Genomic DNA, 115,343 nt, shown 5'->3' with positions numbered 1-115,343 from the left:
TCGAACTTGCCAACCATTTTGCACCTCAGTATCTCGCCCTACAAGTCAGCGATCCCTGGGAATTATCGAAGCAAATTCGCCATGCTGGAGCCATTTTCTTAGGCAACTCCACTCCAAAAGTAGTGGGCGATTATCTGGGCGGATCTTCTGCCATTCTTCCCACCTCTGGAACGGCTCGCTATGCGTCTACAGTAGGGGTAGAAACGTTTATGAAGCAGGCGAATATGATCGAATACTCTCCCGCTGCCCTTAAAAAAATCTCTAGCGCCTTGCAAATTCTCGCCCAAACCGAAGGATTGCCCGCTGCTGCCGACTCGATTCGACTGCGGATTCTGGATTTTGGGTTTTAGAGATCGAACCGCTTAACAAGCTAGCTCGCTAAGTTATCGATTGGGGTATAGTTGTTGGCTGACTTGCTCCTGGACGATTTCGGCAACGCCTCAGATGGGAATATTGAAACTTTGCATAAAAGATTGGCGAACGATTCGAGTAAATAATAACTGCGATCGCAAAAAACGAGAAAGATAATGAAATTCTTGAGGATCGATCGGCGAATTCGGCGAAGGTTTAACTTAGCTGCTTTAATTCTAATTAAAACGTGCAATCGGCTTAACTTTGTTAAGTTGCAGTAGTTTTGTGCGATCGCGATCGACAACCGATTTAAGCCATTTCACTTAGCGCCTCAACGAAAGTAAGTAGCAATTTAATCTACTTCGTCGATCTCATTCAAGACGTTACTGAGATAATACCAAATAACGAGTTAACCTTCCAAATATGCGATCGCAAGCCGGGAAATGAACCGGAACTTTCTGCTTAATCATCCATCTAGAGGTGTTATACAAAAATTTTTCTATAATTCTTCCAGTATCTCAATCCAACGGGCAAAACCTTGAATAATCTTATTGACATTGCAAATCGATTCAAGCCGCAGGGGAAAGTTATCGATATCCAGGAATTTGGGCATGGCAATATCAATAGCACCTTTCTGGTAATCCTAGATTCCCCGCAAGAAAAACACTTTATCCTGCAACGCATCAACACGCAAGTGTTTCGTCAACCAGAACTCGTTATGCAGAACATGAGTATCTTTACCCAGCATGTTCGCGATCGCTTGCAACGCGCCCCTCTCGGCGGCGGACGACGCTGGGAGGTTCCGCGAGTCCTCCTGACGCAGGATGCTCAAGATTACTGGATTGATTCTAAGGGATCGTTCTGGCGGGCAATTAGTTTTATTGAAGCCGCACAGTCTTTTGACACCATTAAAGATAGCAAACACGCCCGCGAAGTCGGCTATGCACTCGCTACATTTCATAAACTGATTGGCGATTTGCCCGTCGAAAAATTGGTTGACACATTAGAAGGGTTTCACATTACACCGCGTTACCTTCAGCATTATGAAAAGGTGGAGAGGTTACATGTAAGGTCTCCACAAACCAGCGCGAATCAACCTAGAGAAGTGGAGTATTGTTTGCAGTTTGTCCGCGATCGCAAAGCTTGGGCGCACGTCCTCGAAAATGCCCAAGCGAAAGGACATCTGCGCCTGCGTCCCATCCATGGCGACCCGAAGGTTAACAATGTCATGATCGACACTACCACCGGGCATGGCATTAGCCTGATCGACCTCGACACCGTTAAACCTGGCTTAGTTCATTATGATATCGGAGATTGCTTGCGATCGGGCTGCAACCCTTTAGGAGAAGAAACCGAACAGTGGGAGATGGTGCGTTTCGACACCGACATTTGCCAGTCCATCCTGCAAGGCTATCTCTTTGTGGCAAAAGATTTCCTCACCGAAAATGACTATGAATATCTGTACGACGCAATTCGCCTGATTGCTTTCGAGTTGGGGCTGCGATTTTTCACCGATTATTTAGAAGGGAATGTCTACTTTAAGGTTAAGTATCCAGAACACAATCTTGCTAGGGCACTCGTACAATTTAAGCTCACCGAGAGTATCGAATCTCAGGAAGCCACCATTCGCGACATTATTCAGGCAACGCGATGAACGAGCAAAGTTTTTCCTTGCAGCCATTTGGCTTAAACTCGCTGCCCGATTTAAAGATTAACGGCAGCATTGCCCGAAATGGGAATAGATTAACCGTTCGCTATACACTTCTCGGCGATTTAGCAACAATTATCATTCCCGCGATCGCGGATTTGCGAGCCCGCAAGCACGAACTTTGGCAAGAAACTTGTTTCGAGTTCTTCCTTGGCATTGAGAATTCAACCTGTTATTGGGAGTTTAACCTTTCGCCAGCAGGACATTGGAATGTCTATCGCTTTGACGATTATCGGCAAGGGATGCAAGAGGAACTTGCCATTGCGTCTCTGCCGTTTAGCGTCCAGCGTCAATCGAGTGCTTTGCTGCTGACTTTAGAACTCGATTTGAATAAGTGTATCCTAGCCGATCGAACCCTAGACGTTGCCGTTACTGCCGTCGTCAAATCTAAAGACGGGAATATTACTTACTGGGCGTTGAGTCATCGCGGTTCGCAAGCAGACTTTCATCGGCGAGACAGTTTTATTGTCAAATTGTGAGAAGGTTTTGTTGCCGTTCGAGTTGGAATGCGATCGCTTTATCTTCGGAAGCGGAACTGGTTCTTCATAGATTTTCGGGCTGTTCGCTCCGATATTAAACAATAAGATATTTATCGTTGCGAGTGACTTAGCCGTTGGATTGCTTTTGTTAATTAATAGCCCAAACCTACTGCAATGCCTTGGCAATTTGATTGGCAACCCTGAAATGGTCGAGGCTGGGAGATTCAATCTCGTCTCTGGTCAATCGTTCGAGTTCGGATGCGATCGCTTTCATCGTTTCAGCACGTCGGCGCATTCTCAGGCGCATTCCCTCTGGTTCGGCAGCGATACACTGGGGACAAACATCGCTTATGTATTCGCCGGAATCCCTATAAGCTCTTGCTATGACCTCGGTGGGATAAAAGACACTACCGCATAAGTGGCAATAAGATTTTTCCTCGAAGTCATTACTCTCTATTTGAATCTTCATGAGGTTTTTCTCTACTTTTAGCTAATTACTACTACTTCTTTCGATTCATTAAGATGTAGAGCTATTATTTTTAATTTTATTTTAATCTAAAATGTATTTTTTCTAACAGTGTAAATCTACCCAGAAAATTCTAAATTTACTAAGTAAAAATACTCTGCCCTAAAAAATTATACTTTTCGATGCAAAAATGACATTTAAAAAAGGCATGATAGGGAATAATGTTAGTTTGAATACAGAATTAAACTTTGTCTAAAAGCTAAATTGGGATTCATCTATATTTTTAGTTCAGCAAAATCTATATTGTTGCGATCGCCTTAACTTTTTGCAATATAAATTTAAAGTTCTTCTCTAAGACTTTATTTAAGGTAAAATTTAGTGAAATTTTTTTGTAAAATTCAATAGTTAAAGCGATAATCGTAATAACTTATGTACTCAAAACAAAGTTGACGATAACTAATAGCAAAACCTCTATTTATAAAGAGCTAAAACAGATTTAAGCGTTTTTAGGTTTGTCTGAGCTATCCCCGCACCCTCCAGGCAAAAAAAATTTGTAATAAATCTCAAAAGAAAAATTGCATTGATAAAAAAGTTCAGTAAATTAAGTCTCGTAGAGATTAATCTATAATCTGAGCAAATATAAAGAAAATATTAATTAGATAAAACTTATACAAAATCAAAGAGCTGGTCGCAAAAGGTGCGTTGTACGATCGCAACTAGAGCAGCAAAGAACTTATGAGCGATCGCGCTTCAGATTGTGCTCAAAAAATAGAATTCTCCCATTCGTAGGAGATAACCAGAATGATGATTACTGTCCGGGATTCAATTCGAGTGGCGGTTGCCACAAAAGGCGGAGGAATCGTCAACGAACACTTCGGTCACGCCAAAGAATTTCAGATCTATGAAGTAGATGAAACACAAGCTACCTTTCTAGAAAGCCGTCAAGTCATTCCCTACTGCAAAGGTGGCTACGGCGAACAAAGTGCAATGGACGACATCCTCCAAAAGCTTTCTGATTGCAAAGCCGTTTTAGTTTTAAAAATTGGAACTAGTGCAGAAGATCGCTTGCACACAGCAGGAATTGAACCCGTTCAAGTCTACGACGCGATCGAAACGGCAGTGTTTGACTATTACCAAAAGTGGCAGCAATCTGAGGAGGCGATGGTATGAAGTTGGAAGTCGGAAGTCAGAAGTCGGAAGTGGGAGCGAAGTCGGAAGTTATTTATCTCGATAACAACGCCACCACGCAGGTAGCAGGGGAAGTAATAGAAGCAATGCTGCCTTACCTGACGCAGTACTACGGCAATCCCTCTAGTATGCACACCTTTGGCGGACAGGTCGCCAGAAAAGTCAAAGAAGCGCGAGAAAACGTAGCTACATTAATTGGCGCACAACCAACTGAAATCGTTTTTACAAGCTGTGGAAGTGAAGGAGATAACGCTGCCATTCGCGCCGCACTGGCAGCGCTGCCGGATAAGCGCCACATCGTCACGACGCAAGTAGAACATCCGGCAGTTCTTAATCTTTGCAAAAAGTTAGAACAAGAAGGTTATAGCATTACATATCTTTCCGTAGATCGCAAAGGTCAACTCAACTTAAACGAGCTAAAAGCCTCGCTCCACGATAATACTGCTCTCGTTTCAATTATGTGCGCCAACAACGAGACGGGAAACATTTTCCCCATCGAGCGCATCGGACAGATTGTCAAAGAGCGAGGCATTTTATTTCACGTCGATGCAGTGCAAGGAGTTGGAAAAATTCCTTTAAATATGAAAGATAGTACCGTCGATTTCTTGGTGATGTCCGGTCATAAGCTTCATGCACCGAAAGGAATTGGCGCTCTTTATATCCGTAAAGGCGTTCGCTTCCGTCCGTTTTTGGTTGGCGGACACCAGGAACGAGGACGGCGAGCAGGAACGGAAAATGTCCCTGGTATCGTTGGGATGGGTAAAGCAGCAGAACTTGCGATCGCACATTTAGATGAAGAAAGTACTAGAGTAAGAGCATTGCGCGATCGCCTCGAACAAGGACTACTGACTGCCATCCCTGACTGTCAACTCAACGGTCATCACAGCAAGCGCTTGCCTAATACTACTAACATCGGCTTTAAGTACGTCGAAGGCGAAGCATTGTTGTTGATGTTGGATCGCGAAGGCATTTGCGCCTCTTCTGGTTCCGCCTGTACTTCCGGTTCATTGGAACCCTCCCACGTCTTGCGCGCAATGGGACTGCCTTACACCTTCCTCCACGGTTCGCTCCGCTTTAGCCTCTCCCGTTACAACAGTGGAGAACAGATCGAGAGAGTGTTGGAAGTCATGCCAACAATTGTAGAACGCCTGCGCTCTATTTCACCTTTTAAGAGTGAGAAAGATGAAGAAAAAGGCTGGCTGAAATCAGTAAGCAACGAACAGTTGCTCACAAAAATGTAGTGCGGGCATCCTGCCCGCCAATGGGATATGCTCCCGCACAACAGGTATTCTGCACACGCGAGCGAGACGCTCGCACTACTTAAGGGGACTGGTAACTGAAAATGTGGGACTATAGCGAAAAAGTAATGGATCTGTTTTATCATCCCCATAACATCGGAGCGATCGCGCCTGATGAATGCAAAGCGGGAGAAGCGATCGCGATAGGCGAGGTGGAGAGTGTTGCTTGTGGAGATGCTTTAAGACTGTATCTGAAAATAGATCGAGAAACTGACACTATTCTAGATGCTCGCTTTGAGACTTTTGGCTGTGCCAGCGCGATCGCATCGTCCTCCGCACTCACCGATTTAGTTAAGGGAATGAAGGTAGATGATGCCCTTAAAATTAGCAACCGCGACATTGCTGACTATCTAGACGGTTTACCCCAGGAAAAGATGCATTGTTCCGTCATGGGACAAGAAGCGCTAGAAGCTGCCATTGCCAACTACAAAGGTGTTTCCATCAGACAAGACGAAGATGATGACAGTCGGTTAGTATGTAAATGCTTTGCCGTCAGTCAAGATCAAATCAAACGAGTCATTCGAGAAAATCACCTGACCACTGCCGAAGAAGTCACCAACTACATCAAAGCAGGTGGCGGATGCGGTTCCTGTTTGGCAGACATAGACGATCTACTAGCAGAAGTTAACGAACAGACACAACAAATAGAAGCTAGTTTCACTCGCTCTCCTTCTCTCTCCAAAACCTCTGCATCTGTCCCTCTAACTAACTTGCAAAAGATATCTCTCATCCAAGAAATTCTCGAGAAAGAAGTGCGTCCGTTTCTTGCTACAGATGGCGGAGATGTAGAATTGTACGATGTTGAAGGAAACCGAGTGCTAGTAATACTAAAAGGTGCTTGCGATGGTTGTCCGAGCGCGACCGCTACTCTCAAAATGGGAATTGAAGCAAAGTTGCAAGAAAGAGTTTCTCCCGATCTCGTAGTTGAAGCTATTTTGTAAAGTTAAAAGCGATCGTTACATCAGAATAAATACGACATAACTGCGATCGCACTGCTAGAAGGAATTTAGAATTATTTTTCAAGAATTTAAACAACAAAAAAATTGTTTTATAAAAAGATTAAATTAAAATAATGAAGTGTTGTTTTGTAACCCAATTAACTATTTATATCAGAAACCGAAAATAGGATTATATTAGGAAGAAAAAGAGGTCTCAATTCAGCCGATAAAAATCGCGAAATTGAGACTTTATCAAACTTCTCAGAGAGAGGAAATCAAGGAGTATTAATTCAATAATATTTCCACGGATTTGACAAAATTTTAGAGTTTACTAACTGGTCAAATCGATTAACCTCTCACAAAAAACTCTGTATTAGGAGATCTAGCAATGAGAAAGATTGCTGTTTACGGAAAAGGCGGTATCGGTAAATCCACTACCACGCAAAACACTGTAGCTGGATTAGTAGAACTAGGTCGTAAAGTCATGATCGTCGGTTGCGACCCCAAAGCTGACTCTACCCGACTCCTCCTAGGCGGTCTGCACCAAAAAAGCGTGCTAGACTCCCTGCGGGAAGAAGGACAAGATGTCGAGTTAGAAGATATTCGCAAAGTTGGCTACGGAAATACTCTCTGTGTAGAATCTGGCGGTCCCGAACCCGGCGTTGGCTGTGCGGGTCGAGGCATCATCACCTCTATTAGCATGCTCGAACAACTCGGTGCTTACGAAGAAGAAGAAGGACTAGACTACGCCTTCTACGATGTATTGGGCGACGTTGTTTGCGGTGGTTTTGCCATGCCAATCCGCGAAGGAAAAGCCCAAGAAATTTACATCGTCACCTCTGGCGAAATGATGGCAATGTATGCTGCTAACAACATCTGCCGAGGCATCAAAAAATACGCTCAATCCGGTGGCGTTCGCTTGGGCGGCTTAATCTGTAACTCCCGTAAAGTCGATCGCGAGCAAGAATTAATCGAAGCCCTCGCCGAACAACTCGGAACCCACATGATTTACTTCCTACCGCGCGACAACATGGTGCAACGGGCAGAACTCAATCGCAAGACAGTTATTGAATACGCGCCCGATTCCGAACAAGCACAACACTATCGCAACTTAGCCAAAGCGATCGACGAAAATACCAAGCAAGTCATTCCCTCGCCAATGACCAACGAAGAACTCGAAAAACTCCTCATCAAGTTTGGTTTGTACGACTAATGGCGACGGAAAACCGAGAACTAAGAGAGTTTGTCATCTCTCATCCCCCTTAATGAAATGGAGGTAAACTACCATGACTCTTATGGTCAGAGCGATTATTCGACCTGAAAAATGTGCCGAAGTCATGCAGGCGCTTTTGGATGCAGGATATCCAGCAGTTACCAAAATTGATGTTTACGGTCGAGGTAAACAAGGGGGTCTCAAAATCGGCAATGTCGTTTACGACGAACTGCCCAAGGTTTGCTTGATGGTAGTCGTCCCCAACTCAGAAAAACGCTTCGTCATCCAAACCATCTTGGCAAGTGCCCGCACTGGGAACATAGGGGCACCTGGAGACGGCAAGATTTTTGTTACCCCAGTCGAAGAAGTCTATACAGTTAGCTCTGGGAAACAAGAATATGTCGCCGCTCCCCCGACTAAACCATTAGCCAAAGTCTAATCCTTTTTTCGCGCATCGTTGGTCATTTGCCAAAGAATCAACAGAGGACAAATGACCAATACATTACCAAGAACCAATTTAGCGAGGAGAGGTGTCATGAAAGAAGTGATGGCAGTTATCAGACCCAACAAAATTACCCCGACAAAAGAAGCATTAGTAGCAGCAGGGTTCCCCGCCTTCAATGCCATCAAAGTCGTCGGTCGAGGAAAGCAAGCTGTTGACTTTCAACTGTGCGCTAATCTCAACGAACACCCAGAAGATAGCAGCGATGTATTGTCGATACTCGCTCGCGGACCTCAGTTGCTTGCTAAGCGTTTGATTAGCGTAGTCGTTCCCGACGACAAGGTAGCAAAAGTTGTTGAAACCTTAATCGCCGCCAACCAAACAGGCAATCCTGGAGACGGTAAGATCTTCGTTCTGCCAGTAGAAGAAGCCGTTCGGGTGAGCAATGGTGTTACTGGCGCGATCGCTGTTGATGAAATGACTGGCTAATTACAGTAACCAGTGAAGATGGTCCTTTGTCATTAGTTATTAGTACAAAAGTTATTAGTACAAAGAACAAGTGACAAAGGACAAATGACAAATGACAAATAACTGGTAACTGAAACAGAGGAGAAAATATTATGACAGACAACACATTTTTAGCGCCTAAAACCGATGTAGAAGTTCAGGCGGCGCAAGCAAAAGAAGAAGTAATGCTCTCCAGATCTCCGATTAGTAAAGAGGAGACACGGGAAACAGTTGAAGAAATTCTCGAAGCTTACCCCGCCAAAGTGGCTAAAAAACGCAGCAAACACGTCATCATTCGCAATCCCGAAGAAATAGACCAAGAAATCGCCGCCAACGAAAGAACGACTCCTGGCATCATCACCCAGAGGGGTTGCGCTTATGCAGGTTGTAAAGGGGTGGTCGTCGGACCCTTTGGCGATTGCATCCACATCGTTCACGGCCCCATTGGCTGTTCTTACTATGCCTGGATGACGCGACGCAACCAATATAAAACCCGCGAAGATGGACGAAACTGGCTCAACTATAGCTTCTCCACCGACTTGCAAGAAGAGGATATCGTCTTTGGCGGCATCAATAAACTCAAAACAGCCGTTCGCGAAGCATACAATATTTTCGATCCCAAGCCAAAATCTATTACCATTCACGCTACCTGTCCAGTAGGTTTAATTGGCGACGACATTCAAGGTGCAGCGAAAGAGTTAACCGAGGAACTGGGACTTCCTGTAGTTGCTTTTAACTGCGAAGGTTACAAAGGAGTCAGCCAATCGGCAGGACACCACATCGCCAACAACGGTTTCTTCAAACACTGGATTGGTACGGATACAGAAACTGAAGAAATCGAGGGCTTCACCGTCAACCTGATGGGAGAATACAACATCGGCGGCGATGCTTGGGAAATCGAGCGCGTTCTCGAAAAATGCGGCATTAAAACCGTAGCGACTTTTAGTGGCGACGGCACTTATGATGCAGCAACTAAGGCGCACCTAGCGAAAGTTAACTTAGTTATGTGTCACCGTTCCATCAACTACATGGCAACGATGATGGAGACTAAATATGGAGTTCCTTGGATTAAAGTCAACTTCATTGGCATCCATGCATTCGCCAAGAGCATTCGTAAAGTCGCTCGCTTCTTTGATAACCCCGAACTCACCGCGCGGGTAGAAGAAGTACTCACTGAAGAAATAGCGCTTGCCGAGGCGCAACTTGCCGAATATCGCAAGCGCTTGGAAGGTAAAACTGTATTCCTATTTGTTGGTGGTTCTCGCGCCCACCACTACCAAGAATTATTTGCCGATCTTGGTATGAAGACGATTGTAGCAGGATATGAGTTCGCTCACCGCGACGACTACGAAGGACGGCAGGCATTGCCAAAAATTAGGGTTGATGCCGACAGCCGCAACATCGAAGAATTAGAAGTCGAACCCGACCCCGAACGATACAATCCCACTCGTCCCCCAGAAGTCCTAGAACAGTTGCGGGAAGAAAAAGTGATTGGGGATTACGAAGGGATGATGCCAGACATGGGCGAAGATACCTTACTGGTAGACAATATCTCTCACCACGAACTCGATGTATTGATTAAACGCTTTAAACCCGACCTCATCGGTTCTGGGATTAAAGACAAATACATCATCGAGAAGTTTGGCATCCCTTGCAAACAGTTGCATAGCTACGACTACGGCGGACCCTTTGCTGGGTTCCGAGGCGCAGTCAACTTTGCAAAAGATGTCGATCTGCGCGTCAACGGTCAAGCGTGGAAATACATCAAAGCACCGTGGCAGAAGTAGTTATTTGTCCTTTGTCATTTGTTCTTTGTGCCAATGACAAATGACCAGTGACAGAGGACAAGAGGCTCACAATTGAGGAGAAAATATTATGTTAGAATTGACCCCCAAAGAAATTATCGAACGCAAGGCATTACGCATCAATCCTGCCAAAACTTGCCAGCCTATCGGTGCAATGTATGCTGCATTAGGGATTCATGGCTGTTTGCCCCATTCCCACGGCTCGCAAGGCTGCTGCGCTTATCACCGATCGCACTTGACTCGTCACTACAAAGAGCCAATTATGGCAGCGACTAGCTCTTTTACGGAAGGGGCGGCAGTATTTGGCGGCAGTGCTAACTTGCGCCAAGCATTCACGACGATGTACAAACTGTACAACCCAGACGTAATTGCCGTCAATACCACTTGCTTATCGGAAACCATTGGGGATGACATTCCTACCATTATCCGAGAAGCTCGCGAAAGCGGAATTATTCCAGAAGGCAAAACGGTTATTCACGCTAACACGCCCAGCTACGTCGGCACCCATATCACGGGTTGGTCGAATATGACCGAAGCAATGGTGAAGTACCTGTCCGAAAAGACTGGTACGACCAAAAACCAGCTTAACGTCATCCCTGGCTATGTAGAGCCATCCGACGTTCGCCATCTAAAGCAGTTTTTGCAAACGCTTGGAGTTGAGTCAGTAGTATTCCCCGACACTTCCGATGTCGTCGATACTCCTCAAACAGGCGATTTTCGGATGTATCCAAAAGGCGGAACGACCGTAGAAGCCCTTCGTTCTACAGGCGACAGCCTCTATACGCTAGCGTTGGGAGATGCCAGTAAAGCAGCAGCAGTGGCATTAGAGAATAAATGCCAAGTTCCTTATAAAGTACTTGATTTACCCGTCGGGATTGCGGCGTGCGATCGCTTTGTTCAAGCAGTCATCGAAACCACCGGAATCGAACCGCCAGAATCCCTCATGGACGAACGAGGCAAGCTGGTAGACTTAATGACTGACTGGCAACAATATCTCTATGGCAAGCGGGTTGCCCTCTCCGGCGACCCCGATCAAATGGTTGCAGTGACCGAATTCTTGGTAAGCTGCGGCGCTAAACCCGTCTACGTCATTACGGGTACGGTTTCTCCGTATTTTGTCACTCGGTGTAAGGAAATCCTGAAAGATTGGGTTCCCGATGCCGTTATCCGCGACAACGCCGACCTATTCTATCTGCATCAACTTATCAAGAACAAACCCGTAGACTTGTTAATTAGCAACGTCTATGGCAAGTATATCGCCCGTGCAGAAGACATTCCCTTAGTACGCTACGGCTGGCCCATTCTCGATCGCGTTGGTCATAGTCTCTTCCCCAGCTTCGGCTATCGCGGCAGTATGCATCTATTGTGCAACATTATCAACACGATCCTCGAACGCAAAGATCGCGACGATCCCGATGAAGTGTTTGAATTAGTGCTGTAATACAGATCGATTGTAGTGCGGGAGAGCCTTCGCTCTCGCTGGAGGGGCGCTTCGCGTCTTGCCTGCGAGCGGATAATATACAATCCGCGAGCGAGACGCTCGCACTACGACAAAAGGAGGTAACGAAAATGGTTAAACTAACAAAACCAAAACATCACATTTTTGTTTGTGCGTCCTTTAGAATGAAAGGCGACGCTCAGGGCGTTTGCGGACGCAAAGGGGCTGTCCCACTCATTCAATATCTAGAAAGCGAACTGAGCGATCGCGGTTTGGATGATGTCCTCGTTTCTTCGACGGGATGCCTGAAACTGTGCGACCACGGCCCCGTCATGATGATTTATCCCGATAACTATTGGTATGGAGAGGTCGATGAAGCTGCGATCGACGAAATTCTCGATGCGCTAGAAGAAGGGAAGGCGGCAGAAGATTATTTATTTGCTAAGTAGTGCGGGCATCTTGCCCGCGCGAGTACAACGGTAAGCGAGCGAGACGCTCGCAACAACAAACCAACCATCAAAAGCGAGTACAACGGTAAGCGAGCGAGACGCTCGCACTACAACAAACCAACCATCAAAAGGTAACGACCCATGACTGACACAGTTATCTTTCAAGAACGTGCCGATCAAATTCACCGCAAAGGCGATGCTCCCTTTCAGTTAGCCTGCAATAAGGATAGTTTAGCGGGAGCTGTCAGTCAAAGAGCGTGCGTCTTTTGTGGTTCGCGGGTCGTCCTCTATCCCATCGCCGATGCAATACACTTAGTCCACGGCCCCATCGGTTGTGCCGCCTATACTTGGGATATTCGGGGTGCATTGTCTTCTGGTCCTGAATTACACCGCCTGAGTTTTTCCACTGACTTACAAGAAAGAGATGTCATCTTCGGCGGCGAGAAAAAACTTCAGCAAGCGTTAATCGAACTGATCGATCGCCATCATCCCAATGCTGCCTTTGTCTACTCTACTTGCATTGTCGGCATTATCGGCGACGACATGGAGAGCATCTGCAAGCAAGTTAGCCAAGAAAAAGGTATCCCAGTTATTCCCGTGCAGTCTGAAGGATTTAAAGGCAATAAGCGGGCAGGATACAATGCCGCTTGCAGAGCCATGTTCCGCTTGGTAGGTACGGGCGACACGACTGGGATTTCTCCCCACAGCATCAACATTCTGGGAGACTTTAACCTGGCGGGGGAAATCTGGATTATCCGAGAATATTACGAACGCATGGGCATTCAGGTAGTGGCAAATATCACGGGTGACGGACGAGTAAAAGATATCGCGCGATCGCACGGTGCTGCCCTCAACGTCGTTCAATGTTCTGGGGCGACGATGGACTTAGCCAAAATGATGAAAGAGAAATACGGCATTCCTTTCGTGAAAGCTTCCTACTTCGGCATCGAAGATATGGCAGATGCCTTATACAAAGTCGCCAACTTCTTCAAAGACGACCCCGAAATCCTCAAGCGCGCTCAACAAGTAGTCCGCGATGAAATCGCTGTCCTCTATCCCAAACTTCAAGAATACCGCAAAGACTTGCAGGGGAAAAAAGCCGCTATCTACGTCGGCGGTGCCTTCAAAGCCTTCTCCCTCGTCAAAGCGTTTCGACTGTTGGGAATGGATGTCGTGATGGTCGGTTCGCAGACGGGCACTAGCGAAGACTACAAAGAACTGCACGAAGTCACCGATGAAGGCACGATTATTGTAGACGATTCCAACCCCTTAGAACTATCTGCCTTCCTCAAAGAAAAAGATGTAGATATCTTCGTCGGCGGCGTAAAAGAACGTCCCATCGCCTACAAACTAGGACTTGGCTTCTGCGACCACAACCACGAACGCAAAGAAGCCCTAGAAGGCTTTGTCGGAATGCTCAACTTCGCCAAAGAAGTCCACTCCACCGTCATGTCCCCCGTCTGGCGCTTCGTCCCTCGCAGAACCCGTGCCAAATCAGTATAACCTCTCTGCGAACCCTTTGCGCCTCTGCGCGACGGCACTCATTGTGCGGACGCAGGTTCCGCACCCGTGCCTCCTCTGCGTGAGATAAAAACACCTATATAATCGAGGCTTAGAGCCATGTCTAAGACATTAAAAATACAACAAAAGACGCAGTCCTACGTCTCCACCACCAACGCTTGCAAACTATGCAAACCACTAGGTGCTTGCCTAGCTTTTCGAGGCATTGAAGGGTGCGTGCCTTACTTGCACGGTTCTCAGGGATGCGCGACCTATATGCGCCGCTATATTATCAGCCATTTTCGAGAACCAATTGACATCGCCTCATCGTCTTTAAGCGAAAAACACGCCGTTTATGGCGGAGGACCCAATCTCATGAAAGGTATCCTCAACATCATGGATAAGTACGGCGCTAAAATTATCGGTGTCGCTACTACTTGTCTAACTGAAACCATCGGCGATGACGTTCCCAGACTCTTGAAAGAGTTTGAAGCTGAATTTGGCGACAGAGAATTACCAACGCTAGTAAATGTTTCGACTCCCAGCTATAGTGGCACTCATATGGAAGGCTTTCACGCTACGGTGAGAGCAGTAATCGACCAGTTAGCGACTGGAGATGGGAAGACTCGAAGACGGGGAGAGGAGGAGACGGGGAGAGGAGGAGATGAGCATACAGAAAGTAAAACGGTTAATATCCTGCCTGGCTTATGTTCTCCAGCCGATACCCGTTATTTAAAAGAAATCCTCGGAGATTTTGGTATTTCTGGGACAATTTTACCAGATATTTCTGAAACTTTGGATGCTCCGGCTCAATTAGACTATGAGAAGATTCCTGAAGGCGGAACCCCGCTTGCAGCAATTCAGGGCATGGGCAGTTCTCAAGCTACGATTGAGTTCGGACAAGTATGCCAGCGATCGCACTCGACTGGAGGTCAACTCTTACAAGAACGCTTTCATGTCCCTTTATATTCTATTGGAATGCCCATAGGCTTGCGAGAGTGCGATCGCTTTTTTGATGTTCTCGAAGAAGTTTCCGGTTGCCCAACCCCCAGAAAGCACGAACTCGAACGGGGACGGCTAGTAGATGCTTATGTAGACGGACATAAATATGTTTTCGGCAAGCGAGCAGTAGTTTATGGCGAGGAGGACTTAGTCGTCGGGCTGACAGCATTTTTGGCAGAAATCGGCATAAAACCCGTCCTATGCGCTTCTGGAGGCAATAGCGGGCATTTTCAAGACGCGATCGCAGCCGTAACCTCAGATATCTTAACTGAAACGCCTATCGTTAAAGAAGGCTTCGATTTTTACGAAATTTCTGAAGAAATCGAGCAGTTAGAACCGGATATCCTAATTGGCACCAGCAAAGGTTATCCTATCGCTCGCAAGCATAACATTCCGCTTATTCGCGCGGGTTTTCCCATCCACGATCGCTTTGGCAGCCAGCGAATCTTACATCTAGGCTATCGGGGCACTCAAACCCTGCTCGATCGCATTATTAACGCCTTCATCGATAAAAAACAAGCAGATTCGCCTGTTGGATACGGTTATCTTTGAATCAGCGCACAGCGACCAGGTAGTGTGAGCGTCTCGCTCGCGCGGGCAAGATGCCCGCACTACAAAATAGGAGGAAGAACCATGACTGTCACGGTAAATTACGAAAAACATCCCTGTTTTAACGTTAAGGTAAAAGGACAATTTGGACGAGTTCATTTACCCGTCGCGCCGAAATGCAATATTCAATGCAACTATTGCAATCGCAAGTATGATTGTGTCAATGAAAGCCGTCCCGGGGTAACTAGCACCGTTCTTTCTCCTGCCCAAGCGGTTCTCTACATGGATAAAGTATTGGAGAAGGAACCTAAAATTACTGTAGCTGGTATTGCTGGCCCTGGCGATCCTTTTGCGAATGCACAAGAAACTTTGGAAACAATGCGTTTGCTGAGAAATCGCTATCCAGAGTTAATATTGTGTTTGGCTACTAACGGATTGGGATTAAAACCAGAATATATTGAAGAGATAGCGAAAATTGGGGTTTCTCACGTTACAGTAACCATTAACGCGATCGATCCAGAAATTACTCGCAAGGTTTACCGTTGGGTTAGAGATGGCAAAACCGTCTATCAAGGACGCAAGGGAGCAGAATTATTACTGCAACGCCAACTCGAAGCCGTAAAGGGACTCAAAGCAGCAGGAATTACCGTAAAAATTAACTGCATTATCATTCCTGGAATCAACGACCATCACGCCGTTGAAGTCGCCAAGAAAATGTCAGAATTGGGCGCAGATCTCTTCAATGCAATGGCGTTGTATCCCACAGCGGAAACGCCTTTTGAAGATTTAATCGAACCCGATGCCTTGACAATGGCGAAAATTCGTCACGAATGCGAGCAATATTTACCCCAGATGCGTCACTGTACGCGCTGTCGGGCTGATGCGGTAGGATTGTTAGGGGCTGACCAATCAGAAGAGTTTCATGGCTGTCTGATTTCTTGTTCTAAGACGCTCGTTCCTTTAGAATCCAAGAATAGACTTTATGTAGCGGTCGCTTCCTACGAAGGGATTTTGGTCAATCAACATTTAGGTCAAGCTGACCAGTTCGAGATTTGGGAAAAAACAGACCAAGGCTTCCATATGGTAGAAGAACGTTTAGCCCCCGACAAGGGAACGGGATTTGAACGGTGGCAAAAACTAGCCGACGCGCTTAAAGATTGTCGGGCTGTTTTAGCAGCTAGCATGGGCGATAATCCCAAGGAAATTCTAACCAAATGCGGCGTGTTGCCTGTAGAGATGAATGGTTTTATCGAAGAGGGATTGAAAGCAGTTTATGAAGGCGGCGATTTAGGAAAGCTTAAAGGCAAGCGCCAAAAAGCCGAATGTGGCGTCAAGCAAGAAGGTTGTGGGGGAGATGGTTTGGGGTGCGGGTAAATACTCTATTTGAGTTGAGAAAAGCAGCGATTTTGTATGCCCTTTTTTCTAAAATGATAAGGTTATAGCACAAAAAAAAGAGACGTGGTCGCTTCGCGGTTTGTTTATCGGTCAGCATCCATTCCCACCTCGCTGGAGGGTGGGGAATTCTGCTAACATTATGTTAAATCTCGATGGGTAAAAGATTTAGCATTTGCTCGTGTATAATCAGCAACAATGTGACCGTTACCTGTAATTTGATATTTGTAAGTGACAAGTCCTTCTAAACCGACTGGTCCTCTGGGAGGCATTTTTTGGGTGCTAATCCCTACTTCTGCACCGAAACCGTAGCGGAAACCATCGGCAAAGCGAGTCGAACAGTTGTGAAAAACGCCCGCAGAATCAACTTGACTGAGGAAACTTTCAGCAGCAAAATTATCTTCAGTAGCGATCGCGTCGGTATGTTTTGAACCGTAAGTATTAATATGTCCTATCGCAGCTTCTAAGGAATCTACCACTTTAATCGATAAAATCAGATCGCAATATTCGGTCTTCCAATCCTCTTCAGTTGCAGGGGCAATATTGAGAAATTCGCGAGTAATTTCATCGCCTTTTAATTCTACTTTGTGGCGACCTAAAGCTTCTGCTACTTTGGGCAAAAATTGGGCAGCAGTATCTTTATGCACTAATAAAGTTTCTATGGCATTACAAGCAGCAGGATATTGAGTTTTAGAATCTACTGCAATCTCTACTGCTTTCTCGATGTTAGCTGCTTTATCGACATACAAATGACAAATCCCGTCGGCATGTCCTAAAACGGGAATGCGAGTATTGTCCTGCACGTATCGCACAAAATCGTTAGATCCTCTGGGAATGATTAGATCGACATATTCATCTAATTTTAATAGCGCCTGAATTTCTTCTCTAGTCGCGAGCAATTGAACGGCGTCGGGATTGACTTTGGTATTTGCCAATCCTTGTTTAATAACTTTAACTAAAGTTTGACAAGATCGAGTGGCTTCTTTTCCCCCTTTGAGAATTACGCCATTCCCAGATTTAATTGCCAAACTAGTAATTTGAATTAACGCTTCGGGACGCGCTTCAAAAATAATGCCTAATACGCCTAAAGGACAAGTAATTCGCTTGAGAATTAATCCCTCATCTAATTCTCGATGAATTTGTACTTGCCCGACGGGATCGGGAAGTTTTTTCACGTCTCTTACCCCGTCAATGGTTGCTTTTAGTTTTGTTTCGCCTAATTTTAATCGCGCCAACAAGGCTTTGGAAATGCCATCTATTTGTGCCTGTTTGCAGTCGGCTTCGTTGGCAGCAATAATTTCTGGGGCTGCGGATTCTAACGATCGAGCGATCGCTTCAATGGCGCGATCGCGCTCTTGGCTGGAAAGCGTTGCTAATTGACGCGCGCTGTCGCGGGTTTTTTTAGCAATTTCTATTAGAGAAGGGGATTCAATGGGAGTCGCAACCATAATCAATCATTTCGCGATTAGATCTCTATCCTAATACAGCGGGTTATCCCTATTTAAGAGCGATCGGCTTGAAACTCGTTCATTTCTTTCTCAAGTACTTTACGTTCGTGCCGAACGGCAATTAAAACGGCTTCAGGAAGTTGTGCTTCTTTGGTGAGGGCTCGATCGAAATAAGAGAAGGCTTGTTTCATGAGACCGAGATCTTTATTTTGCTTGCCCTGCTTGCGGAGAATTTGTCCTTTGAGATACTGCAATTCTGGGTTTTCGGGGGCAGTTTCTAGCGCTTTTTCGGCAAACTGTAAGGCTCGATCGTACTCTTTTAAATCTCGATAGGCGACGGCGATGCCGCGATCGACGAGATAATCGGGAGAAGCATATTTCTCGAAGCGAGCGATCGCTTGTTCGGGACTGGAAAACGGCAGATTGACCGATAAAATTAAATCTAAATAGCCTTTGATTAAATTCAGTTCTGGATCGTCGGGAGCGCTTGCTTCTGCGGCATCAAGGTATTGAAAAACCTGTTGAAGCTTCGTCAGCGCACTGACGGGATCTTGTTGTTGCGTGTAGATATAAGCTCCTTCTAGAAAGTGACCGACGGCGACGTATAGATTTCCTCGCACCGGATTTTGATCTTTTAACCGTTCTGCCGTTTCTATGGTCTTGCTTGCATAGGTTTTCAGCGTTTCCCAATCTTTCTCGGTGTAGGCGATAGATGCCCGCATGGCATGGGCGAGGGGTTCGTTAGCTTCTTCGGTGTTATCCACTTCAATCAGGTAATTTTTCGCCTCTTTATAGTTTCCCTGACGAAAAATTGCTTCAAAGGCTGCTTCGGTTTTTTCTCCTATATTCTCAGGATTGGTTTTGCGAAAGGGATCGCCTGCTAGGGTTGGATTTCCCCACAGACTCAGAGCGATCGCAGTTGCTACAGAAAAAGTCACGGAAATTTGTCTTCGTGTCGTCAGCCGCGCTTTCATGGTTTTCTCCAAGAAATCATAGCAAGTTTGATGGGGATTAAATTTAATGACTCGATGCTATCAAAGAATCTGTCACAATTGAGAAAGGCTAGAATGACTCTTTTATATAAGTTAGCGCGTTAATGCTATATCTAAAAAATCTGGTTTATCATCCTCCTGCCACGTCTACACCAATACTCAATGGTATTAACCTGGAATTAGCTCCCCAAGAATTAGGATTGGTTATCGGACCGAGCGGTTCCGGTAAAACGACGCTTTTGGAGATTTTGGCAGGATTGGCTGAGAAAACCCAAGGTGAGATTCTTTGGCGCGACCAAGAATTGACTCCTCTACACTTACAACAATTAGCAGGTTTAGTATTTCAGTTTCCTGAGAGGCATTTTTGCGGGGGGACGATTTTAGAGGAATTGCGCTTGGGTCATCCCGAATTGGGACGCGATCGCATCGAGGAAGCGCTTCAAGAGGTAGGATTAGAACATATACCGTGGAATACTCCTCCCCACTCCCTCAGCGGCGGTCAGCAGAGACGGCTTGCCCTAGCCGTACAGCTTATTCGTCAGCCTAATTTATTGCTGTTGGACGAACCTACGGCTGGATTGGATTGGTCTATGCGCCGTCAGCTAGCCAAACTACTGGCAAAACTCAAAACTCATTGGACGCTATTAATCGTCAGCCACGATCCTGGCGAGTTATTGCCGATCGCCGATCGCTGCTGGAAGATCGATCGTGGCAAACTCGCGTCTGTCAAACCAGCAGAGCTATTAGTTCATTCTTCAAGCTAAATTTTATAAGATTTATGATAGATCGAATACAACAGTTGCCAGTACTAGGAGAAGTTTGGCAAACCACTTTGGGCTGGCAACCCAACAAAAAACAGCAAGAGCAATTTCAAAAATTGTATGAAGAAATTATCATCGGAAACCGTCAATTTAATCTGACTCGCATTACCGAACCTAGGGAATTTTGGGAGAAACATCTCTGGGATTCTCTTGCAGGATTGAGCGGATTGGAAATTGCTAACGAACTAGAGGCAGGTCAACCTCTTTATGTTATCGATATTGGTACTGGCGCCGGATTTCCAGGAATTCCCATCGCGATCGCACTACCATTTTGGACGGTTACGCTACTCGATTCTACTCGCAAAAAAATGTTTTTTTTGAGTGGTCTAATCGCCAAATTAGATCTTAAAAATATTCAAACTTTAATCGGTAGGGCTGAAGAAATCGGACAAAATCCTTTACACAGACAAGCTTACGATCTCGCTCTCCTTCGGGCAGTAGGAGAAGCCACTGTCTGCGCTGAATATGCTTTGCCGCTTTTAAAAATTGGAGGTTTGGCAATCCTCTATCGCGGTCATTGGGATCGGAAAGATAATTTGTCCTTACAGTTTGCCGCAGAAAAACTCGGTGGTAAAATTGAACGAGTTACTGAATTCGTAACGCCTTTGAGTCAAAGTATTCGTCATTGTATTTACTTGCGTAAAATGTCACCAACTCCCGAACAATTTCCTCGTGCTGTTGGTATTCCTGTGCAAAAACCCCTTTAAAGGGAATTTTTTAGGTAATTAAATTGTGCATGTAAAGGAGATCGATTATCTTGAAGCAACTCCTAATATCCCTTTTAATTTTTCTCATAGTAATGACGAGTGGATTGAACGATCCAGCAATGGCATTAGATACCATAAATGGAGCTAAAATCTTTAATGTTAATTGTGCCGGCTGCCATCTAAATGGCGGCAATATTGTAAGGCGTAATAAAACCCTCAAAATCAAGGCATTGCAGCGCAATAAAATGGACTCTTTAGAAGCTATACAAGATATAGTGGCTAATGGTAAAAATAATATGTCTGCCTATCGCGATCGCTTGACAAAACAAGAAATAGAAGATGTAGCTGCTTATGTTCTGGAAAGAGCTAAAAATGATTGGAAAAGTTAAGCTATAATTGACTGGTGACCTTTTTGAAAGATTTGTAAGATTTTAAAAAATTCTCTTTATGTGTCTGGTCAAAATCAAAAATAAATAGTTATTTAGGAGAGAATTATGTCACCTTTTCCCAGGTTAATAACTGTTTTAACTTTACTGGTTTATTTAATATTAACAATTAATGTAGGTCGAGCAAGAGCAAAATATAAAGTCATGCCACCTGCAACGACAGGAGATCCCAATTTTGAAAGAGTTTTAAAGGACTTTGGCATCGTAGCTACTCTTAAAATCCGGGGATAAAAACTATTTTTAAACTCCAAATTCTGAATTTTTTTTAGTTTAATTGTAGGAATAGATCGGCTATGTAAAAATAAACGAGAACGCCTAAAACATCAGCAATTGTGGTAATAAATGGAGCAGACATCATCGCCGGATCGAAACCTAAAAAAGTGAAGAGGAATGGCAGGGCGGCTCCAGCAACCGTTGAGAAAATGGAGAGAAACAAAAGGCTAACTCCGACAATCAGGGCGATAAGAAAATTTCCCTGGAAAAAGTAAGCCCAAATGACTGCTCCTAGTCCCAACACCAAACCCAGCAAAGTTCCTGCTACGGCTTCCCGGTAGACTACCCAAAGAACGCCGCGATCGCGAATAGCTTCGGTATTTAACCCCCGAATCACGACGGTAGAAGACTGACAGCCGATGTCGCCTGCCGTATCATTTAAGAGGGGAATAAAGGCAGCTAAAACAACCACCCTCTCTATCAGTACTTCCTGCCCTTTGATAATAATGCTAGCGAGGGCAGTGGTCAAAAGGACGATAATTAGCCAGAGAGCGCGTTGGCGAACCATCCCCATTAGAGAACTGCGAAAATAGCGATCGCCCCGCGATTGAACGCCGCCAAGGGCGTGAATGTCTTGTGTCGTTTTTTCGTGCAGAATATCGATCGCGTCGTCAACGGTTACAATTCCTACTAAGCGATTCTCTGTATCGACTACGGGTACGGCTAGAAAATCATAGCGTTGCAGCAAGCGGGCAACTTCTTCTTGAGGCGTATCGGTGTGAACAAAGATAAGATGGCGTTCCATTATTTCGCCGATGGTTTGTTCGGGTTGAGCCGTCACCAAAGTTCGTAAGGAGAGATGTCCGGTTAAGCGATGCAGCGCATCGGTGACGTAGAGAGAATAAATCGTTTCGCTAGTCGGCGCTAGGCGGCGAATCGACTCAAAAGCTTGCTCTACCGTCCACTCTTCTTTGAGAGAGACATATTCTGGGGTCATGATACGACCTGCCGTATCGGGTTTATAACCCAACAGCAAAGCCGTTGATTGCCTCTGCTGGAGAGTCATGTGTTCTAGCAGACGGCGGACAACTTTTGCAGGCAGTTCGTCAAATAATTTAGCGCGATCGTCGGGCGACATTTTGTCCACGATATCGATGACATCCTGTCGCTTGAAGTCTTCGATCAATGCTTGCTGGACGCTAGAATCCAGATACTCGTAAACCTCGATCGCCTTGTCTTTAGGAAGTAAACGAAACGCGATCGCCTGAATTTTTTCTGGCAATCCCTCAATCGCCTCAGCAATATCTGCGGGCTGTACGGGCATTAGTACTGTTTTAGCAGCTTCTAAGTATCCTTCTTCAAGTAGGATTTTTAGTTCGGAGCGAACTAACTGCCGCAGTTCCTTGCGAGAGACTAAGGGGTTGGAGACAGATGGATTAGAACTAGAATTTCCACTCAAGACCGCCTCGGTAGGTAGTTAAAAGCTGCAATTACCACCAAAATTTTAAAAGACTTTTGATGATTATTTGCGAGTAAGATGAGCGACTCAGCAAAACTTTATTTTTTCCCAACCTTTGCGATGGGGACTAGACCAAATGAAGATGATCTAATTCAGATAGATGTATTACGATATATCAGGTGTAGCTACAAAACAAACGAGAAATTCTCGATCGAGGAGGGTAAAGATGGCGTTAAAAATTGGTAATTTCTTTGAAGAGTTAGGCGAAACCCTAGGAATTCCCGGCATTGTAGCCGGTCTCGGCGCTATCGTCCTTGCTCCGGTCGTCATTCCTGCTGCTGCTAAAGTTGGCAAACCCGTGGCTAAGGCTGCTATCAAAGGTGGTATTCTTGCCTACGAAAAAGTGAAAAGTACCGTTGCAGAGACGGGCGAAGTGTTTGAAGATCTTATAGCAGAAGTTCAGGCTGAAATGGCTGAGGAGCAATCTCAACAAGCTCTCGACCCCGACTCGGCATCATCCAATCCTGAAGCCAGCTAAAAGGAATTTAGCTACAATGCACGCTAATTGTCGAGGTACGGTGATGGATGATAACAACAAAGCGTCACAGCTAACTCAAGCAGTGCCTACAACAAAACTATCCCCCGTTCGCGCCCAGATAATCAGTCAGAGTCCGGGGCGAGTTCGCTTTCGAGTCTCTCATCCGCACCGTCAAAAACGCCACATAGAACCAATTACCGACGCATTGAAACAGCGTCTTGAGATTTATCGAGTCAGAAGTAACGTTGACAGCGGCAGCATCACTGTATACCACGCCAAAGAACACAGCACTTTTGAAGATATCCGCGCTCTTTTACGAGATTTGGGTGTTATTATCCTCGATGTTACTGGCGAAGAAGCGGCTATTCCTAGCGGAAAATCAGCAGCAGCGGCACAAGTAACGAGCGTTGTTAGCGATCTCGACCAGCGCGTTAAAGAGCTTACTAATGGAGCTGTCGATCTGCGGTTTCTCGTCCCCCTCGGTTTTAGTGCTCTAGCCCTGCGGCAGTTGCTTGCCAAGGGATGGCAACTCGAAATTATTCCTTGGTATGTTCTAGCTTGGTATGCTTTTGATAGTTTTGTCAAGTTTCATTACACTAGCGAACCGGAACAGAATGTTAAAGGAAAAGGCGAGAGAATTTAATTTCTTTTCATTCGATCGAAGGTAGAAGGTCAAACTCTTAACGAAAGATTTAATGGATAAAGTGGCTTTAAAGAAGCTACCGGAGATTTAAAGGTTGCCAAAAGTTTTCAACTATTTTGACTTCAGATTGATAAAAACATATTTAATCCTAAGGATGGATTCACAGAAAATCTATTAGGAGACTAAAACCATCGAGTTATGCTTCGATCGCTAGCTCTTAAATTAGCGTTCGACGATTATTTAACTCTACTTTAGAGAAAATCATCTTCGATCGCGATCGGGGATTGAAGGAAAGGTAGTAAACTGGATAAGTGAAACAATTTTTAATATCTGTCAAAAACTATAAAGCCTGGTTCGCATTTTTTCGATGACCGCAACTTTACCAATCCTGCCAACCCAGTATGACCCGAAAGCAACAGAAGCCAAGTGGCAGCAGCACTGGGAAGAAAATCAAGTTTTTCAAGCCAACCCCGATCGCGGTGGCAATCCCTATTGTATCGTTATCCCGCCACCAAACGTAACGGGAAGCTTGCATATGGGACATGCTTTCAATACAGCGTTAATGGATGTCTTGGTGCGCTATCATCGCATGTGCGGTTACAACACGCTGTGCCTACCAGGAACCGATCACGCTAGCATTGCCGTGCAGACGCTCCTAGAAAAGGAGCTAAAGCAAGAGGGGAAAACTCGCTACGATATAGGACGGGAAAAGTTCTTAGAGAGAGCTTGGCAGTGGAAAAAAGCATCTGGCGGCACGATTGTCAACCAACTCAAACGCTTGGGACTCTCAGCAGATTGGTCGCGAGAAAGATTTACCCTAGATGAAAGTCTATCCCGCGCAGTAAAGCGAGCTTTTATCCAACTCTACGAAGAAGGACTCATTTATCGAGGCAATTATTTAGTGAATTGGTGCCCGGAATCTCAGTCGGCAGTATCCGACCTAGAGGTCGAAAGCAAAGAAGTAGACGGGAATCTGTGGCATTTTCGCTATCCCCTAACCGATGGGACGGGTTATGTTGAAGTGGCAACTACTCGCCCCGAAACCATGTTGGGCGATACGGCAGTAGCAGTGAACCCCAACGACGATCGCTACAAGTCCATTATCGGCAAAACCTTGACGCTGCCAATTATGGGGCGGGAAATTCCTATTATTGCCGATGAATTGGTCGATCCTGAATTCGGAACGGGTTGCGTGAAGGTAACGCCCGCCCACGATCCCAATGACTTCGAGATGGGCAAGCGCCATCAACTGCCGTTTATCAACATCATGAACAAAGACGGTACCCTCAATGAAAATGCGGGTCCGTTTGCCGGAGAGGACCGCTTTGTCGCCCGCCAAAATGTGGTTAAGCGACTAGAGGAAGATGGTTTCCTGGTGAAAGTGGAACCCTATCGCAACGCGGTTCCCTATAGCGATCGCGGGAAAGTGCCCGTCGAACCCTTACTATCAACCCAGTGGTTTGTCAAGATAGAACCCTTAGCCAAAAAAGCCTTGACCTGTCTCGACGAAGAAAACTCGCCGCGATTCGTGCCCGATCGCTGGACGAAAGTTTACAGGGATTGGCTAGTTAAAATCAAAGACTGGTGCATCTCTCGTCAGTTGTGGTGGGGCCATCAAATTCCAGCTTGGTACGTCGTCAGTGAAACCAACGGAGAAATTGCAGACCACACTCCCTTCGTGGTTGCCTACAGCGAAGAAGAAGCGCAGGAAAAAGCCAAACGGCAATACGGAGACGAGATTCGGTTAGAACAAGACCCCGACGTTCTCGATACTTGGTTTTCGTCGGGTTTGTGGCCCTTCTCGACGATGGGATGGCCCCAAGAAACCCCCGATCTCAAAACCTATTATCCAACAAGCGTTTTAGTCACCGGGTTTGACATCATCTTCTTCTGGGTTGCTCGCATGACGATGATGGCAGGACATTTCACCGGTCAGATGCCGTTTAAAGACGTTTATATCCACGGCTTGGTAAGGGACGAAAATGGCAAGAAAATGTCTAAATCAGCCAATAACGGCATCGATCCCTTAATTTTGATCGATGAATACGGTACTGATGCACTGCGCTATACCTTGATTAAGGAAGTAGCAGGCGCAGGTCAAGATATTAGCTTGCAGTTGAATCGCAAACTGTACGAGCTAAAAGTTATCGAGCGGTTTATAGAAACATCGCCAAATAAATCGCGATCCGAAACGATCTCGGAGTTGCAAAAAAAAGTTTTCCCGAATAAGTCAGAATCAGAACTCGGATCGATGTTATCGGAGTTGGCAAAGTTATCAGAGTTGACAAAAGCGTCGCCGATGTCGGAGTCGGTAGAAGCCTCGCGCAACTTTGCCAACAAGCTCTGGAATGCCGCCCGCTTCGTGATGATGAATCTGGACGGGCAAACGCCCCAACAGCTAGGACAACCCACAACGGAGGCGTTGGAATGGTGCGATCGCTGGATTCTCTCGCGCTTTAATCAAGTCGTCCGGCAAACCAGAGACTATATCGAAACCTACGGACTCGGAGAAGCGGCGAAGGGACTCTATGAGTTTATCTGGGGAGACTTCTGCGACTGGTATATCGAACTGGTCAAATCTCGTCTAAGAAAAGACGCGCAAGCCGAATCTCGCCTCGTCGCCCAACAGACTCTAGCCTACGTCCTCGAAGGAATCCTCAAACTCTTGCATCCCTTCATGCCTCATATTACCGAGGAAATCTGGCATACCCTGACGCAGTCAACCGATGAAGTGCTTGCCCTACAAGCTTACCCAGAAGTCGATGCAAGCGCGATCGACAGGGAATTAGAACAATCCTTTGAACTACTTATCGGTACGATTCGCACCATTCGCTATCTGAGGGCTGAAGCAGAAATTAAGCCGGGGGTGAAAGTTCCAGTCATTCTTCAGAGCGAAAGCAATGAGGAACGTTCTATTCTAGAAGCTGGTCGAACCTATATTCAAGACCTAGCCAAAGTCGATCGATTAACCATCGTACCTGTCCTGGAAGAAGATGCGGAACAAGTCATTGCGGGCGTTGTTGGAACTATCCAGGCATTAATTCCTCTGTCTGGAATCGTAGATATTGACGCTCTCATCGCTAAACTGGAGAAAAATTTGAATAAAGTGGAGGGAGAGATAAAATCGCTAACGGCGCGTTTGAATAATCCGGGTTTTGTTAATAACGCTCCTGCGGATGTCGTCCAAGGAGCGAGAGAGTCTCTAGCAGAGGCTCAAAAACAATCTGAAATTCTGCGCGATCGCTTGCAACATCTAAAAGAACTTTAATGTCTTATCTTGTCAGTTGTCCGCTATTCTCCAATTACGTAGACGTAACGTGTTATGTCTCATCATGACTTCTGCCCCTGACCGATAGGTTATGTTATACCTAGCCCAAGTCACCAAAAATATAGCTTCTGGCACAATAGAACTTCAGTTACTTGCTTACCAAAAATCCGATAGTATTTGGGGGATAAGTAACGCAGAAATCATACCTATTGGCGGAGAAAATTACCTCAGCGAAGGTTTGTTAGTTTTAGTCGAACTCGACGAACGCGGGCAAATTATCGAGCTAAAAAATGCCAAAGACTGGATAGTGAGTTTGATTCAACAGTATATGAGCTGTAGTTCGATTACTCCCGAATTCGTTCGACAAGAACAAGCCAGAATCGAGCAGTGGCGGCAGGAGATAACGGCACAAAGTTTAGAGTTAACCCGTCGCTATCTAGAAGTAGAAACTCAACGAGAACACATTCAAGAGCTAGAAGCCAGTCTCAAACAAGAAAAAGAACAACTCGAACTTCGTGAGAAACAGCTCCAGCAATTAGAAGCCAGCCTCAAGTCGGATAGGAACGAGCTAGAATCCTAGTTAAGCCAATCTGATTTGACTGAAAATGTATCGCAAGCGATCGTAGTCATCTTTTAGCAAGACATTTAGGCTTCTCCCAACTTTTACCAGCCACTCGCGATCGCAATTGCGCAACTGATAAATTTCCCGAATCGCTGCCGCCACTAAAGCTTCTGCGGGTACGTCGCTAACTTGCAGCAAAATTCTTAAAAAATCTAATTCTTCGCTAAAGTAAACGATTTCTGAGGGATCGCAACGATAGACGGCTTGATGGATTTGGGGAGGACGAGGGGGCAGATACTGATAAATTTGTCCGCGACTGTAACTATGACCGTTGACAGCCAAAGGAGGGGCTTCAAATCCCAGAATCGCCACGCGAAACTCCGTTTTGAGCATGGCAAAAATCTGCGGTTGTTGTTCTCGCAACTCCGCCAAAGATAATCCCAAAGCCACTGCTCGATGCACCGAATCAATGGGAGAAGTGGTAACGTAGGTGACAACCCCAACAATTTTGTTGCCCGATTCTTCGTCGTGCGCCTTAACCCAACTTCCAAAAGGCGGCATCGCTGGAAAGTTTAAATCTTCTGGTTCTAAACATTGAGCCAAAAATCCCGTCGTTGCCGTTTCTATCACCTCGGCAATATGGTTGGGATGGCGATTGTCGGTAGAAAATTGAGGTAGGGGAAGCCGCATATCAGTAATTAGTAATTGGCGATCGGCGATCGGTAATCAGTTGTTTGCCCATCCCGTTAACCAATCGCTGACCAATGACTATTTCTTCTTACCCGCCGTTAGCTCGACCTCTTCTAATTCTGACAGGTTGAAAGTCACTAATTTATCCCAGTTGCCGCCTTCGAACAGGACTGCGACTTGACCGTCGCCAACTCTTTGTACCAGTCCTTCAAACAGGTAGTAAGTATCGTCGGGATTGATAACGCGAACGGTTGCACCTGGCAGAATCATAATCTACTTTTAATTAATCGCTACAGGTTTACTTTACATTAGCTTATCTCTATTCGCGTGCGATCGCTATTGCAGTAGGATTTAAAAAAACCGCTAACCCCTTAGAGAGATTGAACGCCAATCGGAATCGCTCAAAAATCGATCGCGACAAAACAGATGTTTTTCAGACAAACAGCCTCCATTTCAGGAAAATCTTCGAGATAAGCAATAAGCAATGACAAATTCAGGGTCAAACGGTCAATCTACACCACTAACTTGGGTTAAACAAAATCTCTTTAGCACTTGGTATAACGGTCTTCTAACGATTTTCAGCCTACTATTTCTCTACTGGCTGGGATCGGGACTGATTGGCTGGGCATTTACTCAAGCTCAATGGGGAGTCATTGGAGCTAATTTGCGGCTCTTTTTTGTCGGGCTATATCCAGCCGAACTGCTATGGCGTGCCTGGACATCGTTAGGAATCATTATGACCTTGGGTGGTTTGTCCTGGGGAATTTTGACGAGGACGAGAGTTTTATTTAACCGGACGACGCTAATTATTTTGGGAATTTTGGGGGCAATCTGCGTTGCGATTGCCCTACCTGCGGGAATTCAATCTAGCCTTCTCCTGTTGGGAATGTTGTCGATTCTAATCGTTGGAGCATTGATAGGACGGCAAGTTGGAAAACGAATTCCTAGTCTTGCTAATTGGTTGCCGCTCATTTGGCTGCTTGCTTTCTTCGTGCTGCTTTGGTTGCTCGAAGGAGGGCTTTTTCTCAGAAAAGTCAAAATCGATGAAAGCGGGCTGATTATGACGCTATTCGTCGCGATCGCCAGTATTTTCCTGTCTTTTCCCTTTGGCGTGTTGCTGGCACTGGGGAGACAAAGTTCCTTACCCGCAATTCGTTGGCTGTCGATCGCTTACATAGAACTAATTCGAGGCTTGCCCCTCATTGGCATTTTGTTCGTCGCGCAGGTGATGCTACCTTTAGTATTGCCTGCCAACGTTCGACTGGAGCGCGTTATGAGAGCGATCGCGGGATTTACGATGTTCGCTGCTGCCTATCTCGCAGAAAACGTGCGTGGTGGTTTGCAATCCATTCCTCGCGGTCAAGTCGAAGCCGCCAAAGCACTAGGATTGAATACTCCATTGGTTTTGGGTTTAATCGTGCTTCCTCAGGCACTCAAAGCCGTTATTCCCAGCATTGTGGGACAGTTTATTAGCTTGTTTAAAGATACTTCTCTATTGGCAATTGTCGGTCTAGTCGATCTGTTGGGAGTCTCGCAGTCGATTCTTGCCAATCCCAAATATCTAGGACGCTACGGGGAAATTTATCTTTTCATTGCCGCAATTTATTGGGTTTGTTGTTATTCGATGTCTTTTGCTAGCAGAAAGTTAGAGAAGAAATTAGGCACTGATAGTCGTTAAATCCCATACAAAAGGAAACAATTTTGCAATCGAACGTCTATAAGCAAAAACCAGATTGAAGGTACTATAAAGGGTGCTTGTAATAGATTGAATATATGCCCAAAGCTTACGTAATTGGACTTGGAAGATCGGGAGTGGCTGCTGCAAAGTTACTCAAACAAGAAGGTTGGCAAGTAATTCTAGGCGATCGCGCTGATAGCGAATCTCTACGACAAACCCAGCGCGATCTAGCAATGGAAGGGATTACCGTAAAACTCGGCCATACATTTACTCTCAACCCAACCGACTTGCCCAATCTAATCGTTGTCAGTCCTGGCGTTCCTTGGGACATTCCCGTCTTAGTCGAGGCTAGAGAAAAAAGCATTGACACGATTGGAGAAATCGAACTCGCTTGGCGCTATCTTAAGTCTTCCCCTTGGCTGGGAATTACGGGCACCAATGGCAAAACGACTACAACGTCTTTGATTGCTGCCATCTTTAAAACGGCGGGATTGAATGCGCCTGCCTGCGGCAATATTGGCTATGCTGCCTGCGAGTTAGCATTAAAAGACTCTCAAACGACCATCCAAAATTCCTACGATTGGATCGTTGCTGAAATTAGTAGCTATCAGATCGAGTCTTCTTTTGAACTTGCCCCCAAAATTGGCATTTGGACGACTTTTACTCCCGATCACCTCAGCCGTCACAAAACCCTAGAAAATTATTACAATATTAAAGCTTCTCTGCTGAAACGCTGCGACTATCAAGTCTTTAATGGAGACGATCCTTACCTAAGAAGCGTAGGGTTGACCCAATGGCAGAATGTTTATTGGACGAGCGTTCGCGGCAAAAGCAAATTATTGTGCGAACCGGCGAAGGGAGTTTATCTCGAAGACAGTTGGGTAAAGGCTTTTGGGGAATTAATTATGCCCGTACACCTATTTAAAATGGCGGGATCGCACAATCGGCAAAATTTGCTGATGGCAGTGGCAGCGGCGCGGTTAGCCGGAATCGAGAAAGGCGCGATCGCGCAAGCGATTGCCACTTTTCCTGGCGTTCCCCATCGCTTGGAGTATATATGTAATATAGCGGGAATAGACTTTATCAACGACAGCAAAGCCACTAACTACGATGCAGCAGAAGTGGGTTTATCTTCAGTCAAGTCTCCCGCTATCTTAATTGCTGGAGGAGAAGCTAAAGAAGGCGACGATACGGGATGGATAAATGCAATTCGCGATCGCGCTGCGGCAGTGTTATTGATTGGCGATGCCGCACCAGCTTTTGCCAGGCAACTGCAAGCGTCGGGTTACGAATCCTACGAGCTTGTTGAAACCATGGATAATGCGGTAAAACGAGGGTTAGAACTCGCCAAACAAAAAGGCGCGAAGGTGGTGTTATTGTCTCCGGCTTGTGCTAGTTTTGACCAATATCAGAGTTTCGAGCATCGAGGCGATCATTTCCGGCAATTGTGCTTGCAGCTTTGAGATCGCATCCGCGCGATCGCTGAAAGTTTTCTTAGGATCGGTTATGGCAGCAGCAGATCGAATAAACACATTACCTTCTTTCGTTAGTGGTAGCATTACAATACACTACTATGATGGCTTGAGCGACGACTTGCTAACCGCAGGCGTAGGACAAGATGGCTTGATGGATGCGCCGCCAACGGCAACCGATCCCGAAAATCCTACGCCAGCAGAAATTCGCCGAGCAACGATTATTAATCAATACAAAGCGCTAGTGGATTTGCGCCCTAAAGCCGGTTATGGCACATTATACGGTCCCGCAGCGCCCGATCGCTTCTCCACCCCAAGCAGCGATGGCAAAGTAGCAGGAAAAGAATATATCGCTTACGCCGATGATGGCAGCGGGCAAAAAAATGTCACGATGATGGTTCAGATTCCCGATAATTTCGATCGCGCCAATCCTTGTATCCTCGTCGCTCCGTCCCCTGGTTCTCGCGGCGTATATGGCGCGATCGCTGTCGGAGAATGGGGCTTAAAAAACCGCTGTGCGGTCGTCTATACCGATAAAGGTACGGGCATTGGCCTACACGATTTAAATACCGATACTGTCAATCGCATTGATGGCACGCGCGGTACTGTCGCTGAAGTTGGCACAGATGCTAATTTTATCGCTCAAGGCACGGCAGAAATAGGTTTGGCAACTTACAACGCTCGCTATCCCTTTCGCCTTGCCTACAAACACGCCCACTCGCAACAAAATCCCGAAGCCAATTGGGGCAGAGATGTCCTAAATGCCATAAAATTTGCCTATTATATCCTCAATATAGCAGAAAACTTTGGGTTAGTCTCCGGCTCGGAAGTTTTAAGAACGATTACCCCAGAAAATACTATCGTCATCGCGTCTGGCATCTCTAATGGTGGCGCTGCTTCCCTGCGGGCTGCCGAACAAGACGAGCGGGGGTTAATTAATGGCGTCGTCGTATCCGAACCCAATATCAATCCGCGCCAACTGCCGGAAAAACAAGAGTTTAGCCTTAAACAAGGAAATAAAATCTATCCCAATAGCGTCCACGGCAAGCCGCTATTTGAGAGCATTACTTATTACAATATCTACCAACCTTGTGCGAGTGCTGGCACAGAGATTGCTTTTGGTTGGGATCCCGCTAAGGGAAAACCAGAGAACGGCGGATTTTTGGCAGGATCGCCCGGACGCTGTACCGCCTTGCGCGACGCCGGTTTATTGAACGGCAATACTTTAGAAGAACAAATTGCCGAATCCCAAAAACTGTTGAATGACTTTGGCACTCTAGAAAGCACTAATATTATCGCCCACTTATACAATGCGGCTTTTGTCTATGCCGCGATCGCGCCCTTCTATGGGAACGCTTACGGACGCTTTAGCGTGGTAGATAATCTCTGTGGCTACAGCTACGCTTATAGCGATGGTAGCAATCCTCCCAGCGCTAAACCCAACGCAGATTTAGCCAACGATTTTTCCTCCAGCAACGGCATTCCCCCCAGCGCCAGAACGAATTTAATCAACAATTTTGGTAATAACGGTGCGGGAGTGAATTTTCGCTATAGCGTCGATGCCAATAATAACCTCGATGAATATCTCCAGGGAGCTTTATGCTTGCGACAATTAGCGACTGGCACGACTGGAGTAACGACAGATACGGGCACTTCTCTCAGCGGCGAGGCAGCTAACTATTGCGATCGCATTCAGGCGGGCATTGAGGAAATTTTAGCCAGCGGGAATTTACAAGGAAAACCGACAATTATCATACACGGTCGCGATGATGCGCTGCTTCACGTCAATTTTACTTCTCGCTCCTACTATGGCTTAAACCAAAAAATCGAGGGCGAAAACAGTCAGCTAGCCTACATTGAAGTCCTTCACGCCCATCACTTAGACGCGCTCAATCAGGCATTTGACATCGATACGCAAATTCCTTTGCATTATTATCTAGGAAAAGCTCTCGACAGGATGTACGACCATCTAAAAAATGGTACTCCATTGCCAAAAAGTCAAGTAATTCCTACCAAACCTTTAGCCAGCACGGGTGGCACTCAGTTGACAATAGAGAAAAATTTGCCCGATATCGACAGTGACGTTACCTGTACGATCGCGTTTAGCGATAATGTCTTGCATATTCCTGAGTGTGGCAGTTGCTCCTAGTCCAGTCATCGCAAATCTGCGATGACTTGGAATACATCGTTCGGAATCATTTGGTGTTTATTGCTTCCGAACGACAGCGAACGCTATTCTAGGAAGTGACTTTGTTTGTCATATCAAATCCGGATGAACGACCACAATAACCAGTAGTGCGACCAACAGGAGTCGCAAGCGGGACTAATTAAACGGATTTGAGATCGGTGCCGAATTAGAAATTTTGCCGTTAAACGATAGTTTTTCTTGAATGGCTCGTTTGTAAGCTGCTTCGTAATCATCCACCATTTTGATAATACTGAAGCGTTGCTCTACATATTCGCGACATTTTCGGCGATCGAGTTCCATTGCTTTGGGAACGGCTGCAATCATCTCCTCTAGACTAGAACAAACCCAACCCGTTTTCTGATGGGCGATGACTTCGGGAACCGAACCCAAATTCATGGCAACTACCGGGGTTCCGGTACACATCGATTCAATCGTGACTAAACCAAAGGGTTCGGACCAAGTAATCGGAAATAGGGTAACACTTGCATTAGCAAAGAGTTGCGATTTCTCTGACAGATCGAGTTCGCCCAAATACTCTATATTTTTGCCATCGATATGAGGAACGATTTCTGCCTCAAAGAAGTCGCGATCGACTTTATCTATTTTTCCCCCCATTTTCAATGGTATGCCCGTCGCACGGGCGATCGCGATCGCGTGTTGCGGTCCTTTTTCTGGAGACATTCTCCCTAAAAAGGCTAAGTAGGGAGGATTTTCTGGTTGCTCTTGAAACGGATAGTCTTCTATTCTAATCCCGTTATATACTGTACTGAGGTAATTAAGCTGAGGCGCTCCCCGACGCTGAGCATTGCTAATACTAATATAAGGTTGGTCGCGGTAGCGATCGAAGATTTTGTGATTATCCGATGTGAAGCATCCATGCAGTGTATGAACCACCGATGTTTTTAGCATGGGGACAAAGGGCAATGGGGTTATCCCCGTATGGAAATGAATTAGGTCAAACTCATTTGCCATGTCGGTCACTTGAGTTAGCTGAAGTAACTCGTAGGCGACGGGTTCTTTGATTGACGGATCGAGACGGAGTGCGCGAGGGACAATGGCTTTCAGTTCGGCTAAAGTTTCGGAATCTCCGGACGCAAAAAGGGTTACCTCATAACCGCGATTGACCAATTCGTCAGTCAGATGACCGACTACGAGTTCTATCCCACCATAGCCTTGCGGAGGTACTCTCTCCCACAGGGGAGCTACTTGAGCAATTCGCATATAAACTCCTTTAATCGTTTTTACTTGGTTCTTTTAACGACTTGGAAGTCAACTAGACTCCAGTTCGACTGTAAAGATAAAAATCATACCAATCTAATTAGGCAATTTTATTCAACAATGAGAAGATAAAAAACGATTTTTATCTACTCATCTTCAGGTTGTTATTGCGCAAACAAGAGATGAACAAATGTTGCCAAGATTGGCATTAAACTGGTGTCATGGCAACTCCTTTTGAGATTTTAATTGCGTACCTTATGATATCAAATCTGCTTGAAAAACTACAATATCTAGGGAGAGCATTTTACTCGCGAGCGTCCTGCTTGCACGATCTATGCTGACTATTTAATCAAATTTGAGATGATTTTAGCCTTTGAGCGGCAATTCAAGTTCCACCTAAAGAAAGATTTCTAGCTAAGGTAAAGAATAAGCCTTACAGAGGTAGGAATGTTTTTTTTATTTTTTTGCCTTAAAAAGACCGTACAGGGATTTATTGGCGGATAATACCAATCGGTTAAAAGAGGTACTTATTGAGAAAACTTTTTCTATCAGCTAGGAAATGAATTAAAAGAGCGGTTGTTGAGAATGGTGCAAGATCTGAAGTTCAACGCAATAAACGCGATCGCTGCCCTTTACTTTGGGACGATCGCCCCAGTAAAATCGATACTAGCAGCCAATATTAATATCAAATTTGGCTATGATAGAGGGGTGTCTTGTAAACCACTCGCCTACAATTTGGTATTAAAAAGAATGGCTTTTAACTTAAAATACCCAATCTGACAAGCTGAATAATCGCATTGACTTAAATACTCGAATAGATGCCACTCATTTTTGCTAATCGATTCAAAATAGCTGCCATCTTGAGTTGCGACTCCCGGTTCTAGTCCAGTGACATCGGCATAATATAAATAACAAATTTCATTGGTTTGCGTTCCGACAATATATTGACCCAAAGGCAAAACGCAAACTGAAAACCCTGATTCTTCTTTGACTTCTCTTATCGCTGCTTCTAGGGGCGTTTCCTCTCCATCAATGCCTCCAGTAATAGGGCAAGGATAGAGTTTAAGTTTTCCATTGACCTCCGAATTATCGATACAAAGTGGTTGCTGTCTAATCAGAACCTCGTACTCTTTTAAGTGATTTTTTCTGACTAGGAAGACGGCAACCGAGTCTCTTCCTTTTCTTTCTAAGTAATAAAAACCTCTCGCTGTTTTTTTAACGGTAATCCAGTCAGTCGTACAAATCACTTTTTCTTGGTTCATCTTGTGGATTCTAATATCTCCCAATTTTTTAGATTAGTATGGAACTCTCTCGATTTTTAAACCGTCTACGGAAATAAGTTTTTTCTATATCTAGTTTTTGAAGATAGCGATCGCCCTGTCGGATAAGCTAGTGTCTGACTCGATCTTCACTAGAGATGAAACAGTACCTCTACAAAATCCTGACTGTCTGTGCGCACGGATTGGTTGAGTTTAGTCGTCGGTTTGGTCGTCAAGCCTGGTTGATTTTTCTACTTATCTTCGGTTTTACCCTTGCCTCGCTCGCTTTGCCAGCGCGATCGCAAAATCCTTACAACGAACCCGCTGAAATCCGAGGCGTTTGGCTGACCAATATCGACAGCGACGTTCTCTTCGAGCAACAAAGGCTTGCCGATGCGATCGATACCCTTTCTCAATTAAACTTTAATACCCTCTATCCTACGGTTTGGAACTGGGGTCATACGCTCTATCCCAGCGCAGTCGCCGAAGCAGTTATTGGACTTTCCCTCGATCCCGCGCAAGGACTCCAAGGAAGAGATATCCTGGCAGAAACTATCGAACGAGGACGAGACAAAGGAATGGCAGTCATTCCCTGGTTTGAGTTCGGTTTTATGGCACCTGCCGACTCGCAATTAGCCAAACGCCATCCCGAATGGCTGACCAAACGTCTCGACGGCAGCACGGTTTGGCTAGAAGGAAACATTCACAAACGAGTGTGGCTCAATCCTTTTCGTCCCGATGTCCAGCAATTCATTACCGATCTCGTCGTCGAAATCGTTAGTAAATATGATGTCGATGGCATCCAAGTAGACGACCATTTCGGTTTTCCTTACGACTTCGGGTATGACGATTACACTATCAAACTCTATCAACAAGAACATAACGGCAAACTACCGCCCAAACCGCCAGCTAACATCAAAACCGTGAATAATTGCGTCGCTAACAATCGAGAATGGACAGAATGGACGCGCTGGCGGGCAAATAAAGTGACAGACTACCTAAAACAGTTGTTTGCCGCGATTAAAGAAAGCAATCCCGATGCGATCGTTTCTGTTTCTCCCAATCCGCAAGCGTTTTCCTTAAACTGCTATCTGGCAGACTGGCAGAAATGGGAAAGAATGGGGTTAGTTGAAGAAATAGTTCTACAAGTCTATCGCGACGATATGAAAGCTTTCTTGAGGGAATTATCTCAAGCGGAAGTCAGAACCGCCAAAGAACATATTCCCTTCGGCATTGGGGTTTTGTCTGGATTAAAAGGTCGTCCCGTGCCGATCGAACAAATTAAGACACAGGTAAAAGCCGTCCGCAAGCAGGGATTTGCCGGCGTTTCGTTCTTTTTCTACGAAAGTTTGTGGAATTTAGCCCAAGAACCTCTAGAACAGCGTCAATCGGCTTTTCAAGACCTCTTTGCCACGCCGATGAAGCGAGCGAGGGTTTTGTAAATTCAAGTTATCCTTGGTTTTAGGAGCCAATGGGCAAGGAGCGCTGAAACCATGAAAAAACTGATCGATAAGCCAGAAGACTTCGTGCGCGAAAGTTTAGAAGGCATGGCAGCCGCTCATTCCGATTTGATTCGAGTAAACTTCGATCCCACCTTCGTCTATCGAGTCGATGCCCCCGTGCAGGGAAAAGTAGCGATCGTTTCCGGTGGGGGCAGCGGACACGAACCGATGCACGCTGGCTTCGTTGGCATGGGTATGCTCGATGCCGCTTGTCCCGGAGAAATTTTCACTTCGCCCACGCCCGACCAAATGCTAGAGGCAGCCAAATGGGTAAATGGTGGGGCTGGCATCCTCTACATCGTCAAAAATTACAGCGGCGACGTGATGAATTTCGAGATGGCAACGGAATTAGCCCGTGCAGAGGGTATCCGCACGTTGAATGTTTTAATTGATGACGATGTAGCCGTCAAAGATAGCCTCTATACCCAAGGACGCAGGGGCGTAGGGACGACGGTGCTGGCAGAAAAAATTTGCGGTGCGGCTGCTGAAGGAGGCTACGATCTCCGCCAAATAGCGGATTTGTGCCGACGAGTTAACTTGAATGGACGCAGCATGGGCATGGCACTGACTTCTTGTACGGTTCCCGCCAAAGGAACTCCAACCTTTGAACTGGGCGAAAATGAAATGGAAATCGGAATCGGCATTCACGGCGAACCGGGACGAGAACGCACGGCACTCAAGTCAGCCGATGAAATTACCGAGATGTTAGCACTGTCTATTATTGAGGATTCAGTCTACAGCAGGACGGTACGCGAATGGGATGAAGACAAAGGCGAATGGGTGGAGGTAGCGTTGACAGATACCCCCTTGGAAAAAGGCGATCGCGTGTTAGCTTTTGTCAACGGCATGGGCGGAACTCCCCTTTCCGAACTGTATCTGGTCTACCGCAAACTTGCCCAAATCTGTCAAAAACACGGACTGCAAATCGCACGCAACCTCATCGGTTCCTACATGACTTCTCTGGAAATGCAAGGTTGCTCGATTACTCTGCTCAAGTTAGACGACGAGATGATTCGCTTATGGGATGCATCCGTAAAAACGCCCAGTATGCGATGGGGAATCTAGTTGGGATTAGTGGTTAATGGTTAATATAACTACTAACAACTATCCACTAACAAATGACTAAAGACCAAGTAATACAATGGTTGCAAATGTTTGCAGCCGCTATAGAAGAAAATAAGGACTATTTGACAGAACTGGATGCTGCGATCGGCGATGCCGACCATGGTATCAATATGGATCGCGGCTTTAAAAAGGTAGCAAGTCAACTGCCTAACCTGGCTAACAAAGATATTGGCAGCATTTTGAAGCTGGTAAGCATGACGCTAATTTCCACTGTCGGCGGTGCTAGCGGTCCCCTGTATGGGACGCTATTTTTGCGAGCGAGTGGGGCAGTGGCTGGCAAAGAGGAACTGACTGTAGAAGATATGCTCAAACTTCTGCAAACCGGATTAGAGGGGGTACTCGATCGCGGCAAAGCACAACTGGGCGACAAGACGATGGTCGATGCCCTCTTTCCTGCGGTGACGGCTTTCCAGACAGCAGCGGCAGAGAATAAAGATATGTGCCAAGCGATGCAACAGGCAGTAGCCGCCGCCGAGCAAGGCATGAAAGACACGATACCGATGCTGGCAAAGAAAGGTCGGGCTAGCTATTTAAGCGAACGCAGCATCGGTCATCAAGATCCGGGGGCGACTTCTTCTTATTTGATGTTGAAGAGTTTGTTAGCTGCTCTTGAATGCTCTTGAATAATGATATTGGTTTACCAGTCCTATTCTCGCGAGTATACCGCTAGCATAGAAGGGAAACCTCTTTTTGTCGGGTCGGCAGTCCAACCTTTAGGGGCGATCGCAATCTACACAATCCAGAAGATTTAGTGGTTATTGCCCTATCTGCCCGTCATATGTCGAGCTACTTGGCTATCTGCGCCCGCAACCGCATTCGAGTAATTGATTACTCCGACGAAGCAGTGGGAAAGATGGCATACAAAGACGGCAAGATGAAATTTATCGAAGTCGTATTGCATCCAAAAGTGATTATCAAAGCTGGCGACGATTTACAAAGTGCGATCGCAGCTCGCCATCAAGCTCATTAAGAATGCTTCATCGCTAATTCCGTCGCTTTCCCCGTACTCAACGAACCAGTCGTTTTAGAATCTAACGATCCGCAAGCAAGTAACCTTAAGAATTTCTAGACAAAACCTCAGATAAAAAAATTCTAGAGCTGCAATAGATAGTAAGTACAACCCCATACATCGCTCCCCGAAATGCACGAACTCGGAATCACTCAAAATATCGTTGCGATCGTTAACGAACACGCCCAAGGCTTTCCCGTCAAACGAGTAACCTTAGAAATCGGCCAACTCTCGGCAGTGATGCCCGATGCCATTCGCTTCTGCTTTGATGTCTGCTGCCGAGGCACGGTTTTAGAAGGATCGACCTTAGAAATCCTGGAAATTCCGGGTTTGGGAAAATGCCGTCAGTGCGGGACAGAGGTTGCCCTTAACGAACCCTTTGGCATTTGCGATCGCTGCGGCAGCGCCGATCTAGAAATTGTTCGGGGCACGGAATTAAAAATCAAAGAAATGGAGGTAGAAAAGGTATGTGCGTAACTTGCGGTTGTTCTGGCGACGATTCCATCAAGATTACCCATTTTCAAACGGGTGAAACTGTTAGGCAACAGATGAAAGAAGGCGAACACTATCATACTCATACGCTTCCAGATGGCACGGTAATGACTCATTCTCATTCCCATTATCCAACCCCCTCCGTTGACTCTCCCCGGATTCACGCTCGGATGCACGGGACGACGATTTCGCTAGAGCAAGATATCCTCAGAAAAAATGACCTGATTGCGGCTCAAAATCGAGGCTGGTTTAAAGGTCGCGATATTCTCGCCCTGAATTTGGTAAGTTCTCCCGGTGCCGGAAAAACTACCCTCTTAATCCGCACGATTAACGACCTCAAAGCGCAGATTCCCATCAGCGTTATCGAAGGCGATCAAGAAACGGTCAACGACGCTCGAAAAATTAAGGAAACGGGCTGTCAAGTCGTCCAAATCAATACGGGAACGGGCTGCCATTTAGATGCAGCAATGGTCGAGCAAGGCTATAGCGAACTCAACCCTCCCCCCCACTCGATCGTGGCGATCGAAAATGTTGGCAATCTCGTTTGTCCGGCTTTATTTGATTTGGGCGAACGGGCTAAAGTGGCTATTCTCTCAGTGACAGAGGGAGACGATAAGCCGATTAAATATCCTTATATGTTTCGCGTCAGCGATGTCATGATTTTGACGAAAATTGATTTGCTCCCATACGTCCAGTTTGATATAGAACTTTGTCTACAATATGCCAGACAGGTGAATCCTCGCATTCGTATCTTTCAGGTTTCTGCTTTAACCGGTGAAGGGTTGGAGGATTGGTACGAATGGCTAAAAGCTCAATTTCAGGAGCATTGTTCCTTTATGTTTCCTAAAATTGCTTGATTGTTGCTTATTACCATGATTTTCTTAGAAATTGGCGATCGGTCAATTTTCCCTTGGCACAGATCGCCAATTCTCTATTTCATAGATGCATTAAACTCAACTGAAAAACCAAACTAGCTACTGAAAACAGGCGTTAGCCGAAGAGGAAAAACTCGTTTATCATTTATTTATCAATTCGCGGTAAAGTTAGAGCGAAGTAACCTAAAATAGCAAAAGTTTCTATCCGCCCCCAACAAAATCTCTTTTGGTTACCATGTGTGAATTATTGAAACCAATCTGGGTATATATAAATAACGATCTGCAATCGGTTACCAAAGGTTAGGGCGCGAGAAGCTAATCGAGTTATGAGCTATACAACTGTCGAATTTCAAAAATTTATCTCTTCGGTAGCCCCGTTTGACCGACTGCCCCCCGAAGTCATCGCCGAACTAGCGCAAAAATTTGAGCCGTGGCGCTACCGGATGGGTCAGATCGTGCTGACGCAAAAAAAAATGCTGCCACACGTCGCAATTTTATATGAAGGCAAAGCGCGTTTGCTCGGTTACGACCCTCGCACTCAAATCCCCGTTACTTTAAAGTTACTCAAGCCCGGCGCGATAATCGGTTGGGTTAACTTAATTAGAGGAATTCCCGGCGAAACCGTCATTTCTTCTACGGAAGCCGTTTGCTTGACGATTAGAAACAGTGAGTTTCTTCAACTTCTAGAACAATATCCCCAATTTGGCGAGGCATTTTACCAGCAAGCGGCGCTTGTTGAAGTCTTCGAGCTTCTAGGCTATCAATTAGAGCAGCAAGCACTCGCAGAGATCGACCTCAAACAATTGACCACTGAGATAATCAATGATGTGGCAGTGTACTCTCTTCCTCCGGGTACGTCGTCGATTAAAGAACACCCACCCCTACAGGATTCTCAGAGAATCTGGGTGGTGAGCGGCGGCAATATCGCCAGTTGCCCTATCGGCAACCGTCTCGATCTCTGTGATACCCAAAAAATCGAGGTAAATGGGTCGATGCCAGCGCGTCTGATCGGATTGCCCGCCCAATTGCCAACGGAAAACTGGCAACTGGCAACTCAAGCAGATGCCTCTCTATCGGCTACTTCATCCGTCGAATCGCTTCCGGAGTCGGTGCGAGATATTCCCTATGCGGAAGCAGAACTGCTAGAGGCAGATAATAGCAGCGCCGAACAAGCCATCGATGTCACTAAAGAGAAGGACTATCCATACGTCCATGGAAAAACGCCGCAAGAAGTAGGGGTTGCCTGCTTCCAAATGCTCAGTCAATATTTTGGGATGCCCTTTCGCAAGGAAGTCATCCGTCGTATTATTACAGAGCAACTACAGCGTAGCAATACCCTATCGCTGCCCGTGTGCGGCGCGATCGCGGAGTTGATGGGACTCAACGCTCAACTGGTGAAGGTTCCCGCCAGAGCCGTTACCAATCTCAAAACTCCCATTTTGGTGCGCTGGCAAGATAGTCTAGCAATTATCTACGAAATTAACGATCGCCACGCGATTATTGGCGTGCCGGAAATTGGGATCCTGCGCCGTCCGAGCGCCGATTTTCTCGACAGTTGGGGCACACAAGGGGAAGTCCTGCTGCTGCAAAAAACTAAAGAAACTCCCCAAGAACGCTTCGGGCTGCGCTGGTTTCTCCCCGCCTTAAAGCGCTACCGCCGAGTGCTGATCGAAGTCTTTATCGCCTCTTTCTTCGTCCAGCTATTCGGACTAGCCAATCCCCTAATGGTTCAGGTCATCATCGATAAGGTAATCGTCCAAAATAGCGTCGATACCCTACAAGTTTTAGGGGTGTTTCTCTTAGCGATCGCCATTTTTGAGGCCATTCTCACCACCCTGCGAACTTACCTCTTCGTCGATACGACCAACCGCATCGACATGAGTTTGGGTTCAGAAATTATCGACCACCTCCTACGCTTGCCCCTGCGCTATTTCGAGCGCCGACCCGTCGGGGAAATTTCCACGCGCGTCAACGAACTGGAAAATATCCGGCAGTTTCTCACGGGAACCGCTTTGACCGTAGTCTTGGATGCGATCTTTTCGATCGTCTACATCGTGGCGATGATCGTCTACAGCCCGATCCTGACCTTGGTAGCATTGGGGATTATCCCGCTCTTTATCGGTCTGACCCTCTTTTTCTCGCCCATTATTCGCCGACAACTGCGAACCAAAGCAGAACGCAATGCCCAAACTCAATCCTATCTCGTCGAAGTGATGACGGGCATTCAAACGGTCAAGGCACAGAATATCGAGCTGCGATCGCGCTGGCAGTGGCAAGAAAAATACGCCAACTATGTCTCGGCGGGATTCCAAACCGTCATTACCTCGACCCTAGCCGGTTCGACCAGTAGCTTCCTCAACAAGCTCTCCGGGCTTCTGGTTCTTTGGGTTGGGGCTTTCTTAGTCCTAGACCAACAGCTTACCTTGGGTCAGCTGATCGCCTTCCGCATCATCGCTAGCTACGTAACTTCTCCCATCCTGCGCCTGACGCAACTGTGGCAGAATTTCCAAGAAACCGCCCTTTCTTTAGAAAGACTGGCAGATATCGTCGATACGCCGCAAGAAGCCGAACAAGACCGCACCAACATTCCCATGCCTTCGATCGAAGGAGCAGTCAAATACGAAAATGTCTCCTTCCGCTTCAAGAGTCACGGTCCCTTACAACTGTATAACGTCAATCTAGATTTTCCTCCCGGAACCTTTGTTGGCGTCGTCGGACAAAGTGGGGCGGGCAAGAGTACCCTAACCAAACTCATCTCAAGGCTTTACGAGCCAGAATCGGGACGTATCCTCATCGACGGGTACGACATCAGCAAAGTAGAGCTGTACTCCTTACGCCGTCAGATAGGCGTTGTCCCCCAAGAAACCCTCCTGTTCGATGGAACGGTGCAGGAAAATATTGCCCTGACCAATCCCGATGCGACGACAGAAGAAATCATCGAAGCCGCTAAAGTCGCAGCCGCCCACGAATTCATCATGACCTTGTCCAATGGCTACAATACCAGAGTCGGCGAAAGAGGTTCGGCGCTCTCTGGCGGACAGCGACAGCGGATCGCGATCGCGCGGACGGTACTGCAACAGCCTCGCATTCTCGTCCTCGACGAGGCAACTAGCGCCCTCGACTACGCCACCGAGCAACAAGTCTGTATTAATCTCATCGACGCTTTTCGCGATCGCACAGTCTTTTTTATCACTCACCGTCTCGGCTCGATTAAAAATTCCGACGTTATCGTTATGATGGACGCTGGCTCGGTAGTAGAACAGGGAACCCATGAAGAACTAATGAAACTCAAGGGACGTTATTACTATTTGTATCAACAACAAGAAGCCAGAATGTAATTTAGATAATAGTTAATCGTGAGTAGTTGGTAGTTAGTCAATTTTTCCCCACTAACCACTAACCACTAACCAAAAAGAAATATAAATTGGGAAGTATGAATTTAGCAAACGGCAACCAACCAAATGGCGATCGCGAAGGAAAAATTCGCATCCTGGTTGTAGACGATCAGAGAATGATTCGAGAAGGACTCAAGGCGCTACTCGATACAGAGCCGGATTTAGAAGTCGTTGGCACGGCTGCTGACGGTCGGACGGCGATCGAGCAGGTAGAATTGCTACAACCCGATGTCGTTCTCGTCGATATGGAAATGCCGGACGTAGACGGCGTAACGACCACGCAAACAATCTGTCAAAAATCTGCCGAGGTTAAAGTTCTCGTTCTCAGTAGTTACGACAACCACGAGTACGTCAAAGAGTCTCTCGATGCAGGAGCCAAAGGCTATTTGCTCAAAGGAACCCCAGCCAAAGAACTCAGAGAAGCCATTCGTTCGATCTATAAAGGCTACGTCCATATCGGACCGGGACTGTTTGAAAAAATCGCTCCCAAAATGAAAGCAGAAGTGGGGAGCGCGGCAATCGTAAAACCGACTTCCGGGCAGCTGAGAGGAAAATTAGTGTCTTCCGTCGGCTTGAGGAACGGCTCGGCAAAATCTACGCTAGCAGTCAGCTCCAAGTCCGAAGCGCTAACCCTGCCCTTCGAGCAAACAGTCATTCTGCGCCAATCTCCCAGGTGGTCGCGGGCAATTATTTGGTCGCTGATTGGCGTAACGACTTTTGGGATTATTTGGGCGGCATTTGCCAAAATCGAACAGGTCGTTCCCGCTCAAGGTTCCCTCAAGCCAGAAGGGAAAGTCAAAGAAATTAAAGCTCCCGTCGATGGGGTCGTTCAAGAAGTCTTGGTAGAAGATGGACAGAAGGTAGAGAAAGGGCAGGTTCTGGTGACGCTAGACTCTACAGCATCGGCAGCCGAACTTGTCTCCTATCAAAAAATTCGTCAGTCGCTTCAGCGAGAAAATGAATTTTATCAAACCTTGATGGAACGACCTTTAAATCCGTCCGAAGTCGAACGAGCGATCGCTCGACTGAACTTACCCAAACAAGTGGCAGCCCTTGCTCGCAATCGCACAGCGCTCGTGTCGGAAAATCAACTCTTTCAGGCACAGCTGAACGGAACGGCGCAGCAAGGCAAACTCAGTACCGAACAACTCGCTCGCCTACAAAATGCTATCGACGAATCGAAGTCCCGCGTCGAGGCAGCGAGACTAGAGATGGAGCAACTCCAAAAACAACTGTCGCAAAATCAAGTCCAGTTAGCCGATGCTAGAAAACAGCTGAACGACGATCGAAAAACGCTCGCAGAAATCGAAGCGAGAAACAAAAAAGCAGTCGCACAAGCGGAAGAAAGTTTAGCTATTGAAGAAAAAATTCTTGGCGATGTCGAACCGCTCCTAGCAGAAGGAGCATTAGCCAAACTTCAATTAGAGAGACAGCGACAATCGATCAACGATCGCCGCGCGGAATTAATTAAGCAAAGAGCCGACGGAACGATTGAATATAACAAGCAACAACAACAAGTTCAAACCCGTCGGGCTGAAATCGAAAAACTCCTCGAAGAAGAGAAACGGTTGCGCTTAGATATCGCTCAGGCAAAGGAAGAGTTAAACAATACGGTTGCCCTGTCTGGTAAAGAAGTCCGCGATAAGATAGCAGAAAACGAAAAGCGTATTGCTGAAATCGACAGCCAACTAACCAAGGTAATGGTAGACAATGAAAATCGCATCGCAGAACTCGACAGTCAAATCAGTCGCGCCAAAGTCACCCTAAAATATCAAGAATTGCGAGCGCCCGTCGCTGGAACGGTATTCGATCTAAAAGCTAGCCCAGGCTACGTCGCGCCGCAAACCCAAACCGAACCTTTACTCAAAATCGTTCCAGATGATTATTTGGTTGCTCAAGTGAATGTGACCAATGAAGATATCGGTTTCGTGCGCAAAGGACAGAAAGCTGATGTCAGACTGCTCACTTACTCGTATAGCGAATTTGGGGATATCAAAGGGGAGGTGATTTCTGTCGGTTCGGATGCCTTGCCTCCTAGTGAAACTAACCCTAACGAGCGTTTTGAGCGATTCCCCGTCAGAATCAAATTAGATAAACAGGTTTTGGTCTCTAGTGGTAGAGAACTTCCCCTCCAATCGGGCATGGGTGTTACTGCTAACATCAAAATCCGAGAAGATCGCACTGTCTTGAGTTTATTTACCGAACTGTTCACCAAGAAAGTAGAGACGCTCAAGGAAGTTCGATAGTTGACCGAAATCGTTCAAAGTTCAAAAACGTTCATGAGTATTGTTCGGCGCTAAAGTGGGCGTATGTCCGACTCCTATTTGTCATCTTGCGGCTTAAATGACTGGTTGCAACTACTGCAACACCATCGGGCGATCGCAATTATTCGTTCCACTGACAAACAACTAGGCTTATCAATGGCGAAAGCCGCTGCCGAAGGAGGAATGCGCTTAATTGAAATTACTTGGAATAGCGATCGCGCTGCCGAGTTAATTAGTCAACTGCGATCGCAATTACCTAACTGTATCATCGGGACTGGCACGATTTTAACCGTCGATCGCCTCAAAGATGCCATCGCCTGCGGCATTCAATTCTGTTTCACCCCTCACGTGAGTTTATCACTCATTCAAACGGCGATCGAATTCGATCTTCCCATCGTTGCTGGGGCGCTTACTCCTACCGAAATTGTCGCGGCATGGCAAGCCGGTGCTAGCTGCGTCAAAGTTTTTCCCGTCGATGCAGTTGGCGGAGTCAGTTACATCAAAAGTTTACAAGGTCCTTTGCGGGAAATTCCGCTGATTCCCACCGGAGGGATTAGCATAGAAAATGCTTGTCAATTTATCGAAGCAGGCGCGATCGCTGTTGGTCTTTCGGGTCAATTATTTCCCCAACAACTTCTAGAAACAAGGGATTGGGACGCGATCGCGCAACGGGCAAAAACCCTGCGGCAAAAGCTTCTCGTTTAGTCGGGTTTTATCCGTGCGCGAAATTCAAACAACCTTAGCCTCAGGTAAAGCATCAAGCATCTTACCCAACCAATCGATTAAATTCTCTAACTGCTGCTGGGGTTTCAATACGCCCAATCCTCTCACCGTCACTTTTTTCGGACTGTAAACGAAACGCGATCGCAAGTGTTCGGGAAGCTTTTCTTGCAATAACTTCCAGGCAGGTTCTTCCATGGGGGTTTCTAAAATGACGTGCTGGCTGCCATCCGGTTTGATGCGAGAAAACCCCAGCGATTTGGCAATTTGTTTGAGTTCGACTACCTTCAACAACTGTTCTACGGGTGTAGGCAGCTTGCCATAGCGATCGTTCCAATCTGCGGCGATTTGTTGCAATTCTCGCTTGGAATTCGCCAGCGCAACTGCCCGATATGCATCCATTTTCTGTTCGAGATCGGGAATATAATCGGTTGGAATAAAAGCAGTCAGCTTCAGATCGATTTGCGCATCGTCCACTTGCGGGATTTCCCGTCCCTGAATCTCCTTAATCGCCTCCTGCAACATCTCCATATATAACTCAAACCCAATCGCCTCCATTTGCCCCGACTGTTCTACCCCTAGCAGATTGCCCACGCCGCGAATCTCCATGTCGCGGGTGGCTAATTGATAGCCAGAACCGAGTTGGGTAAATTCCTGCAAGGCACGCAAGCGCTGGCGTGCGGTATCTGTTAGTGTTTCTTTGCTGGGATACAATAACCAAGCGTGTGCTTGCACTCCCGATCGCCCGACTCGTCCGCGCAACTGATATAGTTGGGACAATCCAAATAGCTGGGCATCTTCGACGATAATGGTGTTGACTCTGGGAATGTCCAATCCCGATTCAATAATCGTCGTACACACTAGAATATCGGCTTCTCCGTTATTGAAAGCCAGCATGGTTGCTTCGAGTTCGGAACTATTCATTTGTCCGTGGGCAATGGCAATTCTCGCACCGGGGATTATTTGTCCTAACTGTCCGGCAGTTTCTTCAATGCCTTCGACTCTGGGAACGACGTAGAATACTTGTCCGCCGCGATCGAGTTCGTTGCGAATGGCCGTTCTGACGACTTCTAAATTGTAGGGCGATAAATGGGTTTTGATAGGACGACGGGAAGGCGGGGGAGTAGTAATTAAACTCATTTCCCTGATTCCCGACAAAGACATATAAAGGGTTCGAGGAATCGGAGTCGCTGTCAAAGTTAGTACATCGACTTGCGTTTTCATCGCTTTAATTTTTTCTTTTTGATTGACTCCAAATCGCTGTTCTTCGTCGATAATTAGCAGTCCCAAATCTTTATATTTGACATCTTTACTTAATAATTGTTGCGTGCCGACGACGATATCTAATTCTCCCGTTGCGAGGCGCTGTAAAATCTCTTTTTTCTCCGAGGCAGTTCGAAAACGATTGAGCAAGCCAACGTTAATGGGATAGGGAGCAAATCGTTCTTTTAGCGTGTGATAGTGTTGCTGAGTTAGAATCGTCGTTGGCGCGAGAAAAGCGACTTGTTTGTGTGCGCTGGTGACAGCTTTAAAGATGGCGCGAATTGCCACTTCGGTTTTGCCAAAACCGACATCGCCACAGACGAGACGATCCATCGGGCGATCGCTTTCTAAATCTCTCTTGACATCTTGAATGGCCTTGAGTTGATCCGGCGTGGGTTGATAGGGAAAAGAATCTTCTAATTCCGCTTGCCAAGGCGTATCGGCGGGATAAGCATGACCGGAAAGTTGCGATCGCTTGGCATATAAATTCAATAAATCGACGGCTAATTTTCTGACCGATTTGCGAATTCTATTTTTGGTCGCCTCCCAAGCTTTCCCCGACATTTTATGTAATTCGGGAGGACGATTTCCCGTCTGACGATAGCGAGATAAACTATCAAAAGAATCTGCCGGAACTCTCAACAATCCATCGGCATATTGAATGGCTAAATATTCGCGATCGGATAACGTCTCTAGCTTGACAAATTTCCCGATTCCATGACTTTTATGAACGACGTAATCTCCCGGACGCAATTTATTGAGATCGACTTGTTTAGAGGCAGCACGGCGACGTTTTCGTACATAGCCAAGGCTGACTAATGCGTGTTGTCCGAATAATTCTCTATCGGTAACGACGACGATGCGATAAGTCGGTAAAATAAACCCTTCTAATTCTGCTAAGCCAGAATATTTTAAGGCAACTGCTGTATTTTGCGCGTTGAGTTTTTCTATGGCTGGATAGTCCCGTGGATTGGGGATAAATTGTGCGGGACAGTCGTGTTCTTGTAATAGCGAAACCGTCCGAGAAGGTTGAGCAGAAATAATCCAGCTAGCATATTTACTAAGGGTAATGCCACTATAAATTTCTCGCTTTCCTCGCAAAATTTCGGCTAGTTTTGCATATTGATGGGGAGTTGTTGGAATGGGACGGCTGGAAAGATTAACTGTATAAATTGAATGATGATAGCTTTCTTCGGCAAGTTGGGATAAATAAACAATTGGAAATTGTTCGGCTAATTGAAAAGATTCCTCGAAAGAACGATGAATTTTCGGTAAAGGTTTGTCTAACTCTAACCATCGCTCTTCGACATACTCAACCCAGCGATCGCTATGGGCGCGACACTGTTCGACTTCATCGAATACGCATAGAGTATTCTTGGGTAAATACTCTAATAAAGAAGCGGGTTTTTCAAAGACAATTCCCAAAAATCGTTGCATTCCTTCCGGTAAATTTCCCGCACTAAAAGCTTCTTTTTCTTGAACAGAAAGATAGATCGATAGCGCATCTTCTACATTTTTAATTGCAGCAGCAATAATCGGTGCAAAACTTGTCGGGGTAAGAACCAAGCGATCGATTTTATCGAGGGAACGCTGCGTTGCCGGATCGAACTCTCGAATTTGTTCTAGTTCGTCGCCAAACCACTCCAGTCGCACGGGCAATTCTGCCGAAACGGGGAAAAGATCGACGATATCCCCTCGGCGACTCCATTGCCCCTCAGTTTCTACCAGAGGGACTCGTTCGTAACCCAATTTTGCCAAGTGCGAGTCTAGGGTTTTTGCCTCCTGCGCCATTCCTAGCTCGAACTCCAAACAGTAAGATTGAAAAATCTCTGGCAACGGTAAATGAGGTTGTAGCGCTCTCTCTGTTGCAACGATAGCAATATTAGTTTTTTGTCCTTCGTCCTTTGTCCTTTGTTCTTTTTCCCCAACCAATGACAAATAATTGATAACGACAGAGGACAATACCTGCATCTGTCCCCAAATCATCTCCGATTCGGGGTTAAATGGCTCGTAGGGCGATGCTTCTGAGGTAGGATAGAAATGTACGGTCTTCCACCCCATCGCCTCTAATTGTGCCGCCCAGCGCCCTGCTTCTTCAATCGTGGCGCAGACAACTAATAGGTTCTTGTCTTGAGATTGCGCCAAACTCGAAGCGACTAATCCCTTCGGTAAGCGAGAAATGCCAGACAACAGAAGCGATCGCTGCTGGTTTAGTTTTTGAAGCAATTCTTGAGTGAGGGGCGATCGCGCTAAAGCACGGACGATGGACTCTAATGTCATTTTAATTATTTGTCGATAATAACGATCTCAATGGAAGAAAGACCCTTATCTCTCTAACAGTATAGCTTTAGTGCTTTTGATGGCTAGTTTGGCTCCTATAAAACTACGTGTCGTCACGAGCTATTTGCAAAGTTATTTTCTGTAGCGAATTCGCGATCGCGAATCATCCCCGAAGTGGATAGCGCCGGTTGTTCTTTAACAGATTGTACGAGAGATACGAGCTATGATGATGTTTGACGAATACTAGACCCGATCGGCATTCGCCTATCCTGCCAACGAGGCAAGGCAACTCAAGTTATTTAATCTATGTTCTCTGTCGCTAGCGAAATTTTAGTCATTCTTTTGTTAATCGTCCTCAACGGCGTCTTTGCTCTATCTGAAATAGCGATTGTCTCAGCCCGCAAAATCCGCCTAGAACAGCTTAGCGCTCAAGGGGACAAACAGGCTAGGGTAGCGTTAGAACTCGCCAACAATCCCAACCAAATTCTCTCCACAGTTCAGATTGGCATTACCCTGATCGGGATTGTTGCTGGCGCCTATGGAGGCGCAAACATCACACAACGTCTGACAGCATTATTAGAACAAGTTCCCATTCTAGCCGCTCAAAGCCAAGCGATCGCATTTGCGATCGTGGTTTTGATCATCACCTATCTATCGCTAGTGATTGGCGAATTAGTCCCCAAGCGCCTCGGTTTAAATAATCCCGAAAAAATTGCCAGACTCGTCGCCATGCCCTTACGCTGGCTATCTGGCGGGGTTTCTCCAATCGTTCGCTTGTTGAGTTTCTCCACCGATTTGGTGCTGCGCCTTTTGGGTGCGGGAACGGTTTCTAACGAACCCCTCATTACTGAAGAAGAAATCAAAATTTTGATCCAGCAGGGAACCGAGGCGGGCACCTTTGAGGAAGCCGAACAGGATATGCTAGAGCAAGTTTTGCGCTTGGGCGATCGCCGAGTCAGCACCCTCATGACAACGCGACCGGAAATTGTCTGGCTCGATCTCGAAGATTCTTCCGAAGTCAATCGCCAAAAAATTATTACCAGCAACTATACTCGTTTCCCCGTCTGCCAAGGCAGTTTAGACGAGGTTTTAGGGATCGTGCAAGTCAATAATTTACTTGCCTGTTGTTTTGCCAATCAGCCTTTCGATCTTACCTCATCTTTACGACAGCCGTTATTTGTCCCCGAAAGTACTAGAGGATTAAAAGTTCTCGAATTATTTCAACAAAGCGGCAATCATCTTGCACTGGTAGTAGACGAATATGGCGTGATTCAAGGTTTAGTTACTATCACCGACATTTTAGAAGCTATTATCGGAGACCTTCCGACAACAGGTCAGCCAGAAGCGCCGCAAATCGTTCAACGGGAAGACGGTAGCTGGTTAGTCGATGGGATTTTATTGATTGAAGATTTTAAAGAAGTTTTTCATGTCGAAGAATTACCAGGAGAAAAAGAGGGAAATTATCATACTGTCGGCGGATTTGTGATTACCCTTCTCGGCAAAATTCCCATGGCAGCCGATAGTTTTGAATGGGGGAATTTACGATTTGAAGTTGTCGATATGGATGGGAATCGAGTTGATAAAGTCTTGGTAACACCGATAGCAAGAGAAGGGAACGAAGTCGAAAGCTATATTCAAGGGGACTAAGAACTTTCTAAGAACGAAGGTCGGAAGTCGGACAAGCAACCACTGACCACTAATGACTATCGATGTTATCAATGATTGGGGTTTGGGAATACTAGCGATAACGGATAGAGAAATTAGGTTTTTTAGATTCTGGAGATTTCTATGACCCAAGCACCGCGTTCGGTTCCGCCAGTCCCTCTGCCACCGCCACCGCCGCCTAGAACCGCTGTGACTCCGCCTCCTAGAGTAGCAGGACGCGCCCCCAATCAGCCGTCGCTGGCACAACTGATTCGTCGTGCCTATGATGAAGGTTATTCTGACGTTCACTTGGGAGTTGGAGAACTGCCGCGCATGCGCGATCGCGGTGAAATGATTATCTTGGAATATCCAGAGACGGACATTAACACTTTCATGAGTTGGCTGCGGGAGATTCTCAGCGAGGAAGAAATTCAGCGCTTCAAAAAAGAACTAGAATTTGACGGCGCAACCCAATACGACTTTGCCCGCGTTCGGATTAACATTTTTGACAGTCTCAGAGGTCCAGGGATGGTGTTGCGCTTGATTCCTCTGAAAATCTTAACTTTAGAACAGTTGCGATTGCCTCCTGTTTTTAAGGATATCTCCAACGCACACAAAGGACTCATTTTGGTGACGGGCCCTACGGGTTCGGGTAAATCTACCACGATGGCGGCGATGGTAGATTACATCAATAAAGAACACGCCAAGCATATCATCACCATCGAAGACCCGATTGAATTCGTCCATCAAAGCCGTCGTTCTTTGATCAAACAGCGCGAAGTCGGCATTCACACTCACAAGTTTGATAATGCCCTCAAAGCTGCCTTGCGGGAAGACCCCGATATCATTCTGGTAGGGGAAATGCGGGACAAAGAAACCGTGAACACGGCTCTCAAAGCAGCGCAAACGGGTCACTTGGTTATGGGAACCCTACACACCAACAGCGCTGTCAAGACCCTGGAGCGTATTCTCAGCCTCTATAGCGCCGAGGAACAGGATGCCATGCGAGTCGCGATCGCAGAATCGCTAGTTGCTATCATTGCCCAAGGCTTGTGCCGTACTACAGATGGAAAGCGGGCCGCCTATCACGACATCCTGATTAATACAGAAACGATTAAAGATTACGTTCGCCAGGGCAAGAACGACGAAATTCTAGAACTGATGAAGGAAGGCGAGTACGATGGCATGATTACTACCAACCAATCCCTCTTCAATCTCTACCAAGAAGGACGCATTACCGAGGAAACCGCCTTAGAATTATCACCTACGCCGAATGAGATGGCGATGATGCTGCGCGGTAAAATTTAGAAAGAAGGATGAAAGATGAGGTGTTCTATCCTTCATTCTTTTTTCCTTGCCGTTGGGCTAGAACTTGCGTCTGGCAGCATGCGGCGAGTTCATTGCGCACTTTATTCCTTTTGTTATCGTGCCTGAAATATTTAAAGGCATTGCGTTGTTTACCCCTGGAGGAGATGTAGTCTACTGTGTCGATCCTAGTAAACGCGATCGCTGGCATTTACACCTATGCGTTGCTTTGCAAGAATTACTAGGATTGTCAGAACCTCCTCATTTTTTGGTTCCGGGATACACCGCGACTGTCGATCGCTGGTTCGATCCCCACACTCAGCAACTACAAACCTTTGCTGAGGTTTATCCGGCAGTACGACGCTATCAACCCCTGCTCAATGCCATCTTTGGAACGGAGGGATTAGTCTGGCAGCTTGCACCTTGGCAAGAAGAGACGTGCAACCCTATCGTTTTAGAAACTTATCGTCCTTTGTTTGCTCCACTTTGGGAAAACCACGATCTCGTCGCATGTTTGGACAACCAACAGCAACTTACTCGCCCAAAAGTCGGACAAGTTCTAAGCGAAACCTCAGAAAGCTTGCCTTCTGAGGAACAAATACGCGGTTACGTATTGCGCTTATTTGTAGCTGGTAACGATATTGCCACCAAACGAACTTTAGAGACGCTCCATCAAGTCTTGGAGCAACAGCTTCAATATCCTTACACGCTTAAAGTGATAGACATCCTTAAGCACCCAGAACTAGCAGAAACCAACCAAGTCTCTGCTACGCCTACTTTAGTGCGAGTTTGGCCCCAACCTGTAAGACGCATTGTCGGAGAACTAGAAGACTTGCAACGAGCGATCCAGATCGTTCTTTCTTGATTAGATTAGAGCCGTCTAAAAAATTTCCCCTTCACTATCGAAACTCTAAAAATCGGGGGGTAAGAGTACCTCATCGATCGGAACGATCGCGCCATCGTTAGCTTTGAGAGGATCGCTAGCCATCGCCTCGTTGAGCTTGACTCCAACGCGATCGCCCATAGGAACTCCCGTAATTTTCACTGAATGTCCCTCAATAGTTGCGATTTCTCCGCGTTTTATATCTTCTTCAGCAACAATACCAGCAACTAAGTGATATTTTAGCACTTTCTCCAAATTCTCAGGTTGCGACAACTTTTCGCGAACGTTTTCAGGTAACGCCTCAAACGCTTTGTTTGTTGGAGCAAAGATGGTTAACATCTTTTCTCCTTTTAAAGTTTCAACAATCCCTGTTTCTTTTAAGTAAGCATTAAAAGTTTTAAATTCGCCAGATTTGAGTAGGATGTCAACAATCGGCTCCTGCTCGCTTTCGTAATAGTTTGCAGTAGGCTGAAAAAAACTAGATGGGGGATAATAGTATTGAGCTAAAACGGGAAAGCTCAGTAGGGTGCTGACCCCTGCAATTCCTACAAAACCAGTTAATTTTTTGAGCCAGTTTTTATCGTATATCTTTTTCATATCCATTCCCCTTTACTTTTTGTAAAAAACCGCTTGATAACTATAGACGTAAATGGGTCTACAAACGCTACTCCCATCATTCCAGATTATCTGAAGGCTTATTCATAGGTTAGTATTAAGGAGGTGTTTTTTAAGTTATTTATAACGATAATGTAATTGTTTTTAAGCTTAGAGGCTGTTCTAAGACTATTTAGGATTTGATCTAGCAAATACCATGCCTGAGTTAGGAGAAATCATAGACGGTCGATACAAAATTTTACAGGAGTTAGGAAGTGGAGGGTTTAGCAAGACCTATCTAGCCAAAGATACGGAACTTCCTAACCAACCTTTGTGCGTTGTCAAACAACTCCAACTCAGGTTTAATAGTGCGTCGCTATGGCAAAATGCCAAAGAACGTTTTTCGCTCGAAGCGCAAGTATTGCAGCGATTGGGCAATCACGATCGCATTCCCCAAGTCTTAGCCTATCTAGAAGAAGATGGAGAATTCTATCTGATCCAGGAATATATTGATGGGGAAGAATTTAGGATAGAAGTCGGTCGTCAGACTCTAGAAGAACTTCAAGTCATCTACTTCCTTAAGGAAGTCTTAGAAATCTTAGCGTTCGTTCATCAGCAGGGAGTCATCCACCGCGATATTAAGCCATCCAATCTCATCCGACGACGACGGGATAACAAAATTGTACTGATTGACTTCGGTGCAGTTAAAGAAATCGGCACCCTGTCATTTGATGCTCACAAACAGTCAATGATAACCAAGGTCATTGGAACGCCTGGTTATATGCCACCAGAACAACAGAACGGCAAACCAGTCTATAGTAGCGATATCTATGCCTTGGGCAAAACAGCCATTTATGCCTTGACTGCGCGATCGCCACTAGAATTGGAAGATGTGCAATCGGGCGCACTAAAGGACTGGGAGCGGTTGACGCGGGTGAGTCCGCACTTAGCTGCCATTTTAAACAAAATGATACGCCCGAACTTGAAAGAGCGCTATCACTCCGTCGCTGAAGTTCTTCAGGATTTACAGCCTCTACTCAAAATCGGACAAACTGTAGGCGGACGCTACAAAATTAGCCGCTACTTAGGGGGAGAAATAGGAAGCCATACGTATCTAGCCGAGAATCTAGTGCGACATTACCAATCGCCTTGTATCCTCAAACAACTCCAGTCTCAAACGAGCGACCCCTCCCCCCTAAAAGATGTAGAACGTCTATTTGGAGACGATTTAGCCGTTTTAGAGGAGTTAGGCAATCATCCTCAAATTCCCCACCTTTGGGATCGCTTCGAGGAAGGGCAAGACTATTACATCGTTCGAGAATTTATCGATGGCGAGGCACTCTCTCAAGAAATTCAAAGAAACCAGCACTTGAGCGAAGAAACTGTCGTCGATCTTCTTTATCAGGTTTTGGAAATCTTAGCGTTCGTTCGCCAGCAAGGAATAGTCCACCGCAATATCAAGCCATCCAATCTCATCCGACGACGACAAGATAACAAAATTGTACTGACTGACTTTGGTTTGATTAAAGAGATCGCGAAACTGCTATCGGATCGAAGTAGCTCTGACAGTTCGGATCGGATAGTAGGAACGAAGGGTTATATGCCCCCGGAGCAAATGGCAGGTAGACCGACCTATAGCAGCGATATTTATGCTTTAGGAATGACCGCTATCCAATCACTTACCGGAACATCTCCAGAGCAACTTCAGACCGATCCAAAAACGGGCGAGGCAATCTGGCACGAAAACGTACAGATAAGCCAGAAGCTGGCAAAAATAATCGACAAGATGGTGAAGTTGGATGTCAACAAGCGCTACTCCTCTGCTAGCAAAGTGTTGAATGCACTAGGAGAGTCCAGCAGGTTCTTTACTACAGCCGAACGCACATCTTTGCCAACCTCTACATCGAGATCGAGACGAGGAACTGCCGCCGATTTAGCAACTAGATTCGATCGCGGCAGGCGACGCTTTTTAAATCTTTGGTATATTTTGGTAATTGTGGCGGGGATGGGTTTTCTTCTGGGAGTCATAGAGATCGTTCGTCCGACCGTGCGACCGATGCTGATAGCGCATCAAGGCGATCGCTTGGTGCAGCAGGAAAAACCCGAAGCAGCACTCCCTATCTTTCAGCAAGTTTTAGACATCAGCCCCAACAATTTACAAGGTTGGGAAGGTCGAGGCGATGCTTTATTTGCCCTAGAGCGCTATCAAGAAGCGCTGGCTGCCTACGATAAAGCGATTGAATTACAGCCTCGCGATGCTCGCGCTTGGAAAGGTCGAGGAGATGTTCTCTATCGATTGGAACGCTATGAGGCTGCTTTGTCTGCCTATAATAAATCGCTGAGCCTCAAACCCCGCGATCCCGAAGCTTTGAATCGGAAAGGCAGAGCTTTGTATAAACTGGAGCGTCCTCAAGAAGCGTTGGCAATTCAGGAAGAAGCACTCAGAATTAGACCAAATTACGCTGAAGCTCTCAGCGATAAAGGAATTGCTCTGATTGGCTTGCGCAGATACGAAGAAGCTTTGGGGGTCTTGAATAAGGCGCAGGAAATTAAACCGCTCGATCCTAAATTTTGGCAAAATAAAGCCTTAGCCCTACAGTACTTAGGTCGCCGTAAAGAGGCGCTGGATGTTTATAAAGAAGCGCTAGCTGCCTACGACAAAGACCTAGAACGTAAACCCAATAACGTAACGGTTTGGGTCGATCGCGGTAACGTGTTAATTAAATTACAGCGCCCCGAAGATGCCCTCGCCTCCTATGAAAAAGCATTGAAAATCAAACCGGACTCCTATCTCGCCTGGTTGAGTAAAGGCAATGCTCTCTTTCCTTTGGGGCGCTACGATGAAGCCTTGACAGCCTTTGACAAAGCTCTTGAAATCAGACCGGAATCTTATCTGACTTGGCACAATCGCGGTTCCTTGTTGCGCGATGGCAAGAGAGACTTTGCTGGAGCGATCGCATCCTATGACAGGGCGATCGCGATCGCTCCCAATTTTTATCATGCTTGGCGCGATCGCGGCTTAGCCCTCTCTCAAGCCAATCGTCACAAAGATGCGATCGCGTCTTTCGATCGCGCTTTACAAATCGAGCCGAGCGACCACCAATCTTGGAGCGGTCGAGGAATTGCTCTCTCCTCGCTCAACCGACGCGCTGAAGCTCTAGCTTCCTTTAACAAAGCCGTAGGGCTGCAACCGTCAGATCCCTTTGTCTGGATGAATCGAGGATTGGCTTTAGAGCAATGGGGACGCTTTCAAGAAGCACGAGATTCTTATATGAAAGCCCGCGATCTCGATCCGAGATTCCAACCCGCCATTAACGCCTTAGAACGGTTGCAGTAAATACAGAGAGACGAAAATAGCTCGCTTCCCCCTTCCAATGGCTTGTAAGCTCAGAACTGCTTAGAAACGAAAAGTCGTGCGAATAGTTCCAACAAAAAGGGTATCGTTGCTGTCGATGTGCCCTGGATTGGTGACGATAAAAACGCCAGGTGTAATCCAGATATTGTCATTGATTTTAAAGCGGTAGAAAAACTCAAAGTGCAACGATGTGGCTTCATCTTCAACGCCAAAATTTTTCCGAAACCACCTCTCTAATTCTACGTTCGATTCCAAGCGAGGATTATTATCTGTTACCTGAACAGGTGCTTCCTCTCTAATAACCTGTTCAAAAAAAGGTACGCTAGCGCCTTGGGTTTCTGGTCCTGCATTAACTAATTTGGGCGGCATTCCAAACAAAAAAGCCATTAAATCTCCTTCCCGACCAAAGGGATCGGAAAGACCGAGAGAAAATAGATAGGTTACTGTGTTGCCAAAAGGCTTTTCTCCAGACGAAGGCGATACAGGACATTCTAAGCCAGGATTGTTCAAACAGTCTAAGGGAGACGGTCCGCCAGGAGTTTCTGCAACCCCCGATCTAAATTCAGGAACCGGATCTTGGAAATTCGTGAAAGTCCATCCTGCCCAAGCTCCAAAGGTTAGTTTCTCGGTGATGCGCCATTGTAGGGTTGCGCCAACTGCATGGGTTTGTGCGGGTAAATCCCCAATCGAGACTACGCTATCGGGAATCAACGGATTAGGTAAAATCCCCCCAGACCATAACCCAGTCGATTCAGCATTAACGCTACCAGCAAACATTCCCAACCGACCGTCGCTGGTGTAGGCATTGACGTAACTCAGTCCCGCAACAACTGTCTCAAAGGGTTGCACTAACAACTGTACTCCTAAAACGCTGCGATCTGCTCCAAAGAATCCTCCATTGGGATCGCTGCTATTTGCTGTACCGTAGGCAACTTGCAAGCGCAATGGCTCGGCAATCAACCAATCAATTCCCACGCCAGCATCCAAAGGGCTTCCTAGCCTAAAAATCGGGTTGAGCTGTCCGAAACGGGAAATCGAACCTCGTCCGAGATCGAAGTAGGGAGAGTTGGCACTGAGAACGTTGCTTAAGCTAAATCCAAAGGGAATCGCAGAAATAACGACGCGATCGTCGAAAATGGGAAATCGATATTCTAGCTCGTCCAAAATTACCTGATTCTCTAAACCTGCTTGGTAAGATAAGCGAGCCATGTAAGTATTCAGCGACTCTGGATTAGTAAAACCACCATTATCAAAATTGCCAGTTGTCAAATAAAGACGCAGGCGATCTTTTCCAGTAAATGAGGCTTGCAATCCCAAGCGAGTCAAGTGCGCCAGAACTGTATTCGTTCCCGGATCGTCTCGATCTTGACAGCTAACTCTTTGTGTATCTGGAAAGAGGTCGCTCTCTACAAATCTACAACCTCCAGGGGGATCGCCCCCACCAGCGAAAGCAAGTCCAAAAATAACCTCTCCATTCATCTTGACCGTCGTCGAGAATTGATGGTCTTCCAAAAAAGCGACTCGACTTTCCAAATTGTCTACTCGTCCTCCCAAGGCAGCCAGTTCGGTTTCAAATTCCTTGCCCAACCGCTTCAGTACCTCAAGGTCTTCGCGCATGACGGAGACATTTTCTTGTATCAGACGCTCCATTGTATTCATACAAGCGTTTAATCCGGCGGCAAATTCATAGCGACTCATTACCCGGTTGCCCCGAAAAGTCCCGTCGGGATAGCCAGCAATACAGCCATATCGTTCTACGAGCGATCGCAGCGCTTCATACGCCCACTCGGTTGGCTGCACGTCCCGCAACTGAGAGACATTGGTCACCTGTTCTACGATATCGTCAGAGAAAATGTCGATCGCTAATGACTCGTCATTGGACTGAGCGAGAGATTCTGCTTCTATTTCTGTCGTTGCCGGAACGATTGGGTTGTCTGTTTTGAGCTGAGCGACCCTAGGAAGGGTACGATTTTCTAAATTCTCAGCCGACAATTGAGCATCAAAACTATTAAGATTTATGTCATAAAATTGACTCCAATTAGTCGATCGCAGTCGAGGAGTTGATAACTTATTTTTCTTAAAATTGGATGCGATCGCCTCTAAATTTGTCTGCTGAAAAGACTCTGCTCGAACGACAGATGGAAGTAAAAGCCATAGTAAACTACCGAGCAAGAAAAGCTTTACCCTCATCGTTCCTCCTCACACTTAATTTTAAAGATGGAGGTATTTTACCTAACTTAGTCATAATGAGATAGAAGATTGCGAAAATCCTTAACGACCCCTCAAGCGATCGGGAAAATTGGCGTTCACAATCATGGGATGATAGTCTCACGCAAAGACGCAAAGAAATATTGCTCAAATCATTCCGCTAATATGTAATGCCGGAATAGTTAAAATTTGAACAGTATTGGATTATCGATCTCTACGACAGCGTTCTCGTTCGTCACCCAGCAGAATGCTGGCACATCCTGCCGATGGCTCATCTCTAAGTTGATTTTCTAGCTTGAACGTATAGAGATCGTAGATATCCTCTACAACATCCTCAGAATCCTCAATTGCTCCTGTAATATCTTTCTCGACAGCTACATCAAGAACGCCACTGTCACTTGCGTTAGTTTGAATAGGAGATATCGCTCTTTGAATGAAGTCTCGCGAAGGAATCTGCCAATTAAACGGGAGGTTAATTTTTAGCTGCTCCCACAAGGTCAAAAAGTTATTCAAATTTTGCGCGCTGCTAAAGCGAGTATGCAGAATTGGAGGTTCGTAAGTGGCTGCTTCCGATACCGTCTTAGTTACATCTTCCGACTCTAACGCTAGCTTACCCTGGATGGCATTCAGAGAACAGTATTGACTCAATAGCTGCCCTTTGTCCGCCGATCCTCGACCATGAACGCCAATGACTAAGCCGTTGCTATCGAACACGGGACCGCCACTCATCCCTGGACGAGTTTGATCGATATAAAAAATGCTATAGCCATTTTGACCTTCGGTTGGTTGAATCATTCTGGTGACGGGACCCCAAGCCAAACGTCGTTGACGACGAGCTACCCTTCCCCGGCACTTGCCTGTCTGGGGATCTCGTTCTTTTTCTGGATCGGGCCACCCCGACACATAAATCCTTTCAGTACCTGCGATCGTGGTTGGGTTGCCTAGAGACGCGACGGGATATTCTTGCTCGCTCTCAAAGCTAACAACAGCCAGATCGGGACCTGCTACTCTATTGGGAATCGCGATCGAATAACAGCCGAATCTCGTTACGGGTTTTAGAGATGGTACGTCTGTCAATGGGCACTTTCTACCATCATTGGCTTGTTCGACTACATGAACTTTACCATCCCAAGTGCGAATGCCGTAGGGCAAGTTTTGTTCTAAATCTTTTTGTTTAAAGTTATGGGTGACGGTTAAAACATAGTAAGTTGTTCCTTTTCTGGCAACGATGACTCCCGAACCAGGATTCCAAACTCCATCCGGGTTATTTTCTCTGGCTAATGGATTATTGCGATTTTCTTCTAAGGCTTTGACTAATTCTGGTGTTAGTCCGGGTGCAATAATAACAGTCGTTTGCCTGGCAATCGAGTTAATTTCTGCAACTGAGAGTTCTGCTAAAGCTGGAGCAGCAGCCACCGAACTCAGCAAAATTCCAGCTAGAGAGGCTATAGTTTTTTTAAAAGAAAACATATTGGCTTAAATATAATATTTCTACATTTCTATGATATGCAGAAAAATTTGCATAGTTTAATAAAATAAAAGAAATGTAAATATGCTAAATTTTATCAAAATTTTTATTGATTTTTTGAAGCGATAAATAAAGCAAACATAATTAACTTAAAAAGTCTGTAAAGATTGCAGAATTCCTGTATTTCGTTGCAAGTTGCTTTTGAGGAACGAAATCCAAGATTAATTTGTAGGAATAGAGTTTGCGATCGCGAACCCCTAAAGTAAGAAAATATAAAAGCGACATTGCCAAAACCCCCTTGAGTCTGGTAAAAATCTGGTAAATATCTTGTCAAAGCTGCCTGCCTCACTCGCGCGAGGAAAATTGCCATGGGAGTCATTCCTATCGATGAAAACCTCCTACTGAGTTTCTTTTTATTTGGTTTAAGCATTTGTACAACTTCTGTAATTAGCTATACGTCTAAAAATTCCTCTCGCGATCGCTCCCATGTCAAGATTCCTAAACGCTCTCAAATCGTTCCCAAAGGAAAATTCTACCGACTCGCTTGTCTTTTAGAAGATGCCCCGCGAACCTCTTTGAGAGGTCAAGCTTACCAACTCGCCACTCCTCTAACGACTCCTTTCGCTTGCCCTCTAGAAGATGCTCCAGAAACTGCCCTCAAAGGTCAAGCTTACGAGTTAGCAACCCCTTTAATGACTCCTCTAGCTTGTATTGCAACTGAGTTGTGGCAGGAGTTTTACACTCGACAACTGGGAAAACCGGGCATTCATTATTGGGAATGGAAAGATAAACCCGAATCCGATAAGGTTTGTCGCGAGTTGTCGCTACTGCTGGCGTTACCCGAACCAAAAGGCTATGCCAAACAAGTCTTGTCAGCTTTAGGAGGAAGAAAATATTTATTCTGCAAACTCCCTAAAAGCACAGAAGAAGTTGGGAACTTATTGGTAGCTTTTGCAGACTGTATGGATGATGGCAAGTTTGCCAATCTAGATTGGCGCGTGCAGACAGCCATGCGTCGAGCTTTCAAAGAGTGGCACGAGTTAGCCAGCCAGCAAATTGGGATAGAGGCATTAGATGCCGTTTATCGAGTCTGTTATGGAATCTCCTGGGACAAGATTCAACCAATGCTCGATGAAGATCGATCCTTTTTAGAAGACTTCATCGCTGATGAATCGAGTCCGTGGTGGAAAATTTTGGGGGTGTCTCCCTCTGCCGCTCCCGTAAAGGTAGAGAAAGCCTATAAGAATCTAATTCGCCTCTGGCATCCCGATCTGAACAAGCATCCCTATGCCACGCAAGTAACTTCTCGAATTAATGTCGCCTACGAACGCTACCAATCTCTCCATCCATTTCCTTCCATGGCAGAACGAATGAGTATCAAAAATAACTCCAATTTGTTCGATAAAATTCGAGAATGGCTAAAACCGCTACTCTCTCGTTAACTGATACAATCTAGAGTCTTAAATCTGCTACTCACCTAAGAAAACGCATGCATCAAAAAAAACATCGGCTGACTCCACTGGCAATTATGACGGCAGCGACTTTCGCTTGGTCAAATCCTGCCCTAGCTAATGAAACTGTTTCAACTTTCTATAACGGGGCAGACGCTATAGATATTTACGTTCCCCCACCAGAAAATCAAACCAATGGGGTATGCGCGGCTTTTCTAGAACCCGGCATTAACTCCATTATCGGCAATTATTCCAATAATTGGGGGATTCTCGTCGAATCTTTGAGTGATGGCACGGTTTTATACAGTCATAATGCCGATAGGTATTTCATTCCTGCTTCTAATACCAAACTGTTTACCACTGCTGCTGCCCTGCAAAGACTAAATCCTTATGGCACTATTCGATCGCGATCGATCGGCGAGTGGATAACTGTTACCAATCAAAGAAGCAATAACAACTACGCAGAAGTCTTATTTCGTTTCATTGGCGGGGCTAAAGCCGCTAAAACCGCCTTATCCCAATTAGGTGTAAATCCGAATGGTTATCGTTTGGCGGATGGTTCCGGTTTGTCTAGGCGCAATGCTGCTACGCCCAGAGCGATAGTTTCGACGCTCAAGGCAATGTACCATGCCCAAGGAAAAGATATTTTTCTGGCTTCCTTACCCGTTGCAGGCATGAGCGGCACGCTCAGAGAGCGAATGCGCTATACTCCAGCCCAAGGCATGGTTCATGCTAAGACAGGAACTTTAAAGGGCGTGAGGGCTTTATCTGGCTATGTCGAGCACCCTCGCTACGGAACGCTAGTTTTTAGCATTATCGGCAATCATCCCAGACTCTCAGGAAAAGTTCTCTCCAAAACGATTGATGACATTGTTGTACAACTGAGTATGCTGATGCCTTGCGAGTAGTTTTTCAAAGTGTTGGCGTTGGGATATCCGCTTTCCCGCGCCGCGCCATCTTCTGTGTGAATGACATTTTGCCAATCTCGAAGGTGAAAGAAGCGCAGCGCTAAATTTGGGTTGAATCCAACTTAACCAATTCATCCCGATGCTGATGCTCTGCACTTAGGTGAGCAAGCACGGGGAAGAAAGGTTGATGGAGGCTAATCAACTGCGCTAAAGTTTTCTTTAACTGGGTTCGAGGCACGATCGCGTCTATAAATCCGTGCTCGAGGAGATATTCAGAAGTCTGGAAGCCTTCGGGCAGCTTTTCTCGCAGCGTTTGCTCGATGACCCGCTTGCCTGCAAACCCGATGGTGGCCTTGGGTTCTGCCAGAATAATATCTCCGAGCATGGCAAAACTTGCCGTAACTCCCCCCGTCGTCGGGTGAGTCAGTACGGGAATATAAAGCAATCGAGCTTCTCGATGGCGATGCAGCGCGCCGGAGATTTTTGCCATCTGCATTAGACTTAACATCCCCTCTTGCATCCTCGCGCCGCCAGAAGCACAGATAATGACAACGGGCAGGCGTTCTTGAGTGGCATGTTCGATGAGGCGAGTAAGTTTTTCTCCCACAACCGAACCCATACTACCACCCATAAAGCGAAAATCCATCACCCCAAGGGCAACGGGCAGACCGTCAATTAATCCGGTTCCCGTTTGTACTGCGTCTTGCAGTCCCGTTTTCTCTTGCATATCCTTGAGGCGATCGCTGTAGGCTTTGCGATCGCGGAATTGTAGCGGGTCGGTGGGACATAAATTTTCGCCTAGCAGCTTCCAGGTATTGGCATCGATTAACTGGCGGATGCGTTCGTCGCTGTCAACGAACATGTGGTTGCCGCATTCGCTGCACACCAGCTGATTGGCCTTTAGGTCTTTCGTGTAGGCTAACACCCCGCAAGCTTGGCACTTCGTCCACAATCCATCGGCAATTTCTCTTTCTTGCTTTTGTTGGGTACTGGGTTCTGCTTTTTGTCTGTTGGCAAACCAATCAAATAAGGACATAAGAATCTGCTATAAAATATCTAATTTTCATCTTCTGGCGAACTCAAAAGCAGCAGGGCAGTCCACTGGTCTTGCGATCGCACTTGCAAAGCCGCTTGACTTCCTTGACCGCAATAAACTCCAGTTCCAATATCTACGACTCGACTTGGAATGTCATAAGCTGCTAGTATTTGCTGCATTAGTTCGGCTTCCCAGCGAGCTTGAGTTGTTCTTACGACGATCCATGACACAGGTTTTATTGTATCAAGCTAAGAATACTCTCCGATATAGCGATCTCAAAGATCACCAACTTCCAAGCGGAAAAAAGATTTTTAAATAAGACGATATAATCTCATTTCCAAAAAACACTGTCAAGGCGGCTCCCAGTGCCAAAAACGGACCAAATGGCATTGGCTGTCTGCGATTGAGTCGCCCAAACGCGATCGCTACTCCTCCGATTAACGCGCCTACCGCACAAGCTAAGAACCCAGTCACCAATAAATACTTCCATCCCAACCAAGCTCCAATCGTTGCCGCCAATTTGGGATCGCCTCCTCCCATCGCCGTTTGTCCGTAAGCGATCGAGCCAATCAAACGGATGGCATCAAACAGCCAGATTCCCAAAACAGCACTGCCAATCCCCAGCATTAAATAACTCGCGATGTGACCCTCCTGCCAGCCTTGCAGGGTATGAAAGCCCAATCCTACCACCAACCCCGATTGCGTCAGTGCGTTGGGTAAGGTCATCGTATCGAGATCGATCAGCGATAGGGTTAGTAACCAACTCAACAAAGTCCAATAGCTAACGGCAGTTAGATTGAAACCAAATTTCCAATATATCAGGACGAATAACAAGCCAGTTGCTGCTTCAACCAGAGGATAGCGCATGGAAATTGGCGTTCTGCACCAGCGACAGCGACCGCGCAACCACAGCCAACCGAAGACAGGAATGTTTTCTGTGGCACCCAACCGATGCAAGCAATGGGGACAGCGGGAAGGGGGATGAATGAGGGATAAGCCTGCGGGGATGCGATAAACAACTACATTTAAAAAGCTACCAATACAAGCTCCCAAGGCGAAAGCAAAAATACTTGCGATCGCTACAATCATAATGTCCATCGCCTTGAATGACTCTAATTATTAATCTCAAGTGTCGAAAGTTGTTTAAAAAACCTCGGCTTCAAGTTGCTTTAGGGGAATAAAGCACTCTCTGGGCAGCAAAATGGGATTTTCTCGAAAAATGAGTTGACCGCGATAGGTATCGCGGTTAATAGCCACTCCGCAAGGTCGCCTGTCTACTTTATTTTGCAAACCGCAATAATTTCGATAAATTCGCTGGGCTGCCCTCAAAAGCGAGGGATCTAAGAAGATTGGGATCTCCATCTGTTTGTTTGGGTTCTGAGATTGTTCCGGTATTCGTGCCAAGATTCCGTTCCCCCCCACACTTTTAAACAATTAAAGCCAAAATTCTACCTATTTTAGATGGTACACAAGGATTAGAGGAGCAAACATAAATTTTTGGCTCAAATTAATTGTTAGTAAAGGCAGGAAACAACTCGCGGGGAAAATCTTCTGCCGACAGACAAGTTGCCATTGCTGTCACTGGTGAAGTGTTCGGGACATTCTTAGCTAAAGCAATAACGCACTCAGAATGGCGACCGGGTAGTAGACTCCGACGACATGAGTCTAACGCCACCAGAGAAGGAGATTCTTCTGCATCTGTTTTGGTTGGCGATTCGGTTGGTTCGATGCCGCCAGGTTCTTCTGTTTCGGATGGAGGTTCTGGAGTCGTTATTTGGGAAGTCTCATTCTTGTTGGTTTTAGCGGAAGTTTCCGACTTGTTAGCTTGAGAGGTCGAAGCTGATAAAACTTCTGCATGAATATCTACCACGCAGTTAGCCAGATCGACGGGTCTTCTGACTCTGTAACAAGCTCTGAGAGCCTCTTCAGGCTTTATCGGGGTTTCCTGTCTAATTTTGCTAACACACTCAGATAATTCTTTGGGAATCAGCGCATCCGAACAGGCTACCCCGGCTTGCTGGGCTGGAACGCCGCGATCGATCAGTTCGTTAACGCAGACGCTAAATTCATTTTCTGCTGCGGCAGGACGGATAGGAATCGAGAGGGTTAATAAAATGGTTGGCAAAGAAATTGCCGCGCTCAAGCGGACGCAGAAGTTAAATAATTTTTGCATGGCATTCAAGCAATAACGATAGGATCGTATAAGAGGACATCCCAAAAGTCCATTTTGTCATTCTGAGTATCGACCAACTTGGTCTCTCATCTAACTGAAACGTGCAATAAGATGCTTTGCTTCGCTCTCGCGACGCCCAACATGACGAACAGGCTCTGCCGTGAGACGGCAGAGTACCTTGCACATTCTCTACTTTTGGGACAACCTGTAAGGATGAAGGAGATTTTAACAAATCTTTGCTAGGAATTTCTAATTTCAATGACCTGTCTCAATTTTTACAAACGATCGCTATCTTTTTGTAAAATAGAAGACTGGATCTTTAGTAAGCTGTAATACATTTACATAACGCCATCTGGAGTCTGAACGCAAGAATATTTATGGAAATTAAACCTCTGACACCTCAAAAATCAACGGACGAGAGTATTTCAGAATTCAGACTTCAGAAAACGACGTTTGGCTGGCAGGGGTTAATCGAAGCCTATCGCCCCTATCTCCCCGTTAGCGCGGCAACTCCAGTAGTGACCTTACTTGAAGGAAATACCCCTCTGATTCCCGTTCCCTATATCTCTCAACTCATCGGTCGCGGGGTTAGGGTTTTCGTCAAATACGATGGCTTAAATCCCACGGGGAGTTTTAAAGATAGGGGCATGACGATGGCAATTTCTAAGGCCAAGGAAGTCGGGGCAAAAGCCGTTATCTGCGCCAGTACGGGCAATACCTCTGCCGCTGCCGCCGCCTATGCACGCCGCGCGGGGATGCGGGCGTTTGTCTTGATTCCCGACGGCTACGTGGCAATGGGAAAATTGGCTCAAGCTTTGGTTTATGGGGCTGAAGTTATTGCTATTGAGGGGAATTTTGATCAAGCGTTAAAGATCGTTCGGGAATTGTCGGATAATTATCCGATTACGCTAGTTAATTCGGTCAATCCCTATCGCTTGGAAGGGCAAAAAACGGCAGCGTTTGAAATTGTTGACGTGTTGGGTAATGCTCCCGATTGGCTGTGCATTCCAGTAGGCAATGCAGGGAATATTAGCGCCTATTGGATGGGATTTTGTCAGTATCGCCAACAGGAAAAATGCGATCGCCTGCCGAAAATGATGGGATTTCAAGCAGCGGGTGCGGCACCTTTGATTAGCGGACAACCCATTTCCCATCCAGAAACGATCGCGACTGCCATTCGCATTGGCAATCCGGCTAACTGGGAGAAAGCGCTGGCAGCTAAGGAGGCAAGTCAAGGCGAATTCAATGCCGTTACGGATGCGGAGATCCTAGAAGCCTATCGCATCCTAGCATCTCATGAAGGTGTTTTCTGCGAACCCGCTTCGGCTGCTTCGGTGGCGGGTTTGTTGAAAGTGCGCGATCGCGTTCCGAGTCATGCTACTGTAGTATGCGTTCTGACGGGAAACGGACTCAAAGACCCCGATTGTGCGATTAAAAATAGCAATAACGCCGTTAAGTCGGGAGTTGCACCGGATTTATCAGCAGTTGCCAAGGTGATGGGATTTGAGTAGAGTATCTCGGAGCGAAGAGGAGCAAGAATCTATCTTAGACGCAGCGGCTTGCGATCGCGCCATGCTTGCTGTAAGGGCGATCGCCAAATTTCCGATAAATTCTGACTCGATCTCATCAAAAAATCAATTTCTTGGAACCCGAATATCAAGTCCTATAAGACTCAGACTTGCACCTTTGCCATCAACGTCTAGAAATTTAGAAATTCAAATCGACTGAAATTCCTGTTGGGTCTTCTTTAGAATACTTTTTCGCTCGACCAGGAAATTAATGACAACAGCAGTTGTTGAGAATGGTACTAGAATGAAATAGCTTACTTTTAACCTTTTAAATTTCTTAAAGAATTGATAATTTTTTGACAGTGATTTCTTAAGACTAAAACAGTAAAGTATGCCTGTGTTTTTCTATTTTGAGGCAATTGAGAAAAACATATGCGCTCTTTACTTAACAGATTATCTTATCATAAATATTTTGCAATTTCTAGCGGTATTTTAGCGATCGCTTCTTGTATTTTTGCTTTGAGTAAAGCTGTAACTTCAGAAATTAGGCAAGAATCATCGATTTCCCCTTTTGATTCGCTATTTCCTCTGACTTCTAGTTATCTCAAACCACCCTGTTTGTTTCAACCAGCAGCAACTCCGCTAAACCAATTAGAAACTTTGCCTTTTACGTCATTTGTTAAACAAGATTTAACATCATCTTTAACTTCTGGCGATCGCAATTTCTCCGAGCGTCTTGCTCAAACTTGTAAAAATTCATCCGATTCTAACCATCACAAAGCTAGCAAAACTATAGCCGATAAAAACACTAATATTTTCTTAAATAATTGGCAAAATTCAGTATCTCATCTACCCAAACTAGCACCTTGGCCGCAAATTCATCAACAGGCAAAATTGGCTAAGGTTCCGGTGATGATGTATCACGATATTTTGCCGAAAAAAGAAGTCTTTTTTGATGTCACACCCCAAGAACTAGAGGCAGATTTTAAAGTCATTAAGTCGCAGGGGATAACGCCAATTAGTATGGATTGGCTAATTGCCCATTTGCGAACCGGAATTCCTCTTCCAGAAAAGCCAGTTTTACTAACCTTTGATGACGGCTATGGCAGTCACTATAAATATGTCTATACCCTCTTAAAAAAATACGGTTATCCGGCTGTATTTTCCATTTACATCGACAAAATCGGCAGCAGAACGGGACGATCTGGCGTAACCTGGCAACAACTTCAGGAAATGGCGGTAGATCCCCTAGTGACAATTGCCTCCCACGGCACTACTCATCCCGACGATTTGCGCGAGTTGTCCGACGATCGCTTGCAGGAAGAGACAATAGAATCGAAACGTATCCTAGAGAAGAAATTAGGGATTCCCATTCGCTACTTTACTTATCCCGTGGGCAAGTACGATGAACGAGTCAAACATTGGGTGACAGTCGCAGGCTATCGGGCGGCTTTCTCGATGGACGATCTTAACGAACATTTTGCCGGAGAATCGCCAGATTTATTGGCAATTGGACGCTTCGGACAGTCTCGCTTAGAGGAGATCGCGTTGCAAGCTTGGGGAGGTCATCCGCTGCCGAGAAATGATGGCGGATTTAACTTTAATACTCCCATCCATAGAGAAGAATATACCGTTGACGGAACTTCTTTAATTCTTATTACTGGCGGCAAACCGAATACAATTCATGCAGACAGTCGCTATCAAGTCCCAGAAATTAAGCGGGGAACTGGGGCAGTAGCAGCCGTCGATGGCGGCTTTTTCTCTCTTAAATACCTCGACTCCAACGTGATGATTGGTCCGGTATTGAGTCAAAATCGAGGCTTTATTCCTGGCAATCCGGGAGAAAATCTCAAGCTCAGAGGAAGACCGCTAGTGTTGATTAATTCTGAGTGGGTTAAGTTTATTCCTTTCGATCCCGATAAACACAATACCCTTTCTGGTATCCTCTCAGAAGCCTCGGATGCAGAGGGAGTGACAGATGCTTTTGTTGGGGCAGCATGGCTGGTGAAAGACAACAAACCTCAACCTGCCGAAGCCTTTGGTAGCTTATTTGACTTCGATGCATCGCGCCATCGTGCGTTCTGGGGGATTAACCAAGCCGGACAACCCGCGATCGGCGTATCCGAAACTCCTGTTGATTCTATATCGTTAGGAAAAATTTTACATCAGTTGGGTTTGCGAGATGCAGTGATGCTCGATTCGGGCGCAAGTACTTCCCTCGCCTATAAAGGAGAATCGTTAGTAGGATACACCCCCCGCCCCGTTCCTCACGTAGTAGCGCTGTTTCCTCCGCCTTCTCCGACACTAAGTGTCGCTCATGTGGGGTTGCCCTGCGTTCTTTATGCAGATTCTTGTAAGCCACAGAAGTAGCTATTCTCCTGCTAACTCCTTGAGAAACGCGATCTGTGCAGATCGCAGTTCAACATCAGGATTGGCATCTAAAATTGTCTGCATTGCTTTATCATAAGAGTAACCCGATAAAATCAGGTAAGAAGCCAGCATCGTTCCCGTCCGCCGTCTGCCACTGGTACAATGCACCGCAACGGCATGACCTAACTGATTTTGCGTTTCAACAAAATGCTTTAACTGCTGAACCTGTTCGGTAGTGGGTGCCGTGCCTCCTTTGGTTGGCAACCACAGGTGAGGCATAGCCGCTTGCTGATACAAATCCAAATTAGAAGGGTCGTCCATCACAGAAACGATAGCCCCAATCCCCGCCTCGTGTAGTTCGGATATTTCCTCTGCTGTTGGCTTACGAACGCCAGCTAGTTTACCTTCAATTACCCACCACAAGTTTTCTCTAATCGGTTCAATTGCTTGCCGATCCATTGTTGCTATCCGCTTTGTCCCACCGATGCAGCTTCAAGGGATTCAATCAGTCGCGTCACCCGTTCTTTAATCTCATCTCGTACTCTGGGAAAGATCTCCGGTTGTTCTGCGGGATCGTCGAGTTGCCAGTCCTCGAACACTTCTTGCGTCATCCACTCCGGCGGCAAATTCACGCCACAACCGCACAGAGAAATTACTGCGTCGAAATCTTCTGGACTAAAATCGCTGAGGGGTTTCGAGATTTGGTCGCTAATATCGATCCCAACATCTTTCATGGTCGCGATCGCTTCCGGACGCACCTGACTCGCCTCTAGTCCCGAACTGGTGACTTCTATTTTTCCTGCCCCCAATGTTTTTGCGAATCCTTCTGCCATTTGGGAACGAGCAGAGTTTTTCTTGCACACAAACATCACTTTTTTCATCGTTTAACCTCCGATTGGGTAAGTTTTTATACGTAATTATTTAAAGGCGCTGATGCAGCGAGGATCGCGCAGAGTCGCTTTTTCTGGTTCTCTGGGAAACCATGCTGCTGTCCGCTTGCACAACTCTACCAACATCAACATCACTGGTACTTCAATTAACACGCCGACTACTGTAGCCAAGGCAGCACCAGAGTTTAAGCCAAACAACATTACCGCCGTCGCGATCGCTACCTCGAAATGATTGCTCGCGCCAATCAAGGCCGCGGGTGCGGCATCTTCATAGGATATCTTTAGCTTCAGAGCCGCTACATAACCAATCAGGAAAATGAAATTAGTTTGGATAAACAGCGGCACGGCGATTAACAGAATATGCGGGGGATTATTGACAATCAGTTCTCCTTTGAAAGCAAATAGCAGCACTAAGGTAATCAACAGAGCAGTTATGGCAATCGGACTAAGATATTTAAGAAACTCGCGCTCAAACCACTGCCGCCCTTTATGTTTGAGAATCCAATAGCGGCTATACATTCCTGCTACTAACGGCAATCCCACATAAATGAGTACCGACAGGACAATTGTTTCCCAAGGCACAGTCAGATCGTTAGCTGCTAGTAACCACCTTCCTAAGGGAGCATACAGAAACAGCATAGTCAGAGAGTTTACCGCCACCATGACTAACGTATGTCCTTGGTTGCCATAGGAAAGATATCCCCACATCAGTACCATCGCCGTGCAAGGGGCAATTCCTAATAAAATCGTGCCTGCAATGTAAGAGTTTGCTAGGGCAACTTCACTGCCGCGAATTAACTCTGTCCCTTCAATCAGAGGACGAAACAGCCATCCTAAGAAAAACTGAGCGAATATTACCATCGTGAATGGTTTGATTAACCAATTCACTACCAGGGTTAGAATCACGGGTTTGGGAGCGCGTATCGCATTTGCTGCCTGAGTGAAGTCAATCTTCACCATGATGGGATACATCATGAAAAAGAGGCAAATCGCGATCGGAATCGACACTTGATAGATGCTCATGGCATCGAGTGCGACAGCTACACCGGGCAACATCCGACCTAGCGCGATGCCAGCTAAGATACATAAAAATACCCACAAGGTCAGGTATCTTTCAAAAAAACTTAAATTACTCCCAGCTCGAACGGCTAATGTGTTGGCGCGAGGTTTTTTTAAACTCATCAGGATCTCTCTTGGAATTAAAATATTGCCTAGAGACTAGGTTATTTCAAAAAAAATTGATATGTCAAGCAAGTAGGTTGGCGAGATTTTGGGGAAAATTTTGAAAAATATTGGTAAATTAGGTCGGCTCCGAGCAATTCCGAGCGGGTAAGATGGTACTAAAACGGCGATAGGAAGCGAGATACTCTTCTAAGGCGATAAACTGGGCTAGGTTCAAGCTGTAGTAAATCCATCGTCCTTCCTGACGAGAACGCACCAATCCCGCTTCTTTGAGGGTTTTGAGGTGAAACGAGATCTTAGACTGAGGAATTCCTAAATGTTCGCACAACTCGCACACGCATAGTTCTTGCGATCGCAACAGTTCCAACACCTGAAACCGGATTGGGTCGGACAAGGCGTGAAATCCCAAAACAATATCTGTCGATGGATTCTTAAGAGTCGCTTTCATCAAATAAAATTGAAATGCTTTTAGAACGATTAACACTACCTTAACCCATTTCCTTCTACTTTCATGAGTTTGGCAAAAAGGGAAAGTCAGATTAATTTATGAGCGAGCGAATTTTACATCAAGCACAAGCTTGGGGCTTTCTCTGCCAACGGGATGGTTTGGGCAACTGGTTGATTTACCCTAAAAAGAGAACCGAGCGATGGCAACTGTCCCAAGCACAAGCAGGGGAAAGGTGGCTATTAGTTGTTGGTGGCGTTCCTCAGATGAATATGACAACCGAGGAAGTTCTTGTCTTTTTAGAATGCAGATTACGCTAAAATTTCGCCCGCTTTCGCAACAACTCGCCGATAGCACTTAAAATTAGCGAACTGACAGACAGAACTTTATGCAGAAGCGACGCGATCGCTTTTTTATCAAAAAAAATTGGATTAATCTTTATTAGATTTTAAATATTTAATCAATCGTTTGTCTTAACTTAACTTTATATTTTGAAATTGGTTTAATCGATCGACGAATTTGCGTTTTTTTAGAGATTTTGCTATTTTCAATGTAAGGATATAATTAGCTAATTTCTGACTTTAAAATTTTTATAATTTCTAAAACCCTAGTTAATTCATTGTTTTTTAATCTCCTAAAGTCTCAAGGGCGAAAACTTTACTCGCTCCTAAAGCACTTTTTTTTGTAAAGCAATCTAAATCAAGATAAATATTTTTGACAAGCTATTGACAAAAAACAAATTTGATAGATTCAACTTTAGACGAGGCACATTTAGATGGCTGTTAGAGTCTAAGATAACTGCATAGCCTCAAGGTTAACCAGTGCCTCAATTAAAAGAAATACTTATGATTAGAAGCATTACTCAAAAACCAACGATTCCTATTAGCTTGTTTATTCTGGTTAGCTGTACGGGAGTAAGTTTGCTAACGCCAGAAACGATTTCCTCTCAAGCCGTTGCTGCCCAGACAGCCAACATTAATATATCGATCGCGCGCGAGAAGGAAGAGACCTATGAAAACTTTTTGCGGCGTGCGGAAGCCATGGCAGCGAAAACGATTCAAAGTCGCTTTAAGCAAGATGCTTCCATTGCCGAGCTGAGAGTGGCGATTAATGGAGAAAATCAAGGCGCGATCGTGCCAATCTTATCCTTAAAAGTTAGTCGCAGTGGTTGGAGGATGTCTCCAGAAATCCAGCGTTGGGCGACTTACTACCCGGATAGCAAATTTTTGCTCGGATTCGAGCAGCCAATCGCACAGCCTCGATCGGCAACACCTCCAGCAGGGCAACAGCAACCAACTCCAGCAGAACAACCACAATCACCCCAACAACCGCCAAATCCCGAAACTCAACAACCCATTCCCGCAGAGGAACCACAACCAGAGAAACCCCAGTCACCTTTTCAGAGGTTAACCCCAACAGAGGAAGCGCAACCATCTGACTCTTCCCAATAAAAACCACCGACTATGAGTTGTTGCATGAATAGCTGTGATGGGTTTATCGCGATCGCGTAATTTCTACCAGACAGACCTCATTTTCAATGTATTAGAATTTAGAATTGAGGGGCTAATTTTTAAGGAAAATCGTTGAATGGAGTGGCTCTGAAAAAAATTTTAGGCAAAACAAGAGCCGTTCTAGCTTTGCTACTGGCTGTTCTGATAGTGCGATCGCTGCCTTATTTAGCGCCGATTCGAGCGAACGATCTGGTTCGAGAAGGAGTCGCGATCGAATTTAGCGATCGTCGCGGACTTCCATTGGGAACTATTTTAAGTCGCGACCAAAATCATACGGCTGTCGTTCCTCTCCAACAGATTTCGCCTCAGTTTATTCATGCCATCCTCGCCGCCGAAGACGGGCGATTTTATCAACACGGTGCCTTAGATATGCGGGCGATCGCTCGTTCCCTGCTGCAAGCGATTCAAGCCAAACGAATTGTCAGCGGGGCATCTACCATCACCATGCAACTGGCGCGAATGCTTGAACCCGCCCCGCGCACTTTTTCGGCAAAAATTAAGGAAATTTGGCTTTCTTGGCGCATAGCGGCGGGCACGAATAAAGATGACATCCTGGAGGCATATATCAATCGCTTGCCGATGGGAGGGAATATCTATGGCGTAGAAGCAGCCTCCCGCGTTTATTTCGGCATTCCTGCTGCTGACTTAAATCTTTCCCAAGCTAGCCTGCTGGCGGCAATTCCCAACAATCCTAACTATCTCAATCCCTACGATTACTGGGAACCTTTAAAGAAGAGACAGCGATACGTTCTCGATCGCATGGTTGAGGAAGGATATATTAATCGCAGCCAACGCGATCGCGCCTACGAAGAAGTCATCGCCCTTCAACCCCGCCAGCAAGGAATTATCGCTGCCCCTCATTTTTTATTCTGGGTAGCTAGCCAACTTCCACAAAAACATCCCTCACCGATCCAAACGACAATCGATCGCCCCCTACAACAATTTGTCGAAGCTCAAGTCAAAGACATCGTTCGCAGTCTCGCGCCTCATAACGTCCATCAAGCGGCTGCGATCGTCATTGACAACCGCACGGGAGAAATTTTAGCCTATGTCGGTTCGACAGATTACTTTGCTCAGACACAATTAGGGCGCAACGATGGCGTACAATCTCTCCGCCAACCCGGATCGACCTTAAAACCTTTTCTCTATCAACTTGCCCTAGAAAAGCACCTCATTCGTCCCAACACCATTTTAGCCGACGTACCGACTCATTATGCCATTCCTGAGGCAAAACTCTATAGTCCTAGCGATTATAGCGAAACCTTTCAAGGTCCCGTTCGCATTCGCATTGCCCTAGCCAATTCTCTCAACGTCCCTGCCGTCAGAGTCTTAGAAAAAGTTGGCGTGGCTGCATTTCTAGAGAGGTTGCACCAACTCGGTTTTGAACATCTCAAACAAGACCCGGAATACTATGGATTGGGGTTAACCCTTGGTAGCGGCGAAGTTAGTCTCTGGGAACTAGCCCGCGCCTATTATCAGTTATCAGTAATTAGTAAGGACGGGTATGGTCAAGGCAACCAATCTGATTCGATAGCGATAACTCTAAACCCGCCCGTACAGTTACCAGTTATCAGTTCTATTATCTCCCCTTCAAGTTGGTCGCTGGTTACTGATATGTTGAGCGATCGCTATGCGCGTGCCAAGTCTTTCGGGGTAGAATCGGTACTGAATTTACCCTTTCCCGCTGCCGTCAAGACTGGAACCTCTTCTAATTTTCGGGATACCTGGACGGTTGGATTTACCACCGACTATACGGTTGCCACTTGGGTTGGCAATTTCGACGGCGAACCGATGAAACAAGTTTCAGGCGTGACGGGTGCTGCACCGCTATGGAATCGAATTATGTTGCACTTGCACGAAAAGCGCGAACCCGCACCTTTTCCCTCTCCGCCAGGAATGGTCAAGCGACCGATTTGCGCTCTTTCTGGTTTAAAGCCAACTGCCGCTTGTCCTTCGGTAGTGCAAGAATATTTTGATCCAGAAGACCTCAGCGAGTATGAAAGTCATCCCGATACTTTTTATCAAGCCGTATCTGCCCAGAAAGGACAATATCGCCTAAATTTACCAAGAGAGTATGACGAATGGCTGGCAAAGCAACCACAGTCATCCAATCTAATGCCGAGTGCGCTCAAGATTTTATCGCCCAATACTGGAGATTATTTTCTCATCAATCCTGCCGACCCTCAAAGGCAGAGATTGGAGTTCAAATTAGGGGGAGTCGGAAATCAACCTGTAGAGTGGCGGTTAAATGGCGAGAAGATAGCTACAAATTCATCTAGTTCTTTATTCTGGCAACTGCGTCCGGGGAATTGGACTTTAGACGTTAAAAGCGGCGAGATGATGGATCGAGTGACTTTTCAAGTACGAGTAGGCGAGAAAAAAAATCATCGTCGCGGATTTTCTACCGCAGCGCCTGCAAATACCCCCTAATATATGTAGAGAATGTAGAGACCTTCCATAAAATATCTTCACATCTGCCTTCTCAATTGATGTTGACTAGCTTATGACCGTTCAACTCGATAAAAAGCAAAATTCTTCTACCCCAGCGTTAGTTTCGCCCACATTACCGCCTCAGGAACTTCATTTAGATCGTCCCTTGAAACTGGGGGTAATGGCTTCTGGAAGCGGCACGAATTTTGAAGTTTTGGCTCAAGCTATTCGGGATAAGGAATTAAATGCCCAAATTCAAGTCTTGATTTATAACAATCCCGAAGCTAAAGTCAAGGAAAGGGCAGAAAAATGGGGCATTCCGGCAGTCTTACTCGACCATCGCGCCTTCAAGCGTCGGGAAGACTTAGATCGGGCAATTGTAGAAGTTCTCCAGCAATGCCAAGTAGAATGGGTTATTATGGCGGGTTGGATGCGAATTGTCACGCCAGTCCTTCTAGAAGCTTTTGCCAATCGAGTCATTAATATCCATCCCAGTCTGTTGCCCAGTTTTAAAGGCGTTCGTGCAGTGGAACAAGCATTGGAGGCTGGGGTAAAAATTACGGGGTGTACGGTTCACATCGCAACTCTAGACGTAGACAGCGGTCCGATTTTGATGCAAGCGGCAGTTCCCATCCTACCAGAGGATACCCCCCAAACCCTACACGAGCGAATACAAGTCCAAGAACATAAAATATTTCCCGTTGCGATCGCGCTAGCTGCTAAAAAATTTGGCACTTAAGCTACCTACAAATCAGTTCTCGCAGTGTTTGGTTTGATTTTTCTAAATGCCAGGAGGCGGAATCGAACCGCCGACACGAGGATTTTCAGTCCTCTGCTCTACCAACTGAGCTATCCCGGCAACTTTTTTAGTGCTTATCCAAGATAGCAAAATTAATAGTTTATTGCAAGTCTTTACTGAAATTATTTTTTTATATCTGAACATATGTTCAGATGTTATACTTTGAGTATAACGGCTAGCAATAAGGAAAAAACCATGACAACGGTCACTTCTATGAAATGTGCCTGCGAATCCTGCCTGTGCATTGTTTCGCTGGAGAACGCCTTACAAAAAAATGGAAAGTACTACTGCTGCGAAGCGTGTGCTGACGGTCATGTAAACGAAAAAGGCTGCGGTCATACAGGCTGTACTTGCGGCTAAAGATCCGATAGGGAATCGGGACTCAATACCAATTCGATTAGCTATTAAAAGATTTTCTCAAGCCCGATTCCTTTCATAGAGTCTTTTACCAACGTTGCGATACAAATTCGCTAGGCTAGATAAAAGTTATAAATAACAATTCAATGTCGGCTCAACTTTCTGCTCAAGCCCCTCGTGCAACTCCTACTTGTAACCCACCCCATCCTATAGAAACCGATAACGTCACTCATCTCAAAGAGACGATTCTGGATACAGAAAAAGCACAAAGGATGGCGGAATTTTTTAGCCTATTGGGAGATCCTAACCGCTTGCGCATTCTTTCTCTATTGGCAAAACAGGAACTTTGCGTTTGCGATTTAGCAGCCACTTTGGACATGAGCGAGTCTGCCGTTTCTCATCAATTGCGAACGCTGCGTACAATGCGATTGGTGCGCTATCATAAGGCGGGACGCAAAGTATTCTACCAGCTTTCAGACCATCACGTACTCGATCTCTATCGTTCCGTCGCCGAACATTTAGATGAATCCGTTAGCGAAGAGTAAGCGACCTAGATTTTAGAAAAATAAGAAGCATTATTGCAAAATCTCAATCCGAAAAAAGCGATCGCGTCGCCGATACTGGCTTAGTGCCGTCTTGTTGCTAAATTGTAGGCTAGTATCGATATAGTTCGAGCAAGCTAGAAAAATATGAAGAATTGCTAAAGAAAGCCCAGCGCAAAGGAATAGCATACATTGATAACGACCCTAAATCGGGTGCAATTCGTTATTATTTCGATATTTAAAAGACAAGATTTTTGAGATTAAATTTTAAGTTTCTTTTATAGGTGAGTCAATTATCTTCACAAGAGCGAGAAAAGCTTTGCCAAGCAGCGCGAGAAGTTGCTCGGTTAGCCTATGCGCCTTATTCTAAATTTCGGGTTGGTGCGGCGATTTTGGGACACAGAGGGATTTATGTCGGCACGAATGTGGAAAATGCCAGCTATGGGTTGACTTTATGTGCGGAACGTTCTGCTTTTGCGAGTGCGATCGCGAGAGGAGAAAGAAAATTTCAGGCGATCGCGATCGCCTGTATTGATGCTCCCAATCCCCAAGAGATTGAAGCGATGACACCCTGCGGTGCTTGTAGGCAATGGATCGCAGAACTAGCGGCGACGGCTGAGATTATTATTTGTGGGTGCGATCGATCTTTTGGGATCGAAGATTTATTGCCTCTGTCTTTTCGTTTGGAGGATTCATAACCGCTAACAAAGCCAGTACTGATACCGGTTACTATAGCTTGGTCTATTGCTGTCAAATTATGCATATCTCAATAATTATTTTATTTTGCACCGAGTCATAGAGGCGCAAAGATAAAAAGCTATTCGGGGAAGTTTCAATAACTAAGCTTTAAGGCGTTGACGGGAACTTCATCCCAGGAGTCAACCGTTCTCAGTATCGCCTCCCATCCTTCTTGTTTTTGTTCTTCGGTTAAGTTGTCTTGCCAAGTTTGGTGACATTCTTTGGCCGCTTGTTCGTCGCAACAGGCAAGACAGGAATGAATAATACCGCAGGGATCGATTTGTTCGTTGACCCAAATTGTCATGTGCTTTCTCTTTAAATTCTTTAGGTTATTGCGAGCGGATTTTTGAGCTAGAAAATTTATGAATTAATTCTAACAGCTTATCTTCGTCAGGCTTTTCTGGGAACCCTAAGAAAGAGTCTATTACGAGATCGAGTCACTATTTATGAAAATAGTGAAACAAACTTCTACTAAACTTATTATCCAACATCGCCCTGTACTCCTGTGGATGCTTGGCGGTATTTTTGTCTTGGCGGGACTTCTGGGGAGCGTTCTTTTCTGTAAATCAACGACTTTGACTTGTCAGCGCCAGCTAATCGAACCGACTCAAGGAACTTGTAATTCGATCGAGACAGGTTTACTCGACTCAACAGAAAAGAAGATTCCGCTTAATACATTACAAGGAGCAAGAGTTGAGCAAAGCAGAAGCGATGATGATTATACCTACAGAGTAATTTTACTGACGATTAATGGCGAGATTCCCTTGACTTCTTATTCTATGGCGATCGCGTTCCTCTAACTGCTTATTTTTATATTGGAGATCGAGAAAACAAACAAAGAATTATCGATGCTATTGCTAAATTTATCAATAGCGATCGCTAGAATTAAAAACAATGATAAAGCTGATAACTATATCCATTAATATATGGAAAGAATTGAGAGTCAGTTTGGCAATTATTTAATTTAATATTGGCATGAAAATTTACTGTCCATAAGTCCAAAGGTTTTGAGAGTTGAGACAAGTTTTTTTGAAGATTAATCATGGGTTCTGGAGAATTCTTTCGTTCTTGATGGGCAAGCAGAAATGAAACTTGCGATCGCAGAGCATTTTGTTTCAATTCCCAAGCTATCCCTAGCATTTCTCCCGTTTGGACTAAACTTTCATGAGTTGTAGCGATGAGAATGGGGACAGAAGCCGATTTTTGTTGAATAATCGGCACTAAAAGATCGGGGCGATAATATTTTTGATACCCTAAATTAGAGGTAACTGTAATAGCACTCAATAAGCCCATTAAAAAAACTATTAAAAACATCTTAAATCCTTTTTTAGGATAATTGTGATGCGGTTTAAATAGAATACTTGAGTCATGACTTCGCTCGTACCAAAATGTAGATAATATAGCTCCTATTAAAATGATGATAGCCGGGAAGTAAGTAAAACTATATCTAGCTCCGCGAGTAATATCGATTCCCCAAAAATAAGTTAGAATAAAAAACAAAAAAAGAATAATAATAATCAAATTAGTCAAGATTTTTGTAGATAAATAGGTATTAGGAATTTTCCAAAGCTTCTGAAATCCTAATTTTATTTTTGGAAACAACCACGCGAAAAAGATCAGCATGGTAAAACCCGAAAAAATGACAATAGCCAAAGAAGAAGATTCCACAGGCAAAAGAGAGATAAAAGTAATCCAGGCTGCTAATAGCTGAAAAACTGGACTAACTAATGCTAAAGGGTTAGTTTTTTCGTATTTAATCCAGTCAATCATGCCATTGCCATAGTCTTTTGGAAGGATCAATATCCAAGTCAAACCAGTAGCGATCGCGCCAGCAGCAACGATGCCTATACGCCACAATTTTTTTGAGAGAAGGAGACGGTGAGGACGGGAAGAGGGAGAGACGAATAAGATAATTAAAGCGAGGGCTTCTGCTAATAAAGTTAGACCGAAAAAGTAGTGAACTGACAGACCTAAGCTATTAATAATTATCCATAGAAAAACCAACTCAATTGGCAATTTAGTTCGATACCATAAATGTTTTACTGCACCGATAAAACATCCCAAAGAAGCAATAACAAATAAAATAGCCAATGTATAATGGCGGGCTTCTTGGGCAATAAAAACTCCATAGGGAGAAACAGCCATTAGTGCTGCCGATAAATGTGCGACTAATCGAGAATTAAAAGCCACGCTTGCCAGCCAATAGGTAGCTGGAATAGAGATTACGCCGAATATAGCAGGAAGCGATCGCGCCGCCCATAAATTGACATAGTCCCCTCCCAGAGGAAATAATTTCATCCATAAATGAGCCAGAACGAAGTAAAGTGGAGGGTGGTTATCTTCATCGAGCAAAAGAGAAACTACATCCGATATAGTTGCGTCTGGGTTAGGTTGTAGGGGTTGTAGCAGAGTTGCAATGGAAATAATCCGATCGAGCGGTACACAGTTAAAGTCGTTCCCCAGACTAAAAACTAACGTCGCAAATTCATCCGTCCACGGAGGTTTGCCAGTTAATTGAGCAAATCGCAGCAGACAACCGATGAGAGTCCACAACAGCAGTAAAAGCAGATTATGGGATTTCAGATTTTGGATTGACTCCATAAAATAAATGGCTATCTGCCAACGATCGCTAACCAAGACCTAAATAACAAATAAAAATAAAAAACTATGCAATCGATCGACTGGCTAATTATCTTGCTGTATCTCGTCGTAACGATGGGAGTAGGATTGTATTTATCTCGCAAAGCTTCTAAAAGTTTAGAAGATTTTTTTGTATCCGGGCGATCGCTGCCTTGGTGGTTGGCAGGGACGAGTATGGCAGCGACGACGTTTTCTATCGATACTCCTCTCTATATCTGCGGGATCGTTGCCACGCGAGGAATTGCAGGTAATTGGGAATGGTGGAGTTTCGGGATTTCTCATATCGTTCTAATTTACATCTTTTCTCGACTCTGGCGGCGATCCGAAATTGTCACCGATGCCCAACTGATAGAAATCCGCTACGGGGGCAAGATGGCAGCCATCTTAAGGGCGACAAAAGCCTTTCTCTTTGCCGTCCCGATTAATTGTATCGGGATCGGCTATGCCATGCTAGCGATGGTAAAAGCCGTCGATGCATTGGAATTATGGCAGAGTCTGGGATTCGATCCGGGCGAAAACCTCAAACTCTGGAGTGTGGTGGGGGTTAGCCTTTTCGTGCTAATTTATTGCAGCTTTGCAGGTTTGTGGGGAGTCGTCACCACCGACTTTTTTCAATTTTTCCTTGCCATATTCGGCGCGATCGCGGTTTCAATTATAGCCGTCAACGATGTAGGAGGGATTCGCGAACTTCTTCCCCAAGTACAACAGGCAAGGGAGTTCGATGTATTATCCTTCGTTCCGCTAACGCGCGGGGATGGTTTTTTAGGGCTGACTTGGAGTGATGCGGCGGGGATTACGGCAACCACTTTTTCTGCCTATTTATTGGTGCAGTGGTGGTCGTTTCGCCGCAGCGATGGCGGCGGAGAGTTTATCCAGCGTTTGGCGGCGGCAAGAGATGAAGCAGAAGCAGAAAAATCTGCTTGGTGTTTTAATATCCTCAACTATATTATCCGCACTTGGCCCTGGATTTTGACGGCATTGGTCGCGATCGCAGTGTATCCCAATTTAGAAGATCCAGAATTGGGCTATCCCAAGCTGATGCTGGACTTCTTACCCCCAGCGATGTTGGGATTGGTGGTCGCTTCGCTGCTGGCAGCTTTTATGAGTACCGTTTCCACTTCCATCAACTGGGGAGCATCCTATTTAACCAACGACCTCTATTTGCGCTTTCTCCGTCCCCAAGCTAGTCAAAGGGAATTGGTGTTCGTCGGGCAGATTGCCTCAGTGATAGTGACCGTTTTTGGGGCGGTGGCAGCCTTTTTTGCGACAGATGTGGCAACGGTCTTTCGGTTGGTGATTGCCATTGGTACTGGTCCGGGATTGGTGTTAATTCTGCGTTGGTTTTGGTGGCGGGTAAATGCGGCGGCAGAATTGGCAGCGATGGTAACGGGGTTTGTTATTGGCTTGACTACTAGCGTTTTTCCTGGTTTTAACGAAATTTTCTCTGATTTTGGCATTCGGTTGCTGGTAATTTCTTCTGTCACTGCTATCGTTTGGATTGCAGTCATGTTTTTAACCCCGCCAGAATCCGATGAAACCCTAGATGAATTTTATCGGCGCGTGCGACCTGGAGGCATTGGCTGGCGATTGCAACAAAAACGAACGGGTGTCGAACCATCGCAAAATTTAGCTCAAGAGTTTTTACGAATTGTTGCAGCTACTTTACTTTTGTTTGGATCGATGTTTGCGATCGGAGGGTTTTTACTGCTTCAGTCTTTGACGGGATGGATAGCTTTAGTCGTTGCCGTGACTGGCGGATTCTGGTTGCGCCAGCTTAATAAGAGAAAAATCCTGCCAATCCCGCGACCGGGATTAGAGGAATGAAGTCCGCCAGGAACTTAAGTTCCTGGCTATGAGCATAGCAATTGATTTCTGGGCTTGGTATCGCTGTTAGAATCAAGAACCTCGTTCAAGGTTGTCAATAATTCTTCTGAGGTATAAGGTTTTCCCAAATATGCCTTGACGCTTGTCCCCAAAGCTTCAGTAGCGCGATCGCTAGAAACCAGTCCGCTAGTAACAATAATCTTGACTTGCGGGTTCATTTTTTGCAAGGCGAGGATGGTTGTCGGACCGTCCATAGAAGGCATGACCATATCCATCAAGACGGCACCGATTTCGTGCTGATATTGAGCGTACATGGCGATCGCCTCAACTCCATCAGTGGCAGTTAGCACTCGATAGCCATAAGTTCTCAGTAATGCTTCTATCATATGGCAAATCACGGGTTCGTCGTCCACGATCAAGATCGTCGTTTCGTCTCCTTTCGGTAGTTCTGGCTTGTCCTCCGATATGACTACCCTTGTCTCTTCTGCTGGCAGGAATACCACGAACTGCGTTCCCTTGCCAACTTCGCTAGAAACCTTAATAAAACCGCCGTGGCTTTTGATAATCCCCATTGTGGTTGCAAGACCAAGTCCCGTGCCCTTATCTGCTGCTTTGGTAGTAAAAAATGGCTCGAAAATCCGTTCCAATGTTTCCGCAGACATACCAATGCCAGTATCCGAGACTGCGATCGCAACGTAAGAACCAACCTTGGCTTCGGGTTCCCTGCTGGCATAATTTTCGTCGATCTCGAGATTCTCGGCAGTAATGGCCAGAGTGCCTCCGTTTGGCATGGCATCCCGCGCATTCAGACACAGATTCATCAAAACTTGCTCTAACTGCGTAAGATCGCCACGGATTGACCATAAATCGCGCGGGATATTTAGATGGATAGCGATCGACTTAGGAAAGGTTTCTCCAATGATTTGCTCGATGTCACAAATTAAGGAATGGACAGATAAAAGTGCCCGCTCCCCTTCGATTCCGCGCGAGAAAGCCAGGATTTGCTTGAGCAATGCCGCGCCGCGTTTGGCATTGATTTCGAGAACCTTAAACATCTGCTGCGCGTTCGAGTCCGCTTCGGGGAATTTGAGCGGGAGAAGCTGAGCAATTCCCAGAATTGGTGTCAAGATATTGTTCAAGTCGTGAGAAATCCCGCTAGCGAGAGTGCCAAGGCTCTCCAGGCGCTGGGTGCGTAGCAATTGTTCTTGCAATTGTTTAGTCGAAGTAATGTCTGTATTGACGACAAGGATCGATTTGGGGTTTTGTTGCTCGTCGCGCACTAGATTCCAGCGGCTTTCAACAACAATCTCCTCGCCATTTTTAGTAACTTGAGGCAGTTCTCCCTGCCATCTGCCTTTCTCCAAAACTTCCTGCTGGATTTGGGCTAATTTAGGCAATGGTTTTCGATTTAAAAGCTCACAAACATTTCTTCCCAGTACTTCTTGCGCACTCCAACCGTAAAGGTGCTCGGCTCCTTTATTCCAAAATCTAATGCGATCGCTGAGATCGCGAACGAAAATCGCGTCCGTGGTAATATCTAACAGAGCCGCTTGTTCGCGAATTTTCTGTTCGGCACGCTGGCGATCGCTCAGATCCCTGAGTAACCAACACAGGCTAATGATTTTACCTTGGCGGTTACAGGTAGCAGACAGAGAAAGCGCCACTGGCAACGGTTCTCGCTCCCGTGGTTGGAGAAGAATTTCCCAGTCCTTGACCAGGAGCTTACTGGCGTAGCGATCGCATTGTTGTGACGCGCATTCTTGGCTGCTACAGCTCCTAGCCAACAATTTCACGACTCGCATCCATTGGCTGCTAAAAGCACCTCGGTCTGCCGGGGCAATGAAAATGTCTAGCGGTTTGCCCACCAGATCCTGTTTAGGGATGTTGAGCAAATTGGCTGCCACACAGTTTGCCTTCTGAATATTCGCTCGCTCGTCAGTGACTAAGTATCCGTCCGGAGCGAACTCAAATAATTTTTGATAGTGCTGTCGCTCTAATTCTACTGCTTGGCGAGCGGCGCTTAATTCTTCGTTGTGCGATCGCAGTTCCTCTAAGGCGACATCCAACTTCTCTACAGCACAAGAGAATTCTGCGATCGCTTCGGTTTGCCAGCCTTTGAGCGAATTTGGCAAGTCGTTGGCATGATGCTGCATCGTTTGCAACCGCTGTTGCGCCTTTTGAAGTTCTTGTTCTAACCTGTTAAAGTTCCTCATCGCTCGGATACTTCCTCTTTTGTTGAGTAATAATCGGAGATTTCGACCTCTCCTCTTGCCATCCGTAATGTAGAGGAATTAGCGTGCTCGGCCATTCCCCATCTCTTGTTTCTTTTTTGCGATCGCCAAAATCTACGAAGAACTAACAGGGTCTTGCCATACAATGACAGACACTGCATCGGTTATCGGGAATTAAACATTTGCCTTTTTTGTGTTTTTTATCAATTAAAGCGTTATTTTTAATCGACGAAATGTTAATTATAATTGTGAAAACTTATACAATTTTAAAGTTGCCAAGTATTTAATTGGTTAAATTAAATTTTTAAAGATCGGACAACTAACCAAGATTATTGTTTTTTTTAAGCTATGCAGTTTTAATATAGAACAAATCATCTTCTTGCGATCGAACCTAAGTAACAAAAGTTTACCAAATGAATTAGAAGCTTTATTTGATTCGATGGTGCTGCTTGGCTGCGCTGTGGCGATCGCAGGGTGAATCTATAGCAATTTTCAAATGAAGAGAATACAGGAGTGTTTTACCCTTTCCCCCAATCGACCAATGCCCGTCTCTCATATAGTTGACTGACAAAACTCAAATCGCCCTCACCCCAACCCCTCTCCCTATTGGGGAGAGGGGAGAAGAATGTCGAACGCGAAAACCTGAAAATTGGTATAACCCAAAAACGGGGGGTTTTTAGCTTCCTTTTTTTGGAATTGGGGAATAATAGCATTATTAAATAACGAGAAGAACGAGAGAAACAATTGATTGAAGAACGCGCCTACTGGTTAGCTTGGTCGCAAATTCCCGGAATCGGGCCTATATTGCTCAAACGAGTGCAGCAACATTTCGGGACGTTAGGAGAGGCGTGGACGGCATCGGAGCGTGCCTTGGCACAAGTGGAGGGATTGGGAGTGCGGTTGGCGAATGTTATTATTGAAACGCGATCGCGCCTCGATCCCGAAGCTTTTTTAGAAAAACACCTTCAGACCAATCCCCATTTCTGGACTCCTAGCGATCGCGACTATCCCCGCTTGCTGCTAGAGATTCCCAGTCCGCCGCCAGTTTTATACTATCGAGGACAAACCGATTCTCTAGAAAATCAAGGCGTTACTCCGCTTATCGGCATCGTCGGGACTCGTTTCCCCACCGCACACGGTCGCCGTTGGACTCGTAAGATCGGTACAGTCCTTGCTAAACACGGCTTTACCGTTGTTTCGGGCATGGCAATGGGAATTGACAGCGAGGCACATCGCGCTTGTCTGGAAGCAGGGGGGAGAACTCTAGCCGTATTAGGAACGGGATTAGATATTATTTACCCCCCCAATCATCGCCAACTCTACGAAGAGATCCAGCAGCAGGGATTGCTTTTGAGCGAATATCCAGCCGCAACAAAGCCGAATAAAGGAAATTTTCCGGCTCGCAATCGCATTATTGCCGGATTGTCGCGTGCTATTTTAGTGATGGAAGCCCCAGAAAAATCGGGCGCTCTAATTACAGCGCAATATGCTAACGATTTTTGTCGCGATGTCTATACGTTGCCCAATTCCCCCGACGTTGAAGAAGCGCGGGGCTGTTTGCGGTTAATTCATGGCGGGGCGGAAATGATTATTCAAGAAAACGAGTTGTTAGAAATGTTGGGTGCGATTCCCAAGCTGGATGCGGGCAAACAGCTATCTTTATTTGAGCCAGCACAGACTACACCCATTTTGGATTTAGCCCCAGAATATGTAACAGTTTTGGGCGCGATCGCAACTCAACCAACTTCTTTCGATCTCGTCGTGCAAAATACGGGTTTACCAGCGGGAGAAATTTCGGGAATTTTGTTGCAATTAGAATTGTTGGGGCTAGTTTCTCAACTACCGGGAATGCGATATCAAAGAAAAGATTAAATGGGATCGGCTTGAAAAGCTTCTAAAACTCTCTTAGAACCGTACTTGCGGCAAGTGCGGCCTTGGCAGACGAACACTGCGCGATCGCGATGCCTGCTTTCCAAAATCTATATTTTCTTCTATTATCTCGTTCTTGGTTTCTATTCAATGGCGATCGGCAGTTTTTATTAACCAATTTTGTCAGTCTAATACCAATTTTCAGGTTTTCGCGTTCGACATTCTTCTCCCCTCTCCCCAATTGGGAGAGGGGTTAGGGGTGAGGGCGAATGAAAAATGGTATAAGTCCTGTTCTTTTAGTTCATTAAGTACTAGAAAATGTCTCCCATGGGAGACATTCGCCTCTCCATCAAATGGCTGGCATATAAAACCTTCATCGCTTAAAAAAATTGCAAATGAGTTCGCCTGCACCATGGGGTTCAAACGATAGAACGGTTCCATCTTTTTGAATTCTAAAGCGATCGCGACAGTTATAAACTTCCATCGGTCTGGCAATGCCATCGACGCTGACGGTTGCTAGATACTGCCAATGATATTTCGCACTTCGCTTGATACTCAGGATACAAATGGCGCGATTGCCGTAATTACGACACAATGGAGTTGCTTGGACAGGTAGAGCAACTGCCAACGATAACGCCAGTAGCAACAGCGCAACGGTCAATCTTATCACTTCAGAGGCCACCAAGAAACTTTATCTCTAGTCGCACTGTAGACTTCTTTTAACCCTTCTGGAGAGACGACGCGCACGATATCTCCAGAAGGATCGCTAGCTTTAGGCGATTCTAGCAAACCTACCTGTTGCATTCCTTTGAGTACCTGTTCGACGGTGCGTTGGTTAAGCTGACAGGCGCGGGCAATGACATCTACAGGCAGATCGAAGACATAGGCACCGCTTGCATCTGGTTGATTGCCTAACTCGCGTTCTTGATAAATTAGCGCCCTTAGCAATGAAGCTACTGCTTGCGGCGGATAGGTACTGCAATTGAGCAAGTGATACTGGAATTTTTCACCCAACTCAAATAACATTCTGTAGCGATCGCGGAAAATTTCGCTATCTTCATACATTTTCTGGACGGTTTCCAGAGGAATTTTGAGCGCGTGGGTGGTTTTATACGCTTCTACCAGACAAGGAAATGCCCTACTTGCCAACCCATAGCTAAATGGCAAGCTTCTCATGCCAAAACAGCTTCCTGGATAGTTGATAGCAATGATGCGATCGAGGGGAGTACTGCGGGTAATAACTAAACCCTCGTCCAGAATGACATACAGTACATCCAGATACTGTTTGGGAAGAAATGCCGTATAAACGGGACGATTGGAAAACAGCTTCTCTATTTTAAGGAGATCGAGCGGAAGATAATCGGTCAACCATGTCTCGTCTAGTCCTCTAAATAAGTAGTTTCCCTCAATTAGTTGTTTGAGCAGACTGTTCTTTTGTTGCTGTTTGGCGGTTTTTGCCATACTCCAGGTTTAGACGATAGCCCTCTTCCCAGCATGGCACAAATCGGCATTACTTAGCTTTGAAAGTGAATTAAATCTGAAATGTATTGAATTTTATTTACCAATCATATAGGATTAAATTTTGAAATAAGCTTAAGCAACTTTGAGGTGTAACACAATGATTCGTGGATTCTGGCGTTTTATAGGTTTAATGTTGGTGGGAATGGTGCTCAGTATCGCGATCGCTGCCTGCACTTCTCCTAACAGCAACAATGAAGCCAATGCCGATCGAGAAACCAAGCTAACGCTAGTCTCCTACGCCGTCACTCAAAGCGCTTACGAGAAGATCGTGCCTCAGTTCGTCAAGCAATGGCAGGAAAAAACCGGACAAACCGTTACCTTCGACCAAAGTTACGGGGGCTGGTTCACAAACCCGCGCCGTTATTGATGGGTTAGAAGCGGATGTCGTTGCCCTCGCCCTTGCCCTCGACACGAAAAAGATCGAGCAAGCAGGATTAATTCAAGCGGGATGGGAAAAAGAAGCCCCCAACGATTCCATCGTGCATAAATCCGTTGCCGCGAAAGTCAATTCTTTGATGACGGTTCAGAATTCGACAAAATAATGACCAAAATTGGTAAGTCTTAATAAACTCTAGGAGATAAAGATGAATAACTTTCAGAGATTAAATACTTATGGATTAGCACTCGATTGCACCAAAAGAAATCGACCTACACAGACTCGAATCAGAATCAGAATTCCTAAAAACTACCATCACGAACCGATTATTTCTCATTTAATTTCTCAACACCAATTAGAAGTAAATATTTTAGCAGCTTTATTAGGAGTCAATGCCCGCGATGATGGCTGGTTCGATCTACAACTCCAGGGAAAGTCAGAGCAAATTGATAGTGCCTTGATTTATCTTTCAGAACTCAATGTTGAGGTTTGGAGAGAGTCAGAACTAGAACGAGATGGCTGGTAATTTTAGTTATCAGCAATCTTTGATGAGTTCTTCTGCTAACTCCTAGTTAATCCAAAATCTAAAATTAAAAATTAGATGTCTGAATCAATCTACTATCTGCGTCCGTTTGAACAAAAAAAGAGGAAAAACTGGTTAGCAGCCGTTTCCTTGCCTTGGTTAGTAACAGTAGTTTATTTAATCCTAATTTTACTGTTACCAATAGCTGCTTTAATCTCTAAATCGCTGACACTAGGAACGGCTGAATTTTGGCGCATTGCTACCAGTCCGGTTGCCCTTTCTGCTTATAACGTCACCTTTATTACTTCTTTGTTTGCTGGGGCAATTAATGGAGTCATGGGAACGCTACTGGCTTGGGTATTGGTGCGCTATAAATTTCCGGGTAGAAAATTTATTGATGCAGCGATAGATTTACCCTTTGCTTTGCCAACTTCTGTAGCAGGTTTAGTATTAGCAACAGTCTACAGCGAACAAGGTTGGATAGGTCAACTTTTTGCCCCACTTGGGATTAAAATTGCTTTCACTCACTTAGGCGTATTTATTGCTATGTTGTTTATTTCTCTTCCCTTTGTTGTGCGAACTTTACAACCCGTCCTACAAGCAATGGAAAAGGAAATAGAAGAAGCAGCTTGGGCATTAGGTGCCTCGCAATTTCAAACCTTTACTCGTGTCATTTTACCACCTCTAATTCCGCCCATTTTAACTGGAGTTGCTCTAGGATTTTCTAGAGCAGTTGGAGAATACGGTTCAGTAGTAATTGTTTCTTCTAACATCCCTTTTAAAGATTTAATAGCCCCTGTTTTAGTTTTTCAAAGATTAGAACAGTACGATTATGCTGGCGCAACAGTTATGTCGTGCTTTATTAATCAGTATAATCGACCTTCCTTTTGCAATATCTCCCGTCGTGGCAGGTCTAATGATAGTTCTCCTCTACGGACGTAACGGATGGTTTGGCAGTTGGCTAGAAAATGCGGGAATTAAAATTATTTTTTCTCTGCTCGGAATGGTCATAGCAACTATATTTGTTACCCTTCCTTTTGTGGCGAGAGAAGTCATTCCAGTGCTAGAAGAAATGGGTTCCGAACAGGAAGAAGCGGCGAGAACTCTAGGCGCTCGCGACTGGCAAATTTTCTGGCGAGTAACGCTTCCAAATATTCGTTGGGGTTTATTGTATGGAGTCCTATTAACTAATGCAAGAGCAATGGGAGAATTTGGCGCAGTTTCTGTAGTTTCTGGCAGTGTCATCGGGCGAACGGCAACTCTACCAATTTTTGTCGAGCAAGCATACAAAAATTATCAAACTGAAGCGTCTTTTAGTGCCGCAGCAATTCTTGCTTTGCTAGCAGCAGTAACCCTAGTTCTCAAAGAGATATTAGAGAGACGGACAGCTTAAAGAATTTGCGATCGCAATAACCTATAACCCAAGAAATAAAGGAGGTATTTCGTGAGTATTTTTGTCAAAAAAGTTTCTAAAAAATTTGGTAATTTTCAAGCTTTAGACGAGGTAAGTCTAGAAATAAAAGATGGAAAATTACTCGCTTTGTTGGGTCCTTCTGGTTCGGGAAAATCGACATTACTAAGAGCGATCGCGGGATTAGAAACTCTTGATGCGGGTTCGATTATTATTAATGGTCGCGACACGACTCATTTAGACATTAGAAAGCGCAATATCGGTTTTGTTTTTCAGCATTATGCCCTTTTCAAACACCTTACTGTCCGCCAAAATATTGCTTTCGGATTAGAAATTCGCAAATATTCTCGCCAACAGGTGAAACGAAAAGTAGAAGAATTATTAGAATTAATTCAGTTGCAAGGATTGGGCGATCGCTATCCCGCTCAACTGTCTGGCGGACAGCGACAGCGCGTTGCCCTCGCCCGCGCGCTAGCCGTACAACCGCAAGTCCTCTTGCTAGACGAACCGTTTGGGGCATTGGATGCGAAAGTGCGTAAAGAACTCCGTGCTTGGTTGCGACGACTGCACGAAGACGTTCGCGTCACCAGCATTTTTGTCACCCACGATCGAGAAGAAGCCATGGAAGTCGCAGACGAAATCGTCGTCATGAACCACGGACGCATCGAACAGGTGGGAACCCCTGCCGAAATTTACGATCGCCCTGCAACGCCATTTGTCATGAGTTTTGTGGGAGAGGTCAATGTCTTGCCGACTACCGCGCGTTTATTCCGCCACCACCCGCACTACGAGATCGGATCGCAAGTCTTCGTACGTCCCCACGATCTAGAAGTTCAAACCGAATCCGATGGCAAGAGTACTGAAGCAAAGGTTAAACGAGTCATATATTTAGGTTGGAAAATTCAGGTAGAGTTAGCTTTACCAGACGATCTGACAGTAGCCGTTCATTTAAGTCGAGAACAGTTTGCTCAACTGAACTTGCGATCGGGTCAACAAGTTTTTATTAAACTCCATAATGCAAAATTGTTCGCTGAACCTTCCAAAATGCTAAACATTGTTTGAACTTTGGCGGACAAAGAGATTAGTAAAAATCTATCGCGGATTAGAGACCATCTGGCGAACGAACGAACCTATCTTGCCTGGATGCGAACTGCAATCGCCTTAATGGGGTTTGGCATCTTAATTATGCGCTTGCGCTATTTGTTGCCTCCCGAACTCCATGGTCAAGGCGGCTGGAAACTAGGGCTAATCTTTGCCCTAGTAGGCTTACTGACAGTTTTCCTTTCGACTAAGCACTATTTTGCTATCCTCAAGACAATTGAAGAAAATACCTACCAACCTACTCAGCGATTAATAATCCTTTTCAGCTTGGCTGTTACTCTTCTAGGTTTGGGCGTTCTCTATTTCTTTTTTTCAGCACCTGGGACTTCTTTTCATTTGTCCGATAACTTTCCCGATCAATTGTCGAGCGATCGCACTGGCGGAAATTACTAGCTAGGAGAGAAATTCCAAAATATTTCTTTTAGGCAAGTGCTATTCCAATATTTCTCGTTTCCGCGAACAAGATAAGCTTTCCCTCGTTATTTTCTGTAATAACACCAGGATTGTTCCGAGCGAACATGTAGAGAATGCGTAGTTCTACAATTGAACCATTGATGCCTTCAGGCTTATTGTAAACAATGTAATCCCCCAATTTTTGTCAAGATGGCAAAAGTAACATCTATGTTCCCCGAACAGCTCGTTCTTAGGTACGCTGCCAAATATCCTTCCCTAATTTTTCTAACTTTTATTCTGAGTTTTTCAGCGGCACTTTTTAATGGGATTAGTACGGCTTTAATTGTTCCTTTACTATTAGGAGGTTTGTCAGGAAATTTACTGAATTTAGACAAAGCTCCAGAATTTCTTAAAAATTTTATGTCTTTCTTTGATGGTTTCTCTGACGAGATTAAACCATTGATTATGTTTGGGGTCGTTTTTATCGCGATCGTTCTCAAGAATGCTACTAACTATATAAGTTCTTTAGTTAACGGACACTTGTCTCGTTCCCTTGTCAATAGCATGAAGCTAGACGGAATTAAATTACTTTTAGAGGTAGATTTAGATTATTATGCCAAAAATAAAACTGGCGACATTATCAGTTATTTATCTCATGATATTAATGAGACGGCTGGAACGATCCAGACGGGGATTTTAATCTTAAGAACTGCTGTTACTGTCTTGACTTATATTGGGCTTCTAATCTTAATTTCCTGGCAACTAACTGTTATATCTACTGTTTTAATAGCAGGAATATTTTTTTTAAATCAAAATTTTTTAAGAATTTCTAAAAAACTCGGACAGGAACTCTCTCAGGTTTCCAAACAGTACTCTAATAAAATTTTAGAGATCGTTACGGCAAATCGTTTAATTAGAGTTGCTAAAACTGAAGAAAAAGAATATCAAAAAATTCAACAGCTAGTTTTAGCTTTAGAAAAATCTCAATTTTACTTACAAATTAACGACCAAGCCATTCAGCCGATTAATGAAGTTTTAGGAATTATCGTACTGCTAACTATCGTTATTTCGGGACGCTATCTATTTTCGGGCAACTTACCATCAGTCACAACAGTTTTATTAGCCTATCTTCTACTTTTATACAAGCTACTTCCTTTTGTAAGTCAGTTGAATCATGCTCGTAACGAACTAGCAAAAAAAGCTTTTAGCGTCAAGATAGCAACTAATTTCCTGCAAAGGGAAAACAAACCCTTTATGATCGATTGCGATCGCCCTCAGATTTATTCACAATTAGAGGAAGGCATTCGCTTTGAAAATGTCAGTTTCGTCTATCCCGACACCGACACAACGGTACTTAACGAGATTAATTTGTGGATTCCCAAAGGCAAAACAATCGCGCTAGTTGGTTCTTCTGGCGCTGGTAAATCAACGCTAGCCGATCTACTGCCAAGATTTTACGACCCAAGCGGAGGACGCATTACCATCGACGGCATCGACCTCAGAGAATACGACCTCAAAAGTCTCAGACAAGCAATGGGCATCGTCAGTCAAGACACCTTTTTATTTAATAACTCCGTTCGCTACAACATTACTTATGGACTCGAAGATGTCAGCGAAGAACGCTTGATTGATGCCGCTAAACTGGCCAACGCTTATGAATTCATCATGCAACTTCCCAACGGCTTCGACACCGAAATCGGCGATCGCGGCGTGATGCTCTCTGGCGGGCAAAGGCAGCGTTTGGCGATTGCTCGTGCCTTGATCCGCAATCCCGATATTTTAATTTTAGATGAAGCCACCAGCGCTCTCGACACGGCTTCTGAGCGATTGGTACAGCAAGCAATCGATCGCTTATCTCGAAATAGAACGATTCTTGCGATCGCTCACCGCCTTTCTACTATTCAAAAAGCTTATCAAATTGCCGTCCTAGATAAAGGTCACATCGTCGAGTTGGGCAACCACGAACAACTGCTAGCGCAAAATGGCTATTATGCCCGCCTGTACTCGATGCAATTTGCCGAGTCGCCCCGATAATTGAGAAGGAGAGGGGGAGACTGGGGGACTTCGAAAAGATTTAGTTCCGAATTCCGACTTCCCAATCCCCAACTACCGATAAACTGGCAAAGTAAAGTGGAAACAGCTACCGCGTTCTGAGATACTATCTACCCAGATTTGACCGTAATGGGCGCGGACGATCTTACGGCACATCGAAAGCCCTAAACCGTAACCTTCCTTAGATTCGTCGCGCTTGAGACGAAAATGCCCCTCAAAAATCCGTTCTCGTTTTTCTTCGGGAATGCCGGGTCCGGTATCGCAAACGCTCACCTGAATTTTTTGCGTAGTGCGGTGGAGAATAGAAACTTGGATCTTTCCTCCTTCTGGGGTGTACTTGCAGGCATTGTCTAAAAGATTGACAATGACCTGGCGAATTAACTCGGCATCGGCATAAACGGGAGGTAAATCTTGAGGAATATCTTTCTCTAGCTTCTGAGACTTGGCTTGAAACTGCTCGGCAAACTGAGCCAAAATCTCTTCGCACAACGACTGTAGGTACACGCGACCGTGCTGAACTCGCAGTTCGGCATTCATGGTCTTAGATGCTTGCAGAATTTCGGTGATGATTCTGTTCATGACGCGAAACTGTTTGCGAGCTTGCTGGTAGAGTTGGTCTTTAAGTTTTGCGGTTCGTTCGTTATTTTCTTGAGTTTGCGTTAACTCCAGCGTTTCCACAGCAATGGAAGCCGCCGTGAGAGGGCTACGCAGGTCATGAGCCAACATAGCTAATACCTGATCTTTAAATTTCAACTGATCGAGAAGTTCTTCTTTTTCTTGTTTGAGACGAAAGACTTCATCGGAGAGCCGAATCAATTCTGCCGCGTACCCTACATCGTCGAGTTTAGGGGACAGAGTTTGACTAGAACCATTTCGTTTGGAAGTGTTGGCTATTTGTTCCTCGAAAGCCAGTTGCCAGCGAGGGCACCATTTTTTTAGTTGTTCGACAATATTACTGCCCGCAAGCGTTTGTCTGGGTTCTGGAAAAATTTTTACTAAAGCTGGAGTCGCGATCAATTTGAAGTGCTCGACCAGATGCGGCTGTTCTCCAATCTCGATCGCTTGCAGATCGATAGAATAATCTGTCTTTAGGCTCTGGAGATAATTTTGGATCTGCCCGATCGTTTCTTGCGAACTGGGACGCTCGTCAACAAACAGCAAAAGCTGGATCGACACGGGTGTCGGAGTGTCTTGTCCTGGGGCTGCCTGCATGTTAGGTAGTTGCAACACAGATGATTTAGTATTAGATAGGTCAGGAGTGAGCATGCTAAATGAGCGATCGCGTCTCGAATTGTAAAGATGTCGGCTACAAAGTCCGTTCGACAATCGAAACTAAAACTCTATGACCTTCCTACAAAAGGTAGGATCTTTTTTACGATCTCTTTCATTTTAAGATCATTAAGATAGTATAAAATTTGCTAAACTTCATATCCAGCATTATTCACATAAATATTAAGTAAAGATTACAGAACTCCTATGGCTCTCGGTTATGTCGCTCTCGTCCTCCACGCCCATCTGCCTTTCGTCCGACATCCAGAAAGTGACTATGTTTTAGAAGAGGAATGGCTTTATGAAGCCATTACAGAAACCTATGTTCCTCTCTTGCACGTCTTTGAAGGGCTAAAGCGAGACGGGATTGACTTCAAGATGACCATGAGCATGACACCTCCCTTGGTGTCGATGTTGCGCGATCCCTTGCTACAAGATCGTTATGACCAACACCTTGCCAAGTTGGAAGAACTAATTCAAAAGGAAATCAAGCATAACGAACATAATGGGCATATTCGCTACTTAGCAGAATATTATGCCAAGGAATTCCATGAAATTCGCACAACTTGGGAACGTTACGACCGAGATTTAGTTGCCGCCTTCAAACAATTTCTCGATAGCAATAACCTGGAAATTATTACCTGTGGCGCAACTCACGGCTATATGCCCTTGATGAAAATGTATCCTCAAGCGGTGTGGGCACAAATTCAGGTGGCTTGCGAGCACTACCAAGAACATTTCGATCGCCCGCCCAAAGGAATTTGGTTGCCCGAATGCGCCTATTATGAAGGCGTGGAGCGCATGCTAGCCGATGCCGGTCTGCGCTATTTTCTCGTTGACGGACACGGAATTCTCTACGGTCGCCCCCGTCCTCGCTTTGGTAACTACGCGCCTATTTTTACCGAAACCGGAGTTGCTGCCTTCGGTCGCGATCACGAATCTTCCCAGCAGGTATGGTCGTCTCAGGTTGGCTATCCCGGCGATCCCGTCTATCGAGAGTTTTATAAAGATTTGGGCTGGGAAGCGGAATACGAATACATTAAGCCCTACATTATGCCCAACGGTCAGCGGAAAAATATTGGGATCAAATATCACAAAATCACCAGTCGCCATGCGGGTTTGTCGGATAAAGCGCTGTACGATCCCTACTGGGCGAGGGAAAAGGCGGCAGAACACGCAGGTAACTTTATGTACAATCGGGAGCAACAAGTCGGACATTTGGCGGCGATAATGCAGCGTCCGCCAATTGTGGTGTCGCCCTACGATGCCGAACTGTTTGGACACTGGTGGTATGAAGGACCTTGGTTTATCGATTATTTGTTCCGCAAGTCTTGGTACGACCAAAATACCTATGAGATGACTCATCTAGCAGATTATTTGCGTCGCCATCCCACCCAACAGGTGTGCCGCCCCTCTCAGTCAAGTTGGGGTCATAAAGGATTTCACGAATATTGGCTCAACAATACCAATGCTTGGATTTATCCCCACCTGCACAAAGCCGCAGAACGCATGATCGAACTGAGTCGAAGAGAAGCCGCAGACGAACTCGAAGAACGCGCCCTCAATCAAGCAGCGCGGGAGTTGCTGCTGGCGCAATCGTCGGACTGGGCATTTATCATGCGCACGGGAACGATGGTGCCCTATGCGGTACGCCAGACGCGATCGCACTTGCTGCGCTTTAATAAACTCTACGAAGACATTAAAGCAGAAAAAATCGATTCGGGTTGGTTGGCAAAAGTAGAAGCGATGGACAATATTTTCCCGAAGATTAACTATCGGGTTTATAGACCATTGTAATTTGGTTATTGGCTAGTAGTTAGTTGTTAAAAAAATTCTAATAACTACTAACTATTAATTTAATTTTCATTTTCTAAAAATTCTCGCACTCGCAACAGATAAGTCTCGGCATCTTCCAACATAGGAAAATGAGCGGTTTTGGGAATTTCTATATATTCAATTGTCTGATTTAAAGCAGCAGCTTGACGACCCATAGCAGCAGGAATGATGATATCTTTCTCGCCAGAAATTAATAAAGTTGGCACGCTAATTTGGGCGAATTTCTGCGGCATAATTTCTACAGCTTTTTGACTAACGGAAGTGTAAATCGTTCCTAAAGCTGCTTCATAGTCTGCTAAGAGAAAATCTTCTAAAAAAGCTCGCCGATCTTGTCGACTAATGGGACGATGAAGAAATCGCGACATGAATATGCGATCGGCAAAGGGAATGTTTAAAAACCAATGATAGCGAAATTTGACAACGTAACCGCCAAATTTATGAAAAGCAGCAAAAGCTTTTTCATCATATTCAAATATGCCGTTACAGGCTAAAATTGCCCGTTTGACTCGTTCGGGATATGATGTGAGAAACCAAGCAGCTACCGATGCACCCATTGAGTGACCGTGAAGATAGATTTTATCTAAATGCAAAGCATCGAGTAAAGCCGCTAAATCTTTGGCATATTCTTCGAGTTCGTAACTTAGTTTTAACGACGAACTTTCGGTTGAGGAGTGGGGGAGGCGAGAACGTCCGAATCCCCTGAGATCGTAAAGCAAACAATCGAAGCGATCGCTGAGTGCCTTTGCCGTGCTTCGCCAATACCGCGACGAGCCTCCCCATCCGTGAACGAACGCCATCACGGGTTTGGAGTAAGTTTGAGGCTGGCGAATCCATTCATAATAATGCTCGACCCCGCGAACGTTAACTTTGTCTTTCAAGCTATCGATTGTCATGACTGAGTTCTAGTGTCCCTATTTTTTAGTGTATTAAAAACTCCTAAGCGCAAGAGGTAGGAGAAAAAATACTCCCAATTCTTTTTTAAGAATCTATTAAAGATTTAATCGCGTCAGTTTTCTTAAACAATGATTAACAAACAAACGATAATTAGAAATAAGTTGTAAAAAATAGATTATTTGGATTTTTACTCGCTCTTTTTCTATTTTTTACTTTATCGTGTTTATTTTTACTAGCGGGTTACTTGCTATCCCGCAAAAATTTAATTAAAAAACTAGGATACAGCTCGGATGAGGGTCAAGTTAGAGCAGGAGTATAAGGCAGATATTTTAGTGGTTGAAAATGAAGTAGACAACCTTCGTGCCCTGTCAAACCGGCTCGTCGATCGTGGCTATCAAATCAGGCAAGCCCTCGATGGGGAAATGGCAATCATGGCAGCACAGACAATGCCACCCGATTTGATTTTACTCGATGTTAAGCTTCCGAGTTTGAACGGTTACGAACTCTGCCAGCAACTAAAAACGATAGAAACAACCAAAGAAATTCCCGTAATTTTCTTAAGCGAGTTAGATGAAAGCTTTGATAAAGCGAGAGCGTTTGCTGTTGGAGGAGCAGATTATATAACTAAGCCTTATCAACCCGAAGAAGTAATCATGCGGGTAGAAACGCAACTCAAATTGAGTGCCCTGCAAAAACAACTCGCCCAAAAAGATGCCAAACTAGAAGAGCAACTCCGCCTCAACGAGATCGTCTATCGATTTCATCCCCAACCTCAGCTTAATTTACTACTACTCGATCGCGCGATCGCTGCTACTCCTAACGGCATCGTCATTACCGATGCAACCGCGCCCGATAACCCGGTTATTTACGTCAATCCAGGTTTTGAACGCATGACGGGTTATTCGTCGGCAGAAGTCATCGGAAAAAACTGCCGCTTCTTGCAAAGAGAAGATAGAGAGCAACCCGCCCTCGAAATCATCCGACAAGCTATCCGACAACAAAAAGAGTGCCGCGTCACCGTGCGTAACTATCGCAAAGATGGAACGCTATTTTGGAATGATATTTCGATTTCCCCAATCCGAGATGAAGCGGGAAAAGTAACTCACTACATCGCCGTTCAAACAAACATTACCGAATACAAACGAGTGGAAGAGGAGCGAAAAAGGTATCAATCCTCGCTTCAGCAAATGAACTTAGAACTCTATCAACTCAACCAAACCTTACACCGCCTAGCTAATTCGGACGGCTTGACTGGAGTAGCCAATCGCCGCCGTTTTGAAGAACATCTCAAACAGGAGTGGAGGCGGATGTTAAGGGAGCAATTGCCTTTGTCGGTAATTTTAGGGGATATCGATTACTTCAAAACCTACAACGATTCTTACGGTCATTTAGAGGGAGATGATTGTTTAAAAGTCGTGGCGAGAGCGATCGATCGCGTTGTCAATCGTCCGGCAGATTTAGTAGCTCGTTATGGGGGAGAAGAGTTTGCTATTATCTTGCCCAACACTCCCGCTGAGGGAGCGATGCAAGTGGCACAATCGATCCGCAAGGCAATACTACAACTCCAAATTCCCCACCAATCTTCGCCTGTAAGAGAGTATGTCACCATGAGTTTAGGCATCGCTACTCAGATTCCGACTCAAGAACTGTCGCCTAAAAATTTGATTGAGGCAGCTGACCAAGCACTGTATCGAGCTAAGGAACAAGGTCGCAATTGTGCCGTCGCCCAAATTAAGTAAATAATAGACCAAGCAGTTATTTTGGAATTGGCGTGTCTGAGAAGAAAAAATCCTCTCGCTCTCTAGCTGGTATCGCGCGCATCGTCGCTATTGCCACCCTGATCAGTAAAATCTTTGGCTTAGTTCGCGAACAGGCGATCGCATGGGCTTTTGGCGTGGGAGCCGTTGTCAACGCCTACGCCTATGCCTACGTCATTCCCGGTTTTCTGCTGATATTGCTCGGCGGTATTAACGGTCCCTTTCACAGCGCTTTAGTGAGTGTTTTGGCAAAGCGGAACAAGTCCGAAGCCGCCCCCATCGTGGAAACGGTAACAACCCTCATCAGTATCGTCCTGTTACTCGTTACCGTCGTTCTAGTCGTCTTTGCCGGAACGTTTATCGATATCCTTGCACCAGGCTTAGACGGGATAGCAAGAGCTAGCGCCATCTTACAATTACAGATTATGGCACCGCTAGCCGTATTCGCCGGATTGATCGGCATTGGTTTCGGTACGCTCAATGCCTCCAACCAATATTGGTTGCCTAGCATTAGCCCTCTGTTTTCCAGCTTAACTGTTGTCATTGGTGTTGCCGTTCTCGCTTGGCTGCTGGGGGAGCAAATTAACGATTCTCGATACCTGCAATTAGGAGGAGTAGTTCTAGCGGGAGGAACGCTAGCAGGCGGACTTTTGCAATGGGTGGCACAGTTAAATGCCCAGATTCAGTCGGGGATGGGTAAGTTGCGGTTGCGCTTTGATTGGCGCATTCCTGGCGTAGGAGATGTTATGAGAGTCATGATCCCCGCCTCGCTTTCTTCTGGAATGCTGCATATTAACGTTTATACCGATTTATTTTTTGCCTCTTATATTGAAGGTGCGGCAGCCGCAATGCGCTACGCCAACTTCATCGTGCTAACGCCATTGGGCATTATTTCCAATATGATTTTAGTGCCCTTTATGCCCGTCTTTTCCCAACTCGCTGCCCCAGAAAATTGGCAAGAATTAAAATTTAGAATTCGTCAGGGATTATTATTAACTGCCCTTACAATGTTACCTCTGACAGCAATATTTATTGCGTCAGCCACTCCGATTATTCGGATAATTTACGAACGAGGCTCTTTTAATCTGAAAGCTTCTCAAATGGTCATTCCTGTTTTAATGGCTTACGGATTTGGAATGTTCTTTTATTTAGGTCGCGATGTTTTAGTTAGAGTCTTTTATGCTTTGGGTGATGGAGAAACGCCCTTTTGCGTCAGTATTTTTAATATCTTCCTCAATGCCGGATTAGATTATTTATTGATTCAATCTTTTCAAACTCCAGGATTAGTCTTGGCTACTGTTGGCGTTAATATTACTTCCATGGGAGCATTTTTGTGGATTTTAAACCGCCGACTCAATGGCTTGCCGTTGGGTGAGTGGGGATTGATTTTATTACAGTTAACAGCAATTACTATCGCATCGACTATAGCGAGTTGGGGCGTAAATTGGGGATGGGAAAAACTTTTAGATAGTAATAATCTGTTGCTTTTATTATTACAATTTTGTCTATCAGCAAGCGTTGCCTTGGGAGTTTTTGTTTTATTAGCAATGCAGTTAAAATTACAAGAAGTCGATATTATCGTGTCTCGAATTCAGCAAAAGTTAAGCAAGTAATAGCTCATATCTTGTCCGTCAGTAGAGCAGTTAAAAACGGACTTTAAATTTAGGGTACAAGAAATTTATATCAATTTCCTTTTTTCTTGATACAGATAAAGAGAGAAGGATGTGTGTAGAAAGTGTGGGTGGATTAAACAAGAGATTTGTAGCAAGCATTTTTGAAAACGGTATTATTTCATGGCGAAATCACTTCATCAGAATGAAATAAACTTGGCTGTTTTACAGGCTTATTGCATCCATTGCCTAGTCCCGAAAAATTGACAGGAATAAGAGGCGACTTGAGTCGCACAAGAAAGCGCGTCAATAAAGTTTTTTTGAAGAATATAATGGCAAAAAGCACCGTGAAAGATATCGCCAGCACCTAGAGTATCAATGGCTTTTATCGTAGGAATTTCTATTTCTCCCTTTTTTCTTTGAGAGAGATATTGAATGGGGTTTTCACCTTGAGTAATCGCAATGTGAGGAATACCTATTTGTTGAAGATAGATAAATACCTCTTCCTGGTTATGGCAATTGGGAGGATAAAAATTAGCCGAACAAATTGCATAATCGACAAAAGGCAACACTTCTTCAAAACCCGATTTCCAACTTCCGCCATCGATCGCGACTGGAATATTTCTTGCTTTAGCTTGTTTGGCGATCGCAACGCTAAGCGCCATTTGATGCCCGTCAATTAAAACGAGTTCGACATTTTGTAAAATATCTGAGGGGATTTGTTCGGGAATCGCTTGAAATTTAGTAGCATTAACAGAAATAACCGCTCGTTCTCCTGTCGATTCGATAACGATAATAGAAGAAACTGAAGGTAATTCCAAGCAATTTGGCGCTAAGTCTACAATTTTGACCGAATAAGTTTCTAGATCGCAGCGAATTATCTGACTAATAGAATGGTTGCCAATAACACTTAGCAATGTAGCGCGATCGCCCAGATAACTAAACGTTACGGCAGCATTAGTAGCAGGTCCTCCAGCTGCAATAGTTTGGTCTAAAGCAACTATTTTCTGATTAGTTTCTGGGAGATTTTTAGTTAGATAGATGAAGTCTAATGTAGATAAGCCAACAAATAGCCCGTGTCTTTTCATGTTTTAGACAGCGATCTCTTTTTCTCGAAAACATCTTGCATCATTTCTGCGACATGATGCCTCTCATATATTGTAGACAACAGTCAAGATTATATAAAAAAAATCGATCCGGAACAAAAACACAATTAGTAAATTTAATCAGTCGATAAAAATACCGATCGCAAATTTCCTTTGCAAATAGAAAGATCGGTAAATTTGCGTATTTACTCACTCAAAATCTATGCTTAAATATTTTTAATAAAAAAGCTTAGACCCTTTTATAGATAGTTAATGCGCGGAATAGTCAATAGCTTACACTGCAATTAATTACCTATTTTTTTACATTTTATAGTGTATCTTTGCAATGCAAATGACTATTCAAAAATGCAACTAATGCACTAAGCATTAATGAGAGCTGAATGCAGCTTTAAGTTGTTTTGATGACAGGAGAAACTTGTGGCTCTAACCGACCAATTCGACCAAAGAATACTCGAACTCGTAAACCAAGAACGCGCCAAGCAGGGTTTAAGATCCTTAAGCCTCAGCCAAAAATTAGATGCTGCCGCAGACGGTCATTCCGGTCGTATGGCGAATGGCGACTTTTTCAGTCACGTCGATCCGGGTAATGGGTCAAGACCGAGCGATCGCGCTACTCAAGCGGGTTATCGGTGGACAACTGTGGGAGAAAATATTGCTGCCGGTCAAACAAGCCCAGAAGCCGTCATGCAAGCGTGGATGAATAGTTCCGGGCACCGTGCGAATATTCTCAATCCCAACTATACCCATCTAGGAGTAGGATATGCTTACCTAGCCAACGATAGCGGACGCATCAATTATCAGCGCTACTGGACTCAAGTATTCGGTGCAGGCGATCCCAACCCAGGCACCTACACAGCCCAGAGTGAAGGTTCCTCGACTCCATCGCCTAGCCCCAATCCTAACCCTCCTGGAGAAACTCAAGGTTCCGGAGAACTTAAGGGCACCAACGGAAACGACGAACTGACTGGCGACTCTTCTGCTCAAACTATTTACGGTTACAGAGGGAATGACACCCTCACAGGTCAAGGCGGTAACGACAGACTCTTTGCTGGTTCGGGGAACGATCGCGTTTATGGCGATGGAGGAGACGATTATCTCTCCGGCGGTTCTGGTAAAGATATGCTCCTCGGTGGGGATGGAACGGATACACTTGTCGGTGTCGCTACCAACCAACAACCAGGGAGAGGCGAAATCGATACGCTCGCAGGCGGTGCAGGTGCTGACACTTTCAGGCTAGGCGATAGCAATAGCGTCTACTACAACGACGGTCGCAACAATACCCTGGGTCAGGCAGATTATGCTCTGATTCAAGATTTTAGCCAAGCAGAGGGTGATGTCATTCAACTTAAGGGCAGTGCGAGTAATTATGCCTTGGGAGCGGCTGTGCAAGGATTGCCCACAGGTACGGCAATTTACCTAAAAACAACGGGTCAAGACGAACTGATTGCCGTGGTACAAAATGCTAGCAATCTTTCTCTTGAGAGTAATTCCTTCAATTATGTTTAGCCCATAAGTCAATAGGCGTATAACGCCTACAGCGATCGGGAACTTCTCTTCTGTTGTCACTGCGACGGAAGAGAAGTTCCCGATAGATATTAGATCGATAAAACCATAAGATGCGGGAAGATGGGCAACGCCTATCCCACAGATCGACCTTTTCGAGCGATATAATCTTGCAACGCCTTTACGTCTAAAGGTTCGGACTGTAAAGAACGAATTGCTTCTACAGTTGCCTTGGCACCAGCGAGAGTAGTAATAATTGGCAACTTATAATCCAATGCCGTGCGACGAATTAGGCGCGCGTCGGTGTGGGATTCTTCTCCATTGGGAGTATTAATGATGAATTGAATCCAATTATTTTTGATCCAGTCGATCACGTGAGGGCGACCTTCGTGGAGTTTGAGGACTAATTCCACATTATCGATCCCATTTTCTTGCAAGACTTTGCGCGTCCCCGCTGTCGCGACTACTCTAAATCCTAAATCGATGAGGTTCTTAACAACAGGAACCGATGCTACTTTATCGCGATCGCTCATCGAGACAAATACCGTTCCTGTTGTAGCAAGACGAACGCCTGCGGCAATTTCTGCCTTGGCAAATGCCCTGCCAAAATCGCTGTCAATGCCCATTACTTCGCCCGTAGACCGCATTTCTGGACCGAGTAGAGTATCCGTCCCCGGAAACTTCTCGAAGGGCAATACAGCCTCTTTAACGGCGATATGGCGAGGAATATACTCAGAGGTAACGCCTAGCGATTCTAGGGTTTTCCCAGACATGACGAGGGAGGCAACCTTGGCTAAAGGAATCCCCGTCGCCTTGGAAACGTAAGGAACGGTACGAGAAGCGCGAGGGTTGGCTTCTAGAATGTAGACTCGTTCCCCTTGTACGGCATACTGAATATTAATCAACCCTACCACTTTGAGCGCCTGGGCGAGTTTGACCGTCCACTGACGAATGGTATCGATCGCGCTATTAGCTAAAGAGGTAAAAGGAATCGAACAGGCAGAGTCTCCAGAATGAACCCCCGCTTCTTCGATGTGTTCCATGATGCCGCCGATGACAACTTTTCCCGTAGAATCGCATAGCGCATCGACATCGACTTCGATCGCATTTTCGAGGAACTTATCGATCAAAATGGGATGGTCGGGTTCTACCTGAACTGCATAGGTCATGTATCGTTGCAGATCGTCGTCAGAATAGACGATTTCCATTGCCCGTCCGCCTAAGACATAAGAAGGACGTACTACTACCGGATAGCCAATTCGTCCGGCGATTGAGAGAGATTCTTGGTAGCTGCGGGCGATTCCGTTAGGCGGTTGGCTAATATTTAATTGGCGCAAAATTTGCTCGAACCGTTCTCTGTCTTCAGCAATATCGATCGAATCCGGCGACGTTCCCCAGATTTTGGTATTTTGTCCTTGGGGATCTGACAAAGAATCCAAATACTCTTGTAATGGTACGGCTAATTTGAGAGGCGTTTGACCGCCGAATTGAACGATGATGCCTTCGGGACGTTCTGCTTCGATGATATTGAGGACATCTTCTTTGGTGAGGGGTTCAAAGTAAAGGCGATCGCTCGTATCGTAATCGGTAGAAACGGTTTCTGGGTTAGAGTTGACCATAATCGTCTCGAACCCCTCTTTAGAGAGGGCAAAAGCGGCGTGACAGCAGCAGTAGTCAAACTCGATTCCCTGTCCGATACGGTTGGGACCTCCTCCCAAAATCATGACTTTGCGATTATTGGACGATCTGACTTCCGATTCTTCCGGTTCATATGAGGAGTAATAATAAGGTGTGAGGGCTTCAAATTCTGCCGCGCAAGTATCGACGAGTTTGTAGACTGGGATAACGCCTAAATGCTTGCGATAACCTCTTACTTGGTCTTCTGAGGTTTTCGTCGCAAAGGCGATTTGGCGATCGCTAAATCCTTGCTGTTTGATAAACCGCATCTGTTCTTTGGTAATTTTGTGCAGGGGAGTTCGCTTGAGAAACTTCTCGGTTTCTACCAGTTCCTGCATTTTGTCTAAAAACCAAGGATCGATCGCGGTGAGTTCGTAAAGTTCTTCCACCGACATTCCCAAATGGAAGGCGTGATGGATGGTAAAGATTCTCTCTGGATTGGGCGTTCTCAGATTCGCCCGAATTTGGGACAGAGAAGGCAGGGTTTCCTGTCTGTCGCAACCGAAGCCAAAACGGCCGATTTCTAGCGATCGCAAAGCTTTTTGAAAAGATTCTTGGAACGTGCGTCCGATTGCCATTGCTTCGCCTACTGACTTCATCTGAGTCGTCAGGATAGCTTGTGCGCCTGGGAATTTTTCAAAGGCGAAACGGGGAACTTTGGTAACGACGTAATCGATGGTCGGTTCAAAGGAAGCGGGAGTTTTCTTGGTAATATCGTTGGGAATTTCATCGAGGGTATAGCCAACTGCTAACTTCGCTGCAAATTTAGCGATCGGGAATCCCGTCGCTTTCGATGCTAGGGCAGAGGATCGAGACACGCGGGGATTCATTTCAATGACGATGACTTCGCCATTGACGGGATTAACGGCAAATTGAATGTTCGATCCGCCCGTTTCTACACCAATCTCTCGAATAATTGCTTTAGAATAGTCCCGCAGGCGCTGGTACTCCTTATCTGTCAGCGTTTGGGCGGGGGCGACAGTAATCGAGTCTCCCGTATGGACTCCCATCGGATCGATATTTTCAATCGAACAGATAATGACGACATTATCTGCCAAGTCGCGCATGACTTCTAGTTCGTATTCTTTCCAACCCAGTAGGGATTTCTCGACTAAGATTTGCGAGACGGGAGAGGCATCGAGTCCATATTGCGCCATCTGTTCGTATTCTTCCTGGTTGTAGGCGATGCCGCCGCCAGTCCCGCCGAGAGTAAAAGCAGGACGAATAATTAAAGGATAGGAACCGATTTCTTGCGCGATCGCTTTGGCTTCCTCAAGATTGTTAGCGATTCCTGACGGACAGACGGGAACGCCAATGCGCTGCATGGCTTTCTTGAACAGTTCCCGATCTTCTGCCTTTTCGATCGCCTCTAGCTTTGCCCCGATTAACTCTACGTTATACTTGTCCAGTACGCCACTTTTTGCCAATGCCACGGCTATGTTCAATGCCGTTTGACCCCCCATCGTCGGCAGTAAAGCATCTGGTTTTTCTTTGGCAATGACCTTTTCAACGATTTCTGGCGTTAGCGGTTCTACATAGGTTCGATCTGCTGTTTCCGGGTCGGTCATAATTGTAGCGGGATTGGAGTTGACCAACACGACTTCATAGCCTTCTTCTCGAAGCGCTTTACAAGCTTGCGTGCCAGAGTAGTCAAATTCGCAGGCTTGTCCGATGATAATCGGACCCGAACCTATAAGCAGGATTTTACGTATATCGTCGCGGCGTGGCATAGGATGTGTCTCGTTGAATGAGAGAAGTTAAACCCAAATTATTGTATAAGTTCTTGGTATGACTAATGCTGAAAGCTTTATGTAGGTTTAATGACTTAATAAAAAAATTGACAATGGCTAATTCACAATTATCATCTTCAACCCAATCATTTTAACCATAGCGCTTAAAACTGCGATCGCCTATGAAAATTTTATTGAGAAGGCTGTTCTACTTTTTGCTTCAACTCTTTCTCAATCTTTGACATTTCCTTGTCTATTTCTTCTAAATTTTGCTCGCCTAATGAAATTAAATTGTCAATTTTTTTTAAAACTTCTAGTTGCTTTTGTTGGAAATCCGATCGTTTCACTTTAATTTCTTCAAACATTCAATTATGCCAGAAAAAATACTTTTAGCTTCTAAAATTAGATCTAATTGACGATCTAATTTTTCTGCCATCTCTTTAAATTCTTCATAGCTCGCCATATCTATAACATCGATCTCATTAACAATTATCTGAAGTCTACTTCTTTGAAGATTGACAAAAAATATCGCATTATTCAAAAAAGCGAACAGGCGAACTAGCGTAGGGTTTTCGGGAAAGCGTTCTAGAACGATTCTGATAAATTCTAATCCTTCTGTTGCTTTCCCTTCAATCCAATCTAACTCGTTATTGAAACGCTTTATTAAAGCATTAATTTCCGGCGGAGTTGATGACATAATTGGCTATCTTCCCATAAAGATAGCCAAAACGCGATCCGCCTTCGCGTTGCCTGTCGGCAGGATATAGTCGGCATTCTCTGTTATTCATCTTAAATCAGATTCACAATCGCGATCGCTTCCTCCCACCAAGCCAATCGTTCCGTTGCGTTGCAAATCCTCTAGAGCAGGGTCAAAATGCAGTCACAATTCGGAAGTATACTCGATTTTGTGCGATCGCGATCGCATTTATCTTCAGTCGGCGTATACTTGGACACCGAACCTCTTGCCGACGTACAACTCTACCAACATTTTGTTTATGGCATAACTGCCAAGACTCGACTTGACAATATAGACATTTGGTGCATGTTTCGACTCAATGAAGAAGGTCACAGAAGAGCAAATAGCGATGCTGGCAGCGATCGCCAACCTAGTAACATAGAGAGGGGTTATAGGCTATCTATATATCTAGTTAATAATACCTAACGATAATCGATAAATGAGCGGAAACTTCTCCAATTTTGTAGACCTATTAAGCGATAGAGCCTCGAAACAATCTGAAAAAATCGTTTTCACCTTTATGGGCGACGGGGAAACAGTAACCGACAGCCTTACCTATTATCAGTTAGACAAACGAGCAAGAGCGATCGCAGCAACGCTTCAATCCCTTAACGCTCAAGGCGAACGTGCATTATTACTCTATCAGTCCGGTCTGGAGTTCATCTGCGCATTTTTCGGTTGTTTGTACGCGGGAGTTATTGCCGTTCCCGCCTATCCGCCTCGCGCCAATCGTTCTCTCGAACGCCTACAAGCAATTGTCTCCGATGCCCAGGCAAATTTTGCTCTCACCACAGAAGCATTAGTCAGCACGATCGAGGGACGACTAACCAAATATCTCTCTACAGAAGCCATCCGCTGTCTGACGACCGATAATATCGACTCTCACTCAGCCAGTCAATGGCAACCCATTAACCTCAGCGAAGATAACCTAGCATTTTTACAATACACCAGCGGTTCTACGGGAATGCCCAAAGGGGTAATGGTCAGTCACGGCAACCTGATCCACAATTCCAGCTTAATCAATCGGTGTTTCCAAGATACTGCCGAGAGTAAAGGCGTTTCTTGGTTGCCTCCTTACCACGACATGGGACTCATTGGCGGGATCTTGCAACCGATTTATGTCGGTGCTTCCCAGGCGCTGATGCCTCCCGTAGCCTTTCTCCAGCGTCCCTTACGTTGGTTGCAGGCAATTTCGCGCGATCGCGCGACAACCAGTGGCGCACCGAATTTCGCTTACGAACTATGCGTTACTCAGATTGCGCCCGAACACAGAGAAACCCTCGACCTCAGTTGTTGGACATTGGCTTTCACGGGTGCCGAACCCGTTCGCGCCGAAACCCTAGAACGCTTTGCCGAGGCGTTTGCTTCCTGCGGCTTCCGTAAAGAGGCATTTTATCCCTGTTACGGGATGGCGGAAACAACCCTGATTGTCTCTGGCGGATTAAAAGAAGCAGCGCCGATTTTAAAAACCTTTGATGGGAAAGCCATAAAACAAAATCGAATTATTAACGCGAGTCCATCGGAGAATGGCAGTATTACTTTAGTTGGATGCGGACAAACCGTCGAAGATCAAAAAATCCTTATTGTTAATCCTGAGACTTTAAAACGTTGCCATTCCAATGAAATTGGCGAGATTTGGGTATCCGGCAAAAGTGTTGCCCAAGGCTATTGGAATCGCAAGACGCAAACCGAAGAAACCTTTAATGCCTATGTCGCAGACACTCAAGAAGGTCCCTTTCTGCGCACCGGAGATTTAGGCTTTTTACAAGATGGCGAACTCTTTGTTACGGGTCGCCTAAAAGATTTAGTTATCGTTCGAGGTCGCAACCATTATCCTCAAGATATTGAATTAACGGTAGAAAAAAGCCATGAGGCTATCCGAGAATCTGCTGGGGCGGCTTTCTCTGTGGATGTGCATGGAGAAGAGCACCTCGCGATCGCCTGCGAAGTCAAGCGCCATTATATCAGGAAGCTCGATCTAGAAGAAATTGCCAGTGCTATTCGCAAAGCAGTCGTCCAAAACCACGAATTACAACCCTTTGCTATTGTTCTCCTCAAAACGGGCAGCATTCCCAAGACTTCTAGCGGCAAAATCCAACGTCACGCTTGTAAAGCGGGTTTTCTAGAAGGAAGTTTAGAGGCACTAGGAGAGTGGAGACAGGGAGAGAAGGGGAAGTTGGAACTCGGAAGTTGGAACTCGGAAGTTGGAACTCGGAAGTCGGAAGTTGAAGGAACAAGGGAGACAAGGGAGACTAACAAACAACAGCAAACGATACAAGCATGGTTGGTTTCAAATATTGCCCAGCGATTGGGAATTTCGCCCCAGGAAATCGACGTTCGAGAACCATTTGCCAGTTATGGTTTAGATTCCGTGCAAGCCGTTCGCCTGTCAGCCGAATTAGAAGACTGGTTGGGACGAAAATTGTCTCCTACCCTTGCCTATGATTACCCCAGCATTGCAACCCTGGCAGCGTATCTGGGGCAAGAGAACTCCGGGACAAGAAAACACACAGAAAAAGAGATTTCCCAATCCGCCGTTCTCCCGGAACCGCTTCCGGGAGCGTGCGGCGGCTTCACCAAAATCGAACAATCCCCAATCGCCGTTATCGGCATTGGATGTCGCTTTCCTGGCGCTAATAATCCCGAAGCCTTCTGGAAACTGTTATGCGAAGGCAAGGATGCTATTACTCAAGTAAATGAACGCTGGGAAGGCAATGACTGGGGAGGATTTTTAGAGCGAGTTGACCAGTTCGATCCGCAATTTTTTGGCATTTCTCCTCGCGAGGCACATGAAATGGATCCCCAGCAACGATTGCTGTTAGAAGTGAGTTGGGAAGCCCTAGAAAGTGCAGGCATAGCCGCAAATCAACTAGCTGGTAGCACAACGGGAGTTTTTGTTGGTATCAGTAGCAGCGATTATTCTCAGATTCGACTGCGGCATCAATTAGAACCGGATGCCTATGCCGGGACGGGAAATGCTCATAGCATTGCGGCGAATCGTCTTTCCTATTTTTTCGATCTTCGAGGACCTTCCCTGACAATAGATACGGCTTGTTCTTCTTCTCTAGTCGCCGTTCACCTGGCAGCGAAAAGCTTACAAAATGGGGAATGCGATCGCGCCCTCGTTGGCGGAGTCAATCTTATTTTATCCCCAGAATTAACCCAAACTTTTACCCAAGCAGGGATGATGTCATCTGACGGTCGCTGTAAAACTTTTGATGCGAGTGCGGATGGCTACGTGCGCGGAGAAGGTTGCGGCGTTATTATTCTCAAACGCCTTGGCGATGCCCAAAGAGATGGCGATAATATCCTAGCAGTCATTCGCGGTTCTGCTATTAACCAAGATGGACGTAGCAACGGATTGACCGCACCAAACGGACTTGCCCAGCAAGCCGTCATTCGTCAAGCCCTGTACGATGCTGGCGTAAATCCCGCAGAAATTAGTTATATCGAGACGCACGGAACGGGGACTTCTCTAGGAGATCCGATTGAGGTGAACTCCCTCAAAACCGTTCTGATGCAGGGACGTTCTGCTAACCAACCGCTATGGTTGGGATCTGTCAAAACGAATATCGGTCACTTAGAAGCGGCAGCGGGAATTGCAGGCTTAATTAAAGTCATTCTCTGTCTTCAGTACGAAGAAATTCCCGCTCATCTTCATCTGAATGCGCTAAACCCTCATATCGACCTGCAAGAGACTTCCATATCCATTCCTACTCAACGTCAACCTTGGAATCGAGGAGAACAGACTCGTTTGGCTGGTGTCAGTTCTTTCGGCTTTGGAGGAACGAATGCTCATGTTGTTTTGCAGGAGTCAGGAGTCGTAGGGGCGGATTTATCTAGAAACTCAACCGATTTACCGACAGTTAATGTTCAAAACCCGCTCGTACAGAAGTCGGAAGTCATTGAACGTTCTCTACATATTCTGACCCTTTCAGCGAAAAGCCAAACCGCTCTCAAGGATTTAGTTAAGTCTTATGAACAATACTTGACAAATCATCCAGAAACTTTACTAGAAAATATTTGTTTTACGGCGAATACGGGGCGATCGCACTTTAACTATCGTATAGCGATTGTAACCGATTCTGGCAAACAATTGCGATCGCGCTTAGCAACTTTTGGAAATGGACAAGAAGCCCCCGGACTAATAGCAGGAACGGCAGACACGGGAATCGATCGCAAAATAGCATTTTTATTTACGGGTCAAGGTTCCCAATATGTCGGCATGGGATACC

Annotated in this window: 94 protein-coding genes, 1 tRNA gene and 5 pseudogenes (1 of these 100 running past the window's edge); 67 read left to right on the top strand and 33 right to left on the bottom strand. The window is 45.5% G+C overall.

Annotation, left to right across the window (positions count from 1 at the left end; all coding sequences use genetic code 11):
• The 3 genes from hisD to NIES593_RS05480 all read left to right on the top strand — a co-directional run.
• On the top strand, positions 1-350 hold the final stretch of the coding sequence (gene hisD / locus NIES593_RS05490; protein WP_073598622.1) for a histidinol dehydrogenase. 955 nt of this gene lie to the left of the window's left edge; 350 of the gene's 1,305 nt are visible here — the last part of the coding sequence; the start codon falls outside the window, past its left edge; its stop codon occupies positions 348-350.
• A gap of 539 nt (positions 351-889) precedes the next feature.
• Positions 890-2,005 (top strand): phosphotransferase enzyme family protein, encoded by a 1,116-nt coding sequence (locus tag NIES593_RS05485; RefSeq protein WP_073598621.1) that lies wholly within the window; start codon positions 890-892, stop codon positions 2,003-2,005.
• On the top strand, positions 2,002-2,538 hold the full coding sequence (locus NIES593_RS05480; protein ID WP_073598620.1) for a DOMON-like domain-containing protein: 537 nt from the start codon (positions 2,002-2,004) through the stop codon (positions 2,536-2,538). Before NIES593_RS05485 ends, NIES593_RS05480 begins: the two co-directional genes overlap by 4 nt.
• A 166-nt stretch (positions 2,539-2,704) precedes the next feature.
• Here NIES593_RS05480 and NIES593_RS05475 read toward each other — a convergent pair whose 3' ends face one another.
• A complete protein-coding gene (locus NIES593_RS05475) occupies positions 2,705-3,007 on the bottom strand; it encodes a hypothetical protein (protein WP_073598619.1) in 303 nt (100 codons plus the stop codon).
• A 798-nt stretch (positions 3,008-3,805) separates the two neighbouring features.
• Between NIES593_RS05475 and NIES593_RS05470 the strand changes: the two genes are divergently transcribed.
• The 12 genes and pseudogenes from NIES593_RS05470 (at position 3,806) to nifB (ending at position 16,707) form a co-directional block, all read left to right on the top strand.
• Positions 3,806-4,174, top strand: a complete 369-nt coding sequence (locus NIES593_RS05470; protein WP_245817312.1) for a NifB/NifX family molybdenum-iron cluster-binding protein — start codon at positions 3,806-3,808, stop codon at positions 4,172-4,174.
• Positions 4,171-5,426, top strand: a pseudogene (gene nifS / locus NIES593_RS05465) (cysteine desulfurase NifS); the annotation flags it as partial. The gene NIES593_RS05470 and the pseudogene nifS, both read left to right, overlap by 4 nt.
• Before the next feature lie 108 nt (positions 5,427-5,534).
• Complete coding sequence (gene nifU / locus NIES593_RS05460; protein WP_073598616.1) at positions 5,535-6,431, top strand: Fe-S cluster assembly protein NifU; 897 nt, start codon at positions 5,535-5,537, stop codon at positions 6,429-6,431.
• Positions 6,432-6,816: 385 nt separating this feature from the next.
• Positions 6,817-7,641: a nitrogenase iron protein gene (gene nifH, locus NIES593_RS05455; protein ID WP_015145430.1), complete on the top strand. Its 825-nt coding sequence runs from the start codon at positions 6,817-6,819 to the stop codon at positions 7,639-7,641.
• Positions 7,642-7,714: 73 nt separating this feature from the next.
• Positions 7,715-8,080: a P-II family nitrogen regulator gene (locus tag NIES593_RS05450; protein ID WP_073598615.1), complete on the top strand. Its 366-nt coding sequence runs from the start codon at positions 7,715-7,717 to the stop codon at positions 8,078-8,080.
• Positions 8,081-8,131: 51 nt separating this feature from the next.
• Positions 8,132-8,572: a P-II family nitrogen regulator gene (locus NIES593_RS05445; protein WP_245817310.1), complete on the top strand. Its 441-nt coding sequence runs from the start codon at positions 8,132-8,134 to the stop codon at positions 8,570-8,572.
• 131 nt (positions 8,573-8,703) lie between these two features.
• Positions 8,704-10,377 carry a nitrogenase molybdenum-iron protein alpha chain gene (gene nifD / locus NIES593_RS05440; RefSeq protein WP_083602340.1) on the top strand — a complete coding sequence of 558 codons (1,674 nt, stop codon included), beginning with the start codon at positions 8,704-8,706 and terminating at the stop codon, positions 10,375-10,377.
• Positions 10,378-10,465: 88 nt separating this feature from the next.
• The gene (gene nifK / locus NIES593_RS05435) at positions 10,466-11,836 is read left to right on the top strand and encodes a nitrogenase molybdenum-iron protein subunit beta (RefSeq protein ID WP_139253631.1); all 1,371 of its coding nucleotides are present in this window, start codon (positions 10,466-10,468) and stop codon (positions 11,834-11,836) included.
• 128 nt (positions 11,837-11,964) lie between these two features.
• Positions 11,965-12,282 (top strand): (2Fe-2S) ferredoxin domain-containing protein, encoded by a 318-nt coding sequence (locus tag NIES593_RS05430; RefSeq protein WP_073598612.1) that lies wholly within the window; start codon positions 11,965-11,967, stop codon positions 12,280-12,282.
• Positions 12,283-12,423: 141 nt separating this feature from the next.
• Positions 12,424-13,785 carry a nitrogenase iron-molybdenum cofactor biosynthesis protein NifE gene (gene nifE / locus NIES593_RS05425; protein ID WP_073598611.1) on the top strand — a complete coding sequence of 454 codons (1,362 nt, stop codon included), beginning with the start codon at positions 12,424-12,426 and terminating at the stop codon, positions 13,783-13,785.
• A gap of 117 nt (positions 13,786-13,902) precedes the next feature.
• Positions 13,903-15,336, top strand: a complete 1,434-nt coding sequence (locus NIES593_RS05420; RefSeq protein WP_073598610.1) for a nitrogenase component 1 — start codon at positions 13,903-13,905, stop codon at positions 15,334-15,336.
• 81 nt (positions 15,337-15,417) lie between these two features.
• Positions 15,418-16,707 (top strand): nitrogenase cofactor biosynthesis protein NifB, encoded by a 1,290-nt coding sequence (gene nifB / locus NIES593_RS05415; protein WP_073598609.1) that lies wholly within the window; start codon positions 15,418-15,420, stop codon positions 16,705-16,707.
• Positions 16,708-16,865: 158 nt separating this feature from the next.
• Here nifB and NIES593_RS05410 read toward each other — a convergent pair whose 3' ends face one another.
• Both NIES593_RS05410 and NIES593_RS05405 read right to left on the bottom strand, forming a co-directional pair.
• Positions 16,866-18,173: a glutamate-5-semialdehyde dehydrogenase gene (locus NIES593_RS05410; protein WP_073598608.1), complete on the bottom strand. Its 1,308-nt coding sequence runs from the start codon at positions 18,171-18,173 to the stop codon at positions 16,866-16,868.
• Positions 18,174-18,226: 53 nt separating this feature from the next.
• Positions 18,227-19,147: a Sll0314/Alr1548 family TPR repeat-containing protein gene (locus tag NIES593_RS05405; RefSeq protein ID WP_073598607.1), complete on the bottom strand. Its 921-nt coding sequence runs from the start codon at positions 19,145-19,147 to the stop codon at positions 18,227-18,229.
• A 122-nt stretch (positions 19,148-19,269) separates the two neighbouring features.
• On the opposite strand from NIES593_RS05405, the gene NIES593_RS05400 reads away from it, so the two are divergent.
• The 4 genes and pseudogenes from NIES593_RS05400 to NIES593_RS05385 form a co-directional block, all read left to right on the top strand.
• Positions 19,270-19,929, top strand: coding sequence for an ABC transporter ATP-binding protein (locus tag NIES593_RS05400; protein ID WP_073598606.1), 660 nt, complete (start codon positions 19,270-19,272; stop codon positions 19,927-19,929).
• 14 nt (positions 19,930-19,943) lie between these two features.
• On the top strand, positions 19,944-20,693 hold the full coding sequence (gene rsmG, locus NIES593_RS05395) for a 16S rRNA (guanine(527)-N(7))-methyltransferase RsmG (RefSeq protein WP_073598605.1): 750 nt from the start codon (positions 19,944-19,946) through the stop codon (positions 20,691-20,693).
• 50 nt (positions 20,694-20,743) lie between these two features.
• Entirely contained in the window at positions 20,744-21,082 is a 339-nt protein-coding gene (gene petJ / locus NIES593_RS05390; protein WP_425432529.1) for a cytochrome c6 PetJ, read from the top strand.
• Between the two features lie 105 nt (positions 21,083-21,187).
• Positions 21,188-21,331, top strand: a pseudogene (locus NIES593_RS05385) (MAPEG family protein); the annotation flags it as partial.
• A 73-nt stretch (positions 21,332-21,404) separates the two neighbouring features.
• Here the strand turns inward: NIES593_RS05385 and mgtE are convergent.
• Positions 21,405-22,811 carry a magnesium transporter gene (gene mgtE, locus NIES593_RS05380; RefSeq protein WP_073598602.1) on the bottom strand — a complete coding sequence of 469 codons (1,407 nt, stop codon included), beginning with the start codon at positions 22,809-22,811 and terminating at the stop codon, positions 21,405-21,407.
• A gap of 226 nt (positions 22,812-23,037) precedes the next feature.
• Between mgtE and NIES593_RS05375 the strand changes: the two genes are divergently transcribed.
• From NIES593_RS05375 to NIES593_RS05360, 4 genes are all read left to right on the top strand, one after another.
• Positions 23,038-23,349 carry a DUF5132 domain-containing protein gene (locus NIES593_RS05375; protein WP_073598601.1) on the top strand — a complete coding sequence of 104 codons (312 nt, stop codon included), beginning with the start codon at positions 23,038-23,040 and terminating at the stop codon, positions 23,347-23,349.
• A 16-nt stretch (positions 23,350-23,365) separates the two neighbouring features.
• A complete protein-coding gene (locus tag NIES593_RS05370) occupies positions 23,366-23,992 on the top strand; it encodes an HMA2 domain-containing protein (protein WP_073598600.1) in 627 nt (208 codons plus the stop codon).
• Between the two features lie 367 nt (positions 23,993-24,359).
• Positions 24,360-27,260 (top strand): valine--tRNA ligase, encoded by a 2,901-nt coding sequence (locus NIES593_RS05365; RefSeq protein ID WP_073598599.1) that lies wholly within the window; start codon positions 24,360-24,362, stop codon positions 27,258-27,260.
• A gap of 91 nt (positions 27,261-27,351) precedes the next feature.
• Positions 27,352-27,840 (top strand): hypothetical protein, encoded by a 489-nt coding sequence (locus NIES593_RS05360; protein ID WP_073598598.1) that lies wholly within the window; start codon positions 27,352-27,354, stop codon positions 27,838-27,840.
• On the opposite strand, the gene NIES593_RS05355 is transcribed toward NIES593_RS05360, so the two are convergent.
• Both NIES593_RS05355 and NIES593_RS05350 read right to left on the bottom strand, forming a co-directional pair.
• The gene (locus NIES593_RS05355) at positions 27,841-28,512 is read right to left on the bottom strand and encodes an HAS-barrel domain-containing protein (protein ID WP_073598597.1); all 672 of its coding nucleotides are present in this window, start codon (positions 28,510-28,512) and stop codon (positions 27,841-27,843) included.
• A gap of 78 nt (positions 28,513-28,590) precedes the next feature.
• On the bottom strand, positions 28,591-28,782 hold the full coding sequence (locus tag NIES593_RS05350; protein ID WP_015145410.1) for an NAD(P)H dehydrogenase subunit NdhS: 192 nt from the start codon (positions 28,780-28,782) through the stop codon (positions 28,591-28,593).
• A gap of 214 nt (positions 28,783-28,996) precedes the next feature.
• On the opposite strand from NIES593_RS05350, the gene NIES593_RS05345 reads away from it, so the two are divergent.
• The 3 genes from NIES593_RS05345 to NIES593_RS05335 all read left to right on the top strand — a co-directional run bounded on the left by NIES593_RS05345 (position 28,997) and on the right by NIES593_RS05335 (position 33,811).
• Positions 28,997-30,190, top strand: coding sequence for an amino acid ABC transporter permease (locus NIES593_RS05345; RefSeq protein WP_073598596.1), 1,194 nt, complete (start codon positions 28,997-28,999; stop codon positions 30,188-30,190).
• Between the two features lie 95 nt (positions 30,191-30,285).
• Positions 30,286-31,653, top strand: coding sequence for a UDP-N-acetylmuramoyl-L-alanine--D-glutamate ligase (gene murD / locus NIES593_RS05340; protein ID WP_073598595.1), 1,368 nt, complete (start codon positions 30,286-30,288; stop codon positions 31,651-31,653).
• Between the two features lie 43 nt (positions 31,654-31,696).
• Positions 31,697-33,811, top strand: coding sequence for a 3-hydroxybutyrate oligomer hydrolase family protein (locus NIES593_RS05335; RefSeq protein WP_073598594.1), 2,115 nt, complete (start codon positions 31,697-31,699; stop codon positions 33,809-33,811).
• A 174-nt stretch (positions 33,812-33,985) separates the two neighbouring features.
• Here the strand turns inward: NIES593_RS05335 and NIES593_RS05330 are convergent, their stop codons facing one another.
• Both NIES593_RS05330 and NIES593_RS05325 read right to left on the bottom strand, forming a co-directional pair.
• Positions 33,986-35,071 (bottom strand): glycosyltransferase family 4 protein, encoded by a 1,086-nt coding sequence (locus NIES593_RS05330; RefSeq protein WP_073598593.1) that lies wholly within the window; start codon positions 35,069-35,071, stop codon positions 33,986-33,988.
• Positions 35,072-35,796: 725 nt separating this feature from the next.
• The gene (locus tag NIES593_RS05325) at positions 35,797-36,330 is read right to left on the bottom strand and encodes an NUDIX hydrolase (protein WP_073598592.1); all 534 of its coding nucleotides are present in this window, start codon (positions 36,328-36,330) and stop codon (positions 35,797-35,799) included.
• A gap of 155 nt (positions 36,331-36,485) precedes the next feature.
• Here NIES593_RS05325 and NIES593_RS05320 point away from each other — a divergent pair, with 155 nt between their 5' ends.
• The 10 genes and pseudogenes from NIES593_RS05320 to NIES593_RS05280 all read left to right on the top strand — a co-directional run bounded on the left by NIES593_RS05320 (position 36,486) and on the right by NIES593_RS05280 (position 47,694).
• Positions 36,486-37,769, top strand: a complete 1,284-nt coding sequence (locus tag NIES593_RS05320) for a glycoside hydrolase family 10-like protein (RefSeq protein WP_073598591.1) — start codon at positions 36,486-36,488, stop codon at positions 37,767-37,769.
• Between the two features lie 51 nt (positions 37,770-37,820).
• Complete coding sequence (gene dhaK, locus NIES593_RS05315) at positions 37,821-38,894, top strand: dihydroxyacetone kinase subunit DhaK (RefSeq protein ID WP_073598590.1); 1,074 nt, start codon at positions 37,821-37,823, stop codon at positions 38,892-38,894.
• Positions 38,895-38,947: 53 nt separating this feature from the next.
• Positions 38,948-39,577 carry a dihydroxyacetone kinase subunit DhaL gene (dhaL, locus tag NIES593_RS05310; protein WP_073598589.1) on the top strand — a complete coding sequence of 210 codons (630 nt, stop codon included), beginning with the start codon at positions 38,948-38,950 and terminating at the stop codon, positions 39,575-39,577.
• A gap of 128 nt (positions 39,578-39,705) precedes the next feature.
• Positions 39,706-39,924 (top strand): OsmC family protein, encoded by a 219-nt coding sequence (locus NIES593_RS05305; RefSeq protein WP_073598588.1) that lies wholly within the window; start codon positions 39,706-39,708, stop codon positions 39,922-39,924.
• 171 nt (positions 39,925-40,095) lie between these two features.
• Positions 40,096-40,440 (top strand): hydrogenase maturation nickel metallochaperone HypA, encoded by a 345-nt coding sequence (gene hypA / locus NIES593_RS05300; RefSeq protein WP_073598587.1) that lies wholly within the window; start codon positions 40,096-40,098, stop codon positions 40,438-40,440.
• The gene (gene hypB, locus NIES593_RS05295) at positions 40,431-41,312 is read left to right on the top strand and encodes a hydrogenase nickel incorporation protein HypB (protein WP_073598586.1); all 882 of its coding nucleotides are present in this window, start codon (positions 40,431-40,433) and stop codon (positions 41,310-41,312) included. The genes hypA and hypB overlap by 10 nt, the downstream gene beginning before the upstream one ends.
• A gap of 344 nt (positions 41,313-41,656) precedes the next feature.
• Positions 41,657-44,668, top strand: coding sequence for a peptidase domain-containing ABC transporter (locus NIES593_RS05290; RefSeq protein WP_073598585.1), 3,012 nt, complete (start codon positions 41,657-41,659; stop codon positions 44,666-44,668).
• Between the two features lie 95 nt (positions 44,669-44,763).
• Positions 44,764-45,144: pseudogene (locus NIES593_RS25445) on the top strand (response regulator); the annotation flags it as partial.
• Positions 45,145-45,282: 138 nt separating this feature from the next.
• Entirely contained in the window at positions 45,283-46,971 is a 1,689-nt protein-coding gene (locus NIES593_RS05285) for a beta-barrel domain-containing protein (protein ID WP_425432530.1), read from the top strand.
• Positions 46,972-47,034: 63 nt separating this feature from the next.
• Positions 47,035-47,694, top strand: a complete 660-nt coding sequence (locus tag NIES593_RS05280; RefSeq protein WP_073598583.1) for a bifunctional 4-hydroxy-2-oxoglutarate aldolase/2-dehydro-3-deoxy-phosphogluconate aldolase — start codon at positions 47,035-47,037, stop codon at positions 47,692-47,694.
• Positions 47,695-47,718: 24 nt separating this feature from the next.
• On the opposite strand, the gene mfd is transcribed toward NIES593_RS05280, so the two are convergent.
• On the bottom strand, positions 47,719-51,252 hold the full coding sequence (gene mfd / locus NIES593_RS05275; RefSeq protein WP_073598582.1) for a transcription-repair coupling factor: 3,534 nt from the start codon (positions 51,250-51,252) through the stop codon (positions 47,719-47,721).
• Positions 51,253-51,558: 306 nt separating this feature from the next.
• On the opposite strand from mfd, the gene NIES593_RS05270 reads away from it, so the two are divergent.
• From NIES593_RS05270 to NIES593_RS05260, 3 genes are all read left to right on the top strand, one after another.
• Entirely contained in the window at positions 51,559-52,899 is a 1,341-nt protein-coding gene (locus tag NIES593_RS05270; protein WP_073598581.1) for a hemolysin family protein, read from the top strand.
• 141 nt (positions 52,900-53,040) lie between these two features.
• A complete protein-coding gene (locus tag NIES593_RS05265; protein ID WP_073598580.1) occupies positions 53,041-54,204 on the top strand; it encodes a type IV pilus twitching motility protein PilT in 1,164 nt (387 codons plus the stop codon).
• A 118-nt stretch (positions 54,205-54,322) separates the two neighbouring features.
• Positions 54,323-55,066: a circadian clock KaiB family protein gene (locus NIES593_RS05260; RefSeq protein WP_083602349.1), complete on the top strand. Its 744-nt coding sequence runs from the start codon at positions 54,323-54,325 to the stop codon at positions 55,064-55,066.
• 45 nt (positions 55,067-55,111) lie between these two features.
• Here the strand turns inward: NIES593_RS05260 and NIES593_RS05255 are convergent, their stop codons facing one another.
• Positions 55,112-55,681 (bottom strand): fasciclin domain-containing protein, encoded by a 570-nt coding sequence (locus NIES593_RS05255; protein ID WP_175561039.1) that lies wholly within the window; start codon positions 55,679-55,681, stop codon positions 55,112-55,114.
• Between the two features lie 214 nt (positions 55,682-55,895).
• Between NIES593_RS05255 and NIES593_RS05250 the strand changes: the two genes are divergently transcribed.
• Positions 55,896-59,015: a serine/threonine-protein kinase gene (locus NIES593_RS05250; RefSeq protein ID WP_073598578.1), complete on the top strand. Its 3,120-nt coding sequence runs from the start codon at positions 55,896-55,898 to the stop codon at positions 59,013-59,015.
• 60 nt (positions 59,016-59,075) lie between these two features.
• Here the strand turns inward: NIES593_RS05250 and NIES593_RS05245 are convergent, their stop codons facing one another.
• Complete coding sequence (locus NIES593_RS05245; protein WP_073598577.1) at positions 59,076-61,223, bottom strand: iron uptake porin; 2,148 nt, start codon at positions 61,221-61,223, stop codon at positions 59,076-59,078.
• 222 nt (positions 61,224-61,445) lie between these two features.
• Positions 61,446-62,711, bottom strand: a complete 1,266-nt coding sequence (locus NIES593_RS05240) for a S1 family peptidase (protein ID WP_073598576.1) — start codon at positions 62,709-62,711, stop codon at positions 61,446-61,448.
• A 366-nt stretch (positions 62,712-63,077) separates the two neighbouring features.
• Between NIES593_RS05240 and NIES593_RS05230 the strand changes: the two genes are divergently transcribed.
• Entirely contained in the window at positions 63,078-64,151 is a 1,074-nt protein-coding gene (locus tag NIES593_RS05230) for a J domain-containing protein (protein WP_073598574.1), read from the top strand.
• A gap of 47 nt (positions 64,152-64,198) precedes the next feature.
• The gene (dacB, locus tag NIES593_RS05225; protein WP_073598573.1) at positions 64,199-65,068 is read left to right on the top strand and encodes a D-alanyl-D-alanine carboxypeptidase/D-alanyl-D-alanine endopeptidase; all 870 of its coding nucleotides are present in this window, start codon (positions 64,199-64,201) and stop codon (positions 65,066-65,068) included.
• A 100-nt stretch (positions 65,069-65,168) separates the two neighbouring features.
• Here the strand turns inward: dacB and accD are convergent, their stop codons facing one another.
• The 5 genes from accD to NIES593_RS05200 form a co-directional block, all read right to left on the bottom strand.
• Complete coding sequence (gene accD / locus NIES593_RS05220) at positions 65,169-66,104, bottom strand: acetyl-CoA carboxylase, carboxyltransferase subunit beta (RefSeq protein ID WP_073598572.1); 936 nt, start codon at positions 66,102-66,104, stop codon at positions 65,169-65,171.
• Between the two features lie 20 nt (positions 66,105-66,124).
• Entirely contained in the window at positions 66,125-66,334 is a 210-nt protein-coding gene (locus tag NIES593_RS05215) for a hypothetical protein (protein WP_015145384.1), read from the bottom strand.
• Between the two features lie 52 nt (positions 66,335-66,386).
• Positions 66,387-67,202 carry a prepilin peptidase gene (locus NIES593_RS05210; protein ID WP_073598571.1) on the bottom strand — a complete coding sequence of 272 codons (816 nt, stop codon included), beginning with the start codon at positions 67,200-67,202 and terminating at the stop codon, positions 66,387-66,389.
• Positions 67,203-67,247: 45 nt separating this feature from the next.
• Positions 67,248-67,466 (bottom strand): hypothetical protein, encoded by a 219-nt coding sequence (locus tag NIES593_RS05205; RefSeq protein ID WP_073598570.1) that lies wholly within the window; start codon positions 67,464-67,466, stop codon positions 67,248-67,250.
• 145 nt (positions 67,467-67,611) lie between these two features.
• On the bottom strand, positions 67,612-68,277 hold the full coding sequence (locus NIES593_RS05200; RefSeq protein ID WP_073598569.1) for a hypothetical protein: 666 nt from the start codon (positions 68,275-68,277) through the stop codon (positions 67,612-67,614).
• A gap of 377 nt (positions 68,278-68,654) precedes the next feature.
• Between NIES593_RS05200 and thrC the strand changes: the two genes are divergently transcribed.
• Both thrC and NIES593_RS05190 read left to right on the top strand, forming a co-directional pair.
• Positions 68,655-69,788 (top strand): threonine synthase, encoded by a 1,134-nt coding sequence (gene thrC / locus NIES593_RS05195; protein ID WP_139253629.1) that lies wholly within the window; start codon positions 68,655-68,657, stop codon positions 69,786-69,788.
• A 429-nt stretch (positions 69,789-70,217) separates the two neighbouring features.
• Entirely contained in the window at positions 70,218-72,155 is a 1,938-nt protein-coding gene (locus NIES593_RS05190) for a polysaccharide deacetylase family protein (RefSeq protein WP_073598568.1), read from the top strand.
• Here NIES593_RS05190 and NIES593_RS05185 read toward each other — a convergent pair whose 3' ends face one another.
• The 4 genes from NIES593_RS05185 to NIES593_RS05170 form a co-directional block, all read right to left on the bottom strand.
• The gene (locus NIES593_RS05185; protein WP_073598567.1) at positions 72,156-72,614 is read right to left on the bottom strand and encodes a phosphatase domain-containing putative toxin; all 459 of its coding nucleotides are present in this window, start codon (positions 72,612-72,614) and stop codon (positions 72,156-72,158) included.
• Between the two features lie 5 nt (positions 72,615-72,619).
• On the bottom strand, positions 72,620-73,036 hold the full coding sequence (gene arsC / locus NIES593_RS05180) for an arsenate reductase, glutathione/glutaredoxin type (RefSeq protein WP_073598566.1): 417 nt from the start codon (positions 73,034-73,036) through the stop codon (positions 72,620-72,622).
• A gap of 36 nt (positions 73,037-73,072) precedes the next feature.
• Complete coding sequence (arsB, locus tag NIES593_RS05175) at positions 73,073-74,227, bottom strand: ACR3 family arsenite efflux transporter (protein ID WP_073598565.1); 1,155 nt, start codon at positions 74,225-74,227, stop codon at positions 73,073-73,075.
• Between the two features lie 118 nt (positions 74,228-74,345).
• Entirely contained in the window at positions 74,346-74,675 is a 330-nt protein-coding gene (locus NIES593_RS05170) for an ArsR/SmtB family transcription factor (RefSeq protein WP_073598698.1), read from the bottom strand.
• A 98-nt stretch (positions 74,676-74,773) separates the two neighbouring features.
• On the opposite strand from NIES593_RS05170, the gene NIES593_RS05165 reads away from it, so the two are divergent.
• The 4 genes from NIES593_RS05165 to purN all read left to right on the top strand — a co-directional run bounded on the left by NIES593_RS05165 (position 74,774) and on the right by purN (position 79,352).
• Positions 74,774-74,992, top strand: coding sequence for a hypothetical protein (locus tag NIES593_RS05165; RefSeq protein WP_073598564.1), 219 nt, complete (start codon positions 74,774-74,776; stop codon positions 74,990-74,992).
• A 525-nt stretch (positions 74,993-75,517) separates the two neighbouring features.
• Positions 75,518-76,123 carry a hypothetical protein gene (locus NIES593_RS05160; protein WP_073598563.1) on the top strand — a complete coding sequence of 202 codons (606 nt, stop codon included), beginning with the start codon at positions 75,518-75,520 and terminating at the stop codon, positions 76,121-76,123.
• Between the two features lie 141 nt (positions 76,124-76,264).
• Positions 76,265-78,613 carry a penicillin-binding protein 1C gene (pbpC, locus tag NIES593_RS05155; protein ID WP_073598562.1) on the top strand — a complete coding sequence of 783 codons (2,349 nt, stop codon included), beginning with the start codon at positions 76,265-76,267 and terminating at the stop codon, positions 78,611-78,613.
• A 73-nt stretch (positions 78,614-78,686) separates the two neighbouring features.
• Positions 78,687-79,352, top strand: coding sequence for a phosphoribosylglycinamide formyltransferase (gene purN / locus NIES593_RS05150; protein ID WP_073598561.1), 666 nt, complete (start codon positions 78,687-78,689; stop codon positions 79,350-79,352).
• A 47-nt stretch (positions 79,353-79,399) separates the two neighbouring features.
• Here the strand turns inward: purN and NIES593_RS05145 are convergent.
• Positions 79,400-79,472, bottom strand: a tRNA-Phe gene (locus NIES593_RS05145).
• Between the two features lie 135 nt (positions 79,473-79,607).
• Here NIES593_RS05145 and NIES593_RS05140 point away from each other — a divergent pair.
• The 3 genes from NIES593_RS05140 (at position 79,608) to NIES593_RS05130 (ending at position 81,009) form a co-directional block, all read left to right on the top strand.
• Positions 79,608-79,772 carry a metallothionein gene (locus NIES593_RS05140; RefSeq protein WP_071880655.1) on the top strand — a complete coding sequence of 55 codons (165 nt, stop codon included), beginning with the start codon at positions 79,608-79,610 and terminating at the stop codon, positions 79,770-79,772.
• A 143-nt stretch (positions 79,773-79,915) separates the two neighbouring features.
• Positions 79,916-80,314 carry an ArsR/SmtB family transcription factor gene (locus tag NIES593_RS05135; protein ID WP_073598560.1) on the top strand — a complete coding sequence of 133 codons (399 nt, stop codon included), beginning with the start codon at positions 79,916-79,918 and terminating at the stop codon, positions 80,312-80,314.
• Between the two features lie 281 nt (positions 80,315-80,595).
• The gene (locus NIES593_RS05130) at positions 80,596-81,009 is read left to right on the top strand and encodes a cytidine deaminase (RefSeq protein ID WP_073598559.1); all 414 of its coding nucleotides are present in this window, start codon (positions 80,596-80,598) and stop codon (positions 81,007-81,009) included.
• 134 nt (positions 81,010-81,143) lie between these two features.
• Here NIES593_RS05130 and NIES593_RS05125 read toward each other — a convergent pair whose 3' ends face one another.
• Positions 81,144-81,353 (bottom strand): glycogen debranching protein, encoded by a 210-nt coding sequence (locus tag NIES593_RS05125; RefSeq protein ID WP_073598558.1) that lies wholly within the window; start codon positions 81,351-81,353, stop codon positions 81,144-81,146.
• A 142-nt stretch (positions 81,354-81,495) separates the two neighbouring features.
• On the opposite strand from NIES593_RS05125, the gene NIES593_RS05120 reads away from it, so the two are divergent.
• On the top strand, positions 81,496-81,849 hold the full coding sequence (locus NIES593_RS05120; protein ID WP_073598557.1) for a hypothetical protein: 354 nt from the start codon (positions 81,496-81,498) through the stop codon (positions 81,847-81,849).
• An 85-nt stretch (positions 81,850-81,934) separates the two neighbouring features.
• Here the strand turns inward: NIES593_RS05120 and NIES593_RS05115 are convergent, their stop codons facing one another.
• Complete coding sequence (locus NIES593_RS05115) at positions 81,935-83,650, bottom strand: glycosyltransferase family 39 protein (protein WP_073598556.1); 1,716 nt, start codon at positions 83,648-83,650, stop codon at positions 81,935-81,937.
• Positions 83,651-83,716: 66 nt separating this feature from the next.
• Here NIES593_RS05115 and NIES593_RS05110 point away from each other — a divergent pair, with 66 nt between their 5' ends.
• Complete coding sequence (locus tag NIES593_RS05110) at positions 83,717-85,513, top strand: sodium:solute symporter family protein (RefSeq protein WP_073598555.1); 1,797 nt, start codon at positions 83,717-83,719, stop codon at positions 85,511-85,513.
• 26 nt (positions 85,514-85,539) lie between these two features.
• Here NIES593_RS05110 and NIES593_RS05105 read toward each other — a convergent pair whose 3' ends face one another.
• Positions 85,540-87,726: a PAS domain-containing hybrid sensor histidine kinase/response regulator gene (locus NIES593_RS05105; protein WP_073598554.1), complete on the bottom strand. Its 2,187-nt coding sequence runs from the start codon at positions 87,724-87,726 to the stop codon at positions 85,540-85,542.
• A gap of 762 nt (positions 87,727-88,488) precedes the next feature.
• Between NIES593_RS05105 and dprA the strand changes: the two genes are divergently transcribed.
• Complete coding sequence (gene dprA / locus NIES593_RS05100) at positions 88,489-89,616, top strand: DNA-processing protein DprA (RefSeq protein WP_073598553.1); 1,128 nt, start codon at positions 88,489-88,491, stop codon at positions 89,614-89,616.
• Between the two features lie 370 nt (positions 89,617-89,986).
• Here the strand turns inward: dprA and NIES593_RS05095 are convergent, their stop codons facing one another.
• Positions 89,987-90,280 (bottom strand): hypothetical protein, encoded by a 294-nt coding sequence (locus NIES593_RS05095; RefSeq protein WP_342747327.1) that lies wholly within the window; start codon positions 90,278-90,280, stop codon positions 89,987-89,989.
• Positions 90,280-91,074 (bottom strand): cyclic nucleotide-binding domain-containing protein, encoded by a 795-nt coding sequence (locus NIES593_RS05090; protein WP_073598551.1) that lies wholly within the window; start codon positions 91,072-91,074, stop codon positions 90,280-90,282. The genes NIES593_RS05095 and NIES593_RS05090 overlap by 1 nt, the downstream gene beginning before the upstream one ends.
• Before the next feature lie 190 nt (positions 91,075-91,264).
• Here NIES593_RS05090 and NIES593_RS05085 point away from each other — a divergent pair.
• The 7 genes and pseudogenes from NIES593_RS05085 to NIES593_RS05055 all read left to right on the top strand — a co-directional run.
• Positions 91,265-91,640, top strand: a pseudogene (locus tag NIES593_RS05085) (substrate-binding domain-containing protein); the annotation flags it as partial.
• Between the two features lie 78 nt (positions 91,641-91,718).
• Positions 91,719-92,036 carry an NIL domain-containing protein gene (locus NIES593_RS05080; RefSeq protein ID WP_073598550.1) on the top strand — a complete coding sequence of 106 codons (318 nt, stop codon included), beginning with the start codon at positions 91,719-91,721 and terminating at the stop codon, positions 92,034-92,036.
• Between the two features lie 75 nt (positions 92,037-92,111).
• Positions 92,112-92,975, top strand: a complete 864-nt coding sequence (gene cysT / locus NIES593_RS05075) for a sulfate ABC transporter permease subunit CysT (protein ID WP_083602336.1) — start codon at positions 92,112-92,114, stop codon at positions 92,973-92,975.
• A pseudogene (locus NIES593_RS05070) lies at positions 92,887-93,426 on the top strand (sulfate ABC transporter permease); the annotation flags it as partial. The gene cysT and the pseudogene NIES593_RS05070, both read left to right, overlap by 89 nt.
• Before the next feature lie 51 nt (positions 93,427-93,477).
• Positions 93,478-94,506, top strand: coding sequence for a sulfate/molybdate ABC transporter ATP-binding protein (locus tag NIES593_RS05065; RefSeq protein WP_073598549.1), 1,029 nt, complete (start codon positions 93,478-93,480; stop codon positions 94,504-94,506).
• A gap of 3 nt (positions 94,507-94,509) precedes the next feature.
• The gene (locus NIES593_RS05060) at positions 94,510-94,938 is read left to right on the top strand and encodes a YidH family protein (protein ID WP_073598548.1); all 429 of its coding nucleotides are present in this window, start codon (positions 94,510-94,512) and stop codon (positions 94,936-94,938) included.
• A gap of 210 nt (positions 94,939-95,148) precedes the next feature.
• Complete coding sequence (locus tag NIES593_RS05055; RefSeq protein ID WP_073598547.1) at positions 95,149-96,972, top strand: ABC transporter ATP-binding protein; 1,824 nt, start codon at positions 95,149-95,151, stop codon at positions 96,970-96,972.
• A gap of 72 nt (positions 96,973-97,044) precedes the next feature.
• On the opposite strand, the gene NIES593_RS05050 is transcribed toward NIES593_RS05055, so the two are convergent.
• Positions 97,045-98,220 (bottom strand): histidine kinase, encoded by a 1,176-nt coding sequence (locus NIES593_RS05050; protein WP_245817301.1) that lies wholly within the window; start codon positions 98,218-98,220, stop codon positions 97,045-97,047.
• A gap of 246 nt (positions 98,221-98,466) precedes the next feature.
• Here NIES593_RS05050 and NIES593_RS05045 point away from each other — a divergent pair, with 246 nt between their 5' ends.
• Positions 98,467-100,056: a glycoside hydrolase family 57 protein gene (locus tag NIES593_RS05045; protein ID WP_073598545.1), complete on the top strand. Its 1,590-nt coding sequence runs from the start codon at positions 98,467-98,469 to the stop codon at positions 100,054-100,056.
• Between the two features lie 59 nt (positions 100,057-100,115).
• Here the strand turns inward: NIES593_RS05045 and NIES593_RS05040 are convergent, their stop codons facing one another.
• Positions 100,116-100,988, bottom strand: a complete 873-nt coding sequence (locus NIES593_RS05040; protein WP_073598544.1) for an alpha/beta fold hydrolase — start codon at positions 100,986-100,988, stop codon at positions 100,116-100,118.
• Positions 100,989-101,279: 291 nt separating this feature from the next.
• Here NIES593_RS05040 and NIES593_RS05035 point away from each other — a divergent pair, with 291 nt between their 5' ends.
• Positions 101,280-102,728 (top strand): GGDEF domain-containing response regulator, encoded by a 1,449-nt coding sequence (locus NIES593_RS05035; RefSeq protein ID WP_073598543.1) that lies wholly within the window; start codon positions 101,280-101,282, stop codon positions 102,726-102,728.
• A 32-nt stretch (positions 102,729-102,760) separates the two neighbouring features.
• Complete coding sequence (gene murJ / locus NIES593_RS05030) at positions 102,761-104,359, top strand: murein biosynthesis integral membrane protein MurJ (RefSeq protein ID WP_073598542.1); 1,599 nt, start codon at positions 102,761-102,763, stop codon at positions 104,357-104,359.
• Positions 104,360-104,589: 230 nt separating this feature from the next.
• Here murJ and NIES593_RS05025 read toward each other — a convergent pair whose 3' ends face one another.
• Complete coding sequence (locus NIES593_RS05025; RefSeq protein WP_073598541.1) at positions 104,590-105,444, bottom strand: sugar kinase; 855 nt, start codon at positions 105,442-105,444, stop codon at positions 104,590-104,592.
• A gap of 435 nt (positions 105,445-105,879) precedes the next feature.
• On the opposite strand from NIES593_RS05025, the gene NIES593_RS05020 reads away from it, so the two are divergent.
• Entirely contained in the window at positions 105,880-106,968 is a 1,089-nt protein-coding gene (locus NIES593_RS05020; protein WP_073598540.1) for a CAP domain-containing protein, read from the top strand.
• A 131-nt stretch (positions 106,969-107,099) separates the two neighbouring features.
• Here NIES593_RS05020 and carB read toward each other — a convergent pair whose 3' ends face one another.
• The 3 genes from carB to NIES593_RS05010 form a co-directional block, all read right to left on the bottom strand.
• Positions 107,100-110,372: a carbamoyl-phosphate synthase large subunit gene (carB, locus tag NIES593_RS05015; protein ID WP_073598539.1), complete on the bottom strand. Its 3,273-nt coding sequence runs from the start codon at positions 110,370-110,372 to the stop codon at positions 107,100-107,102.
• Positions 110,373-110,563: 191 nt separating this feature from the next.
• The gene (locus NIES593_RS23930; RefSeq protein WP_175561038.1) at positions 110,564-110,737 is read right to left on the bottom strand and encodes a hypothetical protein; all 174 of its coding nucleotides are present in this window, start codon (positions 110,735-110,737) and stop codon (positions 110,564-110,566) included.
• Complete coding sequence (locus tag NIES593_RS05010; RefSeq protein ID WP_073598538.1) at positions 110,716-111,069, bottom strand: hypothetical protein; 354 nt, start codon at positions 111,067-111,069, stop codon at positions 110,716-110,718. Before NIES593_RS05010 ends, NIES593_RS23930 begins: the two co-directional genes overlap by 22 nt.
• Positions 111,070-111,246: 177 nt before the next feature.
• On the opposite strand from NIES593_RS05010, the gene NIES593_RS23430 reads away from it, so the two are divergent.
• Positions 111,247-111,534 carry a hypothetical protein gene (locus NIES593_RS23430; protein ID WP_139253628.1) on the top strand — a complete coding sequence of 96 codons (288 nt, stop codon included), beginning with the start codon at positions 111,247-111,249 and terminating at the stop codon, positions 111,532-111,534.
• A gap of 13 nt (positions 111,535-111,547) precedes the next feature.
• A partial coding sequence (locus NIES593_RS05005) for a beta-ketoacyl synthase N-terminal-like domain-containing protein (protein ID WP_139253627.1) occupies positions 111,548-115,343 on the top strand: 3,796 nt, incomplete at its 3' end.

The sequence above is a fragment of the Hydrococcus rivularis NIES-593 genome (assembly GCF_001904635.1).
Classification (GTDB): Bacteria; Cyanobacteriota; Cyanobacteriia; order Cyanobacteriales; family Microcystaceae; genus Hydrococcus; species Hydrococcus rivularis.
Note: the sequence above shows the minus strand (reverse complement) of the source record. Positions and strands in the feature narration are given on the sequence as shown.

Bases quoted from the DNA above. Each gene is read 5' to 3' on its own strand.
- NIES593_RS05480 (WP_073598620.1), top strand. From the start codon at position 2,002: ATGAACGAGCAAAGTTTTTCCTTGCAGCCATTTGGCTTAAACTCGCTG.
- NIES593_RS05475 (WP_073598619.1), bottom strand. From the start codon at position 3,007: ATGAAGATTCAAATAGAGAGTAATGACTTCGAGGAAAAATCTTATTGC.
- NIES593_RS05470 (WP_245817312.1), top strand. From the start codon at position 3,806: ATGATGATTACTGTCCGGGATTCAATTCGAGTGGCGGTTGCCACAAAA.
- nifU (WP_073598616.1), top strand. From the start codon at position 5,535: ATGTGGGACTATAGCGAAAAAGTAATGGATCTGTTTTATCATCCCCAT.
- nifH (WP_015145430.1), top strand. From the start codon at position 6,817: ATGAGAAAGATTGCTGTTTACGGAAAAGGCGGTATCGGTAAATCCACT.
- NIES593_RS05450 (WP_073598615.1), top strand. From the start codon at position 7,715: ATGACTCTTATGGTCAGAGCGATTATTCGACCTGAAAAATGTGCCGAA.
- NIES593_RS05445 (WP_245817310.1), top strand. From the start codon at position 8,132: ATGACCAATACATTACCAAGAACCAATTTAGCGAGGAGAGGTGTCATG.
- nifD (WP_083602340.1), top strand. From the start codon at position 8,704: ATGACAGACAACACATTTTTAGCGCCTAAAACCGATGTAGAAGTTCAG.
- nifK (WP_139253631.1), top strand. From the start codon at position 10,466: ATGTTAGAATTGACCCCCAAAGAAATTATCGAACGCAAGGCATTACGC.
- NIES593_RS05430 (WP_073598612.1), top strand. From the start codon at position 11,965: ATGGTTAAACTAACAAAACCAAAACATCACATTTTTGTTTGTGCGTCC.
- nifE (WP_073598611.1), top strand. From the start codon at position 12,424: ATGACTGACACAGTTATCTTTCAAGAACGTGCCGATCAAATTCACCGC.
- NIES593_RS05420 (WP_073598610.1), top strand. From the start codon at position 13,903: ATGTCTAAGACATTAAAAATACAACAAAAGACGCAGTCCTACGTCTCC.
- nifB (WP_073598609.1), top strand. From the start codon at position 15,418: ATGACTGTCACGGTAAATTACGAAAAACATCCCTGTTTTAACGTTAAG.
- NIES593_RS05410 (WP_073598608.1), bottom strand. From the start codon at position 18,173: ATGGTTGCGACTCCCATTGAATCCCCTTCTCTAATAGAAATTGCTAAA.
- NIES593_RS05405 (WP_073598607.1), bottom strand. From the start codon at position 19,147: ATGAAAGCGCGGCTGACGACACGAAGACAAATTTCCGTGACTTTTTCT.
- NIES593_RS05400 (WP_073598606.1), top strand. From the start codon at position 19,270: ATGCTATATCTAAAAAATCTGGTTTATCATCCTCCTGCCACGTCTACA.
- rsmG (WP_073598605.1), top strand. From the start codon at position 19,944: ATGATAGATCGAATACAACAGTTGCCAGTACTAGGAGAAGTTTGGCAA.
- NIES593_RS05375 (WP_073598601.1), top strand. From the start codon at position 23,038: ATGGCGTTAAAAATTGGTAATTTCTTTGAAGAGTTAGGCGAAACCCTA.
- NIES593_RS05370 (WP_073598600.1), top strand. From the start codon at position 23,366: ATGCACGCTAATTGTCGAGGTACGGTGATGGATGATAACAACAAAGCG.
- NIES593_RS05365 (WP_073598599.1), top strand. From the start codon at position 24,360: ATGACCGCAACTTTACCAATCCTGCCAACCCAGTATGACCCGAAAGCA.
- NIES593_RS05360 (WP_073598598.1), top strand. From the start codon at position 27,352: ATGTTATACCTAGCCCAAGTCACCAAAAATATAGCTTCTGGCACAATA.
- NIES593_RS05355 (WP_073598597.1), bottom strand. From the start codon at position 28,512: ATGCGGCTTCCCCTACCTCAATTTTCTACCGACAATCGCCATCCCAAC.
- NIES593_RS05350 (WP_015145410.1), bottom strand. From the start codon at position 28,782: ATGATTCTGCCAGGTGCAACCGTTCGCGTTATCAATCCCGACGATACT.
- NIES593_RS05345 (WP_073598596.1), top strand. From the start codon at position 28,997: ATGACAAATTCAGGGTCAAACGGTCAATCTACACCACTAACTTGGGTT.
- murD (WP_073598595.1), top strand. From the start codon at position 30,286: ATGCCCAAAGCTTACGTAATTGGACTTGGAAGATCGGGAGTGGCTGCT.
- NIES593_RS05335 (WP_073598594.1), top strand. From the start codon at position 31,697: ATGGCAGCAGCAGATCGAATAAACACATTACCTTCTTTCGTTAGTGGT.
- NIES593_RS05330 (WP_073598593.1), bottom strand. From the start codon at position 35,071: ATGCGAATTGCTCAAGTAGCTCCCCTGTGGGAGAGAGTACCTCCGCAA.
- NIES593_RS05325 (WP_073598592.1), bottom strand. From the start codon at position 36,330: ATGAACCAAGAAAAAGTGATTTGTACGACTGACTGGATTACCGTTAAA.
- NIES593_RS05320 (WP_073598591.1), top strand. From the start codon at position 36,486: ATGAAACAGTACCTCTACAAAATCCTGACTGTCTGTGCGCACGGATTG.
- dhaK (WP_073598590.1), top strand. From the start codon at position 37,821: ATGAAAAAACTGATCGATAAGCCAGAAGACTTCGTGCGCGAAAGTTTA.
- dhaL (WP_073598589.1), top strand. From the start codon at position 38,948: ATGACTAAAGACCAAGTAATACAATGGTTGCAAATGTTTGCAGCCGCT.
- hypA (WP_073598587.1), top strand. From the start codon at position 40,096: ATGCACGAACTCGGAATCACTCAAAATATCGTTGCGATCGTTAACGAA.
- hypB (WP_073598586.1), top strand. From the start codon at position 40,431: ATGTGCGTAACTTGCGGTTGTTCTGGCGACGATTCCATCAAGATTACC.
- NIES593_RS05290 (WP_073598585.1), top strand. From the start codon at position 41,657: ATGAGCTATACAACTGTCGAATTTCAAAAATTTATCTCTTCGGTAGCC.
- NIES593_RS05280 (WP_073598583.1), top strand. From the start codon at position 47,035: ATGTCCGACTCCTATTTGTCATCTTGCGGCTTAAATGACTGGTTGCAA.
- mfd (WP_073598582.1), bottom strand. From the start codon at position 51,252: ATGACATTAGAGTCCATCGTCCGTGCTTTAGCGCGATCGCCCCTCACT.
- NIES593_RS05270 (WP_073598581.1), top strand. From the start codon at position 51,559: ATGTTCTCTGTCGCTAGCGAAATTTTAGTCATTCTTTTGTTAATCGTC.
- NIES593_RS05265 (WP_073598580.1), top strand. From the start codon at position 53,041: ATGACCCAAGCACCGCGTTCGGTTCCGCCAGTCCCTCTGCCACCGCCA.
- NIES593_RS05255 (WP_175561039.1), bottom strand. From the start codon at position 55,681: ATGAAAAAGATATACGATAAAAACTGGCTCAAAAAATTAACTGGTTTT.
- NIES593_RS05250 (WP_073598578.1), top strand. From the start codon at position 55,896: ATGCCTGAGTTAGGAGAAATCATAGACGGTCGATACAAAATTTTACAG.
- NIES593_RS05245 (WP_073598577.1), bottom strand. From the start codon at position 61,223: ATGAGGGTAAAGCTTTTCTTGCTCGGTAGTTTACTATGGCTTTTACTT.
- NIES593_RS05240 (WP_073598576.1), bottom strand. From the start codon at position 62,711: ATGTTTTCTTTTAAAAAAACTATAGCCTCTCTAGCTGGAATTTTGCTG.
- NIES593_RS05230 (WP_073598574.1), top strand. From the start codon at position 63,078: ATGGGAGTCATTCCTATCGATGAAAACCTCCTACTGAGTTTCTTTTTA.
- dacB (WP_073598573.1), top strand. From the start codon at position 64,199: ATGCATCAAAAAAAACATCGGCTGACTCCACTGGCAATTATGACGGCA.
- accD (WP_073598572.1), bottom strand. From the start codon at position 66,104: ATGTCCTTATTTGATTGGTTTGCCAACAGACAAAAAGCAGAACCCAGT.
- NIES593_RS05210 (WP_073598571.1), bottom strand. From the start codon at position 67,202: ATGGACATTATGATTGTAGCGATCGCAAGTATTTTTGCTTTCGCCTTG.
- NIES593_RS05205 (WP_073598570.1), bottom strand. From the start codon at position 67,466: ATGGAGATCCCAATCTTCTTAGATCCCTCGCTTTTGAGGGCAGCCCAG.
- NIES593_RS05200 (WP_073598569.1), bottom strand. From the start codon at position 68,277: ATGCAAAAATTATTTAACTTCTGCGTCCGCTTGAGCGCGGCAATTTCT.
- thrC (WP_139253629.1), top strand. From the start codon at position 68,655: ATGGAAATTAAACCTCTGACACCTCAAAAATCAACGGACGAGAGTATT.
- NIES593_RS05190 (WP_073598568.1), top strand. From the start codon at position 70,218: ATGCGCTCTTTACTTAACAGATTATCTTATCATAAATATTTTGCAATT.
- NIES593_RS05185 (WP_073598567.1), bottom strand. From the start codon at position 72,614: ATGGATCGGCAAGCAATTGAACCGATTAGAGAAAACTTGTGGTGGGTA.
- arsC (WP_073598566.1), bottom strand. From the start codon at position 73,036: ATGAAAAAAGTGATGTTTGTGTGCAAGAAAAACTCTGCTCGTTCCCAA.
- arsB (WP_073598565.1), bottom strand. From the start codon at position 74,227: ATGAGTTTAAAAAAACCTCGCGCCAACACATTAGCCGTTCGAGCTGGG.
- NIES593_RS05170 (WP_073598698.1), bottom strand. From the start codon at position 74,675: ATGAAAGCGACTCTTAAGAATCCATCGACAGATATTGTTTTGGGATTT.
- NIES593_RS05165 (WP_073598564.1), top strand. From the start codon at position 74,774: ATGAGCGAGCGAATTTTACATCAAGCACAAGCTTGGGGCTTTCTCTGC.
- NIES593_RS05160 (WP_073598563.1), top strand. From the start codon at position 75,518: ATGATTAGAAGCATTACTCAAAAACCAACGATTCCTATTAGCTTGTTT.
- purN (WP_073598561.1), top strand. From the start codon at position 78,687: ATGACCGTTCAACTCGATAAAAAGCAAAATTCTTCTACCCCAGCGTTA.
- NIES593_RS05140 (WP_071880655.1), top strand. From the start codon at position 79,608: ATGACAACGGTCACTTCTATGAAATGTGCCTGCGAATCCTGCCTGTGC.
- NIES593_RS05135 (WP_073598560.1), top strand. From the start codon at position 79,916: ATGTCGGCTCAACTTTCTGCTCAAGCCCCTCGTGCAACTCCTACTTGT.
- NIES593_RS05125 (WP_073598558.1), bottom strand. From the start codon at position 81,353: ATGACAATTTGGGTCAACGAACAAATCGATCCCTGCGGTATTATTCAT.
- NIES593_RS05120 (WP_073598557.1), top strand. From the start codon at position 81,496: ATGAAAATAGTGAAACAAACTTCTACTAAACTTATTATCCAACATCGC.
- NIES593_RS05115 (WP_073598556.1), bottom strand. From the start codon at position 83,650: ATGGAGTCAATCCAAAATCTGAAATCCCATAATCTGCTTTTACTGCTG.
- NIES593_RS05110 (WP_073598555.1), top strand. From the start codon at position 83,717: ATGCAATCGATCGACTGGCTAATTATCTTGCTGTATCTCGTCGTAACG.
- NIES593_RS05105 (WP_073598554.1), bottom strand. From the start codon at position 87,726: ATGAGGAACTTTAACAGGTTAGAACAAGAACTTCAAAAGGCGCAACAG.
- NIES593_RS05090 (WP_073598551.1), bottom strand. From the start codon at position 91,074: ATGGCAAAAACCGCCAAACAGCAACAAAAGAACAGTCTGCTCAAACAA.
- NIES593_RS05080 (WP_073598550.1), top strand. From the start codon at position 91,719: ATGAATAACTTTCAGAGATTAAATACTTATGGATTAGCACTCGATTGC.
- cysT (WP_083602336.1), top strand. From the start codon at position 92,112: ATGTCTGAATCAATCTACTATCTGCGTCCGTTTGAACAAAAAAAGAGG.
- NIES593_RS05055 (WP_073598547.1), top strand. From the start codon at position 95,149: ATGGCAAAAGTAACATCTATGTTCCCCGAACAGCTCGTTCTTAGGTAC.
- NIES593_RS05045 (WP_073598545.1), top strand. From the start codon at position 98,467: ATGGCTCTCGGTTATGTCGCTCTCGTCCTCCACGCCCATCTGCCTTTC.
- NIES593_RS05040 (WP_073598544.1), bottom strand. From the start codon at position 100,988: ATGACAATCGATAGCTTGAAAGACAAAGTTAACGTTCGCGGGGTCGAG.
- NIES593_RS05035 (WP_073598543.1), top strand. From the start codon at position 101,280: ATGAGGGTCAAGTTAGAGCAGGAGTATAAGGCAGATATTTTAGTGGTT.
- NIES593_RS05025 (WP_073598541.1), bottom strand. From the start codon at position 105,444: ATGAAAAGACACGGGCTATTTGTTGGCTTATCTACATTAGACTTCATC.
- carB (WP_073598539.1), bottom strand. From the start codon at position 110,372: ATGCCACGCCGCGACGATATACGTAAAATCCTGCTTATAGGTTCGGGT.
- NIES593_RS23930 (WP_175561038.1), bottom strand. From the start codon at position 110,737: ATGTTTGAAGAAATTAAAGTGAAACGATCGGATTTCCAACAAAAGCAA.
- NIES593_RS05010 (WP_073598538.1), bottom strand. From the start codon at position 111,069: ATGTCATCAACTCCGCCGGAAATTAATGCTTTAATAAAGCGTTTCAAT.
- NIES593_RS23430 (WP_139253628.1), top strand. From the start codon at position 111,247: ATGCAGTCACAATTCGGAAGTATACTCGATTTTGTGCGATCGCGATCG.